This window comes from Corynebacterium amycolatum (assembly GCF_016889425.1).
GTDB classification, from domain to species: domain Bacteria; phylum Actinomycetota; class Actinomycetes; order Mycobacteriales; family Mycobacteriaceae; genus Corynebacterium; species Corynebacterium amycolatum.
Genome location: NZ_CP069513.1, coordinates 1,786,640 through 1,901,982 on the forward strand (window position 1 = coordinate 1,786,640; position 115,343 = coordinate 1,901,982).

96 protein-coding genes and 1 tRNA gene (2 of these 97 running past the window's edge) are annotated in these 115,343 nt (G+C 58.5%); 32 read left to right on the forward strand and 65 right to left on the reverse strand.

What is annotated here, in order from left to right:
* Nucleotides 1-2,600: the 5' portion of a cobaltochelatase subunit CobN gene (cobN, locus tag I6J19_RS07820; protein ID WP_038625508.1), read on the reverse strand. 1,051 nt of this gene lie to the left of the window's left edge; only the first 2,600 of its 3,651 coding nucleotides appear in the window; its start codon is at nt 2,598-2,600; the stop codon falls past the left edge of the window.
* Between the two features lie 173 nt (nt 2,601-2,773).
* Nucleotides 2,774-4,327 carry a lipase family protein gene (locus tag I6J19_RS07825; RefSeq protein ID WP_038625506.1) on the reverse strand — a complete coding sequence of 518 codons (1,554 nt, stop codon included), beginning with the start codon at nt 4,325-4,327 and terminating at the stop codon, nt 2,774-2,776.
* Between the two features lie 248 nt (nt 4,328-4,575).
* Between I6J19_RS07825 and cobG the strand changes: the two genes are divergently transcribed.
* The 5 genes from cobG (at nt 4,576) to I6J19_RS07850 (ending at nt 9,205) form a co-directional block, all read left to right on the forward strand.
* A complete protein-coding gene (gene cobG, locus I6J19_RS07830; RefSeq protein ID WP_038625504.1) occupies nt 4,576-5,751 on the forward strand; it encodes a precorrin-3B synthase in 1,176 nt (391 codons plus the stop codon).
* 11 nt (nt 5,752-5,762) lie between these two features.
* Entirely contained in the window at nt 5,763-6,413 is a 651-nt protein-coding gene (locus I6J19_RS07835) for a precorrin-8X methylmutase (RefSeq protein WP_038625501.1), read from the forward strand.
* A gap of 3 nt (nt 6,414-6,416) precedes the next feature.
* Nucleotides 6,417-8,027: a precorrin-3B C(17)-methyltransferase gene (gene cobJ, locus I6J19_RS07840; protein WP_038625499.1), complete on the forward strand. Its 1,611-nt coding sequence runs from the start codon at nt 6,417-6,419 to the stop codon at nt 8,025-8,027.
* A gap of 295 nt (nt 8,028-8,322) precedes the next feature.
* Entirely contained in the window at nt 8,323-8,532 is a 210-nt protein-coding gene (locus I6J19_RS07845) for a hypothetical protein (RefSeq protein WP_144242501.1), read from the forward strand.
* 367 nt (nt 8,533-8,899) lie between these two features.
* Entirely contained in the window at nt 8,900-9,205 is a 306-nt protein-coding gene (locus I6J19_RS07850; protein WP_038625496.1) for a hypothetical protein, read from the forward strand.
* A gap of 24 nt (nt 9,206-9,229) precedes the next feature.
* On the opposite strand, the gene I6J19_RS07855 is transcribed toward I6J19_RS07850, so the two are convergent.
* The 17 genes from I6J19_RS07855 to I6J19_RS07935 form a co-directional block, all read right to left on the reverse strand.
* On the reverse strand, nt 9,230-9,970 hold the full coding sequence (locus I6J19_RS07855; RefSeq protein WP_038625494.1) for a cobalt-precorrin-6A reductase: 741 nt from the start codon (nt 9,968-9,970) through the stop codon (nt 9,230-9,232).
* A complete protein-coding gene (gene cobM, locus I6J19_RS07860; RefSeq protein WP_038625492.1) occupies nt 9,958-10,731 on the reverse strand; it encodes a precorrin-4 C(11)-methyltransferase in 774 nt (257 codons plus the stop codon). Before cobM ends, I6J19_RS07855 begins: the two co-directional genes overlap by 13 nt.
* Nucleotides 10,732-10,776: 45 nt before the next feature.
* Nucleotides 10,777-12,003: a precorrin-6Y C5,15-methyltransferase (decarboxylating) subunit CbiT gene (gene cbiT / locus I6J19_RS07865; protein WP_038625489.1), complete on the reverse strand. Its 1,227-nt coding sequence runs from the start codon at nt 12,001-12,003 to the stop codon at nt 10,777-10,779.
* Entirely contained in the window at nt 12,000-12,764 is a 765-nt protein-coding gene (locus I6J19_RS07870) for an SDR family NAD(P)-dependent oxidoreductase (protein WP_038625487.1), read from the reverse strand. The genes cbiT and I6J19_RS07870 overlap by 4 nt, the downstream gene beginning before the upstream one ends.
* 31 nt (nt 12,765-12,795) lie before the next feature.
* On the reverse strand, nt 12,796-13,911 hold the full coding sequence (locus I6J19_RS07875; RefSeq protein ID WP_038625485.1) for a M24 family metallopeptidase: 1,116 nt from the start codon (nt 13,909-13,911) through the stop codon (nt 12,796-12,798).
* Between the two features lie 47 nt (nt 13,912-13,958).
* Entirely contained in the window at nt 13,959-15,425 is a 1,467-nt protein-coding gene (locus I6J19_RS07880; RefSeq protein WP_239122774.1) for an AMP-binding protein, read from the reverse strand.
* A gap of 219 nt (nt 15,426-15,644) precedes the next feature.
* A complete protein-coding gene (locus tag I6J19_RS07885; RefSeq protein ID WP_005510760.1) occupies nt 15,645-16,496 on the reverse strand; it encodes a GDSL-type esterase/lipase family protein in 852 nt (283 codons plus the stop codon).
* A gap of 162 nt (nt 16,497-16,658) precedes the next feature.
* Nucleotides 16,659-19,445, reverse strand: coding sequence for a DEAD/DEAH box helicase (locus tag I6J19_RS07890; protein WP_038625480.1), 2,787 nt, complete (start codon nt 19,443-19,445; stop codon nt 16,659-16,661).
* A 24-nt stretch (nt 19,446-19,469) separates the two neighbouring features.
* Entirely contained in the window at nt 19,470-20,696 is a 1,227-nt protein-coding gene (tatC, locus tag I6J19_RS07895) for a twin-arginine translocase subunit TatC (protein WP_235191256.1), read from the reverse strand.
* 18 nt (nt 20,697-20,714) lie between these two features.
* Nucleotides 20,715-21,047 (reverse strand): Sec-independent protein translocase subunit TatA, encoded by a 333-nt coding sequence (gene tatA / locus I6J19_RS07900; RefSeq protein WP_187402590.1) that lies wholly within the window; start codon nt 21,045-21,047, stop codon nt 20,715-20,717.
* 74 nt (nt 21,048-21,121) lie between these two features.
* Nucleotides 21,122-22,153, reverse strand: coding sequence for a helix-turn-helix transcriptional regulator (locus I6J19_RS07905; RefSeq protein ID WP_038625474.1), 1,032 nt, complete (start codon nt 22,151-22,153; stop codon nt 21,122-21,124).
* Complete coding sequence (locus I6J19_RS07910; RefSeq protein ID WP_038625471.1) at nt 22,150-23,181, reverse strand: helix-turn-helix transcriptional regulator; 1,032 nt, start codon at nt 23,179-23,181, stop codon at nt 22,150-22,152. Before I6J19_RS07910 ends, I6J19_RS07905 begins: the two co-directional genes overlap by 4 nt.
* Nucleotides 23,182-23,223: 42 nt before the next feature.
* Nucleotides 23,224-24,714: a Pup--protein ligase gene (gene pafA, locus I6J19_RS07915; RefSeq protein WP_038625469.1), complete on the reverse strand. Its 1,491-nt coding sequence runs from the start codon at nt 24,712-24,714 to the stop codon at nt 23,224-23,226.
* A 3-nt stretch (nt 24,715-24,717) separates the two neighbouring features.
* Entirely contained in the window at nt 24,718-24,912 is a 195-nt protein-coding gene (locus I6J19_RS07920; protein ID WP_005510795.1) for a ubiquitin-like protein Pup, read from the reverse strand.
* Between the two features lie 60 nt (nt 24,913-24,972).
* A complete protein-coding gene (dop, locus tag I6J19_RS07925; protein ID WP_187402589.1) occupies nt 24,973-26,574 on the reverse strand; it encodes a depupylase/deamidase Dop in 1,602 nt (533 codons plus the stop codon).
* Nucleotides 26,567-28,144 (reverse strand): proteasome ATPase, encoded by a 1,578-nt coding sequence (arc, locus tag I6J19_RS07930; protein WP_235191255.1) that lies wholly within the window; start codon nt 28,142-28,144, stop codon nt 26,567-26,569. The genes dop and arc overlap by 8 nt, the downstream gene beginning before the upstream one ends.
* A gap of 109 nt (nt 28,145-28,253) precedes the next feature.
* Nucleotides 28,254-29,096 (reverse strand): tRNA (adenine-N1)-methyltransferase, encoded by an 843-nt coding sequence (locus tag I6J19_RS07935; protein ID WP_005510776.1) that lies wholly within the window; start codon nt 29,094-29,096, stop codon nt 28,254-28,256.
* 106 nt (nt 29,097-29,202) lie between these two features.
* On the opposite strand from I6J19_RS07935, the gene I6J19_RS07940 reads away from it, so the two are divergent.
* The gene (locus tag I6J19_RS07940; protein WP_049181039.1) at nt 29,203-30,090 is read left to right on the forward strand and encodes a RecB family exonuclease; all 888 of its coding nucleotides are present in this window, start codon (nt 29,203-29,205) and stop codon (nt 30,088-30,090) included.
* 178 nt (nt 30,091-30,268) lie between these two features.
* Here I6J19_RS07940 and I6J19_RS07945 read toward each other — a convergent pair whose 3' ends face one another.
* The 5 genes from I6J19_RS07945 to I6J19_RS07965 form a co-directional block, all read right to left on the reverse strand.
* Complete coding sequence (locus I6J19_RS07945; protein WP_187402588.1) at nt 30,269-31,582, reverse strand: anaerobic C4-dicarboxylate transporter; 1,314 nt, start codon at nt 31,580-31,582, stop codon at nt 30,269-30,271.
* 39 nt (nt 31,583-31,621) lie between these two features.
* Nucleotides 31,622-33,070, reverse strand: coding sequence for an aspartate ammonia-lyase (gene aspA / locus I6J19_RS07950; protein ID WP_038625462.1), 1,449 nt, complete (start codon nt 33,068-33,070; stop codon nt 31,622-31,624).
* A 303-nt stretch (nt 33,071-33,373) separates the two neighbouring features.
* A complete protein-coding gene (hisG, locus tag I6J19_RS07955; RefSeq protein WP_038625460.1) occupies nt 33,374-34,219 on the reverse strand; it encodes an ATP phosphoribosyltransferase in 846 nt (281 codons plus the stop codon).
* 14 nt (nt 34,220-34,233) lie between these two features.
* Complete coding sequence (locus I6J19_RS07960) at nt 34,234-34,497, reverse strand: phosphoribosyl-ATP diphosphatase (protein WP_005510825.1); 264 nt, start codon at nt 34,495-34,497, stop codon at nt 34,234-34,236.
* A gap of 22 nt (nt 34,498-34,519) precedes the next feature.
* The gene (locus tag I6J19_RS07965) at nt 34,520-35,203 is read right to left on the reverse strand and encodes an HAD family hydrolase (protein ID WP_038625457.1); all 684 of its coding nucleotides are present in this window, start codon (nt 35,201-35,203) and stop codon (nt 34,520-34,522) included.
* Between the two features lie 155 nt (nt 35,204-35,358).
* Between I6J19_RS07965 and I6J19_RS07970 the strand changes: the two genes are divergently transcribed.
* Complete coding sequence (locus I6J19_RS07970; protein WP_048734210.1) at nt 35,359-36,264, forward strand: thioesterase family protein; 906 nt, start codon at nt 35,359-35,361, stop codon at nt 36,262-36,264.
* Nucleotides 36,265-36,271: 7 nt separating this feature from the next.
* On the opposite strand, the gene metH is transcribed toward I6J19_RS07970, so the two are convergent.
* The 4 genes from metH to I6J19_RS07990 are packed head-to-tail and all read right to left on the reverse strand — an operon-like array spanning nt 36,272 to nt 42,673.
* Complete coding sequence (metH, locus tag I6J19_RS07975) at nt 36,272-39,931, reverse strand: methionine synthase (protein ID WP_038625456.1); 3,660 nt, start codon at nt 39,929-39,931, stop codon at nt 36,272-36,274.
* Nucleotides 39,932-39,980: 49 nt separating this feature from the next.
* Complete coding sequence (locus I6J19_RS07980; protein ID WP_038625453.1) at nt 39,981-40,388, reverse strand: hypothetical protein; 408 nt, start codon at nt 40,386-40,388, stop codon at nt 39,981-39,983.
* Nucleotides 40,389-40,390: 2 nt separating this feature from the next.
* Nucleotides 40,391-41,773: a cysteine--1-D-myo-inosityl 2-amino-2-deoxy-alpha-D-glucopyranoside ligase gene (gene mshC, locus I6J19_RS07985; RefSeq protein WP_187402587.1), complete on the reverse strand. Its 1,383-nt coding sequence runs from the start codon at nt 41,771-41,773 to the stop codon at nt 40,391-40,393.
* 18 nt (nt 41,774-41,791) lie between these two features.
* The gene (locus tag I6J19_RS07990; RefSeq protein ID WP_038625450.1) at nt 41,792-42,673 is read right to left on the reverse strand and encodes an undecaprenyl-diphosphate phosphatase; all 882 of its coding nucleotides are present in this window, start codon (nt 42,671-42,673) and stop codon (nt 41,792-41,794) included.
* 132 nt (nt 42,674-42,805) lie between these two features.
* On the opposite strand from I6J19_RS07990, the gene I6J19_RS07995 reads away from it, so the two are divergent.
* From I6J19_RS07995 to I6J19_RS08005, 3 genes are all read left to right on the forward strand, one after another.
* Complete coding sequence (locus tag I6J19_RS07995; RefSeq protein ID WP_038625448.1) at nt 42,806-43,741, forward strand: aldo/keto reductase; 936 nt, start codon at nt 42,806-42,808, stop codon at nt 43,739-43,741.
* Nucleotides 43,742-43,849: 108 nt separating this feature from the next.
* Nucleotides 43,850-45,013 carry a hypothetical protein gene (locus tag I6J19_RS08000; protein ID WP_187402586.1) on the forward strand — a complete coding sequence of 388 codons (1,164 nt, stop codon included), beginning with the start codon at nt 43,850-43,852 and terminating at the stop codon, nt 45,011-45,013.
* On the forward strand, nt 45,014-46,114 hold the full coding sequence (locus I6J19_RS08005; protein ID WP_038625446.1) for a quinone-dependent dihydroorotate dehydrogenase: 1,101 nt from the start codon (nt 45,014-45,016) through the stop codon (nt 46,112-46,114). It begins immediately after the preceding gene.
* Between the two features lie 138 nt (nt 46,115-46,252).
* Here the strand turns inward: I6J19_RS08005 and I6J19_RS08010 are convergent, their stop codons facing one another.
* Complete coding sequence (locus tag I6J19_RS08010; protein WP_038625444.1) at nt 46,253-46,825, reverse strand: YbhB/YbcL family Raf kinase inhibitor-like protein; 573 nt, start codon at nt 46,823-46,825, stop codon at nt 46,253-46,255.
* Between the two features lie 226 nt (nt 46,826-47,051).
* Between I6J19_RS08010 and I6J19_RS08015 the strand changes: the two genes are divergently transcribed.
* Nucleotides 47,052-47,137, forward strand: a tRNA-Leu gene (locus I6J19_RS08015).
* A gap of 79 nt (nt 47,138-47,216) precedes the next feature.
* On the opposite strand, the gene cls is transcribed toward I6J19_RS08015, so the two are convergent.
* A complete protein-coding gene (gene cls, locus I6J19_RS08020; protein WP_081913933.1) occupies nt 47,217-48,710 on the reverse strand; it encodes a cardiolipin synthase in 1,494 nt (497 codons plus the stop codon).
* A gap of 188 nt (nt 48,711-48,898) precedes the next feature.
* On the opposite strand from cls, the gene I6J19_RS08025 reads away from it, so the two are divergent.
* Nucleotides 48,899-49,231 carry an ArsR/SmtB family transcription factor gene (locus I6J19_RS08025; RefSeq protein ID WP_038625442.1) on the forward strand — a complete coding sequence of 111 codons (333 nt, stop codon included), beginning with the start codon at nt 48,899-48,901 and terminating at the stop codon, nt 49,229-49,231.
* 157 nt (nt 49,232-49,388) lie between these two features.
* On the opposite strand, the gene meaB is transcribed toward I6J19_RS08025, so the two are convergent.
* The 3 genes from meaB to I6J19_RS08040 form a co-directional block, all read right to left on the reverse strand.
* Nucleotides 49,389-50,501, reverse strand: coding sequence for a methylmalonyl Co-A mutase-associated GTPase MeaB (meaB, locus tag I6J19_RS08030; protein WP_038625439.1), 1,113 nt, complete (start codon nt 50,499-50,501; stop codon nt 49,389-49,391).
* Between the two features lie 66 nt (nt 50,502-50,567).
* Entirely contained in the window at nt 50,568-52,787 is a 2,220-nt protein-coding gene (gene scpA, locus I6J19_RS08035; protein ID WP_038625437.1) for a methylmalonyl-CoA mutase, read from the reverse strand.
* Between the two features lie 8 nt (nt 52,788-52,795).
* Nucleotides 52,796-54,688 (reverse strand): methylmalonyl-CoA mutase family protein, encoded by a 1,893-nt coding sequence (locus tag I6J19_RS08040; protein ID WP_038625435.1) that lies wholly within the window; start codon nt 54,686-54,688, stop codon nt 52,796-52,798.
* Between the two features lie 386 nt (nt 54,689-55,074).
* Between I6J19_RS08040 and I6J19_RS08045 the strand changes: the two genes are divergently transcribed.
* Together I6J19_RS08045 and I6J19_RS08050 are read left to right on the forward strand one after the other, a co-directional pair.
* A complete protein-coding gene (locus I6J19_RS08045; RefSeq protein WP_052155516.1) occupies nt 55,075-55,746 on the forward strand; it encodes a TVP38/TMEM64 family protein in 672 nt (223 codons plus the stop codon).
* Between the two features lie 128 nt (nt 55,747-55,874).
* Entirely contained in the window at nt 55,875-56,447 is a 573-nt protein-coding gene (locus I6J19_RS08050; protein WP_038625431.1) for a hypothetical protein, read from the forward strand.
* Between the two features lie 4 nt (nt 56,448-56,451).
* Here the strand turns inward: I6J19_RS08050 and I6J19_RS08055 are convergent, their stop codons facing one another.
* The 3 genes from I6J19_RS08055 to I6J19_RS08065 all read right to left on the reverse strand — a co-directional run bounded on the left by I6J19_RS08055 (nt 56,452) and on the right by I6J19_RS08065 (nt 59,278).
* Nucleotides 56,452-57,834 carry an SPFH domain-containing protein gene (locus I6J19_RS08055; protein ID WP_038625429.1) on the reverse strand — a complete coding sequence of 461 codons (1,383 nt, stop codon included), beginning with the start codon at nt 57,832-57,834 and terminating at the stop codon, nt 56,452-56,454.
* A gap of 91 nt (nt 57,835-57,925) precedes the next feature.
* Nucleotides 57,926-58,363, reverse strand: a complete 438-nt coding sequence (locus tag I6J19_RS08060; protein ID WP_038625427.1) for an NfeD family protein — start codon at nt 58,361-58,363, stop codon at nt 57,926-57,928.
* A gap of 60 nt (nt 58,364-58,423) precedes the next feature.
* Nucleotides 58,424-59,278, reverse strand: coding sequence for a DUF3097 domain-containing protein (locus I6J19_RS08065; protein ID WP_038625425.1), 855 nt, complete (start codon nt 59,276-59,278; stop codon nt 58,424-58,426).
* 65 nt (nt 59,279-59,343) lie between these two features.
* Here I6J19_RS08065 and I6J19_RS08070 point away from each other — a divergent pair, with 65 nt between their 5' ends.
* The gene (locus I6J19_RS08070) at nt 59,344-60,201 is read left to right on the forward strand and encodes a hypothetical protein (protein WP_038625422.1); all 858 of its coding nucleotides are present in this window, start codon (nt 59,344-59,346) and stop codon (nt 60,199-60,201) included.
* Between the two features lie 40 nt (nt 60,202-60,241).
* Here I6J19_RS08070 and I6J19_RS08075 read toward each other — a convergent pair whose 3' ends face one another.
* From I6J19_RS08075 to I6J19_RS08100, 6 genes are all read right to left on the reverse strand, one after another.
* Complete coding sequence (locus tag I6J19_RS08075; RefSeq protein ID WP_038625420.1) at nt 60,242-61,300, reverse strand: ferrochelatase; 1,059 nt, start codon at nt 61,298-61,300, stop codon at nt 60,242-60,244.
* Nucleotides 61,301-61,416: 116 nt separating this feature from the next.
* Nucleotides 61,417-62,409 (reverse strand): VWA domain-containing protein, encoded by a 993-nt coding sequence (locus I6J19_RS08080; protein WP_038625418.1) that lies wholly within the window; start codon nt 62,407-62,409, stop codon nt 61,417-61,419.
* A gap of 112 nt (nt 62,410-62,521) precedes the next feature.
* Nucleotides 62,522-63,370: a DUF58 domain-containing protein gene (locus tag I6J19_RS08085; protein ID WP_038625416.1), complete on the reverse strand. Its 849-nt coding sequence runs from the start codon at nt 63,368-63,370 to the stop codon at nt 62,522-62,524.
* Entirely contained in the window at nt 63,370-64,374 is a 1,005-nt protein-coding gene (locus I6J19_RS08090) for an AAA family ATPase (protein WP_038625414.1), read from the reverse strand. Before I6J19_RS08090 ends, I6J19_RS08085 begins: the two co-directional genes overlap by 1 nt.
* 54 nt (nt 64,375-64,428) lie before the next feature.
* Nucleotides 64,429-66,075 (reverse strand): DIP1281 family NlpC/P60 protein, encoded by a 1,647-nt coding sequence (locus I6J19_RS08095; protein WP_187402585.1) that lies wholly within the window; start codon nt 66,073-66,075, stop codon nt 64,429-64,431.
* A gap of 629 nt (nt 66,076-66,704) precedes the next feature.
* Entirely contained in the window at nt 66,705-67,214 is a 510-nt protein-coding gene (locus I6J19_RS08100) for an Rv1476 family membrane protein (RefSeq protein ID WP_038625409.1), read from the reverse strand.
* Between the two features lie 367 nt (nt 67,215-67,581).
* On the opposite strand from I6J19_RS08100, the gene acnA reads away from it, so the two are divergent.
* The 6 genes from acnA (at nt 67,582) to I6J19_RS08130 (ending at nt 75,918) form a co-directional block, all read left to right on the forward strand.
* The gene (acnA, locus tag I6J19_RS08105; protein ID WP_083279170.1) at nt 67,582-70,368 is read left to right on the forward strand and encodes an aconitate hydratase AcnA; all 2,787 of its coding nucleotides are present in this window, start codon (nt 67,582-67,584) and stop codon (nt 70,366-70,368) included.
* 223 nt (nt 70,369-70,591) lie between these two features.
* Nucleotides 70,592-71,158, forward strand: a complete 567-nt coding sequence (locus I6J19_RS08110; RefSeq protein ID WP_038625405.1) for a TetR/AcrR family transcriptional regulator — start codon at nt 70,592-70,594, stop codon at nt 71,156-71,158.
* Nucleotides 71,159-71,300: 142 nt separating this feature from the next.
* Nucleotides 71,301-72,050, forward strand: a complete 750-nt coding sequence (locus I6J19_RS08115; protein ID WP_038625403.1) for a glutamine amidotransferase-related protein — start codon at nt 71,301-71,303, stop codon at nt 72,048-72,050.
* 48 nt (nt 72,051-72,098) lie between these two features.
* Nucleotides 72,099-72,845: a glutamine amidotransferase gene (locus I6J19_RS08120; protein WP_081913931.1), complete on the forward strand. Its 747-nt coding sequence runs from the start codon at nt 72,099-72,101 to the stop codon at nt 72,843-72,845.
* 45 nt (nt 72,846-72,890) lie between these two features.
* On the forward strand, nt 72,891-75,167 hold the full coding sequence (locus I6J19_RS08125) for a sensor histidine kinase (protein ID WP_038625401.1): 2,277 nt from the start codon (nt 72,891-72,893) through the stop codon (nt 75,165-75,167).
* Nucleotides 75,160-75,918, forward strand: coding sequence for a response regulator transcription factor (locus tag I6J19_RS08130; protein ID WP_224786551.1), 759 nt, complete (start codon nt 75,160-75,162; stop codon nt 75,916-75,918). The genes I6J19_RS08125 and I6J19_RS08130 overlap by 8 nt, the downstream gene beginning before the upstream one ends.
* On the opposite strand, the gene I6J19_RS08135 is transcribed toward I6J19_RS08130, so the two are convergent.
* Complete coding sequence (locus tag I6J19_RS08135; protein ID WP_038625400.1) at nt 75,915-77,546, reverse strand: ABC-F family ATP-binding cassette domain-containing protein; 1,632 nt, start codon at nt 77,544-77,546, stop codon at nt 75,915-75,917. The genes I6J19_RS08130 and I6J19_RS08135 overlap by 4 nt on opposite strands.
* Before the next feature lie 20 nt (nt 77,547-77,566).
* On the opposite strand from I6J19_RS08135, the gene I6J19_RS08140 reads away from it, so the two are divergent.
* On the forward strand, nt 77,567-78,775 hold the full coding sequence (locus I6J19_RS08140; protein ID WP_038625398.1) for a lycopene cyclase family protein: 1,209 nt from the start codon (nt 77,567-77,569) through the stop codon (nt 78,773-78,775).
* Between the two features lie 98 nt (nt 78,776-78,873).
* Entirely contained in the window at nt 78,874-80,337 is a 1,464-nt protein-coding gene (locus I6J19_RS08145) for an amino acid permease (protein ID WP_038625396.1), read from the forward strand.
* A 406-nt stretch (nt 80,338-80,743) separates the two neighbouring features.
* On the opposite strand, the gene I6J19_RS08150 is transcribed toward I6J19_RS08145, so the two are convergent.
* From I6J19_RS08150 to I6J19_RS08180, 7 genes are all read right to left on the reverse strand, one after another.
* Complete coding sequence (locus I6J19_RS08150) at nt 80,744-81,208, reverse strand: metal-sulfur cluster assembly factor (protein WP_038625394.1); 465 nt, start codon at nt 81,206-81,208, stop codon at nt 80,744-80,746.
* Entirely contained in the window at nt 81,201-81,716 is a 516-nt protein-coding gene (gene sufU, locus I6J19_RS08155) for a Fe-S cluster assembly sulfur transfer protein SufU (protein WP_038625391.1), read from the reverse strand. Before sufU ends, I6J19_RS08150 begins: the two co-directional genes overlap by 8 nt.
* Nucleotides 81,717-81,736: 20 nt before the next feature.
* Entirely contained in the window at nt 81,737-82,990 is a 1,254-nt protein-coding gene (locus I6J19_RS08160; protein ID WP_038625389.1) for a cysteine desulfurase, read from the reverse strand.
* Nucleotides 82,983-83,744, reverse strand: a complete 762-nt coding sequence (gene sufC / locus I6J19_RS08165) for a Fe-S cluster assembly ATPase SufC (protein ID WP_038625387.1) — start codon at nt 83,742-83,744, stop codon at nt 82,983-82,985. Before sufC ends, I6J19_RS08160 begins: the two co-directional genes overlap by 8 nt.
* A 93-nt stretch (nt 83,745-83,837) precedes the next feature.
* Nucleotides 83,838-85,028: a Fe-S cluster assembly protein SufD gene (gene sufD / locus I6J19_RS08170; protein ID WP_038625385.1), complete on the reverse strand. Its 1,191-nt coding sequence runs from the start codon at nt 85,026-85,028 to the stop codon at nt 83,838-83,840.
* A gap of 5 nt (nt 85,029-85,033) precedes the next feature.
* A complete protein-coding gene (sufB, locus tag I6J19_RS08175) occupies nt 85,034-86,500 on the reverse strand; it encodes a Fe-S cluster assembly protein SufB (RefSeq protein ID WP_049170616.1) in 1,467 nt (488 codons plus the stop codon).
* Entirely contained in the window at nt 86,497-87,195 is a 699-nt protein-coding gene (locus tag I6J19_RS08180; protein WP_038625383.1) for a helix-turn-helix transcriptional regulator, read from the reverse strand. Before I6J19_RS08180 ends, sufB begins: the two co-directional genes overlap by 4 nt.
* A gap of 186 nt (nt 87,196-87,381) precedes the next feature.
* Here I6J19_RS08180 and mptB point away from each other — a divergent pair, with 186 nt between their 5' ends.
* The 4 genes from mptB (at nt 87,382) to I6J19_RS08200 (ending at nt 92,025) form a co-directional block, all read left to right on the forward strand.
* Entirely contained in the window at nt 87,382-89,121 is a 1,740-nt protein-coding gene (gene mptB, locus I6J19_RS08185) for a polyprenol phosphomannose-dependent alpha 1,6 mannosyltransferase MptB (protein ID WP_070432242.1), read from the forward strand.
* Between the two features lie 25 nt (nt 89,122-89,146).
* Entirely contained in the window at nt 89,147-90,115 is a 969-nt protein-coding gene (locus tag I6J19_RS08190) for an ABC transporter ATP-binding protein (protein ID WP_038625379.1), read from the forward strand.
* Nucleotides 90,115-90,918, forward strand: a complete 804-nt coding sequence (locus I6J19_RS08195) for an ABC transporter permease (protein ID WP_038625377.1) — start codon at nt 90,115-90,117, stop codon at nt 90,916-90,918. The genes I6J19_RS08190 and I6J19_RS08195 overlap by 1 nt, the downstream gene beginning before the upstream one ends.
* Nucleotides 90,919-91,011: 93 nt before the next feature.
* A complete protein-coding gene (locus I6J19_RS08200) occupies nt 91,012-92,025 on the forward strand; it encodes a COX15/CtaA family protein (RefSeq protein WP_038625373.1) in 1,014 nt (337 codons plus the stop codon).
* 419 nt (nt 92,026-92,444) lie between these two features.
* Here I6J19_RS08200 and I6J19_RS08205 read toward each other — a convergent pair whose 3' ends face one another.
* Nucleotides 92,445-93,386: a heme o synthase gene (locus I6J19_RS08205; protein ID WP_038625371.1), complete on the reverse strand. Its 942-nt coding sequence runs from the start codon at nt 93,384-93,386 to the stop codon at nt 92,445-92,447.
* Nucleotides 93,387-93,649: 263 nt separating this feature from the next.
* On the opposite strand from I6J19_RS08205, the gene tkt reads away from it, so the two are divergent.
* Nucleotides 93,650-95,749, forward strand: coding sequence for a transketolase (tkt, locus tag I6J19_RS08210; RefSeq protein WP_038625369.1), 2,100 nt, complete (start codon nt 93,650-93,652; stop codon nt 95,747-95,749).
* A 170-nt stretch (nt 95,750-95,919) separates the two neighbouring features.
* A complete protein-coding gene (tal, locus tag I6J19_RS08215) occupies nt 95,920-97,044 on the forward strand; it encodes a transaldolase (RefSeq protein WP_038625367.1) in 1,125 nt (374 codons plus the stop codon).
* A gap of 214 nt (nt 97,045-97,258) precedes the next feature.
* Here tal and I6J19_RS08220 read toward each other — a convergent pair whose 3' ends face one another.
* From I6J19_RS08220 to I6J19_RS08230, 3 genes are read right to left on the reverse strand one after another with little or no spacing between them, the layout of a single operon-like run.
* Nucleotides 97,259-97,978: a hypothetical protein gene (locus I6J19_RS08220; RefSeq protein WP_038625365.1), complete on the reverse strand. Its 720-nt coding sequence runs from the start codon at nt 97,976-97,978 to the stop codon at nt 97,259-97,261.
* Nucleotides 97,975-98,694 carry an AAA family ATPase gene (locus tag I6J19_RS08225; protein ID WP_038625362.1) on the reverse strand — a complete coding sequence of 240 codons (720 nt, stop codon included), beginning with the start codon at nt 98,692-98,694 and terminating at the stop codon, nt 97,975-97,977. The genes I6J19_RS08220 and I6J19_RS08225 overlap by 4 nt, the downstream gene beginning before the upstream one ends.
* Nucleotides 98,691-99,053 (reverse strand): GntR family transcriptional regulator, encoded by a 363-nt coding sequence (locus tag I6J19_RS08230; RefSeq protein WP_038628982.1) that lies wholly within the window; start codon nt 99,051-99,053, stop codon nt 98,691-98,693. The genes I6J19_RS08225 and I6J19_RS08230 overlap by 4 nt, the downstream gene beginning before the upstream one ends.
* Before the next feature lie 233 nt (nt 99,054-99,286).
* Here I6J19_RS08230 and zwf point away from each other — a divergent pair, with 233 nt between their 5' ends.
* The 3 genes from zwf to pgl are packed head-to-tail and all read left to right on the forward strand — an operon-like array spanning nt 99,287 to nt 102,623.
* Nucleotides 99,287-100,792, forward strand: coding sequence for a glucose-6-phosphate dehydrogenase (gene zwf / locus I6J19_RS08235; RefSeq protein WP_038629644.1), 1,506 nt, complete (start codon nt 99,287-99,289; stop codon nt 100,790-100,792).
* 50 nt (nt 100,793-100,842) lie between these two features.
* Complete coding sequence (locus tag I6J19_RS08240) at nt 100,843-101,859, forward strand: glucose-6-phosphate dehydrogenase assembly protein OpcA (protein ID WP_038628980.1); 1,017 nt, start codon at nt 100,843-100,845, stop codon at nt 101,857-101,859.
* The gene (pgl, locus tag I6J19_RS08245) at nt 101,856-102,623 is read left to right on the forward strand and encodes a 6-phosphogluconolactonase (protein WP_038628977.1); all 768 of its coding nucleotides are present in this window, start codon (nt 101,856-101,858) and stop codon (nt 102,621-102,623) included. Before I6J19_RS08240 ends, pgl begins: the two co-directional genes overlap by 4 nt.
* Before the next feature lie 117 nt (nt 102,624-102,740).
* Here pgl and secG read toward each other — a convergent pair whose 3' ends face one another.
* The 11 genes from secG to ribH all read right to left on the reverse strand — a co-directional run.
* A complete protein-coding gene (gene secG / locus I6J19_RS08250) occupies nt 102,741-102,977 on the reverse strand; it encodes a preprotein translocase subunit SecG (RefSeq protein WP_038628976.1) in 237 nt (78 codons plus the stop codon).
* 91 nt (nt 102,978-103,068) lie between these two features.
* On the reverse strand, nt 103,069-105,897 hold the full coding sequence (ppc, locus tag I6J19_RS08255) for a phosphoenolpyruvate carboxylase (protein WP_038628972.1): 2,829 nt from the start codon (nt 105,895-105,897) through the stop codon (nt 103,069-103,071).
* 202 nt (nt 105,898-106,099) lie between these two features.
* On the reverse strand, nt 106,100-106,888 hold the full coding sequence (gene tpiA / locus I6J19_RS08260) for a triose-phosphate isomerase (protein WP_038628968.1): 789 nt from the start codon (nt 106,886-106,888) through the stop codon (nt 106,100-106,102).
* A 69-nt stretch (nt 106,889-106,957) separates the two neighbouring features.
* On the reverse strand, nt 106,958-108,169 hold the full coding sequence (locus tag I6J19_RS08265) for a phosphoglycerate kinase (protein WP_038628964.1): 1,212 nt from the start codon (nt 108,167-108,169) through the stop codon (nt 106,958-106,960).
* Between the two features lie 110 nt (nt 108,170-108,279).
* On the reverse strand, nt 108,280-109,284 hold the full coding sequence (gap, locus tag I6J19_RS08270) for a type I glyceraldehyde-3-phosphate dehydrogenase (RefSeq protein WP_049181090.1): 1,005 nt from the start codon (nt 109,282-109,284) through the stop codon (nt 108,280-108,282).
* A gap of 183 nt (nt 109,285-109,467) precedes the next feature.
* Nucleotides 109,468-110,466 carry a DNA-binding protein WhiA gene (gene whiA / locus I6J19_RS08275; protein ID WP_038629636.1) on the reverse strand — a complete coding sequence of 333 codons (999 nt, stop codon included), beginning with the start codon at nt 110,464-110,466 and terminating at the stop codon, nt 109,468-109,470.
* Between the two features lie 191 nt (nt 110,467-110,657).
* Entirely contained in the window at nt 110,658-111,605 is a 948-nt protein-coding gene (locus I6J19_RS08280; protein ID WP_038628961.1) for a gluconeogenesis factor YvcK family protein, read from the reverse strand.
* A 23-nt stretch (nt 111,606-111,628) separates the two neighbouring features.
* Nucleotides 111,629-112,519, reverse strand: a complete 891-nt coding sequence (rapZ, locus tag I6J19_RS08285) for an RNase adapter RapZ (protein WP_005510809.1) — start codon at nt 112,517-112,519, stop codon at nt 111,629-111,631.
* Nucleotides 112,520-112,631: 112 nt separating this feature from the next.
* Nucleotides 112,632-114,680, reverse strand: a complete 2,049-nt coding sequence (gene uvrC, locus I6J19_RS08290; protein WP_038628956.1) for an excinuclease ABC subunit UvrC — start codon at nt 114,678-114,680, stop codon at nt 112,632-112,634.
* A gap of 29 nt (nt 114,681-114,709) precedes the next feature.
* Nucleotides 114,710-115,204 (reverse strand): PH domain-containing protein, encoded by a 495-nt coding sequence (locus I6J19_RS08295; protein ID WP_038628952.1) that lies wholly within the window; start codon nt 115,202-115,204, stop codon nt 114,710-114,712.
* 2 nt (nt 115,205-115,206) lie between these two features.
* Nucleotides 115,207-115,343 carry the end of a 6,7-dimethyl-8-ribityllumazine synthase gene (ribH, locus tag I6J19_RS08300; RefSeq protein WP_038628949.1) on the reverse strand. Its footprint extends 346 nt past the window's final position, so the window shows 137 of its 483 coding nt (coding positions 347-483); the start codon falls outside the window, past its right edge; it ends in the stop codon at nt 115,207-115,209.

The following is a 115,343-nucleotide window of genomic DNA, read 5'->3' on the forward strand; positions in this document are numbered from 1 at the left end:
TTGGGATACTCGCCGTGGTCGGCGCGGTAGCGCTCGATCAGGCCATCGGCGAGGTTGACACCGGTTTCCCAAGCCAGGCGCGACGGCACCGCCTTGGGGTCTACCGAGTAGAAGTTGCGGGCAGTCGGCAGTACGTTGACCAGACCGCGCAACGGCGAGCCGGAGGGGCCAGCCGGAACGAACTCGCCGTCCAAGGCTGAAAGAATGCGCGGAATCTCCTCGCTGGTAGCGGCCAGGCGCGGGAGAATTTCGTCGCGGGTGAACTGCAGCAGCTCGACAACCTGATCGAGGCCGTTCGGTACCGCGATATCGGCAAATTCCTCGGAGCCGAGAACATCAGCCGCGATCTGTGCCACTGGTTGGTCAGGATTCTTCACCACGGCGGTTACCAACGCCGTAGCCAGTGCATCGATGGAGTCCACAGTGTGGCGCTCGTCGGTGCCGTCCTCGGCCAGGCCGAGAGCTTCGCGCAGGCCCGGCAGCGTCTGCTTGCCTCCCCACAGCTGGCGGGCGCGCAGCATGGTGGTCACAGTGCCGATCAGGGATTCGTCTTCCGGTGCCTGGCTGAGTACGTGGAGGCCACCGCGGATGGCGACGTCCTTAATCTCGCAGAGCCAGCCGTCGACATGCATGAGCATGTCATCGAAGACCTCCTCGTCCGGACGCTCGTCCCAACCGAGGTCGCGGTCCATCTTCGCGGCGGTCAGCAGCGTCCAAATCTCCTGGCGGATAGCCGGCAGCTTGGCTGGGTCCATGGCGGAGATGTTCTGGTGCTCGTCGAGAAGCTGCTCCAGACGGGTGATGTCGCCGTAAGATTCGGCGCGGGCCATCGGCGGAATGAGGTGGTCGACAAGCGTGGCGTGAGCACGACGCTTGGCCTGTGTGCCCTCGCCCGGGTCGTTGACCAGGAAGGGGTAAATCATCGGCAGCTCACCGATGGCAGCATCCGGGCCACAGGAGGCGGAAAGACCGACGGTCTTGCCCGGCAGCCACTCCAGGTTGCCGTGCTTGCCCATGTGAACCACGGCATCGGCGCCGAAACCGCCCTCCGACTGCGGCAGCGACAGGAAGCGGTAGCAAGCCAGGTAGTGATGCGTCGGCGGTAGGTCTGGATCGTGGTAGATACCCACCGGGTTGTCACCGAAACCGCGCGGTGGCTGCACCATGACCACGACATTGCCGAAGGTCAGGCCCGCAATATAGATGTCCTGGGTATCCGGGTGGACGTACAGAGTGCCCGGCGCGGCACCCCACTTGTCCTGCATGTCGGAGCGGAGTTCCTCCGGCAAGGTAGCGAAGAACTTCTCGTAGGTCGCAGCGGGCAGGCAGAGCTCGGCTGCCTCCATAACTTCCTCGGTCAGCCAATCCGGGTCCTGGCCGCCGGCATCGATGATGGCGTGCATGAACGCATCTGGTTCATCGGCGCCGTCCTCGGCGGTGGCGTATCCGGGGATTTTGGTGGTGTCGCCGAGGTTGTATCCGGCGTCGGCAAGCGCGTGCAGCACCTCTAACGTGGATGCTGGTGTGTCCAGGCCGACGGCGTTACCGATGCGGGCGTGCTTGGTCGGGTACGCAGAGAGCATGACGGCGATGCGCTTGTCAGCGTTGTCGATGTGGCGAAGTGCGGCGTAGCGGGTAGCGATGCCGGCGAGGCGGTCGCAGCGCTCAAGGTCAGGGACGTAGGAAATGAGCTCGTCGGAGTCGATTTCCTTAAACGAGAACGCGACCGAGATGATGCGGCCGTCGAATTCGGGGACGGCGACCTGTGTTGCGACGTCCAGCGGTGACAGACCCTCGTCGTTGTCTTCCCATGCCGCCTTGGAGGATGTCAGAGCCAACCCCTGGATGATGGGGATGTTGAGGTCTGCGAGTGCGGCGACATCCCAGCCGTCGTCGTCCTGACCGGCCTGCGCGAGTGCCGGGCGGTTGCCACCAGCGGCGAGCACCGTGGTGATGAGCGCGTCGCAGGACGCCAGCTCTGCCAGCAGTTCATCGCTGGCGGTGCGCAGGGACGCGGCGAAGATGGGCTTGGCGACGTAGCCGCGAGCCTCGACTGCGTCAGCGAGCGCCTCAATGTAGTGCGTATTTCCAGCCAGGTGTTGGGCGCGGTAATAGATAATGCCGACGGTGCCACGCGAATCTTCCGTGGCCACCTTGGAGTCGCGCTCCAGGAAACCCCAGGTCGGCATGCGAGTGGGCTCTTCAAAGCCAAGACCGGTCAGAAGCAGCGTGTCCGACAGGAAATTGTGCAGCTGTGCGAGGTTTTTCGCGCCGCCTTCCGCCAGGTAGATGTGCGTTTGCGTGGTGACGTTTGCGGGAACCGTCGAGTACTCGGTGAGTTCGGCATCGGGCGCCTGCTCACCCGAGACGAGGACGGTGGGAATACCGGAGTTCACAAAGTAGTCGATGCCGGATTCCCAGGCGCGGCGGCCACCGAGAAGTCGGATGATGACGACATCGGCGCCGTCGGCAAGCGTGGGCAAATCATCGTCGAGCAGACGCGCCGGGTTTGCCCAACGGTAGGACACCTCCGGGTTGGCCTGAGCGGCCGCGCGGGCGGACAGAAGGTCGGTATCCGAGGTCGACAGCAGCAGAATCACGGTGTAGTCATTCACTTCCTGGGGAGCAACGCGTCCCCGGTCGGCGGGAGTCTGCCTTCTAACCGATGACGAGGTCTGACTGTGACAGTGGCGCGACCGTGCGGATTTTCACCGAGCTTCTCGTCAGTGGCATGGCAGTGGATTTCTCCATCACTCTACTGCAGCGTCTATTGCTAGAGTTCCAGCGACTGCTCCGCAGGCTGATCTGGGAAGTGGGACCAGAGGAAGTCGGTGGCATTAGTCAGTTCCGCGAGCATGGGAACGATATGGTTTAGGCCTGTCTTCGGCAGCAGAGGCGAAGTCGTGTTTTCGACGTACTCCAGGTCGGTGAACCCGAGATTCAGCCAAGCATCACGTAGCTTGCGGACCTGGTTGATGGGGATGATGTCATCGTGCTCACCTGAGTAGAGGTACACCGGGGCATTCGGTACGAAATTGCCGACGCGCTGGCGTGCGAGTTCCTTCTGCACCGGCTCGTAGCGCTTAATCATCTCACTGAGCGACTCACCGCTGGTGGTGTACTGGTCAGTGGTCTCAAACGAGTGATGGAAACCCAAGCCGCCCGCGCAGTAGTTGCCAACGTTGTCCAGCAGTTCTTTGCCTTCAGGGCTGATTTCTTCTTTGAGGACACGGCGCAGCTCCGGATCTTTATCCAGGACAGAGTTGATTGCCAATGCAATCGCAGCGGTCAGGGTCGTACCATCAATCTGGTCGAGAACGTTTGCGAGGTCGGACGGCGGGCCGCCGGCGGCAGAAGCGGCGACGTTGAGCTCCGGGGCGTAGACACCTGCACGCTCAGCAGCTGCAGCGGCTGCGGAGCCACCCTGGGAGTAGCCATAGATTCCCACGGGCGCCTTTTGATCCACGCCTAGCTCGTGGGAGGCAGACACGGCATCAAACAGTGACTGTGCCGAGGCGATATTGTCGACGTAGTCCTGGTTGCCCTGGTCATTGCGGTGGTGGTCAATCATCACCACAGTCGCACCTCGCTTCAAGTTCGCAACCATCGGAATCGTCTCGTATGGAGCAATAATGTCCATCGGACCGAACTCAATCTTCAACCCGGTCTGCGAGGAGATCGACGGGTCGCACTTTTCCGCGCCACCTTGCGTGCCCGGCGCGATCGCCACGACCGGACGCGGACCGCTGCCCTTCCACTCCGTTTTCGGAGTTACCACAATGGCAGTGTCCACACTGGGATTGCCGAGGGAATCCGTGGAGTTGTAGTGAATACGCTTGGCATCCACATTCCACAGCTTGTCGTTCACCATCATCTCGGCATCCTCGCTGTTGACTAGCGTGCCGGCATTCGCCGCGCGCGACGGGGTCAGCGGCAGAGAATTCAACGGAGAGGCTGCGGCCACGCGTGCCTGTTCCGGGGTCAGCTGCCTGCCTGTGCCCTCGTTGCCAGACTGCTCATCGTCCTTCTCGATGCCGAGTAGCCTCTCTACATTCGGGTTCGGTACATGACCGAAACCAGGCAATTCGCGGTTTGCACTTGACGACGACACTTTATCCGCCAGCCCACTATCTGACAGGCCCGGCACGCTTAGTGGCTGAGCGTTTGCAGGTGTAGCCAGGCCGATGGTCATAAGACCCGCAAGCGCTACCCCGATTCCCGTTCGGGTTATGCGACCGTTTCGTCGTGAAGCAGCGCACGTCTGTGTTGAGGCATGGCCGATGCCGGCGGTGCCGTGTGTGAGTGCTTCAGCGTCGTGATGTGGCATGAAATCTCCTGAATAACCCCAGATTGAAAACCCAATGAAGACTTCCCTTAATTCGGCGGAAGTTAGGTTATAGAAATAATAAGGATTTGAAAAAGGAAATCGGTGGATTTAGTGAAGAATTTGGATGTTTTTTGCACGGGGCTATCAAAACTCCACTTCAGAATGGTTTCGTTGGGCTGAAAAGGCCCGGATAATGAGCCCCTGTTTTCGGGGCTCAGCTCTGTGCTTGTTTGCGTATTCTTGAGAGTATGACTGCATCTGATCAAGGAGCTCGCACTCGTCAGGACGGTTGCCCCGGCACCCGAAAGGTTCATATCGCAGCTGATGGCGCAATTGGTCGCCTGCGCTTCCCCGGAGGCTTCCTCCCCGCGCCGGGCTTTGCCGTACTCGCCGATTTGGCCGAGAATTTCGGCGACGGCGATATTCACTTCACTTCCCGCGGCAATGTTCAGATCCGTGGCATCACCAATACCGGCGCGTTCGCTGATGCTGCAGAAGAAGAGAAGCTGGTTCCCTCCACGAGCCACGACCGCGTGCGCAACGTTCTTCAGTCGCCACTGTCCGGTCGCGTCGGCGGCAAGGCCGATGTCCGCGACCTGGTTCAAGAGTTCGACAAGGCTCTCATTACGGAGCCGTCGCTTGCAACACTGCCTGGTCGTACGCTCATGGCCTTCGACGACGGTCGCGGTGACGTACTTGGTGAGCGCCCTGACTTCGGCGTTGTCGCCCACGATGAGAGCACGTTCGAACTCATCATCGGTGGCGCGACCTCGGGGCTTATTGTTTCGCGTGACGACGTCGTGGGAGCTCTAATCACCACAGCGAAGGTGTGGAATGACAGCCGTGGTACAGCCTGGCGCATCGCGGAAGCCGATGCGGCCGCCCGCGTTGCCGATGCCGTAATCGAGGAACTAGGCGAGCGAGCTCGGCGCCAGGAACCGACCCCGGCTGAGAGCTTCGATGCCACCGCCGGGCTATCCCGCCAGATCGGTTGGATTGACCAGCCGGATGGGCTGGTTAGCCTGGCCGCGGGGCTGCGCTTTGGGGTACTTCCGGCACGTCTGGCCCGAGCGATTTCGCATACGCAGGTTCCCGTGCACATCACTCCGTGGTACTCGCTGATTCTGCATGATTTGGAAGAGGAAGTTGCTGAACAGGTCGTTAAGGTATTGGCACCGAATGGTCTAATCTTCGACCGAAAGTCCACCTGGCTGCGCGTCAGTGCCTGCACCGGTCGCCCCGGTTGCGAAAAGTCGCTGGCTGATACGCGCGGCGATGCTGCCCACGCAATTGCCGATGGCCGACTGCCCGAGGGGCGCGTGCACTTCTCCGGTTGTGAGCGCCGCTGTGGCAAACCCAAGGGTGGTTACTTCGACTATCTCGCCACCGGGGACGGAGAATACGAAGTCACTGCTGTGGACTAGGCTTTAAGCCTATGAAGCGCTTTGAGTACAACACCGACGGTGCGGATATTTACCGCAACTCATTTGCCATCATCCGCGAGGAAAGCGACCTTTCCCGCTTCGACGCCGATGAGGAAACCGTCGCCGTCCGCATGATTCACGCAGCAGGTCAGACCGATTTGGCTAAGGACATCGTCTTTTCCCCGGGGACTGTGCGTGCAGCGCGCCGGGCTCTCGAGGATGGCGCTCCTATCTTCACCGATGTCAACATGATCGCCTCGGGCATTACCCGCAAGCGCCTACCTGTTGACAACGAAGTCATCTGCCTACTGCGTGATGAGCGCGTCCCCGAACTGGCTCAAGAACTCGGCACCACTCGCACTGCTGCTGCCGTGGAGCTGTGGAAGCCTCGCCTCGAGGGCGCGGTCGTCGCCATCGGCAACGCTCCCACTGCCCTCTTCCACCTGCTCAACCGCATCAATGAGGGATCCTTCCCCATGCCCGCTGCCATTTTGGCCATGCCGGTCGGCTTCGTTGGTGCGGCGGAATCCAAGCAGGCCACAATCGACTCCGGTGCCGAAAACCCGGAGCTGAAGTACATCACCGTCACCGGCCGTCGTGGTGGCTCGGCTATCACCTGTGCTGCCCTCAATGCCATCGCCACCGCAAAGGAGATTCTCTAAACCATGTCCGGCTCCTACAGCGCTCAGCCTGGTCATCTCTACGGCATCGGACTCGGCCCCGGCGACGCAGGTCTCATTACACTTCGCGGTGCCGACATCATCCGCACAGCCGATGTCATCGCCTACCATGCCGGAACTCACGGACGTTCCACGGCGCGTTCAATCGCCGCTGAACTGATTGACGCGCGTGACGACGCTGCCGTGGAAGAGCAATTGCAATACCCGGTGACCACCGGGCGCCCGGCCGACTACCGCGAGCAGCTCGCCGGTTTCTATGCAGAGGCCACTGCTCGCCTGCACAAGCACTTGGCCCAGGGGCGAAGTGTTGCAGTGCTTTCGCTCGGTGACCCGATGCTCTATAGCTCTTACCAGCACCTGCATCACGCCCTCAGCGAGGACTTCCCCACTGAGATTGTCCCCGGAGTGGCCAGCATTACTGCGGCGGCAGCAGAGATCGGTCAGCCGCTCGGCGAGGCTACCGAAATCGTCAGCGTTGTTCCCGCCACCGCCGATTCCGAGCGGATCGCTGCGGTTCTTGACGCTTCAGACTGTGTAGTCATTATGAAGCTGGGGAAAAACGTTGAGAAGGTTCGTACAGCGTTGCAGGCCGCTGGCATGCTCGATCGCGCCTATGTTGTCGAGCGAGCAACCATGAATGAGCACACCAGCTACCCGCTGGCCGATGCCGACCCGGAGAAGGTTCCCTACTTCGCAGTGGCCGTCGTGCCTTCCGCTGTCTACGGCACTAAACGGAGTGTTTCTGGGGTGCCTTCGCCAGCCGATGATGCAGCGACCGGTGCAGCCACCGATACAGCAACTGAGTCGGCTCCCCCAGCGGTCGGTGAAGTCGTAGTTGTCGGCCTTGGCCCGGGTGCTGAACGCTGGACTACCCCAGAAGTCACCGAGGAATTGGCACGGGCCACGGATCTGGTTGGCTACTCCACCTACATCAACCGAGTTCCTGAGCGCGCCGGGCAACGCCGTCATCTCTCAGATAACCGCGTTGAGGCAGAGCGAGCCACTATGGCGCTGGATATTGCCAAGCGCGGCGGTCGAGTTGCGGTGGTCAGCTCCGGTGACCCTGGAGTCTTCGCGATGGCGGCCGCAGTGTTGGAAGTCGCTGACGACGATATGTGGCGAGGCATCCCCGTGCGAGTCGTGCCGGGCATGACTGCGGCTCAGGCGGTCGCTAGTCGAGTCGGTGCTCCCCTTGGCCATGATTTTGCGATGCTCAGTCTCTCCGACAGGTTGAAGCCCTGGGAGGTCGTCGTTAAGCGAGTGCGTGCCGTAGCCGGAGCAGACATGGCGTTTGCGGTCTACAACCCGGCATCCAAGTCGCGGAGATGGCAGATCCGAGAGCTGCGTGCATTGGCCATGGAGTACCGCGCCACAACAACGCCTGTGATTGTGGCGCGGGCAGTCGGCTCGGAGCAGGAAAACGTCACCGTGACCACGTTGGCGGAGTTCGATCCGGACGTCGTCGATATGCGAACAATGGTGATTATCGGTTCGTCGTCGACAAAAGCGTATCGGGCTGGCAAGACCACTCGGGTCTACACCGCACGTCACTACGGTGAGGGCGGCACCAGCGGGACAGGCGAGTTGCTGCGTTAGTTCTGGAATTTCCAGCACACATCTGAGCTATTAAATATCGGTGCACGAATGAAAAGAAAGATTATTCGCGCGGCTGCCAAACGCGTAAAAGTGATATTGCCGAATTGAGATTTAGCGGCCAGGGTCAAATACGGTTCTATTTGCTTAAATGACTACCACTTTTGTTTACCCCTTTCTTAGCGGGGCTACTTATTTAATCGGGAGATATTTCTAAGCGTGGCTCGATTCCAGTGTTATGCTCGGGGCAATCACTGACATAAAAGGAGGTTTAGGTGATAGGAAAAAACTTCTTCTAGTGGAATCTGCCCTTATTTTAGCAGGTATCATCTTTTCACCCGTTGCTAGCGCTGAGGAACCTGCACGTCCCGTGGCGGCTCAGGCTGAATCACTTTATAGGGCGATTGATGAAGGTCGCCTTTCGATGGCGGAGTTGGATAACCATCAAAAAAGCCTTCTGCGAGCCTATACAACTCCGGGTGAGTTGATTGTAAAACGATTGTCATAGCCGTCGAATCTTTCAACGACGCTTTTTGCGCAGGGCGAGGCTGACTACTGCCGAAAGGATGGTGCCCGGTTTGAGCAAAAGGCTGTTATGGGTAACACCCTATACACTTACTGGCAGACTGTTGAAATCTGCGGAACCCCAGGTAAAAAGATTAAGAATGTCAAAGTTCTTGATCACGGTGGGGAAACCAGTACTCCTACATGGTCGTATAGGGGTTCGGCCTCGAATCCAGCTTCGTATGCTGTAGGGGCAGGTTGGTTCGTGCGAACTTCGGAGAACTTTGAGCAGTCCATTGTGGTTGACGGCATTGGGGCAGGTCAAAGGACGGTCTGTATCTCAGCGACTATTCGACCATCTGGAGAATATAATGCAAGCGAAAGGTGCTAAGGATAAAAGAGTGCCGGGAATAATTGACTGGGGATTTCAGATTATTGCTGTCATTCTTTTTCTGGCCGGCGTTTTTATCGCATTCCCAATTCCATTTCTTACTGGAATTTATGGGCTATTCGAGGCCAAAAAAGCCGAGGATGAATATCGTCGCCGATGGATTATTTTCACATTAATTTCTGTTTTCCTAGCAATCGCTATGTTTGTCGCATGGCTGATATTGAGTCCTTCTGGTGGAATCGAGCAAGTTCCCACTGAGCAAACAGAGTGGCAGCCCGTGCGGTAATTTAGGTCACACTAGAATTAGCCGCTATGCCCGGCGGATGACGGCGTTGTACGCCTCATCCACCGTTGTGGCGACGGTGGCGATATCCGCGCCGGGCAGCTGCGGGCGCTGCACGATAACGACCGGCTTTTTCAGGTCGCGGGCTGCCTCAATCTTGGCGTAGGTAGCAGCACCACCGGAGTTCTTGGTCACCACGCAGTCCACGGCGTAATCCCGCATGAGCTTGCGCTCCGCTGCGACATCGTAAGGCCCACGGCTGAGAATAATCTTCCGATTCTTGGGCAGTGGCGGCGCGGGCTGTTCCACGCAGCGAATGAGGTAACGGCCGTTGGCATCGTCGGCAAACGGAGCTAGCTGCTGACGGCCAATAGTGAGAAACGGGCTGTAGAAGCGGTCGGCAACAATGTCCGCGGCCTCCTGCATAGAGGACACCTCAATCCAGTTGTCGCCGGGCTGCCTCTCCCACGCAGGGCGATGCAGCGCCACGAGCGGAAGACCGGTGGCGCGGGCAGCTTCAGCGGCAGATTCGCTGATTCGCTCCGCATAAGGATGCGTGGCGTCGATGATGACTTCGGTGGCATCGGCGATCAGCCATCGCGTGAGCCCCGCAGGGCCGCCGAAACCGCCGATGCGGACATTGCCGGCGGGCAGCTTGGGGTTGGATACGCGACCGGCCAGTGAAGAGGTGACAAACCAGCCCTCGCCCACTAGCCGCTTGGCCAGGGCACGAGCCTCAGCAGTTCCACCCAGAATTAGTGCACGCATGGAATGGTCCGTCCGTGTTCATCGCGCGGGCGATCATCGCTGTAGAGGTAGCTATCCGGGAACGCCTCGGCGGTGAGCACCTTGCCGACAATGATGACCGCCGTACGAGTCACACCTGCATCCTTGACCTGCTGCGCAATATCAGACAGCGTGCCACGGAGAATAACCTGTTCCGGGCGGGATGCGAAAGCCACGACGGCCACCGGACCGTGTTCGCCATAGTGCGGGGTGAGCTCCTCGACTACTCGGTCGATATCGTGGGCGGCCAAGTGAATGCATAGGGTCGCGCCCGTGCGTCCGAAGTTCTCCAAGGTTTCGCCCTCCGGCATCTTGGAAGCACGCCCGGAGATACGGGTCAGCACGACCGACTGGCCGACAGTTGGCACCGTGAGCTCGTGGCCGAGAGCTGCCGCAGCTGCGGAAAAAGCTGGCACACCCGGAACGATTTCGTAGTCAATGCCGAGTTCGCTGAGACGACGGACCTGCTCTGCCAGCGCCGACCACACTGACGGGTCACCAGACTGCAAGCGTGCAACATCCTTGCCCGCCTCATGCGCCGCCTGAATGGTCTCGATGATGGTGTCCAGCGGCATTCGCGCGGTATTGATAATCTCTGCGCCCTCGGGGCAGCTCTCCAGCACCTCAGGCGGGACAATCGATCCCGCGTAAAGGCACACTGGGCAGGAGCGAATAAGCCGGTCCGCGCGCAGCGTCAGCAAATCTGCTGCGCCCGGGCCTGCACCGATGAAATACACAGTCATTGTGGGTTACAGAGTCCTCAATATTTTTAGACAGAGAAATTACGTCTATGGTAGCGCAGGCTCTACTGGCTTCAGCGCTACCCACTGCACCACCGGCAACGCCGGCCGCCACGCAGTGAAAGTGCCGACTGCACCTGCGCGCTCTACAGAAAGCCGGGTGACATCCCCGCCATAGTCGCGACGTGCCTGCCACAGCAGAGCCTCCGATTCCAGCGTCACGGCGTTCGCGACGATGGTGCCACCCGGGGCAAGGCGTTGCCAACAGGCCTCAAGCATGCCGTCAGCAGTGAGGCCTCCGCCGATGAAAATGGCATCGGGGCGAAGATTCGAGTCAGCCAAAGCTCCCGGCGCTGCGCCGTGGTGGACAGTCACATTGCCCGACAGGTTCGCCACATTCTTAGCAATTCGCTCTGCACGAACAGCATCGCGCTCAAAAATTTCTGCGCGCCCGCCGTGCCGAGCCCACTCAATGCCAATCGACCCCGTGCCACCGCCGACATCCCACAACAGAGCTCCCGGCCGAGGATCCAACGCGGCGACGGTCATTTGGCGAATCGGTGCCTTCGTCAGCTGGCCGTCCGAATCAAAGTCACCGTCGCGCAGCCAGCCGCGCGCGCTTCCCGACGGCTCCACCGCCAGCACCGTGAGGTTGCCAGCTGGAACCGGTGGGGTCGCCACCGTGCCTTCGGCAACGGACTCCAGCAGCCCTGTAGCTTCCGTGCCGCCGAGATTGGTCAGCGCGGTGAGCTTGGTGTCTGGGCGGCCGGCCAAAACCGTAGCGACCTCTTTCACTGAGTCCGCGTTTCGGCACAGCACCAGGAAGGGCCGCAGTGCATCTGCTACCGGCACAACACGTGCAGCACCAGGTATCCCCGGCTCCCCTGTTACTAGAGAGATCACCGGAGTGTCATGCAAAGGCCAGCCGAGGTAGGCACAGGCCAATGAGGCCGACGACGGTACTGGAATAACCTCCACGCCACCGCGGCCGAGCTCGCGGACAAGCGATACGCCTACGCCGTGGAACATGGGATCGCCACTGGCGAGGATGACGTCGACTAAAGGGTCAATATCTGCCAGGGTGACCTGCCAGTCCGTCCAGAAGCCACTGGGCCAAGGAGAGAGCTCGGCGTCCAGGTTGACGTCGGCAAGCAAATGGAGCTGACGGGGAGAGCCAATGATGCGGCGTGCCGACGACAGCGCCTCGACCGCGCGGGCAGATAGACCCTCGTAACCGTCACAGCCAATGCCGACGACGCGAAGTTTCTGACTCATCGGGGCATCTTCCGCCAAATCCAGCGAGGAGTCAGATGCGTGGCACGGGCGAGCAACGCCAGTTTCCGTGGCACCCAGACATGGGGCTTCCGGCCATCGAAGGCGGTGACGGCGGCCTCAGCGACCTCGGCGGGGCGCGAAGACATCGGCGCCGGCTTCATGCCTTCGGTCATGCGGCCGATGACGAAGCCCGGCCGGACGATTGTCAGCTGAATATGGCTGCCGTGCAGGCGGTCCTGCATGCCTTGGAGGAAACCGTCGAGGCCGGCCTTCGCCGAACCGTAGACATAGTTGGCGCGGCGCACGCGGGTGCCTGCGATAGAGGAAAAGGCCATGATGCGGCCCGCGACCTTGTCGCGCACAGGCAGTTTGCCGGCGGCGATGTCGGACTCCATGCGCGCGACAATCTCTGTGAGAATCGATGCCTGAGCCGTGAAGTCGGTGTGAATGACCGCCGCCGCAGCCTCCCCGGACTCTTCACACTTCTGCTGATTGCCGAGGATGCCGAACGCGACAATCACCGTGTCGATGGGACCGTGCTGCCAGGCGTGCTCAACGAACTGGCGGTGTGCGGCGATGTCATCGGCATCAAAGTGGATGCGATGCACCGCGACAGCACCGGCGTCGATGAGGCGTCCGGCAATGCCGTCGAGTGCCTCAGTGCGGCGCGCGGCGAGCGTGAAGGTGTTGTGATTGGCCAGCCGCGCGGCAACTTCCCCGCCGATTTCGCTGGTGGCACCAAGAACGAGTACGTGTCCCATGCGCTAGAAAAACCTTTCCTCTAAACTTCGATTAGACGGTAATCAAATCGTGCGGACCGTTATTGACCGATTCGCCGCCATCTTCGGTGACAATGATGATGTCCTCCAGGCGCATACCGAATTCGCCCGGCAGGTACACGCCCGGCTCCACCGAAAACGCCATGCCCGGCTCAAGTGCAAGCTCATTGCCAGCCATAATGAACGGCTCTTCATGGGTGGACAGGCCAATGCCATGACCAGTGCGGTGAATGAAGTACTCGCCGTAGCCCGCAGCGGTGAGGCTATTGCGCGCAATCGCATCAATCTCTGCAGCCGTCACACCCGGGCGAACCGCTGCTACAGCAGCTTCCTGAGCCTTCCGCAGGGCCGCCCACGCTGCGGTTTCCTTCTCCCCCGGCTTGCCGACGACATAGGTGCGCGTGCAATCGGAGTGGTAGCCGAGCGGCAAGGTGCCTCCGATATCGATGACCACCACGTCGCCGTCCTCGATGACGCGGTTGGAGAAATCGTGGTGCGGATTAGCACCATTTTCAGCCGAGCCGACAATGACGAAGTCAATGGCGACATGGCCTTCCTCCAGGATGGCTGCCGAAATCTCGTCGGCGACCTCGCGCTCGGTGCGACCTGCACGCAGCATGCCCGGAACGCGAGCGTGAACGCGGTCAATGGCGGCGCCGGCCTCGCGCAGCTGATCAATCTCAGCGGCGTCCTTGCGCATGAACAGTTCTTTCAGCAGTTCTCCGGCCAACACAGTCTTGGCTCCGGTGAGATCCTGAATGGGAATCAGGTGGTCAGCGGTCAACGACGCCCCAATTGCGAGAGTGCCCACGTGGCCGACTAGGTCGGCGACAATGCGGTGTGGATCCTGACCGTCCTCCCACAACACCACATCGGCGTTGAGGTCACCGATTGCACACAGCGGCAGGTCCCCCCGCTCCACAGCGGGCAATACCAGCGTGGTTGTGCCGGCTGCGGTGACTACCAGCGCGGTGAGACGCTCATGCGAAGCGACCGCAGAACCGATGAGATACTGCAGGTCAGCTCCGGTTCCAAAGACTGCAGCGTCTGCATCGCGGGTGCGGAGTAGTTCCGCGGTGCGATCCAGGCGCTGCTGATAGATGTCAAAGCTAAAGATACCGTTGCTCATAGTTGCCAACTGTACCCGTCAGCCTTGAATAAGACAGAGGCGCGGAACTAGATGCTGGTGTCGGGTAGACGGCGTGGGACGACCTTGCCACCGTCATTACGAGGCAACGATTTCATCCACACAATCTCGTCAGGCACATTGTGCTCCGCGAGATTTTGGCGAACGTGTTCGCGAATCATGTCGTCGGAAAGGTTAGCACCAGCAACGCTGTCTTCACGTACAACGTAGGCTCGAAGAGTCGCGACGATGTCATCCTGACTACCGTGGACAAACACATCGTCGATTCCATCGACGGTTCCGAGGAATTCCTCAACTTCACGAGGGTAGACATTTTCGCCTCCCTTGATCAGCATGTCGTCTGCGCGACCGGCTAGCTGAAGCATGCCGTTTTGATCAATGAGGCCCTTATCCCCTGTTCCGAGCAGCCCATTCATGACATCATATTTGTCACGTGCAGCCAGTAACCCGACCATGGTCATAGAGTTTGCTGCGTAGACGTTACCTAGCTCTCCTGGATCGGCCTCAGTGCCATCTTCACGGAAAATGCGGAGCTCGACGCCAGATGGAATATGCCCAGTGGTGTGCGGGTCAGCGGCGAATTCAGGGCCAGTTGCAATGGCGATTTGGCCATGCTCAGTGGAGCCATAGAAATTGCACACAACAGGCCCAAATCGCTTATTGAGCTCACGAACCAAATATGGCGGCATGGCGTTACCCGAAGAAACGATGAACTCAAATGGGCCAATCTTTGTTTCTGCTCGGTCCGCGGCAGCGACTAGATCCTTCAGGAAGACCGCAGCTGAGACAATTCCGGTTACTCCATACTGAAGGCAGTCCGCAGCAGCCTGATCTGCATCAAAATTTCGACGCAAAATGAGTGTTGAGCCAGTGGCCAAGCCAATCTGAAGGTTGAGCCAACCCCACGCATGGAAGACCGAAGCGGTCAGTTGAACTACCATGTTCTTCTTCCACGGGATTGCCTTTACAATACCGCCGAGCACCTTTGGCGTGCGTGGAACTGGGAGGCGAACGCCTTTGGGGATTCCGTAAGTTCCAGACGACATGATGATCGTTTCTTGCTGCCGCGGCTTTCGAGGAAGCTTGGAGCTATCGGTTTGGCCGGAAACGAGGGAAAGAAACTCATCATGGTCACCACCAACAGTGAGTGATTTGATTGGAAATTCTGCGTCTTGGTTGTACTCGACGTCTACGACCAAAATATCCGCGCCATAGTCAGACATAATCGCGCTAACCTGCTTTGACGATGAGGCAGGATTCATAATCATCGGGCGGGCCCCGAGGTAGCTGCAGGCCAACAATGGCAGCACGATGGCACGAGAGTTTCGCGCAAGTATTGCGATGGTGGATCCTTCGGTAATCCCCTTTTCCATTAGGCGTACCGTGAGTGTTCTAGCCTGAGTCCGAAGCTCGCTGTATGTAAGTTCGCCGAAATCATCCACAATGGCAAGTCGGTCAGGCCAATTAAGGCAGTCGTTTTCGACGAGAGCTGCCATGGAAATGCCCCATTGGGACATATTCTTCAGTGCTTTAGGACCATCATTTCTGAGGATGCCAGCACGCTTGAGAGGGCCGAGAGCAGTAGCAAACTGCTTAACCTGGGTCCAAGACGACACATGAGTTGCGCGTTGAGTGCGAGGTGTCATTTTTCCCTAAAAGTAGTGAGTTGAAGATAAAAGCCCTGGGCCATAAGGCGCAGGGCTTGGAGGCAAGGACTAGATGCGAGCGACGATTGCGTCGGCGATAATCTCTTTGCCTTCACCATTGAGGTGGACCGGAAGGTTGTAGTCCTGAGTGCGGTTGTCGACTGCGCCTGCGATGATTCGCTTATCATCCGGTGCGCACTCATGGCGATCCGTGGTCATCGAGCGGACATCAACAAACTCGGCGTTATGGCGGTCAGCGGCCTGCTGTGCGTACTTAGAGGTTTCAATCTCACCCTGCTCAATCCAGAATGCGGGAACCCCGGCGTCGACGTTTTGTCCAGCAACGTTCACATGGATGAGGCACTGCTTGGAATCACCGGGATGCGAAATGGTTGGGTAATTGACAAATGCGATGCGGGCATTCGGCGCATGTGCGCGAATTTTGTTTACTGCGGCATCGGAAGCATCCTTCCACCAGCCCTCACGCACGGAAGGAAGATTGACTGCGTTGTTGTAGGTGTCGTTGAAACCAATCTGAATTGCAATGAATGCAGTCTGCGGGGTCAGTGCTCCATCGCGAATAGCGCCCTCGATTTGTCGATCGAGATTGTTTGCGTTCGGCGTGTAGAGGACGGCTCCTGCGCAGGAGTAGTCATCTAGCTGGCGGCCAGTCTTTTTACCGATCTTGGCCGGAATTCCATCAGGGTCATGCGCGCAACCATTCTTCTGCTGAACCTCTGGGAGCCCAGGAATCTGCTCTGGAGCCTTGGCAATCCAGTAGTCCTCAACGGTCGGATTGGCGAAATACGAATCGCCGAAGGTAACAACGTTTCCAGCGGGTGCAGCGTTTGCGATTGGGGCAATGCCGAAGCTCAGTGCCGCGATCCCTACAGCGGATAGAGTCTTATGAAGCTTGCGCATTCGGGGCCTTCCTGAGAAATGAAGTCAGATATGAAAAATATAATCTGCAGTTTCGTTAGTCACTGCGAGATAAGAATAGTGTCATAACTATTCTACTTTTAGTAATTTATCATCTTCACCTCAGGAACCAGGTGTTCAGGAGAAGAGATGTGTCCGAGATAACTAATTATTCAGCGCCACTACTCCCCTGCGAATCGCCTGAATAGCCTCGGCAGACTTATCGCGAATGTCTGTGGAGTAGCCGGTCTTCTTAATCTGCTGCAATAGATCAATGACCTGACGGCACCAGCGGACAAAGTCACCCGGAGTCAGCTCCGCGCCACTTTCGGCCGCTGCCTGCAGGCAGTACCCCAGCGGTGCGCCCGCAGTCCACTGATGAATTGCAGTGGCAAAGGCCATGTCCGGCAAGTTCGTCACCGGCAGACGGTAGCGGCGCTCATCCTCCGACAGCTCCTCCCAGATGCGGTAGGTGTTCCCCAGCGCCTTGGCCAACGGCTCGGTCGGAACCTCATCGCTGCCCTGGCTGGCCTTGCGGTTTTCAAAGACCAAACTCGACACGGCACCGGCCAGCTCTGCCGGGTCCAAGTCGTCCCAGATACCGCGGCGCAGGCACGTGGCCACCAGCAGATCCGACCCATTGTGAATCTGCGCCAGCCGCAGGCCTTCCTCCGTAATCGTCGGCTCCGCGCCCTCTGGCCATTCCACGTAGTCCATCTGTGTTAGCAACTGCAGCATGCGGTCGAATGTGCGTGCCAACGTATCGGAAGCGGAATCGACGCGCTTTTGCAGCTTGGCAACATGCGCCTCGGCCTGCCGCAGCGTATCGGCGTGACGAGCCATCGTCTCCACCGCAGGATCTCCATGTAGTGGATGCTCACGCAGCTCCTGCCGCAGCTTCCTCACCGCTGGCGAGTTGCCACCGCTGCGGCGCTTCAGCCTCTTTGGTCCCTTCAGCCCCTTGCGGCCAATCTCTGCACGCACAATACCGAGCGCACGTCGCGGATGCCGATCCGCATCCCGCGGCAGCTTAATCGAGCCGACTGTCTGCGGCGCCGCTGGGAAGATATGCGGTTCCACACGTCCCACAAATCCGCCGACACTGATGACACCGGGACGAGGATTCGACTTCGAATGATCCTCCCGGTACACCACCGCCAACTGCACCTTCTTACCCTTCGGCAGCGGAATAACCTCGCCCCTACGGAGCCTTCGCAGCGCGGTCACCGTTTCCGTGTGGCGGTCTTCAATATTGCGGCGCTTGGCGTTCTTCTCCTCCTGGGTCAGCTTCGCGCGCAGATCCAGGTATTCGAGCATCTGGGTCAGGCGCTCGTCGTCACGCGAACTGCCCTCTCCTCTTGACGACGACCCATCAGCTTCCGACCCTTCGGCGTGCGCATCGGCTCCCCTGCCGAGCAATTCCGCACGCAGGGCCGCGGCTTCTTGCTTGGCCTTGGACAGTTCGGCGGCGACTCCGACGATGTCGCCATCCGCCTGGAACTGTGCGAATGAGCGCTCCATGACACGCTTCGACCCCTCGTAACCGAGTGTCTGTAGGAGGTTGACGCTCATGTTGTAGCTCGGTGCGAAGGTGGAGATCAGCGGGTACGTGCGCGTGGATGCCAGTCCTGCGACGGCCTTCGGGTCCATTGCCGGGGCCCACTGCACCACGGCATTGCCGACGGTGTCGATACCGCGGCGGCCAGCGCGACCCGTCATCTGCGTGTACTGACCGGGCGTGAGATCTACGTGTGCCTCGCCGTTGAACTTGACCAGCTTCTCCAGCACAACCGTGCGGGCAGGCATGTTGATGCCCAGTGCGAGCGTCTCGGTGGCGAAGACGACCTTGACCAGGCCTTCGTTAAAGAGCTCTTCCACAATGTGCCGAAACGCAGGCAGCATGCCCGCGTGGTGCGCCGCAAAACCTCGAATGAGAATGCGGCGCCAGCGCAGGAAGCCGAGAACCTGCAGGTCTTCCTTCGGAATGTGCGCGACACCGTCATCGATAATCTTGGCGATGCGCTCCTGCTCATCTCGGTCAGTGAGTTCTGCGCGAGTAGCGCCGACCTGCGCCAACGCGCCTTCGCAGCCCGCGCGGGAGAATATGAAAACAATCGCGGGCAGCATGTTCATGGAGCCGAGCATGCGGATAACATCGCCGCGCTTCGGTGGGCGGAACTTGCGCTGCCCCCTATCGCCCCAGCTGTATGAGCGCCCACCGCCCTTGTGTTTTTTGTACTGGTAGCGCTCCCTGGCCCCAGCGTCCCCGTAGCCGAACTCGGCGCGACGGCACGCCTCCAGCAGGTCCTGATTGACCTTGTCCGACTTCGCCTCGAAAAGAGGATAGAGTCGGTTGCCCACTAGCATGTGCTGATGCAGTGGAACCGGACGCAAATCCGTGACAATAACGTCCGTGTGCCCGCGCACCGTGGACAGCCAGCGCCCGAATTCCTCGGAGTTGGATACCGTCGCGGACAAACCGATGACAGCCACGGACTGGTCGAGGTTCAAAATAACCTCTTCCCACACAGCGCCGCGCTCCCGGTCAGCGAGGTAGTGAATCTCGTCCATCACCACATGCGTGAGTTTCTTCAGCGTCGGCGAGTTCGCGTAGATCATGTTACGCAGCACCTCGGTGGTCATCACCACGATGTCTGCGTCGCCGTTAATCGAAGTGTCACCAGTGAGCAGGCCCACGCGGTCCTCGCCGTAGTCCTCGACTAGGTCGTGGTACTTCTGGTTGCTCAGTGCCTTAATAGGGGTGGTGTAAAAGCACTTGCCGCCGCGCTCGAGCGCAGCATAAATAGCGAATTCGCCAACAATAGTTTTGCCCGCACCGGTGGGTGCACAGACGACAACGCCCCGCCCTGCCTCAATTGATTGGCAGGCGCGGAGCTGAAAGTCGTCAAGATCGAAATCCTGTTGGCTAACGAAACCGCCGAGAAGAGTCATGCCTCTAGAGTGTCATAAACCACGCTAGAGAACATCATCAAAGTCACTCGTCGGACGATTTCGCAAGTCCTGCGTTGGCATCGGGGTCTCCGGAATCATTCCGTGTGGCCGCGGTGGACGCGAATTGCGAGTCGGGCGCATCTGGGATGCCTGAGTCGGCGTCGGCGGGTTAACTGGCGTCGGGCCAGAAATCGGGGAGGTTGTCGGAGCTGCTGATGCCGTCGGCATGCCGCCCGGCTGAATTGACGTCGGCGTGCTTACTGAAGTCGGGGCGTCGATGCCGCCCACGTCGCCGATACCGCCAGTAGAGCCAATTGGACCGGAGGCCGTGATTGGTCCGGAGCCTTGTTCGTCATCCAGATCTAGCCACTCCGGACGCTCATTCGCTTTACGACGGTCATGGAGGCGACAAATCTGGATTGCGACTTCCACCAGCAATGTCAGCGCCGTCGCCATTGCGACCATAGATATTGGTTCCTGACCTGGGGTCATAAAAGCCGCAAAGACAAACAGCGACATGATGATAATGCTGCGTTTGTCCTTGATGCCCTCGTAGGTAATGACGCCCGCCATGTTCAACATCACCACGAAGAGTGGAACTTCGAAGCTGACTCCGAAAACCAGAATTAGTGCGAGGACGAAACCGAAGTATTGCGAACCGGTGAGTGCAGAAATCTGCGTTTCTTCACCGATCTGAAGCAAGAACTCCAAACCGAAGGCGACAACGAAGTAAGCCAGGACGGAACCCATGACAAACAGCAGTGCTGCGGCAGTCACAACTCGGCGGGTGGTGCGGCGTTCCTTCCGAACCAAGCCAGGGGTGATGTAGGCCCAAATTTGGTAGAGCCACCATGGCGACGACATCACCAGACCGGCCAACGCGCCGACCTTTAGTCGCAGCATGAACATTTCGAACGGACTGGTCGCCAGCAGACGACACTCCGCACCCTCGCCGCCGCCGAGACGCATCTCGGGTGGAAGCTGACAGTACGGATCCTTGAGCAATTCACCCAGGGACTTAAAGTGCAGCGGACCGACATCGGTCGAGGTAAACGGTATGCGGAACTGGCCAATTGTAAAGGCGGTCTGGTACCAGATGAAGCCCACAACAGTGCCAACGGCGATACCAGCAAGAGAGAGAACGAGACGACGCCGGAGCTCTTGAATGTGCTCGACAATAGTCATCACGCCCTCGGGATTGCGCTTACGTTGGCGCTTCCGAGGACGTGATGTGGATGTAGCTGAAGTCACGCTTCAACCGGCCTTCTACTACTGCTGCGGCTGGCCAGGGTTGTTCTGGCCAGGCTGCGGCTGGTACGGCTGCTGCGGCTGAGCCTGCGGCGCCGGCTGCTGGTACGGCTGCTGCGGCTGAGCCTGCGGCGCCGGCTGCTGGTACGGCTGCTGTGGCTGGGCCTGCGGAGCCTGCTGGATTGCAGTCTGCTCCTGCTGCTCGTCATCGTTGCGCATTTCCTTGACTTCGGACTTGAAGATACGCATGGAGCGGCCGAGCGAACGAGCGGCATCCGGCAACTTCTTTGCGCCAAAGAGCAAAACAAGAACGACCAGGATAATGATGATTTCCCAGGGACCTAGGTTCGGCATCCGCTTAGAGACCTTTCAAATGAATACAAATACAAGTGGCAAGTTGCCACATTGTGCGCGATAGAAGCTCTAGTTTAAGCTTTGTCGTTTCGACCATACTCTGCCAAAGCTTCGGAAGCTCGCGCAACAACGGCGTTTTTCAATTTTAGGGGCTCAGTGACTTTTACGCTCGGTGAACGGCGGAGCACAAAGGAGACTGTTGCTGCCAGGTCGGACATGGGCACGTCAGCGGCAAATTCCGACTGCCCTAGGCCTTGATCAGAGACCGGTTCGGTATCCTCTTCTTCTCCCTCATCTTCGGTGAAGAAGACCGGTTCATAGTCTGCGATCCACGTAGCATCGGCGTCGATAAGCACACTCGCCCATTCGGACGTCCCCGTTTCCGCACCAAAGGCGTGCGGATCACGGATATCGACGGGCTCTGGGCGGTGGAAAGCGGCGGGAATGTCGAGGACCTCGGCGGCCTCCAGGCGGTCGACACGGAAACTCTTCTGATGGCTGTCTTCCTGCGCCCGGTCGACGGCGCGGAGGTATGTCGTGGACTCAACTGTATAAACGTTGACACAGTCAAGTTCACGGACTGAAACCTGCCCTGAGGCATTCCGGTAACGCACCTTCAGCACTTTGCGCTGATGCAGCGCGGAGTAAATCTGCTCTGCAAAGGCAAAGGCCTTGCCATCCTCTGCGGCGGTCGAATCGATGATGGGAACGTTCGTTCCCAGGGCACTGCGGAGCTTTGTCGCGGCCGTCTGCGCGGCCTCGGAAGAGGTGGCGGCTGCGGAGTCCTCGATGGTTTCCAGGATGAGGAGCAAGGTCGCGGTCTCTTCGGCTGTGAGTGCACGCGGCTGGCTGAGCACCGTTGCATGAGGGCGAATACGGACGTCAAAGCTGTTGCGGTAATCAACTTCAAAAGCCCGCACTCCGAGGAGTCCCGGCTGGTCAATATCGGCAATCTGCTCCACGATTGCCCGAATTCGGGCAAAAGGGATGGCCAGCTCGGTTGCGGCCTCTGTCATTGAACGGTGCTGGGAAAAATACGGTACGACCGCCAGCAACTCGTCGACGCTGACAGTCGCGTCTAGCTCTCGGACTGCATGCACTGTCATTGGTTGCCCTCCAGAGTGTTCTTCGTACCATTCGATCCGCCATGGCGAGCGAGTACCTGCTCCAACCGAGCAATAATTTCCGACCGTGCCTCTTCAGGTGATTCCACAATCAAATCCGGTGCGTAACTCAAACCTGTGGACACAATCTCGCTCACAGGTGCCGCTGGCAGCTCGTAGCGGCCCTCCCCCAGCGCTGTTGCTTTCATTACGACATCAGCGCAGGTATTCGGGGTAATACGAACGACCGCCTGATACGTCTTCCCACCGCGGTGCAACATCGTTTCCGCAATCTGTTGCAAGTCACCATCGGGCATTGGCTGCGTCGCCGACGTTCCCGTATCCGACACATCGCGGATACGGCTGAGCCGGAACATACGCGCCGCCTCACGCTGCGGATCAAAACCCAGCACATAGAAGCGTCCGCGCAGGTTAATCAAACCCCACGGCTCCAGCGTGCGCAGTTCATCATCCACGCCGTACTGGCGGGAGTACCACATCTCTACCGTCCGCCGCGGCGAAGTCATTGCGGTCAGTAGCGTGCTGAAATCCGCCCTACTCATATCCACCGCATCGGCTACCACCACCGACTCATCCGGCTTCGCAATGGCACTGCGCTGCGCAAAGGACGCGAGCTTCCGCCACGCCGCCACAGCCGTCGAACTCAGTTCCTCCGAACCAAACGCCGCATTCGCCGCCTGGAACACCACCGAAGCCTCCGCTTCAGTGAACTCGGGGTCGTGCTGGGGCCACCGCAGCCTGTTCAGGCGCAGGCGCTTGACCTTATCGCCAGTGCTTGACGACGAAACCTCCACCGGGACCCCAGCTGCCAGGAGTGCTGCGGTGTCCGCACGTAAATACCGAGCCCGAGATTCCTCGGAAACACGGGAGTAACCCTCGACATGTTTGGAGATCCACGACTCGCTGACCCATCCGGTGTCGTCGGCAAGCGCCAACAGCAGCTGAACCTGGCGTTGGTTCTCACTAATCGCGGCGGTTCCGGGGTTTTCCGATACCGGTGGGACAGGCACGACTGTGGGGCTCCTTTTCCTGGGCTGTTTCCTGGGACGGAACTAGTTTTCCGGCAGCGTATCCGAGGTCTTCTTCGCAGCCGTCAGAATCTCAATCATCTCGCTGACCTCATCGTTTTCCGTGGCAAAGGGGTCGCTGAGCATAGTGGAGATGGGATCATCGCCGGAGATCTTCAGGTGTGTCCAGTCCACGACGGTCTTGAAACTGGATTCTTCAGCTGCAACGAGGAAATCACCGCGCAGCTTCGCACGAGTAGTTGGCGGTGCGGTGCGGACTGCCTCAGCGACCTGCTCATCGGTAATCCACCGCGAGGCAATGCCACGGGCTTCCAGCGCGCGGAAGATGCCGCGGCTGGGACGGATGTCGTGGTAGGCCAAGTCGATCTGATGAAGTTTGGGGTCCTCCAGAGTCAGACCGCGGTCCAAGTAGCGCTTCATTAGCGAGTACTTAATGGCCCAGTCAATGTCGTGCTCAATGAGAGACCAGTCACCGGTTTCCACGGCATCCAGTGCGCGACCCCACAGCTCGACAATGCGGCCCATTTCCTCGTTGGACGTGCCGGCACCGGCAATGCCCTTGTCTTCGTTGACCATGTTTTCTTCGCGGACCTTCAGCCACTGCGCCGCAGCGTCCAGGAACTCGCGCTGAATCTGCAGCGCGGTGGCAGTTTCGCCACTGCGCAGTGGAATCTCGGCCTTCCCCGTCATATCGCGGCTCACCGCACGGATGGACTTGATCTCGTTGGCGACCTCGAAGTCCGGCAACTTCACGCCAGCTTCAATCATCTCCAGGACCAACTGAGTGGAGCCAATTTTGAGTGCAGTCGTCGTCTCACTCATGTTGGAGTCGCCCACGATGACGTGCAAGCGGCGGAATCGGTTGGAGTCCGCGTGTGGCTCATCGCGAGTGTTAATAATCGGTCGGGAGCGCGTCGTTGCACTGGAGACACCCTCCCACACATGATCCGCGCGCTGCGAGAAGCAGTACTGAATCGGATCGTTGTGATACGGCGAGGTTGGGTACGGCAGGAAAATCTTCCCCGCCCCGCAAATGAGCTGTCGCGTAACCAAGAAAGGTAGCAGCAGCTTGGACAGGGACTTCAGCCCCAGTTCACGTCCAACCAGGTAGTTTTCGTGACAACCGTAGGAGTTACCGACGGTATCAACGTTGTTCTTCAGCAGGTAGACCTTGCCACCGATGCCCTCGTCAGCAAGCTCTGCTTCAGCCCTTTCGGCGAGCTCGTTCAAGATGACCTCGCCCGAGCGGTCATACGCGACCAGCTGCGAGACAGAATCGCACTCAGCGGTGGCGTACTCCGGGTGGCTTCCGACATCGAGGTACATACGACCAGCATTGGGGGTGAAAATGTTGGTTGCCCCGTACTTGGCGATCACCGGTCGGAACATGTAGCGGGCAATCTCATCCGGCCCCAGGCGACGCGAGCCATCCAACGTCAGAGTGATGCCGAACTCGGTCTCAATGCCGGTGATGCGTCGGGTCAACGCCTGTGCTGGTACCTGCTGGTCAGTCACTTCTTACTGGCCGCCCTTCTGGACGTACGAACGCACGAACTCCTCGGCGTTGTTCTCCAGCAGACCATCAATTTCATCCAACAGGTCGTCAGCAGCTGCAACGTGCTCCTGTGCCTGACCGCCGCCAGCGACCTCGCCGAACTCTTCCTCGTCGCCTCCGCCGGAACCGCCGCCGAAAACCTGAGTGTTACCAGCCATGATATTGCTCCTTAAAAATGAACTTTTGAGTATTACTGCCTATTACCGCACTATGCGTGTCTATTGTTCGCGGACAGCTCCGAGCGTACGCAGATGCTCGACCACCTCGGCCACTGTCTCTGCCGACTCCAACACCTCACCGCAATCAGCGGCAGTGAAACGGTCAACTTCATCCAGCGTAATGTAGGCCAGCGTAATTCCAGGCGACTCCACGTCACGAGTGCGCCGATACCCCCCCGAAGTGTCCACCACTAAGCTGGTCCAACTGCCCGCGACGACATCCTTGCCAAAGCGGCGCAGAATGCCACCGCGCACATACGCACGCGTAGATTCCGGTGCGTATTCAACCGCGCGGTCGACTTCTTCCTCGGTCACGAGCGTGCGCATCGAACCGCGGCGCACCAGCGCATGGTACAGCCCACGACCAGGGTCAATATCCGAGTACTGAATATCAATCAACGCCAACTTTGGGTGATCCCAGCCCGCGCCCAGGCGGGTACGCAAGCCCTCCATGAGGTTGTATTTCGCCACCCAATCCAGCAGGTGGGCTGCCTTGCGGGGGTCGTCGGCAAGCACGTCGAGCACTTCACGCCAGAGCTTGACGACGTCGCCTTGCTGGTCGTAGCTCGCCACGCGACGCAGGTACTCGTACTGCATTTCGACCGCGGACATCCAGGTGACATGGTCCGCCAGCTGCAGCTTCTCGGTGCAGGTCAGGTCTCGGGAGACCTTATGGACCGCCTCGACGGGGTTGCGGAGCTGCAGATCGTCGAAACGCACACCGTCCTCGATGGCATCAATGACCAAACCTGTGGTGCCCAGCTTGAGGAAGGTGGCGACCTCACTCATGTTGGCATCACCGATGATGACGTGCAGGCGGCGGAAGCGATCGGAGTCGGCGTGTGGTTCATCGCGGGTGTTGATGATGCCGCGGTTCAACGTGGTCTCCAGCGAGACTTCAGTCTCGATGTAGTCCGCGCGCTGCGAAATCTGGAAACCCGACTCCTGCCCTATCTGGCCCAGACCGACGCGACCAGCGCCCGTAAACACCTGGCGGGTGACGAAGAACGGTGTCAGACCGGCGACAATGTCATCGAACTCGGTTTCCCGGGAGAAAAGGTAGTTCTCGTGGGCGCCATACGAGGCACCCTTGCCATCGACATTGTTGCGGTAGAGCTTGAGCACCGGGCCGGGGTTGCCTTCGGCATCGGTGGCTTCTGCGGCAAGCTGAGCTGCCCGCAGCATAATCTTGTCACCTGCACGGTCAGCGATGACCGCTTCGCGGGCAGTTGCCGTCTCCGGTGAGGAGTATTCCGGGTGTGCGTGGTCGACGTAGAAACGGGCACCATTCTGCACCAGCAGGTTTGCAGCGCCGACGGCGTTTGGATCCACAATCGGTGGCTGGTGGTAGCGGCGCAGGTCAAAGCCACGGCTGTCGCGCAATGGCGACTCCGGTGCGTAGTCCCAGCGGATGCGCCCCGACAGGCCCTCCTCCTGCTCGTGCGCGAAAGCCAGCACGGCCTGCGTGGAGGTGAGAATCGGGCTGACATCCGGGTTGTCCGGGCTGGAAATGCCGTACTCAATTTCAGTGCCGAAGAAGCGGCTCGGCTGTGCTGGGTTTGCAGCAGAGTTAGTAGCAGACTTCGCAGCGGAATTAGCCATGGCGAATCACCTCGACCGAGGCAACGCGCGCCGCGGGACGACCGGAGATACGAGCCCACTCATCCGGGTTCGAGGTGTTCGGCAGGTCCTCGTTCTGCGCGAACTCCTCCGCCACTGCGGACAGCAGGTGATCCAAGCTAATACCAGCCTCGCCGCCAGCGATAACCGACTTGATGGCGGACTTCTTCGCACGGTCGACGATGTTGGAAATCATCGCGCCGGAGTTGAAATCGCGGTAGTACATGACCTCGCTGGTGCCATCTGCATAGCGGATCCGCACATACTCATTTTCTTCCGTCTTGGCGTACATTCGCTCAACAACCTGGTCAATGAGGTGTGCGACATTTTGCTCCACCCCACCGCGCGCTTCTACCTCGGCCGCGTTGTACGGCAGCTCCGGGGTCAAGTACTTGCGGAAGATATCCTTCGCCGCTGCCTCATTCGGGCGCTCAATGCGAATCTTCACATCCAGGCGTCCCGGGCGCAGAATTGCCGGGTCGATCATTTCCTCGCGGTTGGTGGCACCAATCACGATGACGTTTTCCAGTCCCTCTACACCGTCAAGTTCACTGAGCAGCTGCGGAACCACAGTGTTTTCCATATCCGAGGAGATACCCGAACCACGAGTGCGGAAAATCGAGTCCATCTCATCGAAGAAGACAATAACCGGCTTGCCATCTTCGGCAATGTCGCGAGCGCGGTCGAAAATCAGGCGAATCTGACGCTCCGTCTCGCCCACGAACTTATTGAGCAGCTCCGGGCCCTTGACATTCAAGAAGTACGACTGCGCTCGCTGCGCCTCTGCCTCGGTCTTGCCTCGGGACAGCGCAATCTTGCGTGCCAGCGAATTAGCCACAGCCTTGGCGATCAACGTCTTACCGTTGCCGGGAGGACCGTAGAGCAGCACGCCCTTCGGCGGACGCAGGTTGTACTGCTCAAACAGTTCGGGCTGCAGGAACGGCATCTCCACGGCGTCGTGAATCTGCTCAATCTGACTATCCAGACCACCGATATCCGTGTAGGTGACATCCGGTACCTCTTCCAGTACCAGGTTTTCCACCTCGGACTTCGGAATGACCTCAAATGCATAGCCCGACTTGCGGTCAATCATCACCGAGTCCCCCGGCTTCGGCGACAAGTCCCCAGCCAGGGACACCACGAATTCCTCACCGTGAGTATCCGAGGCCAAAATGCGCTCCCGATCCGGCAGCACCTCACGAACATTGGCGATATCGCCGCTTTCCGGATAACCGCAGTCCTCCACGATTATCGAGCCCTCATTCAGGCGCACCTGCGCGCCCGGCCGAAGCGCCCGCTCGTTAATCTCCGGCTGCACCCTCAGTCGCATCCGGCGGTTTCCGGTAAACACCTCTGCGGTGCTCTTCTCCGGTCCCGGCTTAAGGAAAATACCGTACGTGCTAGGCGGCTCCAGCATGTCCTCCATGTCTTGGCGCAGTAGCTCTAGCTTGTTACGGGAGTCCCGCAACAGCTCAACCAGGCGATTATTTCGAATGCCGAGGTTGTAGTTCTTCTGCTCAAGATCACGGATTTTGTCAGACGGCGTTGTCATGTACCCCAGATTACCCATAGGGCCAGATGTCGTTGTTGCTTGGTCGATTTAGACCGTGTGTCGTATCACGCTTTACGACGGCTACACCTCCCAGCGCGAAGCGGCGGTCTTACAGCTTCTTTTGATTTCGTCGCTGTGGACGCGGAGGCACCGTGCCGTCGGCAAGCCTGCGTGCCCACACCAGGAACGCGGTATGCGCTTGCATACGGTGCGCCGGGCGGACGGAGAGATCCTGAACATTCCAGTCGCGGACCAGGGATTCCCAGGCGCGTGGTTCGGTGAAGCACTTCTGCGCGCGGATGCCTTCCATGACCTTCATTAGCTGTGGAACGGTGGCGACATAGACCATGAGCACGCCGCCAGGCTGGAGCACCTTCGAAACGGTGTCCAGGCATTCCCACGGAGCGAGCATGTCCAGAATGACTCGGTCGACCGGACCGCCGAGCGACTCGACGGAGGCTTCGTTGAGATCGCCGAGGCGCAAGTCCCAGTTGTCGGGCTTGTGGCCCATGAAGTCGACAACGTTGCGTTCGGCGTGCTCGATGTGGTCCTCGCGGACCTCGTAGGAAATAAGCTGCCCGTCAGCGCCGATGGCGCGGAGCAGGTTGAGGCTGAGTGCGCCGGAGCCAGCGCCGGCCTCCAACACCCGCGCACCTGGGAAGATGTCGCCCTCGACGATAATCTGTGCGGCATCCTTCGGGTAAATCACCGCAGCGCCGCGCGGCATGGACAGGACGTAATCGACCAGCAAGTGACGCATGGCCAGGTAGACCGTGCCTTCGCCGGAGGTGACGGTGGTGCCTTCCTTGGCGCCGATGAGGTCGTCATGGAGGATGGTGCCGCGGTGGGTGAAGAACTTGCCACCCTCCTCGAGGATGACGGTGAAGTGGCGATTCTTCGAGTCAGTCAGCTGGACTCGGTCGCCGACCTGGAATGGTCCGCTTAATGCCATAGGTGTGTGGGCTCCTTTTGGGGTTTGGTTGGGTCTGGTTTTGTTTTGGTCGTGGCGGGATGTGTCGGGTGCAGCCAAATCCGGGCAGTACTCTAACCTGGCTAGTATGCCCGACAATGCCCAAAGTTCTAAGTCAGCAGTTCAGCCCTCCCGCCGCTCTAAGTTGGCGCTGTCGCCGTCGAGAGCTAATGACTACCGCCAGTGCCCGTTGAAGTACCGGTTCCGTGCGATTGACAAGATTCCGGAGCCGTCGACCGTCGCGCAGGTCAAGGGCACATTGGTACATGCTGTGCTCGAACAGATGCATGCCTGGCCCCGTGAAGAACGCACTTACCCAGCGGCGGTGAAGCGCCTGAAGCCGACCTGGGAGGACATGCGTGCAAAGGACGAGGAACTGATTGAGCTAGTTCCGGAGAATGATTACTACGACTTCCTTGTCGAATGCCGCGGCCTGCTCAAGGGCTACTTCATGATGGAAAATCCCATGGGGTTTGATGCGGCCGAGATGGAAAAGTTCGTTCAGCTAGTTATTGATCCGGATGCGGATCAGACCGTGCCGTTGTCGGTGCCACTTCGTGGTTTTATCGACCGCGTCGATATCGCCCCGACTGGTGAGGTCCGCATCGTCGACTACAAGACGGGCAAGAAGCCTTCTCCTCGCTTCCAGGATGAAGCACTTTTCCAGATGCGTTTTTATGCGCTGGTGTGGTGGCGACTCACCGGTCATATCCCGGAACAGCTGCGGTTGATGTACCTGAAGGTTGCCGATGACCTGGTGCTGAGCCCCAATGCGACAGAATTAGAGGCTTTCCAAACGGAGATTGCCGACTTGTGGTCGGCGATCGTGCGCGACGGTGAAAACGGTGACTTTGTGCCGAAGAAGTCCAAACTCTGCGGGTGGTGTTCTTTCCAGGAGATGTGCCCTGCCTACGGCGGCGTCACGCCGGAGTACCCCGGCTGGCCAGGCGCCGTCGGTGACGGTGGCGCTGAGTAAAAGTTGCGGATGGCGGTGGCTCTCGAGGAATGTTAGCTTTCGCGGGGTGCCGCCGTCGGCGGGAACGACGCCAGTAAAAGTTACTGACTAGGTTTATAACGGGTGAATGGAATTAACTGTTCAGTTTTTGTCATAAACCTAGTCAGTTTCTCTATGCGGTGTTTTAGGTAGACCCCCGCTACAACAGCACGCTGCCGAAAGCGAAACCAAACGCGGCAGCCAGGGCAATACATAAAGTGCCCGGGATGATAAACGAGTGGTTAAACACGTATTTGCCAATTCGGGTGGTGCCGGTGTCGTCCATCTCCACCGCGGCAAGGAGCGTCGGGTAAGTAGGCAGCACGAATAGCGCGGAAGTCGCTGCGAAGGAAGCAACGGCAGTGATGGGAGAAACTCCCACCGCGAGCGCAGCGGGCATGATGGCCTTTGCAGTGGCCGCCTGCGAGTAGAGCAAAGCGGCCGCGAAGAAGAGCACGATTGCCAGCATCCACGGCATCGTGGTCAGTAGGCTGCTGGACGCGGTCTTAATGTCGTCGATGTAGTGGTTGATAATTGTGGTTCCCAGCCACGCCACACCGAGAACGCAGACGCTGGCGGACATGCCCGATTTAAACACTGGGGTGTTCAAAATCGTTGCCGCGTCCAACTTGCAGGCAAGCACGATAACGGTAGCGGCGGTCAACATTATTGACATGATCGCTTCGTTTCGTGGAAGTGTGGGATCAGTGATGAGACCGACCTGCTCAGTGCTGATGGTCGCGTAGACCATCACTGCGAGAATCGAGAGAAGGAAAATTGCCACGGACCACTTGGCCGACTTGGTTGGTATGTATTCGCTTATCTGGCCACGTGGCTTAGAGACCAACCCCTTTTCCAAGCGGCTTTGATACTCCGTATCGTCGTCAAGCTCTTTGCCTAGGTGATTCGTGACAAAGGCGGCAGGAAGGATGGCGAGGAACGTCGAAGGAATGAGAATCGCCAGGAGTGTGAGATAACCAACGCCGCGGGGTTCCATGAGCGAAGCCATGAGCACTACAGCCGCTGAAATGGGTGATGCCGTAATCGCCAACTGAGATGCGATGACCGCCACGGACAGCGGGCGGGACGGGCGAACGCCTCCTTCCTTGGATACTTCGGCGATAACTGGGAGGGTGGAAAATGCGGTGTGGCCGGTGCCGGCGAGCAGGGTCATCAGGTAGGTGACAACCGGGGCCCAGTAGGTGATGTGTCGCGGGTTTTTGCGCAACAACCGTTCGGCAATGTGGACGAGATAGTCCATGCCTCCGGCCCTCTGCATAGCGGCAATTGCCGCTATTACCGACATAATGATGCCGATGACATCGAAGGGGATGTCATCTTTGGTAACTGGCACCCCGGTGATGCCGAGCGCCAAAACGCCCAGCCCACCGGCGAATCCGATAGCAATTGAACCTAGACGCGCTCCAAGGAGGATCGCTGCTAGAACGATAAAGATTTGGACGGCAACTAACATGTGTATCTGCGAAAAGTCACTCGTTAGGCTTGTTGCCGCTTAGGACAAATCGTCGAGGCGAGACTCCCCCGCCACGTAGCGCTTACCCCGATATTCCGGGTGCATGAGGTTCTCGGTGCTCAGGACGTGGTTGAGCTCCTTCTCGTCCATCAGCCCACGTTCAAGGACAATGTCGCGGACGGAGCGGCCGGTGCGAGTGGCTTCCTTGCCGACCATATCGCCCTCGTGATGGCCAATGACCGGATTCAGGTAGGTCACGATACCGATGGAGTTTTCCACATAGCCGCGGCACACTTCCGGGTTAGCGGTGATGCCGGTAATGCACTTGTCGCGCAGAGTGTCGGTGGCGCTGCGCAGCAGTTCAATCGACTCGAAGAGACATGCGCCGATGACAGGCTCCATCACGTTTAGCTGCAACTGACCGGCCTCGGCTGCCCAGGTCAGAGTCACGTCGTTGCCGAAGACCTTGAAGCAGGCCTGGTTCGCGACCTCCGGAATTACCGGGTTGACCTTTGCCGGCATAATCGAGGAGCCAGCGGCGCGCTCCGGCAGGTTGATTTCATTCAGTCCGGCTCGTGGACCCGATGCCAGCAGGCGCAAGTCGTTGCACATCTTGGAAATCTTCATGGCTGCGCGCTTCAGGCATGCATGCACGCTGACGTAGGCGCCGGTATCGCTGGTGGCTTCAATTAGGTCCTTCGCAGAGGTCACCTTAAAACCACTGACCTCACGCAGCGCTTGGGTCACGGCCTCGCGGTAACCCGCCGGCGCATTCACACCGGTACCGATAGCGGTTGCTCCCAGGTTGATTTGCAGCAGGCGTGCCGACGCAGTTGCGATGGACTCCTGTTCTTCCTCAAGGTTGTGGGCAAATGCGTGGAAAACCTGTCCCAGGGTCATGGGAACGGCGTCCTGCAGCTGCGTGCGGCCCATTGTGATGATGTCGTTGAATTCATCACCCTTAGCATGTAGGGCCTCAACCAGGGAATCGAAGTGCTTCTGCAGGCTCAGCAGCGACATGTGGATAGCAAGACGGAAACCCGTTGGGTAGGCGTCGTTGGTTGACTGGCACTGGTTGACATCATCGTTGGGGTGAATGACGTCGTATCGGCCCTTTTCCAGACCGAGCAGTTCCAGCGCGAGGTTAGCGATGACCTCGTTGGTGTTCATGTTGAGACTGGTGCCAGCTCCACCCTGGAAGACATCGATTGGAAACTGATCCATGCAGCGTCCCTTTTCCAGGATTTCATCACATGCGGCGACGATGATGTCTGCAACATCGCTGGGCAGCGTGTGGACGCGCTGGTTGGCAATGGCCGTGGCCTTCTTCACCATCACCATGCCACGAATGAATTCGGGCACATCGTTGATGGTCTTGCCTGAGATTTGGTAGTTGTCGATTGCGCGCAGGGTGTGGATGCCGTAGTAAGCCTCTACTGGAACCTCCATCGATCCAAGCAAGTCGACCTCGGTACGCGTTGCGGACATATGGACATAATCCCTTCTCGTAGGCGCAGTCTTATGAACCACAATTCGTGTGAACCACAATTGGTGGTGCTGCTTGGTTACACCGTCAAAACTACAGCGCTGGCGCAGCTGCCGCTTTTCCGGCATAAGGGGACTATGTCAGTACGGCTAACGCCGTGCGCACGCTTAGTGCTAAGCCTACTACCTACGTCGAGGTAGGTGGATGTGAAAATGCAGTGGTCAGCTCCCGGCGCGAGATGGTGCCCCCACTCGAGCTGGTTGGTCCTCCCCCCCACCTCACCCCTTGAGCAGGTCAAGCTTCCACTAGATACGCGCGATGCGGATATTCGAGGCCAAGATTGCCTCGGCACCAATCTTCGCCAGGGCATCCATGAGCGGGTTGGCCTCTGCCTTCGGGACTAGCGCGCGAACTGCTACCCAATCCTCGTTAGCCAGCGGCGACACGGTCGGGCCAGACAGGCCCGGGGTGAGCTTGGATGCCTCTTCCAACGCGGACGCACGGATGTTGTAGTCAATCATCAAGTACGTCTTGGCATGCAGAATGCCGGTCATACGACGCAGGAACACCTGCTGCTCCTCGGTGACCTCCACACCCTTGCGTCCGACAACAACTGCCTCAGAGCTGACCAAAACATCGCCGAATGGCTTCAACCCCTGCTTACGCAGGGTGCGGCCGGTGGAGACAACGTCGGCGATAACGTCGGCAACTCCCAAGCGGATGGAAATCTCCACTGCACCATCAAGGCGAATGACGGTGGCGTTAATGCCGCGAGCCTTCAGGTCTTCGCGCACCAGATTCGGGTACGAGGTGGCAATGCGCTTGCCCTCCAGAGCTTCTACGGTCCACTCCTCATCGGCTGGGGCGGCGTAGCGGAAAGTCGAGGCACCGAAGCCCAGATTCAGAACCTCATCGACCGGAGCCAGCGAGTCAGCGGCCAGGTCGCGGCCTGTGATGCCCAAATCCAGATGACCGTTGCCAACATAGATGGGAATGTCCTTCGGGCGAAGGAAGAAAAACTCAATTTCGTTGGCTTCGTCGTGGATGGTCAGGCTCTTGGAGTCGCCTCGACCCGGGTAACCAGCTTCCTTCAGGATTTCGACTGCCGCCTCGGACAGCGATCCCTTGTTGGGCACGGCAATACGCAGCATGGTGTTGATTTCTCCTACAGGTACTTGTAAACATCCTCGGGGCTCAGCCCGCGACCGACCATGACCACCTGCAGCCAGTACAACAGCTGCGAAATCTCCTCTGCGAGGGCTTCGTCAGATTCGTGCTCAGCTGCAAGCCAGACCTCACCGGCCTCTTCGACAATTTTCTTGCCCTGGAAATGCACACCAGCGTCTAGCGCCTTGACTGTGCCCGATCCCTCGGGACGCGACTGTGCTTTTTCCTTCAGCTCTGCAAACAGGTCATCAAAGTTCTTCACCTGGTCTATTGTTCCATGTCGTCTACTCGCCCGCGAAAGCAGCCCGCAATAAGCCCAAATTCGAGGTATCCAAATTGCCCGAAATGAAGCGCGCCGGGGGTACTAGCGTCTCCACATCAGCTTGCGAAACGCTCACATCCGGCATTGGATTCCACACCACCGTGCATCCCGCAGCGAGTGCAGAGCGCACCCCGGTTGAGGAGTCTTCGATAGCCAGGCAGTCCTCTGGCGCAAATCCGACGAGCTCTGCGCCACGCAAGTACGGATCCGGCGCCGGCTTGCCGTTGGCCACCTCATCGCTACACACTGTTGCCGCGAAGTGCTGCTCCCCCATGACATCAATGCAGGGTTGCGCCACGTGTCGGCGAGTATTGGTCACCAACACCACCGGAATGTCAGCAGCTCGGGCCTGGTCCAAAATCTCCGGCACACCCGGGCGCCACTCCACCCCATGTTCTAGAACCAATTCTGTGAAGCGGTTTTCGACGAATTGGGAGCCCGAGGAAAACAGCGCGTCGTCAAGCGTGCGTCCCGCATGATCAGCGCAAACAGACAGCGTGTCCCAGAGAGTGTTGCCGACGCACTGCATGCGCAACTCCGGAGTCAGGCGACGGCCTACGAATTCCGAGAGGTCGTACGTGGCAATCTCCCACAGGGGTTCCGTGTTGATGAGGCTGCCGTCCATGTCCCACAAAATTGCTTTCACACCATGCGACTATGCCAGGCAAACAAGCATTTAGCGATTATGTCAGCAAAGCCGCCGGATTTGGGTTTAGAGTTTTAGAAAGGAAAGTATGTCGCGGTGCTGCATGCAACCACCGCATGAACGTGTCCCGCGCGAATGAAAGGCATCGACTCGCTATGACAACCACTGAAGATTCACTCGCCCAGGCAATCGACCAGCCCGAGGCGTACTTTATTCCGTTAGGCGCGGTCACCGAAGGCGAGCTCAGCTACGAGCGCTTCATGCCCACCAGCTTCACTTACGGGGCGTGGGGGCCGTTTCAGCACGGTGCGCCACCGTCGGCGCTGCTGACACGCATGTTGGAGCGCAGGCGCCTGGAAAGCGAGGGAATGCGTATTACTCGCATCGCCGTGGATCTGTTGTCGGCTGTACCGTACACGGAGCTGCGCGCGCGGTCATGGGTCTCGCGCCCGGGGCGGCAGATCGCCAAGATCGAAGCCGAATTGCTTGCCGACGTCAAGGGTGCCTGGTGGCCCGTTGCCACCGCGTCCGCGTGGATGATGGCCACCGCGGATACGCGGGATATTGAGCGTGCATTCGACAAGCAGGTGCCCGGGCCCGAGGAATGTAGCGCCGAGTACATTCCGCTTACCGACGACTGGAGTGGCGGCTACATCGAATCGATTGAAGCCCGCGCAGGTGCGACGGAAGAGCTGGCCGAGACGCAGATTCACTGGGTTCGCGCGACATACCCAATCGTGCTCGGGGAGGAGCCGACTGCGGTGGAGCGAGTCATGCAGGTAGCCGATACCGCCAACGGTGTCGGAGCCACGCTGAGCCCGCATCAGTGGGCGTTTATGAATACCGACTTAGTGGTTCACCTGCACCGACTCCCCCAGCTTGGCCCATCGGAGCAGTCGGCGGAATCGGAGTCGCAGCCGGAAGACGGCGGCTGGGTTGGCATCGCCGCCCGCGGTTCCATCGGTCCGGACGGAATCGGCATGACTGCGGGCGAGCTCTACGATGTGCACGGCCCCATTGGCCGCAGCATGCAGACCTTGCTGGTGCGACCGCAGGGATAACGCCAAGCTACACGTTGAAGTACTTCGCTTCCGGGTGGTAGAGCACGAACGCATCGGTGGACTGCTCTGGGTGCAGCTGGAGCTCCTCAGAGAGTTCCACGCCGATGCGCTCCGGCTGCAGCAGGTCAATCATGCCCTGACGGAAGGTCAGATCCGGGCAGGAACCATAGCCGAAGGAGTAACGAGCGCCACGGTACTTCAGGTCAAAGAAGTCCTGGGTATCGTCGGAGTCTTCCGCGCCAACACTTGTGCCGTCGGAGAACGCGAGCTCGAAGCGAATGCGCTGGTGCCAGTACTCGGCCAGCGCCTCGGTGAGCTGCACACCGATACCGTGAACCTCCAGGTAGTCGCGGTATTCGTTCTTGGCGTAAATATCGTTGGCGAAGTCAGCGATGGGCTGTCCCATGGTCACCAGCTGGAACGGCATGACGTCGGTCTGCCCTGCGGCGATGGCATCTTCGCGCGAGCGAATGAAGTCAGCAATGCACAGGAAGCGACCGCGCTGCTGACGCGGGAAGGTCCAGGACACCACTGGCTCGGCCGTGGGGTCAGGCTGCTCCCCTTCCGCAGGCAGCGGCAGTACGTGGACGGTATCGCCCTCAGAAACTGCCGGGAAGTAGCCATAGACGACAGCCGCATGTTGGAGAATGTTCTCGGCGCGCAGGCGCTGCAGCCATGCGCGCAGGCGTGGACGACCATCGGATTCGACCAGTTCCTCGTAGCTCGGTCCCTCGTCGCCGCGGGTGCCGCGCAGGCCCCACTGTCCCATGAACAGAGCGCGTTCATCGAGAGTGGTCAGGTAGTCGTCGAGAGGCAGACCCTTGACGATGCGGGTTCCCCAGAACGGCGGTGTCGCAACGGGGACATCAGCGGCGACGTCGGAACGCTCCGGCACCTCGGGGGCTTCAGCAGCAGCCTTGGCGGCGCGCTGCGCGGCGATCCGCTTTGAGCGCTCACGGCGGGCGCGGCGAGCTTCCTTCTTTTCGCGGGCGGCGATGGCCTCAGGCGAATTCTCGTCCGGGCCGAGGCCCTTCTTAGCTGCCATCAGCTCATCCATGATGCGCAGTCCTTCGAAGGCATCCCTGCCGTAGTAGACATCGCCGTGGTAAAGCTCAGACAGGTCGTCTTCCACGTAGCTACGCGTCAGCGCGGCGCCGCCGAGCAGCACTGGGAAGCGGGCGGCATCACCGGCGGAGTTGATCTCCAGCAGGTTGTCCTTCATCACCACAGTGGACTTCACCAGCAGACCGGACATGCCGATGGCATCGACATCCAGTTCCTTAGCTGCGGACAAAATCGTAGCAATCGGCTGCTTAATGCCCAGGTTATGCACGGTGTAGCCGTTGTTGGAGAGAATAATCTCCACCAGGTTCTTGCCGATGTCGTGGACATCGCCCTTCACCGTGGCCAGCACAATCGAGCCCTTGGAGCCCGTGGCATCCTCGGCATCCATAAAGCCCTCGAGGTAGCTCACCGCGGCCTTCATCGTCTCGGCCGACTGCAGCACGAATGGCAGCTGCATCTGACCGGAACCGAACAGGTCACCAACGGTCTGCATACCTCGTAGCAGGTCTTCGTTGACGATCGCCAGGGGTTCCTTTTCCTTCATGCCCTCATCGAGGTCAGCTTCGATACCTGTGCGCTCGCCGTCGATGATGCGCTGCGCCAGGCGGTCGAACAGCGGCATGGCGGCGAGCTTCTCGGCCCGGGCGTCCTTAGCGTCAGCGGCGGAGACTCCTTCGAAGAGCTCCATGAAGACCTGCAGTGGGTCGTACTCCCCGTCAGGGTGTCCCGCTTCACGACGGCGGTCGTAGACCATATCGAGAGCGACTTCGCGCTGTTTGTCGTCGATCTTGTTCATCGGCAAGATCTTGGAGCTGTGGGCAATGGCGGAGTCCAAGCCGGCCTCGATGCACTCGTTGAGGAATACCGAGTTGAGTACCTGGCGAGCCGCCGGGTTCAGACCGAAGGAGATGTTGGACAGGCCGAGCGTGGTGTGCACGTTCGGGTGGCGACGCTTAAGTTCGCGGATGGCTTCGATGGTTTCGATGCCGTCGCGGCGAGTTTCCTCCTGCCCAGTGGAAATCGGGAAAGTCAGACAGTCGACAATAATGTCCTGCTCGCGCAGTCCCCACGTGCCGGTGATGTCGGCGATGAGGCGCTCGGCAATCTCAACCTTCTTATCCTTCGTACGCGCCTGACCGTCTTCGTCGATAGTCAAAGCGACCACGGCAGCACCGTGCTCAACAACCTGGCGCATAATACGCTGGTAGCGCGACTCAGGGCCATCGCCGTCTTCAAAGTTCACAGAGTTGACCGCACAGCGACCACCGAGGTGCTCCAGGCCAGTCTTAAGAACTTCCGGTTCCGTAGAGTCCAGCATGACCGGCAAGGTCACCGAGGTGGCGATTTGAGATGCCAGGGTTGCCATGTCATCACGACCGTCGCGACCCACGTAGTCGACACACAGGTCAATCATGTGTGCGCCATCGGTGACCTGACCTCGGGCGGTGTTAAGGCACTTCTCCCAATCACCGGCCAGCATGGCCTCGCGGAAAGCCTTGGAGCCGTTGGCGTTGGTGCGCTCACCAATCATGGTGATGCCGGTCGTCTGCGTCAGCGGGGTTGCCGAGTACAGAGAAGCGACCTCATCGATGGGCTTTGCGTCCGGATCCGTCGATGGGCGTTCTGCCTTAACGGCTGGGCCCTGTTCGGCGTAGGTGCCAGCACCGGTAATAGCGTCGCGAACAGCGGAAACATGCTCCGGCGTGGTACCACAGCAGCCACCGACCATTGCCAGACCGAACTCTTCAACAAAGCCGCGCAGTGCAGTGGCCAGCTCTGGGGCGGTCAGCGGGTAGGTCGCACCGTTCTTACCCAGCACTGGTAGACCCGCATTCGGCATCACCGATACCGGGATCGAGGCGAAGTTGGACAGGTAGCGCAGGTGCTCGCTCATCTCGTCCGGACCCGTTGCACAGTTCAGACCAATCATGTCGATACCCAGCGGCTGCAGCGCTGCCAAGGCTGCACCAATCTCCGAGCCCATCAGCATGGTGCCCGTGGTCTCGACAGTCACGTGGACGACGATCGGAATCTTCTTCTCAGTCTGTCGCATAGCGGCCTTGACACCGTTGACGGCCGCCTTTACCTGCAGCAAGTCCTGACAGGTTTCAATCAAAAACGCGTCCGCGCCACCGGAAATCATGCCGAGTCCGGCCTCCGTGTAAGCGTCGCGAAGCTGAGCGTACGGAGCGTGCCCCAAAGACGGCAGCTTCGTGCCCGGGCCCAGCGAACCGAGGACAAAGCGTCGCATGCCCTCGCGCCCCGGCCCCATTTCGTCAGCGACCTTGCGGGCGATTGCGGTGCCCTTGTGCGCTAGTTCCTGGATACGGTCTTCGATGTCGTAATCCGCGAGGTTCGGGAAGTTACAGCCGAAGGTATTGGTTTCGACCAGGTCGGCGCCGGCCTCGAAATAGCGTCGATGAATCGTCTCGATAATGTCGGGACGAGTGTCATTGAGAATCTCATTACAGCCCTCGTAGCCGAGGAAGTCCGCGTCAACGTCGAGGTCAAAAGACTGCAGCTGGGTACCCATGGCGCCGTCGCCAATGAGTACACGGCTGTGCAGTGCGGTGAGGAACTCGGAAGAGTGGCGATCAGTCATAAGTAGACACCTTAGTCTACTTTTATAATCGCGCCGTTAATCGGGCTGGTTATTCCATCTCGAAGTAGCTTTCTGCCTTCACCGCAGGTAGGTCCAAACCGACAGCTTTCGTTGCGGAATTGATAATCACGAGAATCTCGTCGAGCTCCTCGTCAAAAATCGAGCCGCCGTGCTCATGCTCAATCGCAGCCACGCGCTGTAGGCAGTTCTCTACCGCCTGCGTCGCGGCTTCTTCTCGCTTATCGACGGCCAGCTCCGCCGCCTGATCAATACCAGCGGCGGCCTCGCGGAGAACTTCCCCGACCTGGTCGGCTACCGCTTCGTCAAAAAGTGGCTCCCAGAACTCGCGTTCCTCGGGCTGCAGGTAGCTGCCGGTGGCAAACATGCGCAAATCGGCAACTAGTTTATCGATGTTCTCTTTCGTTACTTCGACTGCAGACATGTCTGAGTTGCTCATGATCAAAGTTTAACGCCAAGCAGCGCGTCCAGCGCGGTGGCGACAAATTCGCCGGCGCCGGCTGCGCCAGTTACTGTGCCAGCTTCTGCGGCCTCTTCTGTTGCGCCAGCTTCTGCCTTGTTGCCGGTAGCCGAGGACCACTCCGCAGCCCAGGCATCGATAGCGTCCAGAGCAGCCGGCGTATCCAAGTCATTGGCCAGGCTTGCGCGCACATCGGCAACCAGTGCCGCTGCCGCGCTCACCGCCTTCTCATCGGTGGCAGTCTTAGTAGCTGCGCAAGCCGCACGCCAGGTCTCGAGACGTGCCTTGGCCGCCTCCAGCACCTCGTCCGACCAATCGCGATCAGAGCGGTAATGGCTGGCGAACACGCCAATACGAATCGCACTCGGATCCACGCCGGCGGCCACCAGCTTGGAGACAAAGACGAGGTTGCCCAGCGACTTGGACATCTTGACGCCATCCAGCGCAATCATGCCCGCGTGAACGTAGTGGCTAGCCATGCGTGCACAACCAGTAGCGGCCTCAGCGTGAGCCGCCGAGAACTCATGGTGTGGAAACGCCAGGTCAGAGCCACCGCCCTGAATGTCGAAGCTCTTACCCAAGCGATTGGTAGCAATCGCCGAGCACTCAATATGCCAACCCGGACGGCCCGCACCAAAGGGGGCGTTCCAGCTTGGTTCTCCAGGGCGAGCAGCACGCCACACCAGCGCGTCTAGCGGATCTTCCTTGCCCGGGCGATCCGGGTCGCCACCGCGCTCCGCAAAGAACTCCGCCATCTGCTCTGCCGAATAATTGGATTCGTAGCCAAAGTTCTCGGTGGCACTCTTGCGGAAGTACACATCCGGGTACTCGTCATTGGTGAGCTGATAGGCCGAGCCGTTCTCCAGTAGCTTCTCGACCATTTCCACGACCTCATCGACGGACTCAATGGCGCCGATGTAGTCGCGCGGCGGAATCACCGACAGGTTTTCCATATCCGAGCGGAACAAATCAATCTGCGAGGTGCCCAGCTCGCGCCAGTCCACCCCATCGCGCTCCGCACGCTCGAACAACGGGTCATCGACATCGGTGATGTTCTGCACGTAATGCACCGAGTGCCCATTGTCCAGCAGCTGGCGGTAGATCAAATCAAAGGTGAGGTACGTTGCCGCGTGCCCCAGGTGCGTGGCGTCATAGGGCGTGATGCCACACACGTACATAGTCGCCTCTGGCCCCGCTTCCACCTGGGAGACCTTCTGATCCGCGGTGTCGTAGAGGCGTAAGGGTACCGATGTTGAGCTTTCGTCGTCAAGCGAATGCGCCGTACCTGCATTGCTGGCGCGGTTGAACACATCGAAGCGCGCATCGCCGAGACTGGGAACCTGTGGTTGGGGCCACGAATGCATGAAATACTCACTACCTCACTAAACAGCGTTGATCGTGCCGAAGCCGAGCAACACCATAACAATCAAACCGACCGGGATGCGGTACGCGGAGAACCAAGCGAAGGAGTGGTTCGACACAAACTTCAGCAGCCATGCGATAGACGCATAACCGACGACGAAGGCAATCAGCGTACCGATGGCCAATTGCGCACCACTAGCGGCCTGTCCCGCCGCAGGGTCAAACGCGTCTGGAAGCGAAAAAATTCCAGCAGCGAAAACAGCGGGGATAGCCAGCAGGAAGGAAAAGCGCGTTGCAACCTCTCGATCCAAGTGCAAGAACAGGCCGGCAGACACCGTACCGCCCGAGCGCGACACCCCCGGAATGAGCGCCAGACACTGCGCGAAACCCATGACGATGGCATCTCGCATGGTCAGCTCTTCATAGTTGCGCTCACGACGGCCGAACTTCTCTGCGGCGATAAAGACAAAGGAGAAAAGCACCAACACAGCGGCTGTAATCCAGAGATTGCGCAGGTTGTCGCGGATGAGATCCTTCCCCAGCACGCCGATGATGGCAATCGGCAGTGTACCGACAATCACCATCCAGCCCATGCGGTAGTTGAAACCGCGTGCTTCCTTATTGAACAGGCCGGCAAACCAGCCAGTGAGAATCTGCCAGATGTCCTTGGCGAAGAACACCAGCACAGCCAATTCGGTGCCGAGCTGTACTACAGCGGTGAAGGATGCGCCGGCGTCCTGGCCCCACAGCAGCTCAGAGACAATCCGCAGGTGCCCCGAGGAACTCACCGGGAGAAATTCCGTCAGACCTTGCACTACGGAAAGGATGATTGTCTGCGCCCAGGTCATACCGGTGCCGGCGGTATCGGCAGCAGTATCCGCTGAGGCGCTTAGTGTCGTCATGATAGTCACGGGTGTATAGGCTACTCGTCCGATTTGTGTTGTGGCTATAGCGAGGTTTCGGCGCGGCCGTAGCGAGGCCTCTCCCGCGGAAGCTTTCCCGCGACCGCACACAGGTGTCCTAAAGTAAAAATCGTGCAACAACGAATTCTGGGCAACAGCGGTTTACGCGTCTCCGCCTTGGGGCTGGGTACGGCCACCTGGGGTGCGGGTACCAGGCAAGACGAGGCCGGACGCATCCTGACGGACTTCCTCGACGCCGGAGGCAACCTTGTCGATGCTTCCCCACTCCACGGCGGCGACACTGTTGCCGACATGCTGGGTGCAGTCATCGCAAAGCGCGGCGTTGCCGACGAATTGGTGCTTTCGGTCGCATCTGGCATACACCCCGAGCGGCCCGTCGGCAGGCGCGTGGACTGCTCGCGTAAGACACTGCAAAAGGACCTCGACGATACGCTCGGACGCCTCGGCGTCGAACACATTGATCTGTGGTCGCCCGGCTACTGGGATGGGCTGACCCCACCGGAAGAGGTCGCCGACACCCTGGAATGGGCTGTACGTACTGGGAAAGTACGTTACGCCGGACTGCGTGGATACAGCGGATGGCAAGCAGCGGTGACGCATGCCGCCGCGAATCGAATCGCTCCGGTGTTCGCACAGCATGAGTACTCGCTGCTCCAGCGAAGCCCTGAGGCTGAGCTGCTGCCCGCCTGTGAGCATTTGGGTCTCGGCTTTATCGGTGGCGCCCCACTGGCCCAAGGTGTGTTGACCGCCAAATACCAACACATCATTCCGGAGGACTCCCGCGCTGCTTCCGAACACGCGGACGCAGAGGTACAGGACTACCTCGACACACGCGGCGTCACGGTCGCAGGTGCGCTGACCACCGCAGCCAAGGGGCTCGGCGTCAGTGCTGCCGTCGCAGCGGTTTCCTGGGCGCGCGATCGGCCGGGCGTCACCTCGATCCTCGTTGGCGCTCGAGACCGCGCTCAGCTACGCGAAAACCTCACCGCCGAACAACTCACGCTGCCACCGCAGATTTGCAACGCGCTTGACGACGTCACGCTGTAATCAGTAACCGCATTCTTATAAAGGCTTATAAAGCGCAACGAATGCGAGAACCTCCCACGGCTGGAGGCGTCCACAAAGTAATCCGGCCGGGGTGGTAGTTTCTATAGCGTGAGTGAAAACAGTCGTCGACGTGTCATAACCTCCCTTCTAGCGGGGCTTTCCGCTAGCGCAGTGGTCCTGGCAGGGTGCTCCTCCGATGTGGAAGGAGACATCGATGCCGGAATGGGCAACGCCACGCCAGTACCGGCCGCTTCACCCGCTGCTCCCGATACTGCTATCGGGAAAGCCAAAAAGATCGATGAGGGCATCACTGATGCCGTGCTGGTCGGCGATCGAGTTGTCCTGAAGGCCGGGGACAAGATTTTTGCCGGTCCGCTGAATAACCCAATCGAGCGTTCGATGAAGCTGGGCGCGAAGTGTGGCGAGCTCGCGCCGGGCGGCCCTAATGCTCTGCTGCCGTGTGAAGATGGCATCCATGTCATTACTGACCAGGCTACGGAAACGGCCGTTGTTGGCCGTGGCACCAACTACTCCGCCGCAGTTGGCCTGGAAGGCGGCCGCATCATCGGTGCCCATGCGGATAGCAATGTGGTCGATGTGTTCGGCGCTGACGGCGAGTTGGCCAGTGACTTCAAGGCTGCCAATAACGGTTCGCAGTTCGCTGTGATTCCCAAAGCGGACAATGACGCGGACGTCAAGCTGTTAGAGGTCAACCGCCCGGAAACTTCGGTGCATGAGCTCAAGCTCGATGAGTCTCGTGCTGGCTCTGCGCTGCGTGCGGGCATTGGCGTCGGCAAGGTGGCGTCCGGTGACCATGCCATCGCTGCCGCAGACACCAAGGGCAGCCAGCTGCTTATCTACACTGCCACTGACGTCATTCGGCTCCACCAGGCAGCTCCGGCTCCGGAGGCCCCGTGGGCGGTAGCAGTCGATGAATCGCGCGGAATTGTCTGGGTGACTTCGACGAAGGTGAACAAGCTGACTGGCTACGACATCAGCTCGGGTACCCCAGTCAAGGTCGCGGACATCAACACGGTTGCAGACCCGCAGTCGATTGTTGCCACCGAGGATGGCCAAATTGGCGTCTTCTCAGCTACCGGTGACGGGGCTCAGATTTTTGACTCCGCGGACGTCGATAAGGCAATTGCTGATTTCAAGCAGGATGCAGAGAAAATCCGTGAGGAGATGTCGGTTCGGGAGCCAGCCGATAAACTACCGACCGGTGCAGGTGACACCAAGGGAGCAGACGACTCCGAGGGAGAGACTAAGTAGATGCCTTCGAAACTTCGCGCCAAGTCCTATCAACTCGCGCTAAAGGCAATGTTCCAGGTCCCGGCAGAGCAGATTCACGAGGCCATCTCGAAGACCCTGAAGGGGCTGCAGAAGTCGGAGAGTCTTCAGCGGGCAGTGAGCAAGCTACTCGTTGTTGACGATGCTGTGCTGCGTCAAACCGTGTTCGGTGTGGACTTCCCGCGTCCGCTGGGGCTCGCCGCGGGCTTCGACAAGGCTGCTATTGCCCCGGATTGCTGGGGACCCATTGGTTTTGGCTACGCGGAACTGGGAACCGTGACTGCCAAGCCGCAGCCGGGCAATGATCGCCCGCGTCTGTTCCGCCTGAAGGAAGACCGCGCCATCTTGAACCGCATGGGTTTCAACAACCCCGGTGCCGCCGCTGTAGCGGAGAACCTGCGGGCGCGTCGCAGCGACGACGTCATCGGTATCAACATTGGCAAGACCAAGGTAACTCCGCTCGAAGAGGCCGTCGATGACTATCGAGAATCGGCCAGCCAGCTCGGAGGCTTGGCGGACTATGTGGTTGTCAATGTCTCCTCACCGAACACGCCGGGGCTGCGTGACCTTCAGGCGGTAGAGTCCCTGCGGCCGATTCTGGCAGCGGTGACTGAGGAGACCGACTCGCCGGTGCTGGTCAAGATCGCTCCTGATCTCTCCGACGCGGATGTCATTGCAGTTGCTGACCTGGCTGTTGATCTGGGGCTGGCGGGCATTGTGGCAACCAACACCACCATTTCTCGCGAGGGCCTGCGTACGCCCGCGGATAAAGTCGCGGAGATGGGTGCCGGTGGAGTCTCGGGTGCACCTGTGGCAGCTCGGTCACTAGAGGTACTGAAGCTGCTGCACGAGCGCGTCGGGGACAAACTTGTTCTCATCAGCGTCGGCGGCATCGAGACTGCTGAGCAGGCATGGGAACGGATTGCCAACGGCGCTTCCCTGCTGCAGGGCTACACACCGTTGATTTATGGCGGTCCAGACTGGATTCGTGACATTCACCAAGGGTTGGCTCGCCAGATTCGAGCTCAGGGCTTCTACTCCATTTCGGAGGCTGTCGGCTGTGGCCTGCCGTGGCGTGGTTAACTGCTGAGAGCCGTTGAGGCTTTTTAACCCAATAAACACGCGACCCCGGGTCCTGCTGCCATGAAGGCGCTGGCCCCGGGGTTTTCTGTATGAGTAGCGTGCCCGGGCGGTTGAGTTGCCCGTGTGGGCGTCGTATCCCTACTCCCCGACGTTCTCCCACCACGGCGTGATGATGGCACGCGCAATCGAGTGGAAATACAGGTTGAAGCCAAGCACTGTCGGCGTCGCATCTTCCGGAACATCAAGCTTCTCGACGTCGACCGCGTGCACCGCGTACATGTAACGGTGTGGGGCATGCTGCGCCGGTGGGTTAGCTCCGTAGTGACCACGCATGCCAGAGTCGCCGACAAGCTGGATAGCACCGTCTGGCAGCTTAGAGCTGTCTTCGGAGCCAGCTCCCTGTGGTAGACCCTTTTCGGTCGCTGGAATGTTGAACACAGCCCAGTGCCAGAAGCCCGAAGCGGTCGGGGCGTCCGGATCGAAGCAGGTCACGGCAATGGACTTCGTGCCCTCCGGCAGATTGGCCCAATCCAACTGCGGGGAAACATTCGACGGAGCGCGGAATTCATCCGCAATCTTCTCGCCATCCTTGATATCTGGCGAGGACAGCTCGAAGGTTGGCAAATCCTTCAGCGGTGCGTACGGATCCGGGCCCGGGAAAACCGGAGCATTTGTAGCGTTGTTTGTGGTGTCGTTGGAATTCGTAGTCATAACTACCAGTGTGCCTACTTTATGAGCGCGCTGCAGGGACTTCGCCAGACTGCCTATCCTCAGTGCCGGATTCTCAGCGTGAATCCAAGGCGGATGCGGGGCTAACAACGGAGATGTAATTACACCCCGGTTTGGCACCTTAATACCACGATGACCTGCCAATTTGTGTTTCATTATGTAGTCGGGATACAGTATCACAGGTCAGCACGGAAGTGCTTCCTACCCGGTCCGGGTGGCGGAATGGCAGACGCGCTAGCTTGAGGTGCTAGTGCCCTATTAACGGGCGTGGGGGTTCAAGTCCCCCTCCGGACACAAGATAAATCCCGAGAAACTGCAGTAAATGCAGCTCTCGGGATTTTTGTGTTTTCTGGCGGACCTCTATGGTAGTGCCCTATTGCAGCGCCGAGGTCAAGCGGAAAACAGAGTCCAGGTAGCGCTGGCGAAGGGGGCGGTCATTCCATTCCTCCTGGGTGAGCAGGAGGGATTTGTCGCGGTACTCGTCGGCAAGCGTGATCAGTTTGTCCACGATGGAACCGGCGGCGGAAAGAAGCGTGATCTCGTAATTGAGGCCGAAGGAGCGCATATCTAGATTGGACGAGCCGAACATGGCCATGCGGTCGTCGATAACCATGAACTTGGAGTGCAGGACGGCAGGCGCCGGATAGCGATAAATCTTCACGCCAGCGGTTAGCAGTGCCTGGTAATAGGACTGCTGCGCGTGGCCGACCATGAACTGATCGGACTCTTCGTTAACGTAGAGCTGAACGTCGATACCTCCATATGCGGCGGAGGTCAGCGCCATGAGCATGGACTCGTCCGGGACGAAGTACGGGCTGACGGCGATAATCCGCTCGTGCGCCTGGTAGATCATGTTATTGAACACGCGCAGGTTCGGCTCCGTGCTGAAGCCCGGACCCGACGGCAGCACCTGGACCACGTTGTAGTTGTCGTTGACCTCAGTGGTGTGGAGTGAATAGTTCCTGGTGGCATCTGGGGTCTTGTATAGCTCGCTGGTCCAATCAACCGCAAAAATTGCGTCGAAGGCCAGCGCAATATCGCCCTCGAGCTCAATCCATGTGTCCACCCAGCGGCGGCCGATCTTATGATTCTTTTTCTTCTGATATTCGGGCTCAATCAAATTCTGCGAGCCCATGAATACAATGTCGCCATCAATCACTACGAGCTTGCGGTGATTACGCAGATCCAGGCGGCGCCAGGTGAGCTTCAGTAAGCTCACGGGCAGCATTGGGTGCCAGGAGATTTTGGACTGGTTCAGGCGTTTTTTCAGCTTGTAGTAGCCGGGGTATTTCCACGAACCAATTGGATCGACCAGTACCTTGACCTCTAGTCCCCTGTCGAGCGCGCGCTCGAGAGCCTGTATGAAAGGCTCCGTGCTGGAATCCAGTGCAAAGATGTAGGACTGCACGTGGATAGATTTCTGAGCCGCATCGATGGTCTCAATCATGCGGTCAATGGAGGCATCGAATTCGGTGAAAAGTCCCTTTTCCGCGCTGGCAATTGCCGGCATTCCCGTGAGCTGACGCGAGAGCTTGAATACGTTGACAACGTCATCTTCTATCTTGGCATCGTCCGGTACGTCGGGCAGATGCTCGGTACGTTCCGCAATGAGCTCCTGTGCCAGTGCCTGTACCTCGTGCCGGCGGCCCGTGATCTGCTGCGAGCCCAGGAAGAGGAACAGAGGTAGGCCGATAAATGGAATTAGCAGAATCAGTAGCAGCCACGCCGTCGAAGCCGATGGGCTTCGGTTTTCCGGCACCCATCCAATCGCGATGAACTTAATCGTGTAGTCGAGCGCGAAGAATAGTACTTGCCACCACGTTAAGTCCTCCACCAGCCATGGGAAGGCGCTCATCAACCAATCCATGCAGATGATATTACTGAAGGAATTTTCAGTACCTTTGGTCGCTGTCCCTTAGGAGCGCTCTCCCCTCTTTTGCGACAGCTTATTGTGACATCTGAAATTGAATACTGATATCAATACGTAGTAATGTTCACCTTATTGAACATACTAAGTGTTTGGCATGTCGACTTCGAAAGGACTTACCCCTCCAAATGACTGAGAAGGCTCCTACGAGCACCGAGCTCGACGTTGCCACTAACGTACTGAAGTTGATGGCGGACAAGACGCGTCTCTCCATCCTGTCACTCCTTCGTGACGGGGAGATGACCGTCACCGCCATCGCTAGTGCGCTCGATCGCCCCATTCCCGCGATTTCTCAGCACCTGGCGAAGTTGCGCATGGCCAATATGGTGCAGGCTCGCAAGGAGGGCACGTCTAGCTTCTATTCTCAGCCCGACGAGCACCTCACCAACCTGGTGGTCAACGCTCTCCACTTCGCCGAACACACTCTCTACAGCGATCCGCCCCATCACCGCGGTCAGTAGGCGCACACGGATACGCTCGCTTTACGACGAAAACCCCGCGACCCAACCGGACAGACTCCGATAAGTGATCGCAGGGTTGCTTCTCTTTGACGCTGCTAGTTTCCCATCCGCGCGGCTAGGAATTGGACTCGCTGGTGGGAGCTACGTTGTTCAGGACCTAATCGTCGAGCCCGGCGTTCGGTGCCCTTCCTTTGTCGAATGCCTCCATGATGCGCTGGGCAGCGAGCGTCGGTGTGAGCTGCCCCGAGCGGAGTTGTTTTTCCACCAGGGAACTCTCTATCTGCACAGCCTCGTTGGTGTTGAGTCGCTGCAAGAGCGTTTCGTGCACCATGGACCACATCCACTTAATCTGCTGGTTAGCGCGGTTTTCATCGAAGAGATGATTCTCGTGCATAGCCTCGACATGGTCTTCGATGGCTTGCCAGAACTTGTCGATGCCGTCGTCTTCCAATGCCGACATAGTCAGCACCGGTGGAGTCCAGACTTGATCTGAGGAACGCACCATCTTCATGGCGGTCATCAGGTCACGCGCAGCGCGTTTTGCCGGGCGCAGGTTCTTACCATCCGCCTTGTTGATAGAAATCACGTCGGCCATTTCCAGCACACCCTTCTTGATGCCCTGGAGTTGGTCACCAGCGCCGGCGAGTGCCAGAAACGCAAACGTATCCACCATCTGTGCCACCGCGACCTCGGACTGGCCGACGCCGACAGTCTCGACGATGACAATGTCGTAGCCTGCGGCTTCGAGCACCACCATGGCCTCACGCGTTGCCTTGGCGACACCACCGAGCGTGCCCGCAGAAGGCGACGGACGGATGAAGGCTTCATCCGCGGCCGAGAGCCGGGACATACGGGTCTTATCGCCCAGAATCGAACCACCGGACTTCGTTGACGACGGGTCGATGGCCAGCACTGCAACGCGGTGGCCCTCCTCGATCAACTTCAGCCCAAGGGTTTCAATCGTGGTTGATTTACCGACGCCGGGGACACCGGTAAGACCGACACGCATAGCCTTTCCGGAAAATGGCAGCAACTTCACCAGTAGTTCCTGAGCCAGCACCTTATGCGCCGGAGCAGTCGACTCCAACAGCGTGATCGCCCGAGCCAACTTAGTGCGGTTCCCAGCTCGCACGCCCTCAAAGAGGTCGTCGACATCTATCCGTCGTCGCGCACGACGGACGACTTCGGGAGCTACAGCGGTCTTTCCCTCAACAACCGTGCCAGCGGTAGTGACGAGGGTGCCCAGGTTTTCTTCAAGAAACTCGTTCATCGCTACTTCTCAATTCCGACAACGCGCTGAGCTGAACGCTCAGCTCAGCGCGTATGCGGTAGTTAATTAGGACTCTTCGTCAACGGCAATGTCGAGGCCCAGCTCGGCAGAGAGCTTGGTCATCATGTCGATTGCCGAATCAGCGATGACAGTGCCCGGCGGGTAAATAGCCGCGGCGCCGGCATCGTAGAGTTCCTGGAAGTCGCCCGGTGGGATAACACCACCGACGACAATCATGATGTCCTCGCGACCCAGCTTTGCCAGCTCATCGCGAAGAGCAGGCACGAGCGTCAGGTGTCCGGCGGCTAGCGAAGAAACACCGACGACGTGGACATCCGAGTCGACTGCCGATTTGGCGGCCTCCTCCGGAGTCTGGAACAACGGCCCCACGTCAACGTCCATGCCGAGGTCCGCGTAGGCGGACGCGATGACCTTCTGGCCGCGGTCGTGACCATCCTGGCCCATCTTGGCCAGGAAGATACGCGGACGGCGACCTTCCTGCTCTTCGAACTTATCGGCCATGGCGATGGCCTTGGAGACGTTAGACACGGCACCCTCCTTGCCAACTTCGTCCTTGTAGACGCCGGAGAGGGTACGAATCTCGGCCTGGTGGCGGCCAAAGACCTCTTCCATTGCGTCGGAGATTTCACCGATGGAGGCCATGGCGCGAGCACAGTCGACAGCGAGCTTCAACAGGTTCTTGTCCAGGTCCCCCGGTTCACCCGGGTTACGGCAAGCGTCGGTCAGAGCGGCCAGTGCCTTCTGAACCTCTTCCTCGTCGCGCTCGGCACGCAGGCGAGCCAGCTTGTCAATCTGCTCCTGGCGTACGCGGGAATTCTCAACCTTGAGAACCTCGATGGCCTCGTCTTCTTCGACCTGGTACTTATTCACGCCAATGAGAGCCTGGCGCCCCGAGTCAATACGAGCCTGCGTACGAGCTGCCGCCTCTTCAATGCGGAGCTTCGGAATGCCCTCGATAGTGGCCTGTGCCATACCGCCAGCCTCTTCGACCTCGTCGATGTGCTGGCGTGCACGCTTGACCAGCTCGTTGGTCAACCACTCGATGTAGTAGGAACCAGCCCACGGATCAACCGGACGCGTGGTGTTGGACTCCTGCTGGAGCAGCAGCTGAGTGTTACGAGCAATACGGGCCGAGAAGTCAGTCGGCAGTGCCAAGGCCTCGTCCAGGGCGTTGGTGTGCAGCGACTGGGTGTGGCCCTGCGTTGCGGCCATAGCCTCAACAGCAGTACGAGCGACGTTGTTGTAGACGTCCTGGGCGGTCAGCGACCAACCGGAGGTCTGCGAGTGAGTACGCAGGGACTGCGACTTCGGGTTCTTCGGACCAAACTTGCCAACCAGCTCAGACCAGAGGATACGGCCTGCACGCAGCTTGGCAATCTCGGTGAAGGTGTTCATCGAGATGCCCCAGAAGAAGGACAGACGCGGAGCGAACTTATCAACTTCCAAGCCAGCGTCAATACCGGCCCGCAGGTACTCGATGCCGTCGGCAAGCGTGTAAGCGAGCTCGAGGTCGGCCGTCGCGCCGGCTTCCTGAATGTGGTAGCCGGAAATCGAAATCGAGTTGAATTTCGGCATTTTTGCCGAGGTGTACTCGAAGATCGAAGAGATGATTCGCATCGAGGGCTTCGGCGGGTAAATGTAGGTGTTACGAACCATGAACTCCTTGAGAATGTCGTTCTGGATCGTACCGCGCAGTTGCTCAGTCGAAACGCCCTGCTCTTCAGCAGTGACAATGTAGAAGGCCAGAATCGGCAGCACAGCGCCGTTCATGGTCATAGACACCGAGACACCGCCCAGGTCAATGCCCTGGAAGAGCTCACGCATGTCGTAAATCGAGTCAATTGCCACACCGGCCATACCGACGTCGCCGGACACACGCGGGTTGTCCGAGTCGTAACCGCGGTGGGTCGCCAGGTCGAAAGCGACCGAAAGACCCTTCTGGCCGGCCGCGAGGTTGCGGCGGTAGAAGGCGTTGGATTCAGCTGCGGTGGAGAAACCAGCGTACTGGCGAATAGTCCACGGCTGGTTGGTGTACATGGTCGGGTACGGCCCGCGCATGAATGGGGCGATACCCGGGAAAGAATCTACCGGGTGACCCTCGGCAGCTGCGGCGTCGCGGTCAGCGCGATCGTAGACACGCTTGACGTCGATGCCTTCTGGAATGGTCCACACTTCACCAGCTTCCGCGGCAGCTGCCTTGTTGGTGGCAGCTGCCGCGTCGTCGGTGTTGCGGGAGATGTCAGCGAAATTTGGGATGGTGGTCATTACTTCCTTCACGCTCCCAGTTCGTTCAGCAGTCGGGACAGCTCCGCGACAGCATCGATGGTCATGTTCAGGTATCCGTCGGGGCGAGCGTCTTCAGCGGCATTAGCGAAGCTCTTCTCGGAGCCGGCCACCAGGACCTCCTTAGCGCCTGCGGCGCGGGCGGCCTTGACAGCGTCCTGGCCCGAGGTCTCGTACTCGCTGTCGGCTGCGCACAGCACGACAATCGGAGAGGCCTTCACTGCCTCTTCGAAACCGGCCTCGCCCGGCACAACCTGGCCGGGGTTAGCGACGGCGATACCGCCGGAAGCCAGCAGGTTGGAGGTAAAACCAGTGCGGATGTTGTGCTTGGCCAGCGGACCCAGCGGCAGCATGGCAATCAGCGGACGGTTGCCCTTTTCAGCCAGGAAGTCATCGGAGCGGTTGCGCAGCGCCTCGAAGTCGCGTGCCCAACGGCGAATCGGATCGCCCTCCGGGCGAGCCTCGGGAGCCAGTGGGGCTTCAGCCAGGTTCGGGAACTCGTTGATAGCGGTGACCTTGGTGCGGCGATGCGCGATATCGGCGCGGCGCTTTTCCCAGGTAGCGTCCAGGGCGGTGCGAATATCGGCCTCTGCGGAGGTGAAACCGCCGGCGGCCTCAGTGCCGGTGAAGATCTCCCACGCCTTGTCGGCCATTTCCTCGGTCAGGTCCTCCACGAAGTAGGAGCCACCTGCTGGGTCGGCGACGTAACCAAGGTGAGACTCTTCCAGCAGCAACAGGTTGGTGTTGCGAGCGATGCGAGCCTTGAAAGTCTTGGAGACGTTCGGCATGCCGCCGACAACTGCGTAATCAAACGGCAGAACCTCAACTGAGGAAGCACCGCCGACACCTGCGGCGAAGGAGGCGACAGTTACACGCAGCATGTTGACCCACGGATCGCGCTGGCTGAACATGACCGGGGCTGTCACGGCGTGCATCGGAGCGCGGCCAGATTCAGGGGCACCGATGACCTCAGCAACGCGGGCCCACAGAACGCGAGCGGCGCGGAACTTCGCAATGGTGTCGAACTGGTCGTCGGTAGCGGCAAAGCGGAAAGAAATCTGGCCGAGCGCTTCTTCAGCGCTCAAGCCCGCTTTAGTCAGCGCACGCAGGTAGGCGACACCAACGGCGAGGCTGTAGCCGATCTCCTGGATGTTGTTTGCACCCAAGTTGGAGAAAACAACGCCGTCGACAAGCAGGGCGCGGACGTCGCCCGGCTGCTTAGCTGCCTTGACGGCCAGCTGAATGGCCTCGTCGAGAGAAACATCATCAATACCGGCAAAAGCAGAGGTCAGCGGAGCTGCAGAAAGCTCTACTGCGATGTTGTCCGGATTAGTCGGGTTTACCTGCTCGATGTAGGACGTCAGTGCTTCCGCAACCTGTGCAGTCTTCTTACCAGCATGTACGGCAATCGGAGCAAGGTCGAGGTAGACATTGTTAAGCAGAGCTGGCACGTCAGCGGCTTCGAGGGAGCCGGTGAAGTCCAGGCGGATGTCCGTGGTGCCGTTTTCCAGGGCAGTCAGCAGAGTCTCGTTGACGGCCTTTGGGTCAAGGGCATCCTCACCCGGGTATTGGCGACTGAAGGTCTCTCGAACGCCCCAACCGTTGGTGTTGTCCGAAGTGACCTTTGCGCCACGGACGAATGGGAACTGACCCGGAGCTGGGCTTTCCGCATGCTCATCCGCGCGGGTGTAGAGCGGACGGACATCGACACCGTCGTAGGTGGTCTGAATCAGTCGTTTCCAAATATCGAGCGGTACATCTGCAACGTCTTGCTTGTGCACCCGCGCGAATACCTTGGCCACGCCCTGATACCAGGAATTCTGCAATTCCTCGAAGTTTGGTGGCAGCGTGGAAGGTGATTCGGGGGTCGTTCGGTCAGTCACGACAGACCTTCTCCCTTACATGTTCTAAGCAACGCCCCCATCAATCCATGGCCGAGGATATTCGGTTGCGACAATTTCCGAATTCTCCGCGACGGAAAGGGATCTAAAGGCGTTGGCTTCCTCCAATAGTCAATAAGAGCCACTAGTCAGACGCTAAGACTCACCCGAGTGTCCGTGCACTGAACTTTTCAGCTACTTGTGCAATACCCTTACGTTCGGTTTTGTGCTGACGGGCACGTCAAGTGCTCGAGCCAAGGCATAGTGACCTTGACTCCCATCCTAGTGAAATAAAGGGCAAACGCCTTTAGCCACTGATTCGCCCTCCTTGCAGAGCCCCCAACTCGCAGGTCACACGCTTCTCCGCAATCCCCGGTAACCTCAAATGGGTGAACGTATCAGATGTGCGAATTACCCCTACACTCAAAAAGGTTCTGCTGGTGCTAGCCGTAGGTGTGGGGGTCGTCGTCACGCTGTACGTCGATGTTCCCACCGTCGCTACCATCCGGCAGTGGTCCATCGATGCCGGTGACTGGTTCCCTCTCCTCTACTTTCTCGCATACGTTGCACTGACTCAGTTTCCAATCCCCCGCACCGTATTCACTTTGGCTTCCGGAATCCTCTTCGGACCAATGCTAGGTTTCCTGCTCGCAATTACTGCGACCACGGTGTCTGGCCTTCTCTCCCTCTGGATTGTGCGGTTTTTGGGACGCGACTGGTTTCGCACGCACCTGACTAACCGCCGTCTCCTCAGTCTCGACCACCGGTTGGAACAACGCGGCTGGCTCACAGTGCTCAGCTTGCGCATGATTGCTGGCGTGCCATTTTCGTTTCTCAACTACGCCTGTGGGCTGTCGTCGATACGCACCGTGCCGTATATCATCGCCACTGCCCTGGGTTCGGCGCCGAACACACTCGCCGTCGTTTTGCTTGGCGACGCGCTGTTGGTCGGCTTCGACGTGCGCTTTGCGGTGGCCACGGGAATTCTGCTCGTGCTTGGCCTGCTGGGACTTCTTGCGGACGCCAAGTTCCCTGTCGTAACCGGTTCTTCGAAACGTTAAAACACCGCTTAGCGCTCTTGAACTAGACGTGAGTTTTTCGGCGGGCTGGTGTTGGTTGCCCGTGAGTTTGCGGAGGGAATGAACGTGTCTTAGCCCAACTGTCAAGGGGTGGGGCTAGACTAGAACGTATGTACTCAGTCTTTGCTAGGTATCGCGGTCGATCTACTCGCAGGGCAGATCACGTTCAGGCCTCTGCGCAGGCACTTTCCGGCCTGGAAGGCGTAGGAACTGTTGAGGTTGCAGGTATCGAAGAGCTTCGCGCAGCTCCTGAAAATGCTGTGGGAGTCACCACGCTTGTGCTGGCGCTATTGGCCGCAGGTGACTGGGCAGTAGGTATCGGTGTTTGTCCTCAGGACAACATTGAGCAAGCGCATCTGGCATCGAGCTCAGTCATCGGTAAGGGAGGCAGAGCTGGCACGGTAAAAACCCGCATTCGGACTAACAATCCGCGCGGTAAGGACTACTCGGAGGATATTGGCGCAGCATTCACATTGCTGCACCACGTTATCTCTCGCAGGTCCCCCGAAGGGCGCGAGGCAACTGGTTTGGTTCGCGCTGGTTATTCACAGGTAGAGGCCGCGGAAGAATTGGGAGTTTCTAAGCAGGCCGTCAATCAGCGCCTCGCAGCAGCTGGCTGGCAGGCGGAGCTGGCCGGGTGGGACCTGGCCGTCCACCTGCTTCAGCGAGCTGACGAGTTATAAAAACTTACTGCCCATTTTCTGGGGCGTAAGGGTCACGTGACCATCCTGAAAAATCTGGACGATCGGTGGAGTGGGCACCGCCGCCTGCAGTGGTATTACCGGTACCAGGAGCCGAGGGCAGGTCACGTTTGCCGGAGGGAACTGACGGTGCAGCCGGTGCATCCGGTGTTGCAGGTTCAACCGCTGCCGGGCGGTTCTGGCCACCCAACTGTTCAGGCTGAGTGGGCTGAGCCGACTCGGCGCGGCGGTTCTTCTTCCTCTCAGGGGTATTACCAGCTGCTGCAGCTACCGGATCATCAACCGGGCGGTTAGCGACCTCGTTCGCCGCGGCAACCGCACGAGCCAACTCCGGGTTGGTCGACATGTCGAACCAGTTCTCATCGCGGCCCTGCTCAGCTTCTTCCTTGGTCTCTCGGCTCACGGCTGGAGGCTCATAGCGGAAGACACCGTCGGCATCCTTCTTGCCGAAAGCCCTGGCGAAGCTCTCGAGGCTGTCACCGAACTGCGACGGAATCATCCAAACAGTATTGCCGTCCTTATTTGCCAGCTCAGGTAGCTTCTCCAGGTACTGCCAGGCAAGAATCTCAGGTGTCAACTGTGAAGCCTTGACAGCGGCGTTGACCTTCTGGATAGCGCGAGCATTACCCTGTGCCTCAAGGTAGGTAGCGGCGCGAGTACCCTCAGCGCGCAGAATGGTTGCCTGACGCTCAGCTTCAGCAGCCAGAATTGCTGCGTGCTTGTTACCCTCGGCGGCCAGAATCTGTGCCTGCTTACGGCCCTCAGCAGTTTTAATATCGGCTTCGCGGGTACCTTCCGCAGTCAGAATCATGGCGCGCTTCTCGCGATCGGCCTTCATCTGCTTTTCCATCGACTGCTGAATCGACGGTGGCGGCTCAATAGCCTTCAGCTCCACACGAGCGATACGAAGACCCCACTTGGCAGTGGCCTCGTCCAGCTCGCCGCGCAGACGGCGGTTGATGTAGTCACGGGAAGTCAGTGTCTCTTCCAGGGTCAGACCACCCACGACGTCGCGAAGCGTTGCGGTAGTGATCTGTTCGACACCGAAGATGTAGTCGTCGATACCGTAAATCGCCCGATCCGGTTCGTTGACCTGGAAGGTCACGACGGTATCGATAGCCACAGTCAGGTTGTCTTCGGTGATCACTGCCTGTGGCGGAAAGGTAACCATACGCTCACGGGTATCAACCTTCTCGCGCACTCGGTCAATAATCGGGATGATGAAGTTCAGGCCGCTATTCAGTGTCTGCGTGTATCGTCCCAGTCGCTCTACGATTGCCGCTTCACCCTGAGGGACCAGCACAATCGCTTTGAGAACCAAGGTAACAACCACGAGAATGAAAACGACGAGGATGATAAAGCCTTCCATGGTATTCCCTCGTAGCTAGAAACTGTGTGGTCAGTTATTTGATGGTCAGTAACTAAGAGTGCTCCGAGCGCCCTTTAAGTGAGTTGACTGCTCAGAGCAGCTTGTCCACTACTGCGGTATTGCCCGAAATCTCTACAATCGTGACTCTTTCCTTCGCATCGAAGGTCTGAGCAGTCAGAAGACTGCGCGCGCTCCACAACTCGCCATTGACCTTAATCAGACCCGCTGACGAGGAAACTGGCTCGATGACCTCAGCATGACGGCCCGCTAGCAGTTCCGGACGCGACTCCAGTTCGGCGGACTTGTCCGGTTTTGCCATCTTCTTGCGCAACACAGGGCGAACTGTCAGCACAAGTGCGGCGGACACAACGGCGAAGATAACCACTGACAGCCAAAGCGGCGCTCCAAGCTGGCTCGCACCGGACGCGGCCAGCGCACCACCTCCGAGCATTAACAGTGCTAAATCTCCGACCGCGAGTTCACCGAGAACCAGTAGGAGGCTTGCTCCGAGCCAAAGGAGAGAAATCACGCCCTCACCCTACCTACTTTGGAGAACAAATGTGGAGCGAGTGGAGCCAGTATTTCGGGATCAGTATTGCATATGTGGCTCAGTGACGAAGTCGACCAGGCGCTCAACTGCACCAATCAAATCCGACTCCAGATCGCGGTAGGTGTGTACACCTGCGTAGACGCGTCGCCAGCCCTCCTTGGGGTCGTCTCCCCAGCCCAAGCGACGGCAGATTCCTGTCTTCCAGTCCTCCCCGTAAGGAACTTCCGGCCATGCTTCAATGCCTACCGACGAGGGCTTGACCGCCTGCCAGACATCGATAAATGGGTGGCCAGTGACCATCACATGCGGGCCGAGCTGCTGAGTCATGCGGCTTTCTTTACTGCTTTCCACCAAGTGGTCTGCCAGGACTCCGACGCGGCGCTTCGGACCCGGACCAAATTCGGCCAAGCGTTCCGGGAGATTGTCCAAGCCCTCCAGATACTCGACGACTACGCCCTCAACACGCAGATCGTGGCCCCATACTTTCTCGACAATTGCCGCGTCATGAATACCCTCGACCCAGATACGGCTGGGTAGAGCAACCTTAGCCTTGACGTTGTGGACCTTGCGCGAGCCCGATGCCGACAGATCCTGCGAGGGCTTCTTTGGTTCTGCCTTCGGCCGTACCAGAGTCACAGGTTTGCCATCGATGAGAAAACCGCGCTCGTGCATGGGAAACAGCCGCGACTTTCCGTGGCGGTCCTCCAGCCGAACGCACCAGCCGTCGAAAGTTTTCTCTAACCCGATAATCGCACCGACGAATCCGTCATAGGACGCCTCGACGACAACACCATTTTCTGCTGTTACCTCGCGTGCCGGCTGCGGGATACGACGGCGGTGTCCACGTGCGCCAGCAAACACGTCCTGATTGCGATACGGGTCTTGAAAGCTCATGGATACTGAGATTAACAGCATGGGTTACGGAACCGGCGACACACTGCACTAGGATGAGCTGCACTATGCAGCGCAGTGTTCTCGACCAGGTCTGGAGTCCAACTCAGCACATCGCCCTTTGGCTGGGCGCATGGTTGTCGGGTTTGGAAAACTACGATCATCTCCTCGATGCTCTTGATTCGCTCGGCGGGCCCACGTCAGTTCCGGGGACATTCGTGCTTGCCGACGCCATGGTTCCGAATGTCATCGATTGCGACGCTGATCTCGATCGAAGCGACATGCTCCGCCTTCTTCGAGCAGTTACTGACGCGGGAGATTGGCACAGTGACCATCGTCCCCTCGTCCGCCTTATTCTCTCCGGACCCGGTGACGCACCTGCACTGCCTGCGGGAACCGACGCCGCTGAGGGCGCACGCGCAGCAGGCTCAGCCATTGTGATTGCGGATGCGGAGCCGGGTTGGAACCATGCGCTCGTACCAGTGACATCGCCGGTGCCCGGTCTGCTGCAGTGGCACTGGTACACGCTCGAAGGACACATCCCGGAGCCGGCCTATCTCTCCCCTGGCGAGGCGGATTTGCAGCTGGCGGATGCGGCGCGAGTTGCGGCTGCCACTATTGCGGCGATGCCGCGTTCACCGCTGACGTCGTCAAGCAGTGGTACCCCGAAGGCGGATCCTCGGCTGATGGTCGGCATGCTTGATGATCACCTGGACATGGCTTTTGTTCCGGATGATGTGCCGCGCCGTGCACTGGGAGTGCTCGCCCGAGCTGATCGGGTGTCGTCGATTCTGGCGGTGGCACAGGGCAGCGAGTCGGGGCACGGCAGCGCCGCGTTTGATGCGCAGCTCATCCCGCTGTGGCGAAAGATTCGGCAGGCGCGGATGAGCGCGGTGGAATACGCGATTCAGGAGTGGACCCGCTAGAGGTTTGCCTTGCCCTGCGGTCCAATTGAGGCCAAGGGAATCAGTGTGGGCGGCGCGTTGCCGGGGTGCAACAGGATGCGGCGCAGGGGGCGCCGTTGCAGGCCGAGCCGAGTAGCGGTCCACTTCCCAGGCGGCGGGGTTCGGCATCTGCGATGCGCTCTTCGATGAGCTCCACGAGCATGTCAGTGAAAGTAGCCGTCGGGCCAGGTGTTGCGACACGCTCGATGACTATGTCGTGATGAGCCATTTCATCCTGTAGCTCAGCATCCAAATCCCAGGCGACCTCAACATGGTCCGAGATGAAGCCAATCGGGCACACTACTGCGGATCGAAGACCTTGGGTGACCTCCGCTTCAACGTGGTCGACGATGTCAGGCTCCAACCACGGCACGTGCTCCGGGCCCGAGCGGGACTGCCAGACGACGTCAAAGTCGGTGATACCGACTGCATCGGCGACCAGCCGCGCTGCTTCGTTGACCTGGCGAGAGTAAAGATTTCCGCCGAGTTCTACCGGCCCAGATGCCTTGTCCGCAGAGACCGGAATAGAGTGAGCGGTGAAAATAAGCCGGGCCTGGTCACGACGGTCATCCGGTAGCTTGGCAAACGCCTCACGCACGGCATCTGCATAGGCTTCTATAAAGAGCGGATGATCGTAGAAGCTCCGAATTTTCTCCATGTCAAAAGCACGGTCGCCCAGAGATTCGCGCATCCGAGCAATGTCTTCGTGATACTGGCGGCAGCCGGAGTATCCGCCCCAGGCGCTAGTGGCGAAAACGAGCGCTCGCTTAACGCCGTCATCAGCCATCTTTGCCGCGGTGTCTTCAGCCATCGGATGCCAATTGCGATTCCCGAAATAAACAGGCAAGTCATAGCCACGGCGAGTGAGCTCAGCCTTAAGGTTGGAGACAATTTCGCGGTTTAAATCGTTGAGCGGGGACTTGCCGCCGAAGTGCGCATAGTGAGCACCGACCTCGTCCAACCTCTCCGGCGGAATTCCGCGGCCGCGGGTGACATTCTCCAGGAAGGGACGCACATCGGCCATCTTTTCGGGACCGCCGAAAGACAACAGCAAGATAGCGTCAAAATTATCAGAAGACATAGGCAACCAGTTTAGTAGCGCAGTCTGAGGACACCATAAGACGACTGCTCAATGCTCATGGTCTCCTGCCTGCTGGGTTCCATCCAATTGCTTTACGACGGCACCCTAACCCGACCCTATTGCGGAATTCGACGATTGGTCACAAGCAGTGAGCCCACGGTCACTAGCAGCATCGCGAAGGCTGCGATCAGATAGGGCCTCGGATTCTCGGCCCGCTTGAGTTCGTAACCGATGTCATCCTCCAGCGAGCCATATGCATCCCGGAGCTGCTCGAGGGAACCTGCGCTGAAGAACTCACCTTTTGTTCGACGTGCGATTTCTCGCAGCGAATCGTCGTCGTTAGGCACTGGAATTAACTCGCCCTGAACCGTGATTGCGCCTTGCGCGGTACCGAACGAAATCGTGTTGACAGGCACCCCGGCCTTGGCGGCTTCGGCGGCGGCGGTATACGCGCCGCGGGGATCGTCGAGCTCTTGCGGGACGGTCTGTTTGCCGTCGGAAAGCAGCACAATTGTCGCTGGTGGGGAGCCTTCTCCCCCGCCCTGGACCGAGTCGCTGAACTGAGTGATGGCATCGAGCGCGGCAGCGATGGCATCACCGGTAGCAGTCGCCTGATCTAACTCAGCAGCCTGAAGGGCTCGATTCACGGTGTCATGGTTGGTAGTCGGGCTGACCGCAGTGCGAGCGCGGCCAGAGAACGTCACCAGGCCGATATTGAGGTCGTCGGGAAGGTTCTCCACGAACTCTTGGCCGGCTTCTTTAGCAGCAGTGATGCGGTCGGGCGCAACATCCGTGGCCGACATGGACAGCGAAACGTCGACCACCAACATGACCGTCGCTCGGTTGCGGGCGACTTTGGTCTCCGAAATCGGACCGGCCAATGAAATGATGACCAGAACTAGAGACAACAGCGCACTGATAGCCACGACATGGCGTAGGCGTGCCGACGACTTATTCCCCAGTGACCCAACGATGGTGAAGTTGCCAAAGGCAATGGCACGTTGCTTTCGCTGCTTAGTGCTGATCCAATAGGCCACGGCTGCCACGAGAGGCAGAGCGAGCGCGAGCAACCAACCTGGGTGCGCAAAAGTTGAGTTTAGGAACGTCATCGCGGTATCAGTTTCCTCACATCCAGTCGCCTAAACAGTCGCGTATAAGCCAGTGGCTATAACCGGTTAGTCGGTGGCCTAAAAATAGCACTAACAAGCGGTTACTCAGACGCTAATGTTGGCCAATTTGTCGGGCAAAATCCAGTACCCAATCGGAATCCGTACGCAAGGTAATAACGCGAGCACGGCATTTGCGCAGTTCATTGATTACACGCTCGTGGTGGGCACTAGCCTGAGCTGCGTACTCGGCGCGGGTTTTGTCGTTGATGTTGAGTTCAATGGTTTCACCAGTTGCTGAATCCGCCATGACCACCGGGCCATCGCCGGGTAAGGCTTCATCGGCTGGATCGACCAGGCGGATTGCCATAATCTCTGTCGAGGCCGAGGCAATGCGCAGCGGTCGCGCCCAATCGAGTGATCCAAGGAAGTCCGAGATGATAACCAATAACCCAGCGCGCGGAGCCTGGGTCATTACTGTGTCAATATCCGCGGCGAGATTGTGCTCAGCGGTCGCGTCAGCCAAGTGCTTGAGCAGCATCAAGCTGTGGGCACGGCCCTGGCCCGCGGGCACTGGAGTGCCACCGGCGATTAATCCAGTTCGGGACCCCGGGGCGTCGTTAAGCATCGTTATAGCGCCGGCAGCGGCGGTGAGCAGATGTCGTTTGGTGGTATCGGCCAAGCCCGTGGACAGACGTGCGGCGGGTTCGGCGACGATCCAGCACTCCAGCTCGCGCTCGGCCTCGGAGGTGCGAACGTGCGGCACTCCAGTACGGGCTGTCACTGCCCAGTTCATCTGGCGAACATCATCGCCGATGACATATTCGCGGGAGCCAAGCGGCTCAGAGCCATCTCCAGTAGCGGTGGAAAGAAAGCTGCCGCGCAAAAGTCCGTTGAGCTTACGCGTAACAGTTAGCTCTAAGTACGCCAGGACGCGTGCAAGATCGTCTTCCCGAGCTGACATTAGGAGGCAGTGCCCTCATCGGAGCCAGTGCCCGCGCCCTGGGGAAGGCGCACGTGAGACAACACGATGTCAATAATCCGTTCGGGAGTAACGCCATCGGCCAGGCCCTCATAGGACAGGACCAGGCGGTGACGCAGCACGTCGGGAAGCACGGAGACCACATCGTCCGGCACGACATAGTCGCGACCGGAAAACAGCGCGTGGGCGCGGGCAGCCGCGACAGCACCAAGAGTCGCACGCGGCGATGCGCCATAGGAAAGCCAGCGGTCGACATCCTTCAATTCCGTCCGCATCGGATTACGGGTGAGTTCGATGACGGCCACGATGTAGTCAATCAGCGTGTGGTGGACAAAGACTTCGCGGGTAGCGCGCTGCAGTTCCCGGACACTCTCTGGGGTGAGAATCTGCTGCGCGACTGGAGGAGTGGCTCCCATGCGGTAGACAATCTCCCGCTCTTCCGCCGGAGTGGGGTAACCCACGAGGACCTTGAATAGAAAACGGTCCCGCTGAGCCTCCGGCAGTGGGTAGACACCCTGGTTTTCAATTGGGTTTTGCGTGGCCAGGACCAAAAACGGCTCCGGTACTGGCGTCGACTCCCCTGCGATGGACACCTGGTGCTCTGCCATGACTTCCAGCAGTGCCGACTGCACCTTCGCCGGTGCGCGGTTGATTTCATCAGCGAGCACGATATTTGACATGACCGGGCCGGGCTCGACGATGAACTCCGAGGTGTCCTGGCGGAAAATTCGGGTGCCGACAATATCCGATGGCACCAAATCCGGAGTGAACTGGATGCGGGAGTAGGAACCACCCATCACTTTGGCAAAAGTAGACACTGCCAGAGTTTTCGCAACACCCGGAACACCTTCGAGCAGGACATGACCTCCTGCGAGCATCGCGATAAAGAGCTGCTTGATCAGGTGCTCCTGGCCAACCACAACCTTCCCCAGCTCCGCGTATGCGCGCTCGAGGTCCGTGTGGTCAGTGGGCGTTGGGTAGGTCACAGAGAAACCCTTCTTTAGGTCGGTCGCCCGACCTGTAGAACACGTCGTTAGAAACTAGACGAGGCGGACAACGTTCGGTGTCATTCCGTTATAACGGACTGGCGAGATCTTAACCACAGAACCGGACTGTGGTGCCTCAATCATCTTGCCATCGCCCAGGTAGATAGCGACGTGGCCGTGACCATTCGGGCCCCAGAACAGCAGGTCACCACGCTTCATCTGAGATGCCGGGTAGTGCTTTCCGCGCTGGTACTGGTAGCCGGTGTAGTGAGGTAGGTCAATGCCAACAGCGGCGTAGGCGTACAGAGTCAGTCCCGAGCAGTCGAAACCAATCTTGTTGTAGTCGCCGTGGGAGTCAGCTACTCCGCCGTCACGGATACCCTTGGTCGGGCCGTTGGCGTTGCCACCGCCCCATGCGTATGGGACACCGAGCTGCCCCATCGCGCGTGCGATGACAGTCTCAACCTTCTGGCTGGAAGAACCCGAGGTGCTCTGACCGGTCTCCGGATTCGTCGGCGCCACAGTCTGTGCTGGGGTGCCGCTTGACGACGCGCTGCCGGTGCTAGACGATTCCGAAGTCTCGGTGGACTCAGAGGAGCCGGTAGATTCGGTCGTCTCAGAGGAACTGGTGGAGCCAGTCGAGCCAGTGGAGCTGTTAGAACCAGTCGAGCCAGTGGAGCTGTTAGAACCAGTCGAGCCAGTGGAGCTGTTAGAACCAGTAGAACCAGTGGAGCTGTTAGAACCAGTAGAACCAGTGGAGCTGTTAGAACCAGTGGAGCTATTGCTTTCATCTGTGGACTCAGAAGAGGAATCCTCTTCGGCCTGGTTCGCCTGGGCCTCGGCACGAGTCTTAGCTGCAGCTTCCTCAGCGGCCTTCTTGGCAGCGGCGTCTTCCGCTTCCTTGCGGGCCTGCTCGTTCTCATAATTCTGGCGCTGGGAGTTCAGCTCGTTGACCGCATTACGGGCTGCGTCCAAAGATGCTTTTGCGGCATCGCGGTCAACTTGAGCCTGCTGGTAATCTGCTTGCTCCTTTTGAAGCTCCTGGTTTGCCTCGGAGTACGCGTTCTGAGCATCGGTGTTTCGCTGGTTTGCAGTCGCCTCCGCCTGCTGAGCCTCGTCACTCTTCTTGCGAAGTGCCGACTCCTGGTTGGCAGCCTCAGTTCGATTCTTGTCCAGAGAGTCAACGGTCTGCTCTTGACGGTCGGCTTCACGGCGCAAGGCGGACAGGCGATTAATAGCGTCGGATGCGTCTCGCGCGCCCTCAAGAATCGAGCCGCTGGAACGTCCCTGGCGCATGATTGTCCGTGCCAGTTCGTCGAACTGCTTTTGTGCACTAGCGAGCTCAGCACGAGAACGATCGAGCTGAGCGCGAGCCTCGTTGACCGCGTCGCGTGTACGGTTAGCGGCATCCCGGGCGGTTTCAAGGTCCACCATGGCCTTGTTGACGTCCTCGCGGAGAGTGCCCATGCGTAGCTCGAGGTCAGATACTCGACGCTCGCTAGAAGTCACCTCGGCGACCAGGGACTGCAAGTACGACTCGGCGTTAGAGGCCGCCTCTCGCGCTTGGCGAATCTGGGCGTCACTCGGATTTAGTGGCTGTGCAACTGCAACCTGGGTGTTCGTCGCCAAAAGACCCGCCGTGATAATACCGGCAATTGGACGAGTCCAATATGATGCACGGACTTTGCGATTACTCGGCACCGCGTTACTCCTACATTTCTCCTATGGGTGCGTTCACGCCTCAGGTCCGACACCAGCGACTTCCCCATCGTTGGATATCTTCCTGTTGTTGTCTTCTGGTCTTGAGCGGAACTGCACGAAACGCCGAACCGAAACAACGACCAAAAGCAACACCAGCGCTCCCGCGAGTTTTCTTTGGTCAATACTGGACCCTTGAGTCCACTATTGGCATCACCGAGCACTTTACGGGTCAAAAAGCTCTAAAAAAACATAAGTAACAAAATTACCAACCGTCCCCTGCTTTGTAACCGTTTCGTTATACGTCGTGGCCTGCGGTTATGTCGAACCCTAGTTTTGTGTGTGAATTATGTCACTATTCGATGGCCTGTCGGCGTGCCGAAGCATTGCAGGTAGTTATTCGGGGTAACGCGCATGAAAAAAGGTCAAGCGTTGATGCTTGACCTATGTAAAGTCGTTGACATCATTACGATGACTGCAACAGTGTTATCCAATTTAGGTGGAGCCTGGTTTCCTCGCTGCTACCAGTTTGTGGGGCACTTACCCTATCTCTTGCCTGGGGATGGAAAACCGGGGCGGTGAATCTACTCGGTGGGGCTGATAAGCTTCAGTGCCCGTCGTAAAGCGACCCCTTAGGTGGTTGGGCGTGTACGTAGCCAGTAGAACGTCAGTCCAACGAAGAGTGCGACGATAACTACGCCTGCGATCAGGCTGTAAAGAGTCCATGGAACGACGTAGTTAGTAAGTTCGTGCAAGTAGGCATCTAGGCCCGCCGGATAGTCTCGAGGGGTCTCCATCATTGCGTGGTCGGCGCGTTCAATAGCTGCGCGGGGAAAATCGGCAGATGCGGTGGCCACATTGCCTGGCGTGCGCACAACAGTGGTTCCGCCGACTTGGTCTGCCACTTGGCGGGCAAAGGAAAAGATGTCCGTATTCTTTTGCTCGGAAACGGGGTAAATCTTCTCGCTATCCAGGTAGATGATATTGAAATTGGGAACCCCCCGATTTGCGGCATCGTCGACAATTGGCTGGACCGCTTCTCGGAGCTGTGGGTTATTTGTCACGATGTTGTCGGTGCGTAGCTGAGCGACCGCCTTTTCGACGGTTTCTTTCGCTGCCTGTGAATCTGCTGGCGTATGCATTAACTGCCTTCCGTATCGTGCTCCTGTTTTGCGTGAGAATGGTTTCCACGCGCCCCAATTTGGCGGAGATGCTGCTTCGTTTGTCCCCTCTATAATGGCCTGTCTTGGACGTGAACGGGGGTAGCTTGACTCGGCGCGCCGCGGGTAATCTACATACAGAACGTTCGTACTGTTATTGTTGATGCAAGGACGGTAACGCTTCCTTAAAAACGTGTGCGTGGGCTCGTGTGCCCCGCATCGTGATTATTGCTTTAATTGGTTGATAAGGGGCGGCGTGATCGCACCTATGCCTTGTGAAGGGCCGAAATTCGAGTGCCGGTCTCTTCAGCTAAGGCGACAATTCACCCGAATAGAAATGGAGCTGACTGTGGCTGAAAGCAAGAACTCTTTCAACGCCCTGCGCAAGCTTGAGGTCGGAGACAAGTCTTATGACTACTTCGCTCTTGATGCTGTGCCGGGTATGGAGAAGCTGCCTTACTCGTTGAAGGTTCTCGGTGAGAACCTGCTGCGCAACGAAGATGGCGCCAACATCACTGAGGAGCACATCAAGGCTGTCGCCAACTGGGTTCCTTCCGCTGATCCGTCGATCGAGATTCAGTTCACCCCTGCTCGCGTTATTATGCAGGACTTCACTGGCGTCGCCTGTGTTGTTGACCTGGCTACCATGCGTGAGGCTGTTAAGACTCTCGGCGGCGACCCGGATCAGGTTAACCCGCTGAACCCGGCCGAGATGGTCATCGACCACTCGGTCATCATCGAGGCCTTCGGTAGCGAAGACGCTCTGGCTAAGAACGTCGAGATTGAGTACCAGCGCAATGATGAGCGCTACAAGTTCCTCCGCTGGGGTACTGGTGCATTCTCCAACTTCCGCGTTGTTCCTCCGGGAACCGGTATTGTCCACCAGGTCAACATCGAGTACCTGGCTCGCGTTGTCTTCGAGAACAACGGCCTGGCATACCCGGACACCTGTGTTGGTACTGACTCCCACACGACCATGCAGAACGGCCTGGGCATCCTGGGCTGGGGTGTTGGTGGTATTGAGGCTGAGGCTGCAATGCTCGGCCAGCCGATTTCCATGCTCATTCCGCGCGTCGTTGGCTTTAAGCTGACTGGCGACATTCAGCCGGGCGTTACCGCAACCGACGTTGTGCTCACCGTTACCGACATGCTGCGCCAGCACGGCGTCGTCGGCAAGTTCGTAGAGTTCTACGGCGCTGGCGTCTCCAAGCTGCCGCTGGCCAACCGTGCGACCATCGGTAACATGTCGCCGGAGTTTGGTTCCACCGCCGCAATCTTCCCGATCGACGATGAGACCGTCAAGTACCTGGCCCTGACCGGCCGCGACAAGGAGACCCTGGAGCGCGTCGAGGCTTACGCCAAGGCTCAGGGTATGTGGTTGGACGAGAACACTCCGGAGGCTGAGTACTCCGAGTACCTCGAGCTGGACCTGTCCACCGTCGTTCCGTCCATCGCTGGTCCAAAGCGTCCGCAGGACCGCATCGAGCTGGCTTCCGCCAAGGAACAGTTCCGTAAGGACCTGCACAACTACTCCGACGGCGAGATCAAGGGCGCTGTCAAGGCTTCCGCACCGACTTCCGAGCTGGCTGCAGACTACAACGAGTCCCGCGAGGGTCACGGCGAGTCCGCTGCTGACAGCGCTGAAGGTCGCCCGAGCTCCCCAATTACCGTCACTTCCCCGAAGGGCGGCGAGTACACGCTCGACCACGGTATGGTCGCCATCGCTTCCATCACTTCTTGTACCAACACCTCCAACCCGTCGGTCATGGTTGGCGCTGGTCTGTTGGCACGTAAGGCTGTCGAGAAGGGCCTGCATGCAAAGCCGTGGGTCAAGACCATTTGTGCTCCGGGTTCCCAGGTTGTCAACGGCTACTTCAAGCGCGCTGACCTGTGGAAGGATCTCGAGGCTCTGGGCTTCTACCTGTCCGGCTTCGGTTGTGCAACCTGTATCGGTAACTCCGGTCCGCTGCCGGCTGAGATTTCCTCTGCCATCAACGAGGTCGACCTGGCTGCTACCGCAGTTCTGTCCGGTAACCGTAACTTCGAAGGCCGCATCTCCCCTGACGTGAAGATGAACTACCTGGCCTCCCCGATCCTGGTTATCGCTTACGCTATTGCCGGTACCATGGACTTCGACTTCGAGACCGACGCTCTGGGGCAGGACGCAGAGGGCAACGACATCTTCCTGCGTGATATTTGGCCGTCCACTGAAGAGATTGAGGCCACCATCGAGGCTTCCATCTCCTCCGAGCTCTACGACGAGGACTACAAGGACGTCTTTGCTGGTGACGAGCGCTGGCAGAACCTGCCGACCCCGGAGGGTAAGACCTTCGCTTGGGACGACAAGTCTTCCTACATCCGCAAGGCACCGTACTTTGACGAGATGGAAATGGAGCCGGCACCGGTTTCCGACATCAAGGGTGCTCGCGTCCTCGCAGCTCTGGGTGACTCGGTGACCACCGACCACATTTCCCCGGCATCCTCCATTAAGCCGGGAACCCCGGCTGCTCAGTACCTCGACTCCATGGGCGTTGAGCGCAAGGACTACAACTCCCTGGGTTCTCGTCGTGGTAACCACGAGGTCATGGTTCGCGGTACCTTCGCTAACATCCGTCTGCAGAACCAGCTGCTTGACGGCGTCACCGGTGGTTACACTCGCGACTTCACCCAGGAGGGTGGCCCGCAGGCATTCATCTACGACGCTGCCATGAACTACAAGGAGGCTGGCACTCCGCTGGTCGTTGTTGGTGGTAAGGAATACGGCACCGGTTCCTCCCGTGACTGGGCAGCTAAGGGAACCCTCCTGCTCGGCGTCAAGGCTGTCATCGCTGAGTCCTTCGAGCGTATTCACCGCTCGAACCTCATCGGCATGGGCGTTGTGCCGCTGCAGTTCCCTGAGGGTGAGTCCTGGAAGTCCCTGGGCATCGATGGCACTGAGACCTTCGACATCGCTGGTCTGGAGGAGCTGAACAACGGTTCCACTCCGAAGACCGTCAAGGTCACGGTTACCAAGGAAAACGGCGAGTCCTTCGACTTCGACGCTGTGGTCCGCATCGATACCCCTGGTGAGGCTGAGTACTACCGCCACGGCGGTATTCTGCAGTACGTCCTGCGCAACATGATCAAGGGCAACTAGTTTCCCTTTGACTCGTGCGCGCTAGGGCTTGTTGTAAGCAGCGCTTCTAGAGGCCGGTAGGTTGCGCTAGCCCGCGGATTCATACCCCACGGACTAGCGCCCTGCCGGCCTCGGGTTTCTCTACCCCAACCAAAATGAGGCTTGGGACGTATAGGAATGGCGTTGCCACGTCATGCAGTGAAATATGCCCCCTGGGCGTCGCCGGCAAGAAAAGAGTTTCCTTATGCCAAAAGTGAGTAACCAGGATTTAGCTCAACGGCGGCACGAAATTCTCGACGGCGCGCGGCAGTGCTTTGCAGAATTCGGCTACGACGGCGCAACGGTCTCTCGTTTGGAGGCCACTACCGGTAAGTCTCGCGGTGCTATTTTCCATCACTTCGGATCCAAAGAAGGTCTGTTCTTAGCATTGGCCGAAGAAGATGCCGCAAATATGGCGGAAGTCGCGGAGTCTTCCGGATTAGTGGAAGTAATGCGTGATATCGTGGCGAACCCAGACAAGCATGGCTGGCTGGGAACTCGCCTTGAGATTGCCCGTCGCCTTCGCAGCGACCCGGAGTTTAAGGGCCAATGGTTGGGCCATCAGGATCAATTGGATGACGCTGTTGCCCACCGATTGACCCAGACATCTTCATCCGGCTCTCTACGGTCGGATTATTCGGTTCGCACGATGCAGCTTTTTCTCGAGCTGATGCTCGATGGCATCATCGTTCGTCTGGCATCTGGTCGCACTGTCGACGAATTGGATTCCGTGCTTGATTTAGTTGAAGACAGCTTACGGCGCAAGGACTAGCCACTCAGGCTAGGCCTGAAAGCGTTCCGTACCACCCGCTTCCCTAAAACGGGAGCGGGTTTCGGCTTTCTATCGTGGATTTATCCCGTTTGACCGGTGAAGATGCATAGATTTCACTCAATATGGACTAAGCTGTCTATTTATGAGTGTGGGTAAGTTTTTGTTGGTGGCGCTCCGCCCCGCAGATGGTGCTGGGCAAGCCGAGTACCAGGACTTTCTGGATTCCACCGGGCTTGAGCCCAGCCAGTTGGATCTGTTTACCATCGACGCTGTCGGCGCTAAGTTACCCGACCTGACCTCCTATGACGGAGTATTCGTCGGTGGCAGCCCATTTAACGTCACCGACCTAGAGCATTCGGGTCTGCAGAAGTATTCGCACGATGTGCTTTACGACGTACTTAGGAGTCCTGTCCCCGCACTGCTTATCTGCTACGGCGCTAGCTACACGGCCTTTACTTCGGGTGGTTTGGTTAACCTGCGTCACGGCGAAGTAGCGGGTTCTACCCGGGTAGAGCTCACCGAAGCTGCTACTCAGGATCCAATAGCTTCGGTGTTACCTCCGGCTTTTTATGCGTTGACTGGCCACAAGGAATCCGTTGCGGAGCTTCCCAATCATGCAACTTTGCTTGCCACAGGCCCAACCTGTCCGGTGCAGATGTACTCGATCGGGTCGAATAACTGGGTTACCCAATTTCATCCGGAGATGAATGCTAACGGACTGCTCCGCAGAATGTCTTTCTACACCGACGTCGGTTACTTTGACCCGAAGGAAGTCGACGCGATTCGACTAAAGGTATCTGATGTAAACCTCCAGGCCGTTGCGTCAATCATCCCCCGATTTATGCACGTATGTACGCATGCTGCCAATCCGAGCATGCTAATGGTGCAGTAATCTCTGTCCCTTCCAGCTCCCCTTTTTTACGAAATTCTTTTCCCACATATGTCTACCTCCGCCAAGCCCTTCCTCTTGCTTTCCACACGTGGCGAAGATGCCGCAGCTCACGCAGAACATCTCTCATTTGCCAGGAGATGTGGGTTGGCGCCGGCGAAGTTGCATCAAATTCGCCTGGAACAATCGCGTCCGGCCAATCTAAATCTTGATAACTACTCAGGAGTAATCGTTGGCGGAGGTCCCTTTAACGCCTCCGACGACGATAAGAGCTATCTACAAAAGGAGGTCGAGACCTGGTTTGAGGATTTGCTGGCAGAAGTGCTCGAGCGAGATTTCCCCTTCTTCGGAGCTTGTTATGGTGTCGGCCTGCTCGGTACTGCTGGTCATGGCCGGGTCTCCCGCAAGCACGGGGAGCAGGCAGCTGTAATCGAAGTAGCTGCAACGCCGGATGGAGAAGCAGACCCAATTCTTGAAGGTTTGCCGGCCCGTTTTCACGCCATCGTAGGCCACAAGGAGGCCATCGAAGAGCTTCCAGGCGACGCTACATTGCTGGCAACTGGAAAGGACTGTCCAGTGCAGATGTTCCGGTTGGGCCACAATGCATATGCGACGCAGTTCCACCCGGAATTAGATGCCAACACGTTTGCCCAGCGTCTCCTGATTTACGCCAATCAGGGATACTATTTACCAGGAACAGATCTTGAAGCGGTATCGGCCGCGCGGCAGTTGGATGTTGCACGAAGTGGACGAATTCTTCAGAATTTCGTCCGGCTTCATACCGCTTGTAGAGGCTGATTAGTTTTATCTAGTGGCAATAAGCAAAAGGAATGTGATTGTCGCATGGAGAGGTGGAATCCCGATTCGGCACTTGCCGGACAGTCACCATCAATTGAAATGTCTGTGCTGCGATCCGGTGCGATTATTATTGCCGTCACCGGATTTTTGTGGCAGATTGAATCGGCTATTCGTTCTGTCCCCTTAGAAAACTTTCTGAGCCACTGGTTCCCTTTTGCATCACTACTCATATTCATTCTCAGCGATATGTTGCTGATTTGGGCAGTGATCAACAATACGCGGCGAGGCCTTATTGCCGCACTGCGTGTACCGATGTACATCATGTTGGTTTTCCTGATGTTGGTTTCAACCTATTGGGATCTGCCTCATAACTCCATTGGAAATGCACTCTGGTATAGCCCATTTTCAGGTTTGGCCCTCGCTGCATTTGCGCTGACGGTGCCACTCCACATCAGTTTGTCCGTGATGGTATTTGTTCCCGGACTGATTGCCGTCATTAATTCATGGTTGCTGGGGCACACTTTTTGGCTCGACATGTTGTCGGATGTCGGATTCAATCTCATCAACACTTTTCCATTTGTGATTATCGCGGGCTCTGCACAACCCGTCGCAAGGCTTATTGACTACACCTACGAGAATTCTCGGAAGGTCAATGAGAGAGCGGAGCGTATGCGTGTCCGCGGAGAGGCAATGAGTAGCTTCAACGCCTATGTTCATGACTATGTATTAGCCGCACTGTCTGCAATTGGTAAGGGCTCTAAGATTGACTTCTCGCTAGACGAGCAGACTGGGCTGTTTTTCTCGCCTCGGCAAACAGTAAGCGGTCGAACTTTTGCGGAGGCTGTACGGGCGCAATTGCTGTCGGTGAGCTCTGACATTTCGGTAACGCTAGATACCAGCGAAGAAGGCGGTCCAGTTCGTCTCCCAGGAGAAGTTGCTAACACGTTCCTATTAGCTGCAACTGAGGTGGCAAATAATGCCAAGCGTCATGCAGGTACCACGGCGGAAAAGAAGTGCCACATTCGTGTTGCCTCTGGCGAGGTCTCCATTGATTTTCGTGATGATGGCAGCGGGTTCGACCCCGAAGGAATTGACCCGCATCGTGCAGGTATTCGATTAAGTGTTAAAGGTCGAATGGAGGCCCTTCGTGGCGGAGATGCCGACGTTAAATCAAAACCTGGGAAAGGTACTCAGGTTATTCTCAAATGGCACGGTAATACCTCTCCTGTGGAAGAGGAAGATGTAGTCGATTCCTCGGCTCATACGACATCGCTGTATGACCTCATGGGAATGTCGATTGTTTTTTCCTGGCAGTTCTACGGCGCGATCGTCGGCGTGTTGTTCATGGTCCTAGTCAGTAATGGGCAATTATTTACGACGGCAGGACAAATCAGCCTGGCGTTAGCGATCGGTCTTCTCGGGCTAATTATGTATGGTCGCCATTCGCAATTGCCGTTAAATCGCGCATTTGTAATTGGTGTCGCAATTGTTGTATTAGCTGGGGTTGGGCTTTACCAGCCCATTCCAAATAATTTGGAATGGTCGTATTTCTGGCACTTTAGCTTAATTTCTTTTGCGTCTGCATTGCTCGCCATCCGCGGCCGACCCTGGGTTGCACTGAATTCAGTGCTCGGTGGCGCAATCCTGGTGGAGATACTCAAGTTCTTCCCCTTTGCCCCCTCGGATTCCACCCACATCAGTATCTCTGGAGTCGACCTGCTAGTTCGCTCCGTGATGCTGGTCGCTGGAATTTTGACGTCCATCATGGTCCGCTTCTTTATGCGTACCGTTCCGCAGTCTATTCAGGATTATAATCGTGCGCTGTACACTGCCGGTGCTGCCAAAGAGTACGAAATCAGCAGCCAGAGCAACTACGAATGGCTGCAGCGTCAGGTCGGTCCCATATTTAGCGCCGCTGCAGTTTTGGATAAACCGACCCCGCGATTGCAGTTGCGTGCGCGTCTCACAGAGCAGCTCCTCCGAGACGTTCTACGTTCGCCGCATCTAAATGTCGGGTCACTTCACCAAGCTGTTTGGGACGCGCGGGCCAGAGGCGTTCATGTCCGGCTCCTCGATGACCGCAATCACACGCAGGCCGTTTCCGGTAGCACCGATGTGCGCCGTATTCCGCTTGTCGACGATGATTCCGCGGTGGCTAAGTTGATGCCGAGCTTCCTCGAAACGATCGATAACGCCGAAGAAGGATCGGTAACAATTCGTCTATTGCCCCCGGGCAGACGTGCATTTGCATCCATTTCTGATGACAATGGAGTGCAAAGGTTTGATGAAGCCGGTGAGAGGATAGTGATGTCACGTGACTAGGGAAAACATTGCGGGAATGAGCAATGCTTCCATCGACGTCTCGGCTGCAATTGACTCCGACAACATCGGAGATTACAGCGTGCAGTCGGATCGTTTGCTTCGCGTTGCTGCGATTGATGATCATGCCTTGACTCTGCAGGGGCTCGAAACCCTGCTGTCTGCAGAGCCAGACTTTGAGCTCGTCGGCTGTTATCAAACTGTGCCGGCACTACTGGCTGATGTGGGCACTGATGATCGCCTGGATGTGGTCGTGCTGGATCTGCGGCTGGCGGATAATTCAGATCCAGCGCAGAACGTGCTCTCGCTGGAATTGGTCACCGACCACGTGCTCATTCTCTCGTCAGCTGAAAGCCCATACCTTGTCCGAAAGGCAGTGCGTACCGGAGTGATGGGGGTTGTTCAGAAATCGGAAACCCCGGAAACAGTCGTGTCTGCAGTACGGCTGGCGGCGCTTGGCAAGGGCGCGCTGACTACGGAATGGGCATCGGTAGTGGACTCTGATCCCCTGCTCGATTCTGTCGATTTGTCAGAACGCCAGCGTGAGGTACTGGAGCTCTACGCCTCCGGTGAGTCGACGAAGCGAGTCGCGTCGATGACAGGGCTGACACCGAACACCGTGTTGGACTACTTGGGCCGCATTCGAGCCAAGTATGCGGCAGCTGGCCGGGCCGAGAACAGCCTTAACAAGTCGGAGATGTATAGGCTCGCCCAGCAGGACGGTTACCTGCCTGGGCCAATGGATCCGTCTTAAGCCAGCTCGACGATTTCCATGTAGTCGTCACTCCAGAGGTCTTCCGTGCCGTCGGGAAGCACGATGACGCGCTCGGGCTCTAACGCCTTGACCGCACCTGGATCGTGGGTAACCAGTACGACGGCCCCGGTGTATGTACGCAGTGCGTCGAGCACCTGTTCGCGGGACTGAGGGTCGAGGTTGTTAGTGGGCTCGTCGAGAAGCAGGACGTTTGCGCGGGAGCTAACCAGCGTCGCCAGCGCTAGACGTGTCTTCTCACCACCGGAGAGGGTACCCGCTGGCTGCTGCAGCTTATCGCCGGAGAACATAAAGGCACCGAGTAGGCTCCGCAGTTCCGGCTCGTTGACGTCAGGGCAGGCGTAGACGGTGTTTTCCCAGACAGTCTTGTCCGGGTCAATCGTGTCATGTTCCTGGGCGAAGTAGCCGATGCGCAGGCCGTGGCCGGAGACGATGCCGCCTTCGCCATCGGTGCGCTCCACACCGGCGAGTAGCTTCAGTAGCGTCGTCTTACCAGCACCGTTGAAACCGAGGACAACCACGCGGGAACCCTTGTCAATCGCAAGATCCACACCGGCGAAGACTTCCAACGAGCCATACATCTTGGTCAGTCCCGTGGCGTTGAGTGGAGTCTTGCCACAGGGCGCCGGCTCTGGGAAGGAAATGTGGGCGACCTTGTCCTCGACGCGGACCTCGTCGAGACTATCCATCATACGCTCAGCACGAGCCACCATCTGCTTGGCCGCACGGGCTTTCGTCGCCTTCGCACCTAGCTTCTCGGCCTGCTTGCGCAGTGCGCTGGCCTTCTTCTCCGCGTTAGCGAACTCGCGGCGACGTCGAGCCTCATCGGTCGCGCGTGCCGACAGGTAGTTCTTCCAGCCCATGTTGTACACATCAGCTTCGGCGCGCACCGCGTCGAGGAACCAGACTTTGTTACACACGGCCTCGAGCAGCTCGACATCGTGCGAGATCATAATCAAGCCGCCCTCATGCTTGCTGAGGAATTCGCGGAGCCAGGTAATCGAATCCGCATCGAGGTGGTTCGTCGGCTCGTCGAGAAGCAGTGTCGTGGCGGACTTGCCTGAGCCTTCGGTAGCGGCGAAGAGAATCTGAGCAAGTTCGACACGGCGGCGCTGACCACCCGAGAGCGTCTTCAGAGGCTGGTCGAGTACGCGCTCCGGCAACCCCAGCGCGTCGCAAATGCGGGCTGCCTCAGCGTTCGCCTCGTAGCCGCCGAGATCGTGGTAGCGCTCCTCGAGACGCGAAAACTTCCGAATCGCCGCATCGCGCTTCGTGTCAGTGGTCGCGGTCTCCATGATCTCCTGCTGGCGATCCATGCTCCGGCGGATTTGGTCAAGGCCTCGCGCCGACAGCACACGGTCGCGGGCGGAGATGTCGATGTTGCCTTCGCGTGAGTCCTGTGGCAGGTAACCAATCGAGCCAGAGCGCACCACGGAGCCACCGTAGGGCTCAGTTTCGCCGGAGAGGATACGCATAGTCGTCGTTTTGCCAGCACCATTTCGCCCGACGAGTCCAATCCGGTCTCCCGGCTGGACGCGCAGCTGCTCACCCGGCGCAGTGAGCAGGGTACGGGCGCCGACTCGGACTTCAAGGTCATGGGTCACAATCACGAACGAGTAGCCTACCAGTTATGACTTCATTTCCCGTGACCGCCTCCGTCGTCGGCCTCGGGCCCGCCGGAAGAATCGCCGCCCACCGCGCATCCGCTCGCGGCTGGGATGTCACCGCTTACGACCCCGCCGGTGGCACACTGCCCTCGACGATTGGTCTCTGGTGCGACCAACTCCCCGACTGGTTGCCCAGCGATTTCCTCGCCGCCACTTTTCAACCCAGCGTCATTCTTGTCGACGGCACCGAACGTCAGCTCACCCGCACGTACGGCGTTGTTAACAACGACTGCCTGCAAAAACTTGGCGGTTTCCGCATCGAACGCCGCTCGCTCACCGATTCCGAATCCACGGGTGCTGACATCACGATTGTCACCACCGGGCGCGCACACGCCGCAGTCGGGCGAGGTGGGCAGGTACGGCAGCTCGCCATCGGGCACATCTTTTCGCTTGACGACGTCCCTAGCGCCCACCGCCGCGCAGTCCTCATGGACTTCACTCCAGCAGACCTGAATGCCCCAGAGACAGAGCCGGCTAGTTTCTCCTATCGCATTTTCTTGGATGACAGGACCTTCCTCATTGAAGAGACCATTCTCGCTACTCCGACTCCTATGGTTGCCGGGCATCTCGACGAAACCGGTGCGGCAGTCGGCACCGGCGGTAAGGCCGATGACTCCGTACTTCTAGAGCTGTTGCGGAGACGCCAAAAAGCACGGTTGAAGTCCCTGGAGCTCTCGGAAGATCTGGCCATTGACGAAGAAGTGGTGTCCTTTCCCCTACTGGCAAACTTTCCCTCTCGCCGCGGTGCCTTGACGCACAACGGACCATCCATGGGCACCCTCTTCGGCTTTGCAGGCGGTTGGATGCATCCTGCCACTGGTTACTCGGTGGAGTCGGTTATCGAAGATGTCGACCGTTTCTTGGCCGATATGGAAAAGAAGGGAAGCCGGTCGCTGGGGACGTCGTTAAGCATGCGATTGCAGCGATGGCTACGCGAACGTGGACTCGCGGCGTTGCTGGGGTTCGATGCACGACAGACGGGTGCGTTTTTTCGGGCGTTCTTTTCGTTGCCGGAGAAGGACGTGTTTGCCTATTTGATAGGGACATCCCCACTGACGACGCTTCGCGCTATGGCGAAAGTGGCAGTGCCTTTGCTGAAAAAGAGTCCGCGAACGTGCGGAAAGCTCATCGCAGGGTTTATGCGGGGACCTGGGAGATGGAGAAATCGTTGACGGGAAGCATATACATCAGCCGATTTGTGGGGTGATACCAACAATTAAAGCGGTGTGGTTTTTGCATTCACCGGAGTGGAAACGCTTATGATAAGTGAATGACTTCGACGCAATCTGAGGAGAATTCCTCACACAACCATAAGCTTCAGCGCAGGCTGAGAGCTCGCCACCTGAACATGATTGCCATTGGCGGTGCCATTGGCACGGGCCTGTTTGTTGCCTCCGGTGCGACCATTTCGCAGGCCGGTCCAGGCGGTGCGCTCATCGCTTACGCCCTTATCGGCATCATGGTGTGGCTGGTTATGCAGTCTCTCGGCGAGATGGCCGCCTACCTGCCAGTGCCCGGTTCCTTCCAGGAGTACGGTCGCCGATACGTCTCAGAATCCTTCGGCTTTGCCATGGGCTGGAACTACTGGTTTAATTGGGCGATTACTGTGGCCGCAGAGCTCGTCGCTGCTGCACTGGTGATGCGCTATTGGTTCCCGGATGTGCCTTCAATCGTCTGGTCCGCGCTCTTCCTCGCGATTCTATTCGGGCTGAATGCCCTGTCCGCACGTGCATTCGGCGAGGGTGAGTTCTGGTTTGCGACCATCAAGGTCATTACCGTTATCGTCTTCCTCGTTCTTGGTGTCGGCATGATTTTCGGCATCTTGGGTGGGTCCTCCCCCGGCTTTGAAAACTGGACCACGGGCGATGCCCCATTCGTCAACGGCGGAATGGGACTGCTGGCCGTTTTCGTCGTAGCCGGCTATTCCTTCCAGGGCACCGAGATGGTTGGTGTAGCAGCAGGTGAGGCTGAGGATCCTGAGCGCACCATTCCCCGCGCGATTCGCACTATCTTCTGGCGTATTCTGCTGTTCTACATCGGTGCCATCGCTGTTATTGGTTTCCTTATTGCGTACACTGACCCGAATCTTCTGAACGCGGCTGAGGACAACATTTCCATTTCACCGTTCACTCTGGTCTTTGAACGCGCAGGTATCGCGATTGCCGCTGGCCTGATGAACGCCGTCATTCTGACTTCGGTGTTGTCTGCGGGTAACTCCGGTATGTATGTATCCACTCGTATGCTGTTTTCCCTGGCTCGCCATGGACAGGCTCCGCGTTACTTCGGCAAGCTTTCCGGGCACGGCGTTCCGCTGCGCGCTCTGATCGCCACCGCTGTCATCGGTATGGCTGGCTTCATTACTTCATTGGTAGGCGATGGTGCGGCGTACACCTTCTTGCTGACGCTCTCTGCGCTCGCGGGTTTTATCACCTGGTTTGGTATCTCTTTCAGCCACTACCGCTTCCGCAAGTGTCTGAAGACCCAGAATATCCCGTTGGATTCGCTTCCCTACAAGGCGAACTTTTTCCCCGCAGGTGCTGTGCTGGCACTGATTATGTGCTTCTTTGTGGTGGCCGGACAGGCACTTGACCCGATTCGCACTGGCGAGAATATCTTCGCTATCCTCACTCCGTACCTGGGTATTCCGGTCTTCGTCCTGCTGTGGTTCATCCATAAGAAGGCAACGGGCTCTAAGCTCGTTGACCCGGCCACCGCAGACATGAGTCGCGAATAGCTGCGAATGGCTGTGAATAGCTGTGAATAGCTAATGCATCTCGCATCGAACTCTCACGACTCGGATTAGCAGTCGAAGACAATAGCGACCCCGCTTGGCACTCTTTTAGCGCCAGGTGGGGTCGCTTTTTAACTCTAAATCGGACAACCCTAAAAAATTATGGGCCGCACGTGAGAATACGGGCTGCAAATGTGAAACTGTGCGAGTTTATGACGCTTTCAGATCATTTTTCGGGCCATTTTTGACATAAATGCAGTCAGTAACTCTCATCGCCCTACCGATGCCAGCCATAAACGTAGTCAGTAACTCAAAAACAAACGAAAAAGTGCCTAGCTGAACGAGCCAGGAGCTCGTCGCCAAGCACTTTTTACGTAGCGGTGCACTCATCACCGCTGTCACTGATCGTCTAGACCGAGAAGCCGAGAGCGCGCATCTGCTCGCGGCCTTCCTCGGTAATCATGTGCGGGCCCCATGCCGGGGACCAGACCCAGTTGAGGCGGAAGTCGCGGATACCCTCGACCTTCATGACCTCAGAGGCAGTCTGGTCGGTGAGCATATCGGTCAGCGGGCAGGCTGGGGACGTGAGAGTCATGAAGATAGCGGCAATGTCGCCTTCTTCTATCCAGATGTCATAAACCAGGCCCAGGTCCACGACGTTGACTCCGAGTTCTGGGTCAACAACCTCGTACATAGCCTCTTCAACCTGGATGGCGAGCTTGTTATCGGCTTCGGTCTGCTCCGGTGCCGGCGGGACGGTGATGGACTCGTACGCATCCCCCTCATCGATTGGAGCGCCAGTGGTCATGGTGTCCTCGTCGACAGCGTCAGGCTGTGCGGGCGAGGTGGCGTCAATAGCGTTTGGTTCAGTCATGGTGGTGGCCTTCCTCGTCAGCGGTAACAGTTACAGTCGCGGTGCCAACGCCGTTGCCTTCAGCGGCGTTGGCCAGAGCCTCAGCGGTTGCGGCCTGGAAAGCTTTCCAACCGAGAAGTGCGCACTTCACACGGGCAGGGTACTTAGAGACACCAGCGAAGGCAATGCCATCGCCGATAATGTCCTCGTCGCCTTCAATCTTGCCACGGGACGTGACCATCTTCTCGAACTCGGTGAGTTTGGCCATGGCCTCGTCGACAGTCTTGCCGACAATCTCCTCAGCCATAACTGAGGTGGAGGCCTGTGAGATAGAACAGCCCACGGCGTCATAGGAGACGTCATTGACGACGGTGAGGTCGTCGTTCAGGGTGACGCGAAGCGTGAGTTCATCGCCACACGACGGGTTGACATGGTGCACTTCCGCGTTGAAAGGCTCCCGCAAACCTGCGTGCTGCGGATGCTTGTAGTGATCCAGGATGACTTCCTGGTACATCTGCTCGAGCTTCATGTCCCTCTCCTTTCTTAAAGTTACGGGGTGACACCGAAGAACTTCTGGGCGTGGCGCACTGCGTCGGCAAGCGCCTGAACGTCCTCTTCCGTGTTGTAGATGTAGAAGGATGCCCGGGCGGTCGACTGAGCGTTGAGAATCTGGTGAATCGGCCACGCGCAGTGGTGTCCGACTCGGATGCACACACCCTGGTCGTCGAGAACCTGGCCAAGATCGTGCGGGTGAATGCCCTCGACCTTAAAGGACACGGCAGAGCCACGCTGCTCTGGGGTAGTCGGACCGATGATGGTCACGCCGTCAATTTCCTGCAGCTTTTCCAGCGCGAGCGCGGTCAGGCGATGCTCATGAGCCGCCACCTTATCCATACCGATGGCATCCAAGTACTTCACCGCAGCACCAAGGCCGACGACCTGAGAAGTCATCATGGTTCCCGCCTCAAAGCGCTGCGGAGGCGCTGCGAAGGTGGTCTTCTCCATGGTGACGACCTCAATCATCGAGCCACCAGTGAGGAACGGTGGCAGAGCCTCCAGCAGTTCCCGGCGAGCGTAGAGCGCACCGACCCCGTTGGGGCCGAGCATCTTATGGCCGGAGAACGCTAGGAAATCCACATCGAGATTCTTGACATCGACAGGCATATGCGGCACCGACTGGCAAGCATCGAGGACTACCAGAGCACCGACCTCACGAGCACGGCGCACCATTTCCTCCACATCGGTGACTGCACCGGTGACGTTTGACTGATGGGTAAAGGCCACAACCTTGGTCTTGTCGCTGAGCTTCAGCGAGTCCATGTCAATGCGGCCGTCCTCAGTCACGCCGTACCAACGCAGTGTCGCGCCAGTGCGACGAGCCAGCTCCTGCCACGGCACCAAATTCGCGTGATGCTCCAGCTCAGTGACGACAATCTCGTCACCCTCGCCGACCTGGTACTGACCTGCGCGGTTGTCGCCAAGCACAAATGCCACTGTGTTCAACGCTTCGGTGGCGTTCTTGGTGAAGACCAGCTCGTCGTAGTCGGCGCCGATGAAGCCTGCGATGGCTTCGCGGGCATCTTCGTAGGCGTCCGTGGCCTCCTCAGCAATCTCGTAGGCACCGCGGTGCACCGGGGCGTTGTGGTGGGTTAGAAACTCCACCTCAGCATCGATGACCTGTTTCGGGCGCTGCGAGGTCGCTCCGGAGTCCAGGTAGACCAGCCGCTTTCCGTCACGGACAGTGCGCGACAGAATCGGAAAGTCCTCGCGTAGTGATGGGCTGAGTAGTTCGGCGTTAGGCATTGATGAACTTCTCGTAGCCGTGCTCTTCCAGCTCGTCTGCAAGCTCCGGGCCGCCGGAGGTGATGAAGTGACCATCGTGGAAGACGTGGACGTAGTCCGGCTTCACGTAGTTCAGGATGCGCTGGTAGTGAGTAATGATCAGGATGCCGCCGTCGTTTTCGTTCTGGTAGCGGTTAATGCCGTCGGAGACGACGCGCAGAGCGTCGACGTCAAGGCCGGAGTCAGTCTCATCCAGGATGGCGAACTTCGGCTTCAGCAGGTCGAGCTGCAGAATCTCGTGACGCTTCTTTTCGCCACCGGAGAAACCCTCGTTTACGGAGCGCTCGGAGAACGACGAATCGATCTCCAGGTCAGCCATTGCCTCACGGACCTCCTTGACCCAGTGGCGCAGCTTCGGAGCTTCGCCACGGACAGCGGTTGCTGCAGAGCGCAGGAAGTTGGACATGGACACGCCGGTGACCTCAACCGGGTACTGCATCGCCAGGAAGAGACCAGCCCGAGCGCGCTCATCGACGCTCATCTCCAGCACGTTCTCGCCGTCGAGCAGAATCTCGCCTTCGGTGACTTCGTAACGGGGGTGACCTGCGATGGTGTAGCTCAGGGTGGACTTACCGGAGCCGTTCGGCCCCATCACAGCGTGGGTCTCGCCAGAGTTGATCGTCAGGTTGACGCCCTTCAAAATCTCCTTGGGCTCAGCAGACTCGTCGGTCGGCAGCACCTGCGCGTGGAGGTTACGGATTTCCAAAGTGCTCATAGTGAAATCTTTTCCTTTAATCGGTGTAAGTGGCCTGCTCCCCCGGTGCTACCGGGGTGACAGGGCGGAAAGGGTGAGAAAGAAGATAAGCGGTTAGAAGCCAGCGGTGTTGAGCTCTTCGTCAACGAGTTGCTCAAGCTTCTCGCGAACGGACTCGACCGGAATCAGGTTGATGACCTCGCTGAAGAAGCCGCGAACCACCAAACGGCGGGCTGCCATTTCGGGGATACCGCGGGAGAGCAGGTAGAACAGCTGTTCCTCGTCGAAGCGACCAACGGTAGCAGCGTGACCAGCACCAGCGATTTCACCGGTTTCGATTTCCAGGTTCGGAACTGCGTCGGCACGCGCGCCCTCGGTGAGTAGCAGATTGCGGTTGAGCTCATAGGTATCGGTGCCCGTGGCCTCTGCACGAATGAGCACGTCTCCCACCCACGCGGTGCGGGCCTCACGATGAGCGACATTCGGCTCGCCCTGCAACGCGCCCTTGTACATGACGTTGGAGCGGCAGTTCGGCACAGCGTGGTCTACCAGCATGCGGTTTTCGAAGTACTGACCGCCATCGGCGAAGTACACGCCCAGCAGATCGACGTCGCCGCCCGGTGCCGTGAATGCAACGCGTGGAACGATACGGACAACCTCGCCACCGAACGTTGCGACGGTGTGGCGCAGCGTGGCATCACGGCCGACGCGAATATGGTGAGCAGAGCCGTGAACTGCATCTTCGTTCCAGTTCACCATGGTCACGACGCTCAGCTTAGCGCCGTCGCCGATTACGAACTCAATGTTGTCCGCGAACGTGCCGCTGCCACGGTAGTTAATCACGCAGACGGCCTCGGCGTGGGACTGCACATCAATGACGATATGGCCGTAGGAAACGTTGTCCTCGCCCGGGCCATCGATGTCAATGACGACCGGTTCCTTGGAAACCGAATTCTTCGCGAAGGTCACGATGTGTGCATCGTCGAAGTTGGAGTACGCCTGTGCTGCCACGCGATCCGTCGGGGTACCGGCGCGGCCGAGGCGTTCGTCGTCACGCTTGACGACGTCCACAGCGACACCATCCTGACCGCCAGTCTCGACCAAAATCGACGCTGCAACCGGATCGGCGGCGGTGCCGTTGTGGAGACCGCGAAGTTTGCGCAGCGGTGTGAACTTCCACTCCTCATCCTTGCCATGCGGCACGGAGAAGTCCTCCACGTTGAAAGATGAGAAAACGTCGCCCTTGTTCGCCAGCACGCGGCGGCTATGAGCAGCCTGGTTTTCGTTGTTAATCGTCGTAGTCATAGGTATTAACCGACCGAACCTTCCATCTGCAGTTCAATGAGGCGGTTGAGCTCGAGGGCGTATTCCATCGGGAGCTCCTTGGCAATGGGCTCGACAAAGCCACGCACGACCATGGCCATTGCATCTTCTTCTTCGATGCCGCGGCTCATCAGGTAGAAAAGCTGATCGTCAGAGACCTTGGAAACCGTTGCCTCGTGGCCGAGGGTGACGTCGTCCTCGCGGACATCCACGTACGGGTACGTGTCCGAGCGCGAAATCGTGTCGACCAGCAGCGCGTCACACTCGACGTTGGAGTGTGAGTGCTTGGCACCCTTGTTGACCTGCACCAGACCGCGGTAGGCAGCGCGACCACCGTTGCGGGCCACGGACTTGGACACGATGTTGGAGCTCGTGTGCGGAGCCATGTGCACCATCTTGGCGCCGGTGTCCTGGAACTGGTCCTCGCCAGCCATAGCAACGGACAGCACCTCGCCCTTGGCGTGCGGACCAGTCATCCACACTGCCGGGTACTTCATGGTGACCTTGGAACCGATGTTGCCGTCAATCCACTCCATGGTTGCACCCTCTTCGCACTTGGTGCGCTTGGTAACCAGGTTGTAGACGTTGTTCGACCAGTTCTGGATTGTGGTGTAGCGGCAGCGGCCGCCCTTCTTCACGATGATCTCCACAACAGCCGAGTGCAAGGAGTCAGACTTGTAAATCGGAGCAGTACATCCCTCGACGTAGTGCACGTAGGCATCCTCATCGACGATGATGAGGGTGCGCTCGAACTGGCCCATGTTCTCGGTATTAATACGGAAGTACGCCTGCAGCGGGATGTCCACGTGGACGCCCTTTGGGACGTAAATGAAGGAACCGCCCGACCACACTGCGGTGTTAAGCGCAGAGAACTTGTTGTCGCCAGCAGGAATAACGGTGCCGAAGTACTCCTTGAATAGCTCCGGGTGTTCCTTGAGCGCAGTATCAGTGTCCAGGAAGATAACGCCCTGGCTCTCCAAATCCTCGCGAATCTGGTGGTAGACAACCTCAGATTCGTACTGAGCGGCGACACCGGCGACCAAGCGCTGCTTCTCCGCTTCCGGAATGCCGAGCTTGTCGTAGGTGTTCTTAATATCCTCCGGAAGATCTTCCCAGGTCTGGGCCTGCTTCTCGGTGGAGCGAACGAAGTACTTAATGTTGTCGAAGTCGATGCCAGACAAATCCGCGCCCCAGGTGGGCAGCGGCTTGCGGTCGAAGATTTCCAGAGCCTTCAAGCGACGCTCGAGCATCCACTCAGGCTCGTTCTTCTTAGCCGAGATATCGCGAACGACCGCTTCAGATAGGCCGCGCTTCGCGGAAGCGCCAGCGGTATCCGGGTCGTGCCAACCGAACTGGTAGGCACCAATAGACTCAATAATCTCTTCGTCAGTCTGCGGAGTGGCAGCCTTCGTGGATTCAGCCACGTCGGTGGAGTTCTCATGGGCGAGGGTCATTGTCCGCTCCTTTCATGTGGCAATTCAGTAAGTGTCTTTGTTACGGGAGTGAGTGGGATATTTGTGGTGCAGATACCGTTACCATCAGCGATAGTCGCTAACGGTTGGGTGTGCTGCCCTAATAATTTACTAACGGCTTCATGCTCCGCCGCGCAGAGCTCCGGAAACTCGGAGGCTACGTGGCTAATTGGGCAATGGTGCTGGCAAATCTGCACGCCGCCAGTGTTCTGGTTGATAGTTGCCGCGTATCCGGCCCGTCGAAAAGCATCGACGACGGCCTCTACGACCTCTTCCTTCTCTGCGTCCTGCCCCACAGGGGTGACGCCGAGCAGAATGTCATCAATGCGCTGACGGGCAAACTGGGCAACTGCCTGCTCACCGCCGGCCTTGCGCAGTGCGGTCAGAGCTGCGCTAGCAAGATCGTCGTAAGCGTGTCCGAATCTAGCGCGGCCCCGGTCTGTCAGACGGTAGGACTTTGCTGGCCTGCCTCGGCCTCGGGGGCCAGTACTGGGCGCCGGAGCGGTTTCGGCGAGACCTTCGTCCACTAGAATATCGATGTGGCGACGGACTCCTGCAGCGGATAGTCCCAGGGTGTCAGCGATAAAAGTCGCGGACGCCGGGTTGTGTTCCAGAAGTAATTGGAGAATGCGCTTGCGCGTATCACCGTCATTGACGGTCGGTTTCCGATCAGCCATGACTGGTGAGTCACCTCCTGCGATTGGACTGCTGGATCATAAAAAGGTGTCTAGGTGGCTCAGCGAGGCAAATATCCCACTTGCGCCGCTGGTGTATTAGACAACACAATTGTGTCGTAATTGGTGCATAAAGTCCAACGCATTTAAATATCAATGCAACGTCGCTGATTAGAACGCCCTTTCGGCGTGTCGAATCGTCTACTATGTGACCTTGTGAAAACTAACCGACCCGCCCCGCGCCGCTCGTCCACCTTCGACGATGCTCTCGGGGTGCGTGACGTCATTCCGAAAATTGGTCTGGCTGGTTCCAGGTCGGCAACCCTCCACCAAGGCTCAGAACAGCCGCTCCAACACCGCATCAATTACCGCGAACTCCGACGCTTCACCTGGCTGCGTTGGCTGGGTACTCTTGGGTCGATCTTTATTATGGTCACCGGGATTGGCGCAGGCGCGACACCGGTGGTTGGAAATGAGTTTTGGGGTACACCACTCGGGCTGATCCTCGGTCGAATGTTGGTGGCAACGACAATCGTCACCTTCGTGGGGATTGGCATGTTAGTCACAGCCTGGTTGGGTGTCGGAGCTTTTGTTCTGGCCGGTGCGCGGACTCGCGTCACCGCGGTGACCACTCCGATGCTCATACGCACCTACGCGGCATGGGTATTGCCCTTGGTGTTTACCGCTCCCCTGTTTACGCAGGATATCTACTCCTATTTGGCGCAGGCTGCAATTGTGGAGCGGGGTATGGATCCCTATCTCGCAGGACCTGTTGACCTATTGGGAGCCAACGACCCACTGGCCCGATCGGTGCCATTGATTTGGTCGCACTCTCCGAGCCCGTACGGCCCCACAGCCCTCGCAGTGGCATGGGGTATCGCCAAGATAACCAGCGACGGGGTGATTGCTTCCGTCTTTCTACACCGACTCGTCGCCATCGTTTCGCTTCTCGTGGTGTCCTGGGCGCTGGTGCGGCTTGGTCGCCGCTGCGGAGTTAGCTCTCAGTTCACCCTATGGCTGGGCACGCTCAATCCGCTGGTATTGCTGCACCTGGTGGGCGGTATCCACAACGAGGCCCTGCTGCTTGCACTCCTGCTCGTTGGCCTCGAACTGTGTCTACGCGCTATCCACGGTCCTGCGCAATCGATGGAGCCCGATGAGCTGCCAGAACCCGGACCAATCGGACACGAGAACCAAAGCCGAGGAAGATCATGGGCGCTGTATGCAGGCGGTATTGTGCTCATCAGCCTCGCCGGAATGGTCAAAGTTACCGGTTTCGTGGCGCTCGGCTTTGCCGGCATGTGGCTGGCCAGAAAGTTCGGCAGCACCTGGAAGGCCGTTGCTCTTTCCGCAGTAGTGACGGGCGCAATAACCGTCGTCACGGCAGTCGTTGTTTCCTTAGGAACTGGTCTGGGCTTTGGTTGGATCACCGCGCAAGGTGGCGCCGCGACGGTGCGCAGTTGGATGTCGCTAACTACCCTGCTCGGGATCATCGCTGGTTTCTTCGGGAGGCTCCTGGGGCTCGGCGATATCAGCGACAGTGCTTTGCTGTTTACCCGTGGCATTGGTGTAGCGCTAGTGGCTGCCTGGCTCCTACGCATGCTGTTAGCGACGTTCCGTGGTCGCATTCACCCGCTCGGCGGCTACGGCCTAGCGATGTTCGCTCTAGTAATCCTCTTCCCCGTCGTGCACCCCTGGTACTTGCTATGGGCCATCGTGCCGCTGTCCGCTTGGGCCAACCGGGTACAATTTCGCATTGCCGTGGTTCTGTACTCGGCAATTTTCAGTTTTGTAGTACTACCACGCGGCCTGGGGTTGCCTCCGGGTACCGTCGCTCAGATTTACCTACTGGCGTTGGTATTCTTCGTCGCAGTCATGCTCGTCATCTTGGCGTACTCGACGCGATCTAAGGTATTTCGCCTTCATTAAAACTGTGAGATTAGACTGACTAACCGTGAATAACGCTGCCAATTCTCCTGCTCTGCGCCTTGAGAACGTAACGAAGAAATTCGATGACGTTGAGGCTGTATCAGACCTTTCGCTTTCCCTGGATCGAGGTAGGGTTCTTGCGCTTCTCGGCCCCAACGGCGCTGGTAAGACCACAACCGTTGAAATGTGTGAGGGCTTCATCAAGCCGGATGAAGGGCGAATTCGCATTCTCGATCTCGACCCGGTCACTCAAACCACAGCACTGCGCAGCCGCATTGGCATCATGCTCCAGGGCGGAGGTGCCTACCCCGGTGTTCGCGTTGGCGAAATGCTGAACCTAGTTGCCAGTTACTCCGCAAATCCGCTGGACACTGATTGGCTCCTTGAAGTCGTAGGCCTAGAACGCCATCGTAAGACGAACTACCGCAGGCTCTCGGGTGGTCAGCAGCAGCGACTGTCGCTCGCATGCGCCCTGGTCGGACGTCCGGAGCTGGTGTTCCTCGACGAGCCGACAGCAGGCCTCGATGCCCAGTCCCGTCTAGCCGTCTGGGATCTCATCTCGTCGCTGCGCCGGGATGGGGTCACCGTAGTCCTGACAACGCATCTGATGGACGAGGCTGAATCGCTTGCCGACGACGTTGCGATTGTCGACCGAGGCCATTTAGTTGTGGCCGGCACCACCGAGGAGATCACTAGCGCAGGCGCATCGGCGCTCCATGGGACGTCGTCAGGCACTGCTATGAAGGTCAGCGTTCGAGGCAGCCTTGACTTCGAAGAGGTCAACCGCAGCTTTAGCGAGTCTGGTCTTTCGCAGCGTCTGCAGCGTTCTAGCGGTGGAGAGTTCTCATTGATTGGTGAGGCTTCACCGCGCGCCCTGACTGTATTGGCCCAGAGTTGCGAGCGACAAGAGGTGTTGATCACCTCGTTGAATAAGGCGACGCAATCGCTTGAAGATGTCTTCTTGCAGATCACTGGAACGGAGATGAGGAGCTAATGACTACCGCACCGAGGTCTGATGCCTCCCGCTTTGCTAAGGGCACTTTCGCCCCGGAGCCGCAGCGTTCGGACATGGCGACGTTGGTCATGTCGCAGGCGCGGTTGGAGACGAAGCTCTTCTGGCGGCACGGTGAGCAAATGCTCCTCACCATCATTATCCCGTTGGCGATGCTCATCGGCCTGGTGATGGTGCCTGTGTTGGAACTCGATGATCCGCTCGAGCGCATCTTCCCCATGGTGCTGGCGATTTCCGTCATGTCTGCAGGTTTTACGGGGCAGGCAATTGCCGTGGGCTTTGACCGTCGTTACGGAGCCCTGAAGCGCATCGGTGCCTCAGGCGTGCCACCGTGGGGCATTATTGCAGGCAAGATTGTGTCGGTCTGCACTACCGTCACGTTGCAATACATACTGTTCAGCCTCGTGGGGCTCGCTCTTGGCGCAGAGCTTTCGATTGGCGGCTGGCTGTTGGCTTATGTGGGGATGCTTCTGGGAACGTTCGTCTTTACTTCATTGGGCTTGCTCATGGGCGGCACGTTGGGGGCCGAGCTAATCCTAGGTCTCGCCAACCTGATCTGGTTTATCCTCATTGGTGCGACTACTTACGTGGCCGTTGCACCATCGTTAGATGGCATCAGCTCTGTGCTGCTGCACCTCTTACCGTCCGTCGCGCTTACCGACGTAATCTCCGCGGCATTGGCCATGTCTGTCCAATGGTCAGCTGTCGGGGTGCTGGTTGTGTGGGGTGTCCTTGGCGCTGCACTGGCAGCTCGCTGGTTCCGTTTTGATATGCCGAATGATTAGGACGTTGCCGGGGAATCTGCATAGAAAAGCGCAGCCCAACGCAGGGGTTTGGCTTATTACCATTTTCCGCCAGCATGGGTAGAATTTCTTAATGTGAATACTGCAGATCGAAGTTTGCCCCTATCGTTTTTGCCGCTGACACCAATCGGGCGCCAGAAGCTCTATGCGCTTCTCGTATTGATTGCACAGGCGGCAATCGCGGTAACCGGTTCTATCGTCCGAGTTACTGGTTCAGGTCTCGGTTGTGCTTCGTGGCCAGAATGTCACCCGGGCAGTTTCGTTCCTGTTGCCGGGGAAGCAGAAATGCTCCATCAAATTATTGAGTTCAGCAATCGCCTCCTCACCTTTGTACTGGTTGCGCTCACGCTTCTGCTTTTCCTTTCGGTGATGCGTGTTGGGCGCCGTAAGGAAATCAAGCTGTTGGCGTTCCTTAACGGTCTCGGCGTTATCGTCCAGGCTGTTATCGGTGGCATTTCCGTGTGGGTTGATCTGAAGTGGTACGCCGTGGCCCTGCACTTCCTGCCATCGATGATTTTGGTCTGGCTGGCTGGCATGCTTTTCGTTAAAATCTCTGAACCTGACGACGGTACTGCTACCCGCATGTACCCGCGCTATCTGCGCTATCTGGCTGCCGCCTCCGGTTTGGCTCTGACGATGACGCTGATTACCGGAACTATGGTCACCGGTGCGGGACCACATGCTGGAGATGCCTCGGTGCTCCCGGAGGATCGCCTCCAGCTTCCGATTGTTGACTTGGCGCATATCCACGCTGGTTTTATGTACCTCTACCTTGGCCTGGTTATCGGTCTGATTTTTGGTCTGCTGGCCTCGGAAGCGTTTGCACGTGTGCGTAAGGTTGCCATCGCACTCGTTGTGTTCATTTTGGCTCAGGGCGTGGTTGGAATGATTCAGTACTGGTCCGGTGTACCGGAGGCATTGGTGCCGGTTCACGTTGCCGGATCTGGTATCTGCACCGCTTTGACTGCAGTACTTTTCCAGCACGGTTACCGCACTGTCGGCGGTAGCGCAGTAGTGACCGGGTCTCTGGAAGGCGATGCGGCTGCCGCAATTGTCGCGTCGGAAAAGAATGCTGAGGTTACCGCGTAGCTAGCTGCTGGTCAGCGGCTGTATTAACCACTGTGGTTACCGGCTGTTGATTCCTGCTCGAACCGCCTAAACACGCACTTTGATCTCGGCGTGTTTAGGCGGTTTTGCTGTCTGCTCGGCTTTGTGTGCTCGGATGTGTTTTCCCAGTGGCTAGCGGGCTGCGCGAGCGATGCTAGGGGCGGTGCGGGGGCGGGCTGCCCACCTATCGATCCGAGTTACTGACTGCGTTCATGACAAAAATGTCCCGAAAAATGGTCTGAAAGTGTCATAAACTCGCACAGTTTCACATTTGCAGCCCGTTTGCACACACAAAAAGAGGCCCTCCCCGGCATTGGGGAGGGCCTCTTCGAGGATTAACAGCTAACTGGGGAAAGGGCCGGGTCTGGCTCCCAACGCAGCTACCCTAGAACGCAACTACCCTAGAACATGCTTAAAACTGTCTGCAGTCCGAGTACAGCATCCAGCGAAAGCGCCACACACACGATGGACAAGTAGTTGTTCGACATGAAGAACAGCTTCATCGGCTTGATCTTGCCACCGGTTTTAACGTGACGGTGCAGGTCAATGGCGCCCCACAGGAACCAGGCACCAGCGCCAACCGCGCCAATCAGATAAATCCAACCAGCGTACGGAACCAACAGCAGAGTGGTAATCACGGTTGCAGCGGTGTAGTAAATAATGCGCTTGGAAACGATGATTGCCGGCTTGACCACTGGCATCATCGGCACGCCAGCGGCCTTGTAATCCTCCTTGTAGCGAAGCCCCAGCGCCCAGGTGTGCGGCGGAGTCCAGAAGAAGATGAGCAGGAACAGGATGAAAGCCTGCCACCAGTGAGCGAGCCCCGTAATCTCCGGGTTGTTGTCAGTGATGACGGCCCAGCCAACCATCACCGGCATACAACCCGCAGCGCCACCCCAGATTACGTTCTGATCAGTTCGGCGCTTCAGCCACAACGTGTAGACGAAGATGTAGAACGCAATCGTAATCATTATGAAAACGGCGGCCAGCAGCGAGTTACATAGCAGCCACAGCCAGAGGAACGACGCAATCATCAAGATGGTGCCGAAAATTGCTGCCGCGCGACGGCTAACCTGGTTGCGCGCGAGCGGGCGCCGACGAGTGCGGCGCATCTTCTGGTCAATGTCGTAATCCATGACCATGTTGAAGGTGTGCGCTGCCGCTGCACCCATCCAACCACCGAACAGGGTGAGAAGAATCAGTCCAACGTGTACATGACCGCGATCAGCCTGAAGCATTGCGGGAATGGCCGCGACGAGCAGGAGCTCAATAATTCTTGGCTTAGTCAGTGCAATATACGCCTTGACTGTTTCCAACAAAGCAATGTCCCTTTCACGCGCCATAAACAAAGCCCCCCGTCTACAGATAGTCGGATGCAACGGTCGGAAAGTTCCCGACGAGTTTTTCCGCAAAATAAAATGAGGGGCAGGCAATCAGTTTACCGATAATCATAACGGTTCCAATAATGACCGTCGTAAAGCATGTGCGGCGCGCCCTCTGATGCTTACCTTCGAGCTATTCGGCCCGGTTTAAACCGAGCGCACGTATTCCTAGTTAGTATGGAAGAGATCTTTACTAATCCATTTGGATACTAGGAGTCATTCACGTGACACTGTCGACTGAGCATGAAGCACGGGTTGTTCGCAACTACCCCTCGGACTGGTCTGACTTGGACACGAAGGCCGTAGATACGGCTCGTGTGCTGGCTGCAGATGCCGTGGAAAAGGCAGGTTCGGGACATCCCGGCACTGCTATGAGCCTCGCACCGCTGGCTTACTCTCTCTACCAGCGCGTTATGCGCCATGACCCGAAGGATACGAAGTGGATCGGCCGTGACCGTTTCATTCTCTCCTGTGGTCACACCTCTCTGACGCAGTACGTCCAGCTCTACCTCGGCGGTTTTGGCCTGGAGCTCGATGACCTGAAGGCACTGCGTACGTGGGACGCCCTCACCCCGGGTCACCCGGAGTACGGCCACACTGACGGCGTGGAAATCACCACTGGTCCGCTGGGTCAGGGTCTGGCTTCGGCTGTCGGTTTTGCCATGGCTTCGCGACGGGAACGTGGGCTGTTCGACCCGGAAGCTGCTCCGGGTGAGTCTCCGTTCGATCACTACGTGTACGTCATTGCTTCTGATGGTGACGTTCAGGAGGGTGTCACTGCCGAGGCCTGCTCGCTGGCCGGCACTCAGCAGCTGGGCAACCTGATTGTCTTCTGGGATGACAACGGCATCTCCATCGAGGACGACACCACTATTGCTTTCACCGAGAATGTGGCGGACCGCTACCGTGCTTACGGCTGGCAGGTCATTGAGGTCGACGGCGGCGAGGACGTCGCAGCACTCGAGGCTGCTGTCGAGGAGGCCAAGAAGGATACGGAGCGTCCAACCTTCATTCGCGTTCGCACTGTAATCGCTTACCCGGCTCCGACCAAGATGAACACCGGTGCTTCGCACGGTGCTGCTCTTGGTGGCGAGGAGATTGTCGGCATCAAGGAAGCTCTCGGCTTCGATACCGATAAGAGCTTTGACATCGCTGACGAGGTCATTGAGCACACCCGGAAGCTGGTTGAGCGCGGTGCTGAGGCTCACGCGCAGTGGCAGGTTAAGTTCGACGAGTGGGCTGCGACCAACCCGGAGCGCAAGGCTCTGCTGGATCGTCTGACCGCCGGCGAGCTGCCAGAGGACTTCGACGCTGAGCTGCCGACGTGGGAGCCGGATGAGAAGGGCGTTGCCACCCGTAAGGCTTCTGAGGCCGCGTTGCAGGCACTGGGTAAGGCTCTGCCAGAGCTGTGGGGTGGCTCGGCCGACCTGGCCGGCTCCAATAACACTGTCCTGAAGGGTGAGCCGTCCTTCGGCCCGAAGTCCATCACCACCGGCACCTGGACCACCGACCCGTACGGCCGTAACCTGCACTTCGGTATCCGTGAGCACGCCATGGGGTCGATCCTCAACGGCATTCTGCTCCACGGTGGTACCCGTCCGTACGGCGGCACCTTCCTTATCTTCTCGGACTACATGCGTCCGGCTGTCCGCCTGGCATCGCTGATGGGCATCTCCCCTATTTATGTCTGGACCCACGACTCCATTGGTCTGGGCGAAGACGGCCCGACGCACCAGCCTGTTGAGCAGCTGGCTTCACTGCGCGCTATCCCGGGTGTGTCCACCGTCCGTCCGGCTGATGCTAACGAGACCGCTCAGGCTTGGTCCGCTGTTCTCGAAGGCGAGGCAGGTCCGAAGGCTCTGGCTCTGACCCGCCAGAACGTCCCGGTCCTGGAAGGCACGAAGGAAAAGGCCGCCGAGGGCGTCCGGCGTGGTGCGTACGTGCTTGTCGACGGCACCAAGGAGACCCCGGACGTCATCCTCATGGGTACCGGCTCGGAGGTTCACCTCGCTGTCGAGGCCGCTGAGAAGTTGGCTGAGGAAGGTGTCAGCGCCCGCGTTGTCTCCGTCCCGTGTCTTGACTGGTTTGAGCAGCAGGATGAGGCCTACCGTGAGCAGGTCCTGCCGAAGGCGGTCCGCGCTCGTGTTTCGGTTGAGGCCGGTATTGCTATGCCGTGGTACCGCCACCTGGGCGACGCTGGTCGCGCGGTCTCCTTGGAGCACTTCGGTGCCTCGGCTCCGTACAAGGAGCTGTTCGAGAAGTTCGGCATCACCGCTGACGCTGTTGTCGATGCGGCCAAGGAATCTATCGAGGCTGCTAAGTAAGATTTGTTCAACCTGGCGCTATCGGCCGCTGTCGGTACGGGATTTGTGAAAACCGTACCGAGCTCCGGTGGCGCCAGTATTGTTTGTGGCGCACAGTAGTTTAAAGACACACAGTATTTAGAGAAGTCTTTAGACAACGAAGCGGTATAGACAGAAAGGCGTTAAACACTATGGGAAACACCACGATGGAAGCACTCGCCAAGGTAGGAACCTCGGCGTGGCTCGACGATCTTTCGCGCCAGCGTCTCACCTCGGGCGATTTGAAGAACCTCATCGATGAACTGCGGGTGGTTGGTGTCACCACTAACCCGGCTATCTTCTCTTCGGCGATGACCGCTGGTGAGGACTATGACTCTCAGCTGGCGCAGCTCACCGCTGAGCGCGCGAATCCGTCAGATGCTGTGTTCGCCATGGCTATCGACGATGTCCGCGATGCCTGTGACCTCTTCGCCGGTGTGGCTGAGGATACCGACGGTATCGATGGCCGTGTTTCTATCGAGGTCGATCCTCGTTACGCCGACAACTACGAGGCCACGATTGCGCAGGCTCGTGAGCTCTGGGAACGCGTCGACAAGCAAAATGCGATGATTAAGATTCCGGCGACCGATGCTTCCCTGCCGGCTGTCACCCAGGCTCTGTCCGAGGGTATTTCGGTAAACGTCACCCTGATTTTCTCGGTGGAGCGTTACCTGCAGGTCATCGATGCGTTTATCGAGGGTATCGAGCGTGCGAAGGACAACGGCGTGGACCTGGTTTCGGTTCACTCTGTTGCGTCGCTGTTTGTTTCTCGCGTTGACACTGAGATTGATGCTCGCCTGGACAAGATTGGCTCGGAAGAGGCCTTGGCTTTGCGTGGTAAAGCTGGTCTGGCCAACGCCCGCGCCGCTTACGCCAAGTTCGAAGAGACCTTCTCCTCGCAGAATATCCGTTGGGCGCAGCTGGAGAACGCCGGCGCTAAGCCGCAGCGCCTGCTGTGGGCTTCCACCGGTGTGAAGAACCCGGCTTACCCGGACACCCTTTACGTGACTGAGCTGGCTGCTCCGCAGACAGTGAACACCATGCCTGAAAAGACGCTGCGCGCTGCTGCGGGCTTCGAGGGCGAGGTTCGCGACGCCGTCAGCGGTCAGGGTGAAGCAGCCAATGCTGTTATGACCCAGCTCAGCGAGATTGGCATCGACCTGGATGATGTCTTCGCTGTCCTGGAGCGCGAGGGCGTGGAGAAGTTTGTGGATTCCTGGCAGTCCCTGCTCGTGTCGATTGCACAGCGAATGGAACAGCTGCACGAACCCTGCTGATTATCTAGCTTCCTGTTGGAAGCGGCCGCATTTATGGCTGGCGTCAGCGGGTCGATGCACGATGCGAGTTACTGACTGCGCTATGGCAAAAATGGTCCGAAAAATAGCCTGAAAGTGTCATAAACTTGCACAGTTTCACATTTGCAGCCCGTGTTTTTCGGCCCGTAAGCTGCGCACAAAAAGCTCCCTGCGGAGGGGAGCTTTTTTGTGGGTGCTAGGATGCGGCGAAGGCGGGGCGCACGTCGGGCTGTGGGCGTTTCTCTTCCTTTAAGGCCCAGGCCATCACGACCGCGGAGATTACGGTGATGATTGAGGCAAAGATTGGCACAGCCGGCCAGGGAGCGCCCGGGATAGAGTCGGTCACGTCCAGCAGGTAGCTGAACAGGAAGAGCGCGACCAGTGCCAGGCCAATGGTGATCGATCCCGCACGAGAGCCCTTCGCGCCGGCGACGGTGCCGATTGCGGTGCCCGCCACGGAAGACATCAGGAAGCTCAAGAAGACGCACAGAGCGGTAAGCAGGATTGTCGTGTAGTTCTGCCCAGAATCCTGAATCATGTACAGCTCCCCGTTGGTGTCCGGGAACAGGGCCGGTCCAGAGGTGACAATGAAGCTATCGAATCCCCGGTAGTAACCGGACTTATTCTGTTCGGTGACCATCGCCACGACGATGAAGGCGGTAGCCACCAGCGATGTTCCCAAGATTGCAATGATTGCGGAGCGCACCCAGCGGGCGGTGCGCACGCCGTAGTCGCGCAGGGTGACCGAGCGCTGGGCGGTGATGAGGAAGAGGATGCCCAGCGCGATGATGCCCAGCAGGGTGTTGCCGGTGCCGCTGCCCACGAGCATGCGCCCGAAAGCCGAGTAGAGGATGGCCACGGCGGCGACGCCGAGGAAGGTTTTCTTGTTGGTTGCGATGAAAGCCCCGGTGCTCATTTCTTGCTCCTTTCGATGTAGGCGGAGGTGCTAGCGAGGTCGATGAGGGCCGCGGGGTCGAGGTAGCTAACCTCAACACCGAGGGCGCGGGCATGCGCGGCGGTCGATGGGCTGAGCGCTGCAGCCAAAATCGCCTCGCAGCGCTCGCCGAGAGTTTTCTTAGCGAGCACCGAGCCGGCCACCTGCGTCACTAGGTCCGCAGAGCCGCGTAGCACCGGATGGGTAGCGCGCAGCTTATCGACGTCATAGGGTCCGTACGCATCCTGCTTGTGCATGACGATCAAGGTGTCCACCAGGTCTGCGAGATCCTGGGAGTGCTGCGACGTGACCACAATGTCGGCCGATTCGGCGGCGTCGATAAGCATGCCGCGCAACATGGTGCGGTGCTCGACATCGAGGCCGTTGAAGGGTTCGTCGAAAAGCAATGCATCCTTGCCCGATGCGAGGGCGGCCGCAGCGATGAGCAGCTGGCGCTGGCCCAGGCTGAGCTTTTTGATGGGGGTGTCGCCGGGGAAATCTAGGAGGGACTCCGCGTGGGACACATCGAGTTGATCCCAGCCGGTGCGCAGGATGCGGAAATATTCGCGCGGGGTGACGCCGAAGATCTGGGTGTCGGGTGCTGCCTTCGCCACGGCAGCCGTAGGCATTTGCGCGAGGGTATGCAGGTAGTAGGTCTTGCCGGCGCCGTTGGGGCCAATCACGCCGTAGATGCTCATTTCTCCTCCTCCAGCATGGCGATGATGTCGTGGAGCGTAAGGCCGAGGATGTCGGCCTCCGCTTTTAACGGCTCGATGTAGGTGCGCTGGAACGCTTCACGACGCTCAGCTCGAATGCGCTCACGAGCGCCTGGGGTGACGAACATGCCGAGTCCTCTTTTCTTCTCCACGAGCCCCACCATCGACAGTTCCGTCATGGCCTTGGCAGCCGTGGTTGGGTTGACCTGATAGAACTCCGAGAGTTCCTTGGTTGAAGGGGCGCGACTCTCAGCCGCGAGCTCCCCGGACAGAATCATTGATTTCAGATTCTCGGCGATCTGGACGTAGATGGGCCGAGAATCCGCCTCCTTCGCCTGCATATCCACCTCCATGGTGTACGGGTATACCACCTATGCCATAAACCTAAAGCAGAAGAAAGGGGCCCGTCAAGGCCCCATCGAAGGAATCGGAAACGATTCCACCGGACTTTTCTCGATATGACATTATGTAAACCGTGAGTGATTCTCTGCAACGCAACGATCCGAACTCCCCTACTGCCAGTTCTCCGCACAACGGAGATGGCAGCACCAACCACGACGGATACGTCAACCCGCTGCGCGACCCGCAGGATAAGCGCTTGCCGCGTATTGCGGGGCCGGGTGGCATGGTAATTTTCGGAGTGACGGGCGATCTGGCCCGAAAAAAGCTCCTGCCTGCCATTTATGACCTGGCCAACCGCGGTCTGCTACCTGCCTCCTTCGCGTTAGTTGGCTACGGTCGTCGCGAATGGTCGAAGCAGGACTTTGAGGATTATGTGCGTACCGCAGTGGAACAGGGCGCCCGCACAGACTTCCGTGAGAGTGTCTGGCAGCGCCTGGCTGAGGGCATTCACTTTGTTACCGGTACCTTCACCGATGACGAGGCCTTCGATCGCCTGGCCGCGCAACTTGAGGAGCTCGATCGCTCCCGCGGCACCGCTGGCAACTGGGCCTACTACCTGTCCATTCCGCCAGCTAACTTCCCCGATGTCTGTCATCAGCTCGATCGTTCGGGGCTCGCGCAGTCGGGCGAGGATTATTGGCGTCGCGTGATTATTGAGAAGCCATTCGGCCACGACCTGGCTTCGGCCCAGGAACTCAACCGGATTGTGAACTCGGTGTTCCCAGAAGACGCTGTGTTCCGCATTGACCACTACCTGGGCAAAGAAACCGTCCAGAACATTCTGGCCATGCGTTTTGCCAACCAGTTGTTCGATCCGATGTGGAATTCTCACTACATTGACCACGTTCAGATCACCATGGCCGAGGACATCGGTTTGGGTGGTCGCGCCGGTTACTATGACGGTATCGGTGCAGCTCGTGACGTAATTCAGAACCACCTACTCCAGCTGCTGGCACTGGTGGCAATGGAAGAGCCCATCGCCTTTACCCCGGAAGAGCTGCAGGCGGAAAAAATTAAGGTTCTGCGTGCCGTCGAGCCAGTGCGTCCGTTTTCGAAATACACCGCACGTGGCCAGTACACCGCGGATTGGCAGGGCAGCAACTTTGTGCCAGGGCTGCGCGATGAGGAAGGATTCGACCCCGAGTCCACGACCGAGACCTACGCCGCTTGTACGCTCCAGATCAATTCTCGTCGTTGGGCCGGTGTCCCCTTCTACCTGCGCACCGGCAAGCGCCTCGGCCGTCGCGTCACTGAAATTGCGCTGGTCTTTAAGTCCGCACCGCACTTGCCTTTTGCGGAGACAATGACTGCCGCTCTCGGTCAGAACGCCATGGTGATTCGAGTCCAGCCTGACGAGGGCGTGCTCATGCGCTTCGGCTCGAAGGTTCCGGGCTCGGCCATGGAGGTGCGCGATGTCAACATGGACTTCTCCTACTCCGAGGTGTTTACCGAGCAGTCGCCAGAGGCCTACGAGCGCCTGATTCTGGATGCGCTTCTCGACGAGGCCAGCCTCTTCCCCACTAATGAGGAAGTCGAGCTGTCCTGGAAGATTCTTGACCCCATCATCGAGTACTGGGCCAAACGCGGCCGTCCCGAGGGCTACCCCGCAGGTTCGTGGGGGCCGTCCTCCGCTGACCACATGCTTGAGCGCGACGGTCGCGCTTGGCGACGGCCATAGGTTGCCGACCTCTCAGTTCTTAAGAATTTTCTGACAGAAAGAACACTTTCATGATTGTCAATTTGCCAGACACTGACACCGCGAGCATTGCTCGTCAGTTGGTGCAGCTTCGAGAGCAGGGCGGCATCGTTACCACGGGCCGTGTCCTTACCCTGATCGTTTTGGCCAAAAGCGAAGACGACCTGGAAAACATTATTTCCACGGTCAACTCCGTTTCCCGCGAGCACCCATCCCGTGTGCTGGTATTGGTCTCCGATGATCCACGCCTGGATAATCGCCTCGACGCGGAACTCCGCGTCGGTGGAGATGCCGGTGCTGCTGAGATCGTGGTTATGCACATGTCCGGTGAGATTGGTCAGCACCACAGCTCTGTGGTGACTCCCCTGTTGCTGCCCGATACGCCGGTCGTGGCGTGGTGGCCGTCTGAGGCGCCTCAAGTCCCAGCGGCGACACCAATCGGCAGGATTGCCCAGCGCCGTATCACCGATTCGTTGTGTGACCCGAATAGTAACGCTATCTACACGCGCCGTACGGGCTACACGCCTGGCGATTCCGACCTGAGCTGGTCGCGACTGACGAACTGGCGCGGTGTGTTGGCCTCGGCTTTCGACTTGCCGCCGCACTCGCCAGTGACCTCCGTGTCTATCTACGGTCCACAGGAGTCGCCATCGGTGGAGGTCGCCGCCGGCTGGTTGGCAGATCGCCTGGGGCTGCCGGTCAACCGCTACTCCACCGGGGAGAAGAAGATTCCGGTGGACGAAAAGGGCCGCGCCAAGCCACCGGTGACCTCGGTCGCGTTTGAGCGTGAAAATGGCCAGACCCTGCGCATCGATATTGAAAGCGCTACCACTGCATCGGTCACCAACGGAGAAAAGCCCCCGTTCAAGGTCGCATTGTCGCGTCCTACACGCTCCGAGTGCTTGGCAGAGGAGCTGCGTCACCTCGACCACGATACTGCCTACGGACGTGCCCTGCGTGGTCTCAGCCAGATTCACACCGTAGGCATGCAGACCCCAACGTCCACGATCACCAGCTTCGCGAACGAACCAGGAGTCTCTGACAAGTGACAACCGATAACGTCTTGAATACCGTCCCCGCCCCTCAGTTCCACCGCGCCGCCGACCAGGCCGGCATCGTCGAGGCTGCACGTCAAAGCTTCATCGATGCGGTTGTCGCCGTCCAGAATGGCAACGTCTCTCCGGTCACCGATGACGGTTTTGTACGCGTCGTTCTCACTGGTGGCGGCGCGGGTACCGCTTTGCTCAGTGCGCTTGCCGACGATTCTGGAGACATCGACTGGAACCGAGTCCTGGTGTTTTTCGGAGATGAACGCTTTGTCGCTGCCGACTCGGTAGACCGCAATGCGCTGGCTGCTCGTGAGCGTCTCTTGTCCCCTGTCGGCGTGCCGGAGGACAACATCTTCGAGTTTGCTGCTGCCGACAGCGGCGTGACCACCACGGAGGCCGCCGAAAGCTACGAAGCTATCGTTCGCCAGAAGGCTCCAAACGGCTTTGACCTGCACCTTCTTGGTATGGGCGGAGAGGGACACATCAACTCGATCTTCCCGCATACCGCAGCGCTCGCTGAGCAGGAACGCTTGGTCGTGGACGTGCATAACTGCCCGAAGCCACCACCGACCCGCATCACGCTGACTATGCCGGCCATTGCCAGTTCGCAGCGTGTGTGGCTACTGGTAGCCGGTGGTGAAAAGGCCGAGGCAATTGCAGCTATCGCTCAGCAGGACGACCCAGCGCAGTGGCCAGCGGCCGGAGTTCGCGGTGTCCAGGAAACCATTGTCTTTGTTGACGATGCTGCGGCTGCACAGCTTTAGGCTTCCGCTTCACCGTTAACAGCCAAGAAACAACAAATTCCCGTCGATAAGCGAAATGCTATCGACGGGAATTTTTATTACTTAAAGGCCTTCGGTGGGGCGTGCTGCGTGCGGAACCTACCAGCCGAAGGTATTGAACAGCAGCAACAGGACAATGCAGAGCAACCAGATAATCATGGTCACAATAGTGACGCGGTCAAGGTTCTTCTCCACCACAGTCGAACCGGACAGATTCGACTGCATACCGCCACCAAAGAGGCTGGACAGTCCGCCACCCTTACCCTTGTGGAGCAGGATGAACAGCGTCATCAGGATGGATGTGATGACCAGGACAATCTGAATGGCGAGGTACACGCGCACTTCCTTTTGAAACGTCGCTTCTTTAAGAACTCCAACTATACTAGCGCAATTGCTCCGCTGGCTAGGTATTCCCCAGCCGCCTTTTCTAACCGGAGTTGCGCAGTGCAGTTGCCAGACCGTTCATGGTCAGCTGAATGCCCCGACGCACCTTGTCGCGGTTATCGCCAGCACGGTAGCGACGCAGCATCTCCAGCTGGATGATGTTCAGCGGCATGAGGTATGGGAAGCGCATGTCCACCGAGCGCCTGAGCAGCGGATTGTCTTCAAGAAGGTCCTTGTACCCGGTTACCTTCAGGAACATCTTCAGCGTCAGGTCGAACTCAGCCTTGATGATGCTGTAGATGCGCTCACCGTCGGCCTTATTTTCGCACAGGCTAGCGTAGGCGCGCGCCAGGTTCAGGTCAGCCTTGGACATCACCTGCGCCATGTTCGACAGCACCGAGTTGAAGAACGGCCAGTCCTCGTTGAGCTGACGGAGTTCGGCTAGGCGGGAACCGTCCTCGTCCTCACCAATCCACTCCTGCAGTGCAGAGCCGACACCGAACCAGCCCGGCACCATAGAACGCTGCTGCGACCAGGACAGTACCCATGGAATTGCGCGCAAATCAGAGATGGTCTGAGTCTGCTTGCGTGAGGTCGGACGCGAACCGATGTTGAGGCTACCAATCTCATCGACCGGAGTCGACGACGTGAAGAAGTCGATAAAGCCCGGGTCCTCGTGCATGAGCTTCGAGTAGGCCTCACGAGACAGGTCGGAAATCTCCGACATGATCTCATGGGCGCGAGCTGGGTTCTTCAGGTCATCGACATCGAGCAGAGTCGACTCGATAGTTGCCGAAACCAGCGCGGCGAGGTTCCTGCGCGCCGCCGCAGGGTGACCGTACTTCGCAGAGATAATCTCGCCCTGCTCGGTGACACGCACCGAACCCTGGACTGCGCCGGAAGGCTGCGCCAAGATTGCCTCGTAGGACGGTCCGCCACCACGGCCGACAGTACCTCCGCGGCCGTGGAAGAGACGCAGGCGAATGTCGTTGTCCTTCGCGGCTGCCACGATGGCGACCTCCGCGTCGTAAAGCGCCCAGTTTGCAGCGAAGTATCCGCCGTCCTTGTTCGAGTCGGAGTAGCCGAGCATGACTTCCTGCAGATCTCCGCGCGCAGAGACGTATGCGCGGTAGACCGGAATGTCCCACGCAGCACGCAGCACGTCGGCGCCAGCCTGCAGGTCTTCGATGGTTTCAAACAGCGGGATGACGTCTACAGAACCGGTCGGCTGGGATCCATTCGGACGAATCAGACCGACCTCCTTAAGCAGAATCATCGGCTCCAGCAGGTCGGAAACCGATGTACACATCGAAATGATGCAGTGCGGTACCGCGTCGCGACCGTACTTGCGCACCGCACGAGATGCCGCACGCATAATGCCCAGCTCGCGGGCCGTGGCTTCAGAAAGATCTGCGGAAGTCGAAACCAGCGGACGGGAGGACTGCAGTTCCTTGGTCAGCAGCTCGACCTTGTCAGCTTCCTTCAATCCCGCGTAATTGTCCACCACACCAGCAGCGGAAAATAGCTCGGTGAGAATTTCCTCGTGAGAGTCCGAATTCTGACGGATATCAATCGAGTACAGGTGGAAACCAAATACCTCAACTGCATCCATCAGATCGCGCAGACGGTGATCGGCGATGAGATCATCGTGGCTGGAACGCAGTGAGTCGTCGATAATCGAGAGCTCTTCAAGCAAGTCCTCGGCGCTGTCATACGGAGTGAACTCCGACCAGTCGCCCTCGATGATGGACTCATCGAAGAAGTTCACCGCTGTTGCCGCCACGCGACCGCGGATACCGTGAACCGCACGACGGTACGGCTCATCTTCACGGTTTAGTACGTCATTGTGGCCCCGGCTGGCCAAGGCGACCAGATCGACGGTGACCTTAGTCAGGCGGTCGCTGAGACTGAGTTCGCGCTCCAGCAGGTGCAGCTGCGAGAAATAGTGACGCAGGATGGTGCCCGCTGCTCGATCGGAGGCGTAGCGCAGCGTCTCCTCCGTCACGTATGGGTTGCCATCGTGATCACCGCCAATCCACGAGCCCATACGAATCGTTGGATTAGCCTGCAGCTTGTCGCCGCCGAGCTGACGCAAGTGCTTGACGACGTCCCGGTTAATCTGTGGCACAGCTTCCAGCAGAGAAAGCTGGTAGTAGCGAAGACCAACCTCGACCTCATCGCGAATATCCGGGCGGTTCATGCGAATCAGAGCCGTCTGCCACAGCGTCAGAATACGGCGGCGGATATCGGCATCAATCTCAGCGAGTCGGTCCGCGGTGCGTGCATTCAGCGGGGCTGCCTGGATCTCGTGGCGGCGCCGCATTGCGGCCGTGATGTGCTTCTGCACATCGAACACTGTACGACGACGAGTTTCCGTTGGATGTGCGGTCAGAACAGGGACGACCTCAATGTGGTCCATCATGTCCGCAATAGCGCTGCCAGAAACCTTGGCGTCGCGAAGCTTCTGCCATGTTGCCTCCAGCGTGGAGTCCTGCGGCGGATCGCCAGCATCGAGAGAGGCCTCGATGCCTAGTTCTTCGTGCAGATCCTCAGCGAGGTTAGCCAAAAGTGCGAAGTGCGTGAAAGCACGGATGACCGGGCTTGCCTCGGCCGGGTCTATGTCACGGAAGAGGCCGGCGAGTTTCTCGATATCGCCATCGCCACGATGGAGTTCGAAGGCTGCGCGGCGAGCATTTTCGACCAGGTTAAAGACCTCGTCACCCTCTTGCTCGCGGATTACCTGTCCGAGAATTCGACCCAGGTGGCGAATATCCTCCCAGAGCAAGTCCTGCTGCTTCGCGGTAGCGGTCGATGAGGATTGCTCATTGCTTGCAGTGTTTCGGTCAGCGTCACGATGTACTTGTTCGTTCATTGAGCACGTCCTTTTAAAATTGCCGGGCATTCAAAGTGGAAAGCCTCGGGAAATGTATTGCGCTGAATTATTGCCATTCGGTGTGTCTGGGTTGAGTCCGCCTAAAGGCAATAACCCCGAATCGGTTTTATGAGAATCAATAAAACCAATCCGGGGTCGCGCATGGCGCCTATCTTATCAGTTGATCTGATTTTATATGTAGTTAGGCGTTCTGAGCAGCATCTGCAGCAAGTGCACAGAGCTTGGCGAATGCCTCACCGTCGAGCGAAGCACCACCGACGAGGCCACCGTCGACGTCGGGCTTGCCGACGATCTCAGCGACGTTCTCGGCCTTGACGGAGCCACCGTAGAGAATACGCATTTCCTTGGCGATAGTCTCATCCGCAATTTCAGCGATGGTCTCACGGATAGCTGCACAGACTTCCTGCGCGTCTGCAGCCGATGCGACCTTACCGGTGCCGATAGCCCAGACCGGCTCGTAAGCGATGACGGTCTTGGCCAGCTCAGCGTTGGTCAGGTTAGCCAGGGAGCCCTTGACCTGAGAGACAACGTACTCAACGTGCTCTTCGGCTTCACGGACCTCCAGTGGCTCGCCGACACAGACGATTGGGTTCATACCCTCGCGCAGTGCTGCCTTAGCCTTCTTTGCGACCAGCTCATCGTCTTCTGCGTGCATATCGCGACGCTCGGAGTGACCGACGACGACCCAGGTACAGCCGAGCTTTGCCAGCATCGAGGAGGAAATCTCGCCAGTGTAAGCGCCGGACTCGTGGACTGAGACATCCTGAGCACCGTAGGTAACGCCGAGCTTATCGCCCTCAACCAAAGTCTGGACCGAACGAAGGTCGGTAAACGGTGGGATGACGGCGACGTCAACCTTGTCGTAGTACTCCTTCGGCAGAGCGAACGCGAGTTTCTGCACCACACCGATAGCCTCGAGATGGTTCAGGTTCATCTTCCAGTTACCAGCAATAAATGGTGTACGTGCCATAGTGGTGGAATTCACTTCCCTATCAATTAGTGGATTTTTAAGCGATGAAAACCAAGTGGTGGGAAAATCTTAGTCTTCCAGGACGGAGACGCCCGGCAGAGTCTTACCCTCGAGGAACTCCAGCGAAGCGCCACCACCGGTGGAGATGTGGCTGAAACCTTCCTCGTTCAATCCCAGGGTACGTACTGCCGCTGCGGAGTCGCCGCCACCGACGACGGAGAAGCAACCGTTGTTAGTGGTGGCATCGATGATGGCCTGTGCAACCTCGCGGGTGCCAGCTGCGAAAGCCTCCATCTCGAACACGCCCATCGGGCCGTTCCAGAACACAGTCTTGGACTCAGCCAGCACCTTGCCGAATGCCTCAGCGGAAGCCGGTCCGATGTCCAGGCCCATCCAGCCTTCCGGAATCTCGGTGGCGTCTACAACCTTGTTTTCAGTGTCTGCTGCGAACTTGTCGGCCACGACTACGTCGGTTGGCAGAACAATCTTGTCGCCGTAGCGGTCCAGCAAATCCTTACAGGTGTCAATCATCTCTTCCTGCAGCAGGGATGCGCCAACGGCGTAGCCCTTGGCAGCCAGGAAGGTGAAGCACATGCCGCCGCCGATGACCAGGGAGTCAACCTTCGGCGCGAGAGCCTCAATAACACCCAGTTTGTCGGAAACCTTGGAGCCGCCGAGCACGACGGTGTACGGCTTTTCCGGGGTCTCTGCAACCTTGCGCAGAACCTCAAGCTCAGCCTGAACCAGGTTGCCGGCGTAGTGCGGCAGCTTCTTCGCGACATCGAAGACGGAAGCCTGGGCGCGGTGAACAACACCGAAACCGTCAGAGACAAATGCACCGTCCGGAACAAGTGCAGCCAGCTCGGCTGCGAACTCGGCGCGCTCTGCCTCGTCCTTGGAGGTCTCGCGCGGATCGAAGCGGACGTTCTCCAACAGAAGTACATCGCCCTCGGTCAAACCATTAGCGCGCTCGTGCGCGTCCTCACCGGAGACATCACCGGCGAGCGCGACGTACTGCTCCAGACGCTCAGAGAGAGCCTCAGCGACCGGGGCCAGGGAGAACTCGGACTTAACCTCGCCCTTCGGGCGACCCAGGTGAGCCATAACAACGACCTTGGCACCGGCGTCGACAAGAGCGGACAGAGTGGGCAGCGAAGCATCGATTCGACCCGGATCGGTGATTACGCCGTCCTTCAGCGGAACGTTAAAGTCGGAGCGGACGAGGACGTAACGGCCTTCAATACCTTCGTTGATCAGGTCTTTGACAGTCTTAACAGTCATCTCAATGAAATCCTTGTGAAAGTGTGTAAAAAACGGGCCGTGGGTGGCGTGCCCTACTCAGGCACAACCACCCCGGCCCGTTCGGGGTCTGGGATTAACCAGGTGTGTTATTAGAGGCGCTCACCGACGTAGACAGCCAGGTCGACGAGGCGGTTGGAGTAGCCCCACTCGTTGTCGTACCAGGAGACAACCTTGACCTGATCGCCGATGACCTTGGTCAGCGGTGCGTCGAAGATCGAGGAACGCGGGTCGCCCTCGATGTCCTTGGAAACGATTGGATCCTCGTTGTAGCCCAGAACACCCTTGAGCTCGCCCTCAGCAGCTTCCTTGATGGCAGCGTTGACGGACTCGACGGTGACCTCGTTCTTAGCAGTGAAGGTCAGGTCGGTGACAGAGCCGGTCGGGGTCGGAACACGCAGTGCGTAGCCGTCCAGCAGGCCCTTGAGCTGCGGCAGAACCAGAGCAACTGCCTTTGCAGCGCCGGTGGAGGTCGGAACAATGTTCAGAGCAGCAGCGCGAGCGCGACGCAGGTCCTTGTGCGGAGCGTCGTGCAGGCGCTGGTCACCGGTGTATGCGTGGATGGTGGTCATGAGACCGCGCTCGATGCCGAACTTGTCGTCCAGAACCTTAGCCATCGGAGCCAGGCAGTTGGTGGTGCAAGAAGCGTTCGAAATGATGTTGTGCTTCTCCGGGTCGTAGTCAGTGTGGTTGACGCCGACAACGAAGGTTGCGTCTTCGTTCTTAGCCGGAGCGGAGATGATGACCTTCTTGGCGCCAGCCTCGATGTGAGCCTTGGCAGCGTTGGCATCGGTGAAGAAACCGGTGGACTCAATGACGATGTCGACCTTGTGCTCGCCCCACGGCAGGTCCTTCGGGTCGCGCTCAGCGTATGCGGCGATGCGCTTGCCGTTGACGGTGAGGGACTCATCGTCGTAGGTGACCTCTGCGTCAAGCTTGCCCATGATGGAGTCGTACTTGAGCAGGTGAGCCAGGGTCTTGTTATCAGTGAGGTCGTTTACAGCAACGACTTCCAGGTCAGCGCCCGCAGCGAGCAGGGAGCGAAAGAAGTTGCGGCCAATGCGACCAAAACCGTTAATACCTACACGAACCGTCACAATAATCTCCTTAATGGATTGGCGAATCGATGCCACTTGTCAGGGCGCTGATTGCGCTCCAACAGGTTCACTACAGAAGTGTACGTTGGGTTTTTCATTCGCGCAGCGATGCTTTGGCGCAAAAATCCCAAATAAACGGAGATTCATCCAAATTTCCGCACCTGACTAGGCATAACAGGTGCTTTACTCGTCAACTTCTTTGTCAAAAAGTTCGTCTGTAACGACTGCAGTTGTGGGGGGAATTCCGAGTTCGTTTGCTCTTTTGTCCGCCATGGAGAGCAAACGCCGGATGCGTCCTGCGACTGCGTCTTTGGTCATTGGCGGATTGGCTAGCTGTCCAAGTTCTTCTAATGATGCCTGCTTGTGCTCGATGCGCAGCTGTCCTGCAGACACCAAGTGATCTGGTACATCGTCGCCGAGAATCTCTAGAGCGCGTTCTACTCGTGCTGCCGCAATAACGGCCGCACGAGCTGAGCGCCGCAGGTTGGCATCGTCGAAGTTTGCCAAGCGGGTGGCCGTAGCTCGCACTTCACGACGCATTCGCTGTTCTTCCCATTGCAGGCGAGTAGTCTGGGCTCCCATTCGCGTGAGGAGCGCACCAATCGCATCGCCCTCCCGGATGATAACTCGATCGCCACTGCGGGACTTATTTTCCTTGCTCTTAGCCGTAATTCCGAGCCTACGAGCACATCCCACCAATGCGAGTGCCGCTTCAGCTGAAGGAGCAGTGACTTCCAAAGCTGAGGAACGCCCAGGCTCAGTCAGTGAACCATGTGCCAAAAATGCACCCCGCCATGCAGCTTCCTGATCAATCTTCTGCCCCATGATCAGCTTGCGTGGTAGCCCACGTACGGGATGTCCTGCAGAGTCAATCAGGCCAGTTTGCCTAACGACAAGTTCCGCGCCATCGGTTACCCGCACGATGTACTTCGAGGTCTTTCGCAACCCACCGGGAGACAAGACATTGAGGCTGGCTTTGACATCGTAGAGTTCGGCCAGCATGGAGCGCAGGCGGCGTGCGACAGCGCCGGAATCCAACTCAGCCTCCAGCACAATCGAACCTGCCACCAGGTGGAGTCCTCCCGCGAAGCGGAACAGGGTCGCAATCTCCGCTGCCTGAGCGCTTTCCTGCGAAACTGACACGCGGGCTAGTTCGTCTTTGACCTTCGCCGTCAATGCCACGATGCTGTCGATCCTCATTTCATGTGTACGAGCTGGGTTTGGGCCTGGCTAATTTAAGTTTAATTAACCCCATTTGAGCTCTAGCAATAAACCTCAAGGATAGTATCCTGAACCAATCGAGTGGCAATTAGCTGATCGCCTGCTGCATCCCCGCAGGAGAATGCAGAAATACCCTCGATTGGCCGGACGCTTTAGAGGAACTGACGAAGTGCAGTAGCTAGCTTCTCCGGCGAATGCCGACCCGTCAGAGCTCCGTAGTCGTCCACTTCTTGCACATCGGCGAAGACCACTTTCGCATCTAGGCTGTCCGCCGCTCGCTGCAGGTATTCCCGTTCGGTATCCGCGAGCGGCGTGTTGTCGTCGACAAGCACGTAATTGAGCTTCAAGTTAGGTGCATGCTGCGTGAGCATATGGATGTGCCGTTCGGAAGAAAAACCGGCGGTCTCCCCCGGCTCGGCGACCAGATTAAGCACCACGACGGTTGTGGCATTGGTTTCTTGCAGAGCGTCCCGCAACCCGGGCACCTGAAGATGTGGCAGAACCGAAGTGAACCACGAACCCGGACCCAGCGTCACCAAATCAGCATTGAGGATAGCTTCAATGGCCTCCTCGGATGCCGGCGGCGCCTCAGGAATCAGCCGGATTCGACGCACCTGGCCAGGCGTGGTGGCCACTGCGACCTGGCCACGGACTTGGCGCACGACGCGAGCATCCTGCTCCAGGCCAACGACTTCGGCCTCAATCTCTAACGGGATTGGCGACATGGGCACGACGCGACCTTGGATTTGCAACAACCGGCCAATTTCGTCAAGCGCGTCGACTTCATTTCCCATCACACTGGTGAGGCCAGCAATGATCAGATTCCCAATCGCATGCCCTGCGAGTGCGCCAGTTCCGCCAAAGCGGTGCTGCAGTGTCTTTTCCCACAGATCTCCTTTTTCCGTATCTGCGGAAAGCGCGGCGAGCGCCATGCGAAGGTCTCCAGGGGGAATCTGCCCCAGCTCACGACGAAGGCGACCGGAGGATCCTCCATCGTCGGCAACTGTGACCACCGCTGTGACATGGTCCGCAACTTGACGGTCAGCTCTCAGCGTGGCAAATAGACCATGACCGCCGCCCAGACTGGTAATTGATGTCAATTTCTACACCTCCACGGAAACCGCTAATTGCGGTCAATATCGCGGTGGACGACGTTGACGTTGATCCCGGAAACTCCCTCGAGCTTCTTAGCCAGCGCCTCCGACATGGCCACACTTCGGTGGTGGCCTCCGGTGCATCCCACAGCGATAGTCATAAAACCCTTGCCCTCACGCCGGTAACCGGGCAAAACCAATTCAATCAAGTTTGTGACGTTGTCCAAGAACCCCTGAGACTCCGGTTGGGACAGTACGTAGTCGGCCACTGCTTTGTTGGTACCACGGCCCGCACGCAGCTCAGGTACCCAATAGGGGTTGGGGAGAAAACGGACGTCGAAAAGCATGTCGGCATCGCGCGGTGCACCGTGCTTAAACCCGAAGGACTCGATGGTAATCTGTTGAATCTTGCTAGCGGTATCCGACAGCTGATGCTCTAACTCACGGCGCAAATCGTGCACGCTCATGTCAGAGGTATCCACTACCAAATCCGACATGCCCTTTATGGGCAGCAGCATCTGACGTTCAGCTGCAATACCCTGTGAAAGCGTGCCATTTTCCTGCAGCGGATGTGTGCGGCGGACTGAGTCGTAGCGGGCGATGAGGGTGTCGTCGTTAGCATCGAAGAAGATGACATAGGGCTGGCGCCCCTCATTGCGGAGTCCGTCGAGCACCTCCCCCAAACTGCCCGCGAATGCGCGCGAGCGAACGTCGGTGACGATAGCGAGGCGCTCTACTGGAGAGTCCGCCTCAAACGACAACTCGACCATGCGCATAATCAACTCCGGGGGCAGGTTGTCTGCGACATACCAGCCCATCTCCTCCAAGACGCTGGCGGCCGTATTGCGTCCGGAACCGGACATGCCGGTAATCAGCACAAGTGACTTTTCAGCCTGAGGGGAATAACCCGAAGTAATCATGCCAATACTCTAATACAATTTCGGCCAACCGCTCTCGGTTTTACTAGCGGAAGTAAACCCGCTAGCACTGTTTCAAGTGCGGTTTTAGCCACTTGTTTACCTACTTCTACGCCTATTCTCCGGTACCGACATCCGAGTTTGGTTCTGAGGATTTTTCGTCTGGGTGGAGGTAATCGTAGACAGTTTTCGCGAGCGTCGGCCCGAAACCAGCTACCTCTTCTATCTGCCCGACGCTGGCCTTTTTCAGCGCCGCAACGGAGCCAAAGTGTTTGACCAACTCACTGCGGCGTGCTGGCCCCAGCCCTTTAATGCCATCGAGTACCGAAGAGCGCATGCGCTTAGAGCGCTGCTGACGGTGATAAGTAATGGCAAAGCGGTGCGCCTCATCACGAATTCGCTGGATAAGGTACATCGCTTCCGAATTGCGCGGCAGAATGAGTGGCTCATCATCGTCGGGAATCCACAGCTCTTCTAAGCGCTTGGCAATACCCACGAGCGTCACATCGGTGACCTCGAGTTCATCGAGGACTGCCTGAGCGGCTGCGACCTGCGGTGCACCACCGTCGACAATGAACAACTGTGGCGGGTAGGCAAATTTGCGGCTACTCCTCGACTGCTCATCGACGGCATCAGTCGTCTCTTCGACGAACATTTCGCTGGCATCATCGGGCATGGCGAGCTTGTCCTCGTTATGGCGCAGAAAACGACGGCGCACCACCTCAGCAATGGAGCCGACGTCGTCGGAGCGACCGTCACCCGCTGCATCCTTGATACGGTAGCGGCGATAGTCGGACTTCTTCGGCAATCCGTCCTCGAAGACCACCAACGAGGCCACCACATCGGTGCCTTGAATATGCGAGATGTCAGTGCATTCGATACGCAGCGGCGCTTCATCCATAAACAGCGCGTCCTGAAGTTCGGAGAGAGCCTGCGATCGAGTAGTTAGATCTCCACTTCGCTTTAGTTTGTGCTGGCGTAGCGCTTCAGCTGCATTTTTCTGCACGGTCTCCATGAGTGTCCGCTTGTCACCGCGCTGCGGGACCCGAATGTCCACATTGGTGCCACGAATATCGGCCAAAAATGCAGCAACCTCGTCAAGATCGTCGGGCGTGGCCTGGACGAGAATTTCGCGTGGCACAACTTGGGCAGCAGTGGTCGATTCATCGCCGTCGACATCCGCGTGCTTGGCGGCATCGCCATAGAACTGTGTCAGGAACTGCGTTAGCAGCCCACCCAAGCTGGGGTCTGTCTCTCCCTCTCGAAACTCTGTAGTCGCGTATTCGCCGGACTTCTCCACTACCCAGCCGCGCTGACCGTAAATACGTCCTGCTCGAACGTGGAAAATCTGCACGGCCGCTTCCAGTTCGTCGGTTGCTAGCGCAATAAAATCGGCATCGGCGGCGTCGGAAAGCACGACTGACTGCCGCTCCATGACCTTGTCGATGGCAGCGAGGTTGTCGCGCAGGCTCGCGGCGCGCTCAAAGTCTAACTCGGCGGCAGCTTCCTCCATTTCCTTCTTCAAGCGCCTGGTGACCGGACCCGTATTCCCGGACATGAAGCTGGTAAAACCACGGACAATTTCGCGGTGTTCTTCGGCACTGACACGGCCGACACAAGGCGCCGAGCATTTGTCGATATAGCCGAGCAAACAGGGCCGTCCCAGGGCCTGCTGCCGGTTGAAGACTCCCCTGGAACAAGTGCGGGCCGGGAAAACTCGTGTAAGCAAGTCGAGGGTTTCTCGGATGGCCCACGCGTGTGAATAGGGGCCGAAATAACGCACGCCATTCCGGCGCGGTCCTCGGTAGAGAAACAGCCGCGGGTACAGCTCGCCGACGCTGACGGCCAACATCGGATACGACTTATCGTCGCGGTACATCACGTTGAACCGCGGATTAAAGCGCTTGATCCAGGTGTACTCCAACTGCAGCGCTTCGACCTCATTGTGGACAACAGTCCACGTCACCTTCGAAGCGGACTGCACCATCTGGCGGGTGCGGGGATGCAGCCGAGTTAAGTCCTGGAAGTAGTTAGACAGACGCGCACGGAGATTCTTCGCCTTGCCGACGTAGAGAACGCGTCCGGTTGAATCGAGAAAACGGTACACCCCCGGCTCCGTGGGAATGGTGCCGGGGGCGGGACGGTACTGAGAAGGGTCAGTCACTTACGGTGTCCTTAAAACATGTCCTTGGGTTAATCCTCCGGCATGAACTTGTCTTCAAGTTCACGGAACCGGCGGATGTCTTCCACGACGCGGCTGCCGTCGGCTGACTGGAGCGCGAGCATCGGCACAAACTCAAAGTCTGGCAGCTCCAAGCGAGCCCAGCGGGACTTCTTTGGAAAACTCAGGCCGTAGACATCGACCCACGGGTAGAACTTCGCATTGAGCAGATTGCGGACTTCCACGCCCGTGGCATTTACGCGAACGCGAGCCCGAGTCAGCAGCAGGATTACCCCGGCGATGATCAAACCAATCATTGGGAAAGCCAGCTGGTCAATAGTCGTCACCGAAGCGCCGGTGTTACCAAAGTCCACCACGATGCCCATGAAGATATGGATAGCGAAGACTACAACTGCAGCGATAATCGCCCACAGACGCAGCTTTTGCGAGGTGATTTCCAATAGCCATTTGTCTTCACTACCGGTGTCGACGGCAGTCGAATTGCTGTGGCGTTCGGAGTTACCCATTCTTACTCAGCTCCACCTTCACGAAGAGACTTCAACACGGCGACGGTATGCAGCGCTGCGGCCATGGCCTCGCGACCTTTATTCTCCACAGCTCCCTCACCGCCGGCACGATCAATTGCCTGCTGCTCAGTGTTGCAGG

Excerpts from the sequence above, each read along its gene's own strand:
- I6J19_RS07825 (WP_038625506.1), bottom strand. The coding sequence starts at position 4,327 with ATGCCACATCACGACGCTGAAGCACTCACACACGGCACCGCCGGCATC.
- cobG (WP_038625504.1), top strand. The coding sequence starts at position 4,576 with ATGACTGCATCTGATCAAGGAGCTCGCACTCGTCAGGACGGTTGCCCC.
- I6J19_RS07835 (WP_038625501.1), top strand. The coding sequence starts at position 5,763 with ATGAAGCGCTTTGAGTACAACACCGACGGTGCGGATATTTACCGCAAC.
- cobJ (WP_038625499.1), top strand. The coding sequence starts at position 6,417 with ATGTCCGGCTCCTACAGCGCTCAGCCTGGTCATCTCTACGGCATCGGA.
- I6J19_RS07850 (WP_038625496.1), top strand. The coding sequence starts at position 8,900 with ATGCAAGCGAAAGGTGCTAAGGATAAAAGAGTGCCGGGAATAATTGAC.
- I6J19_RS07855 (WP_038625494.1), bottom strand. The coding sequence starts at position 9,970 with ATGCGTGCACTAATTCTGGGTGGAACTGCTGAGGCTCGTGCCCTGGCC.
- cobM (WP_038625492.1), bottom strand. The coding sequence starts at position 10,731 with ATGACTGTGTATTTCATCGGTGCAGGCCCGGGCGCAGCAGATTTGCTG.
- cbiT (WP_038625489.1), bottom strand. The coding sequence starts at position 12,003 with ATGAGTCAGAAACTTCGCGTCGTCGGCATTGGCTGTGACGGTTACGAG.
- I6J19_RS07870 (WP_038625487.1), bottom strand. The coding sequence starts at position 12,764 with ATGGGACACGTACTCGTTCTTGGTGCCACCAGCGAAATCGGCGGGGAA.
- I6J19_RS07875 (WP_038625485.1), bottom strand. The coding sequence starts at position 13,911 with ATGAGCAACGGTATCTTTAGCTTTGACATCTATCAGCAGCGCCTGGAT.
- I6J19_RS07880 (WP_239122774.1), bottom strand. The coding sequence starts at position 15,425 with ATGGCAGCTCTCGTCGAAAACGACTGCCTTAATTGGCCTGACCGACTT.
- I6J19_RS07885 (WP_005510760.1), bottom strand. The coding sequence starts at position 16,496 with ATGCGCAAGCTTCATAAGACTCTATCCGCTGTAGGGATCGCGGCACTG.
- I6J19_RS07890 (WP_038625480.1), bottom strand. The coding sequence starts at position 19,445 with ATGACTCTTCTCGGCGGTTTCGTTAGCCAACAGGATTTCGATCTTGAC.
- tatA (WP_187402590.1), bottom strand. The coding sequence starts at position 21,047 with ATGCCGAACCTAGGTCCCTGGGAAATCATCATTATCCTGGTCGTTCTT.
- I6J19_RS07905 (WP_038625474.1), bottom strand. The coding sequence starts at position 22,153 with ATGACAGTGCATGCAGTCCGAGAGCTAGACGCGACTGTCAGCGTCGAC.
- I6J19_RS07920 (WP_005510795.1), bottom strand. The coding sequence starts at position 24,912 with ATGGCTGGTAACACTCAGGTTTTCGGCGGCGGTTCCGGCGGAGGCGAC.
- dop (WP_187402589.1), bottom strand. The coding sequence starts at position 26,574 with ATGGCTAATTCCGCTGCGAAGTCTGCTACTAACTCTGCTGCAAACCCA.
- arc (WP_235191255.1), bottom strand. The coding sequence starts at position 28,144 with ATGACAACGCCGTCTGACAAAATCCGTGATCTTGAGCAGAAGAACTAC.
- I6J19_RS07935 (WP_005510776.1), bottom strand. The coding sequence starts at position 29,096 with ATGGCATTAAGCGGACCATTCCAGGTCGGCGACCGAGTCCAGCTGACT.
- I6J19_RS07940 (WP_049181039.1), top strand. The coding sequence starts at position 29,203 with ATGCCCGACAATGCCCAAAGTTCTAAGTCAGCAGTTCAGCCCTCCCGC.
- I6J19_RS07945 (WP_187402588.1), bottom strand. The coding sequence starts at position 31,582 with ATGTTAGTTGCCGTCCAAATCTTTATCGTTCTAGCAGCGATCCTCCTT.
- aspA (WP_038625462.1), bottom strand. The coding sequence starts at position 33,070 with ATGTCCGCAACGCGTACCGAGGTCGACTTGCTTGGATCGATGGAGGTT.
- hisG (WP_038625460.1), bottom strand. The coding sequence starts at position 34,219 with ATGCTGCGTATTGCCGTGCCCAACAAGGGATCGCTGTCCGAGGCGGCA.
- I6J19_RS07970 (WP_048734210.1), top strand. The coding sequence starts at position 35,359 with ATGACAACCACTGAAGATTCACTCGCCCAGGCAATCGACCAGCCCGAG.
- metH (WP_038625456.1), bottom strand. The coding sequence starts at position 39,931 with ATGACTGATCGCCACTCTTCCGAGTTCCTCACCGCACTGCACAGCCGT.
- I6J19_RS07980 (WP_038625453.1), bottom strand. The coding sequence starts at position 40,388 with ATGAGCAACTCAGACATGTCTGCAGTCGAAGTAACGAAAGAGAACATC.
- mshC (WP_187402587.1), bottom strand. The coding sequence starts at position 41,773 with ATGCATTCGTGGCCCCAACCACAGGTTCCCAGTCTCGGCGATGCGCGC.
- I6J19_RS07990 (WP_038625450.1), bottom strand. The coding sequence starts at position 42,673 with ATGACGACACTAAGCGCCTCAGCGGATACTGCTGCCGATACCGCCGGC.
- I6J19_RS08005 (WP_038625446.1), top strand. The coding sequence starts at position 45,014 with ATGCCTTCGAAACTTCGCGCCAAGTCCTATCAACTCGCGCTAAAGGCA.
- I6J19_RS08010 (WP_038625444.1), bottom strand. The coding sequence starts at position 46,825 with ATGACTACGAATTCCAACGACACCACAAACAACGCTACAAATGCTCCG.
- cls (WP_081913933.1), bottom strand. The coding sequence starts at position 48,710 with ATGGATTGGTTGATGAGCGCCTTCCCATGGCTGGTGGAGGACTTAACG.
- I6J19_RS08025 (WP_038625442.1), top strand. The coding sequence starts at position 48,899 with ATGACTGAGAAGGCTCCTACGAGCACCGAGCTCGACGTTGCCACTAAC.
- meaB (WP_038625439.1), bottom strand. The coding sequence starts at position 50,501 with ATGAACGAGTTTCTTGAAGAAAACCTGGGCACCCTCGTCACTACCGCT.
- scpA (WP_038625437.1), bottom strand. The coding sequence starts at position 52,787 with ATGACCACCATCCCAAATTTCGCTGACATCTCCCGCAACACCGACGAC.
- I6J19_RS08050 (WP_038625431.1), top strand. The coding sequence starts at position 55,875 with ATGTACTCAGTCTTTGCTAGGTATCGCGGTCGATCTACTCGCAGGGCA.
- I6J19_RS08055 (WP_038625429.1), bottom strand. The coding sequence starts at position 57,834 with ATGGAAGGCTTTATCATCCTCGTCGTTTTCATTCTCGTGGTTGTTACC.
- I6J19_RS08065 (WP_038625425.1), bottom strand. The coding sequence starts at position 59,278 with ATGAGCTTTCAAGACCCGTATCGCAATCAGGACGTGTTTGCTGGCGCA.
- I6J19_RS08070 (WP_038625422.1), top strand. The coding sequence starts at position 59,344 with ATGCAGCGCAGTGTTCTCGACCAGGTCTGGAGTCCAACTCAGCACATC.
- I6J19_RS08075 (WP_038625420.1), bottom strand. The coding sequence starts at position 61,300 with ATGTCTTCTGATAATTTTGACGCTATCTTGCTGTTGTCTTTCGGCGGT.
- I6J19_RS08080 (WP_038625418.1), bottom strand. The coding sequence starts at position 62,409 with ATGACGTTCCTAAACTCAACTTTTGCGCACCCAGGTTGGTTGCTCGCG.
- I6J19_RS08085 (WP_038625416.1), bottom strand. The coding sequence starts at position 63,370 with ATGTCAGCTCGGGAAGACGATCTTGCACGCGTCCTGGCGTACTTAGAG.
- I6J19_RS08100 (WP_038625409.1), bottom strand. The coding sequence starts at position 67,214 with ATGCATACGCCAGCAGATTCACAGGCAGCGAAAGAAACCGTCGAAAAG.
- I6J19_RS08110 (WP_038625405.1), top strand. The coding sequence starts at position 70,592 with ATGCCAAAAGTGAGTAACCAGGATTTAGCTCAACGGCGGCACGAAATT.
- I6J19_RS08115 (WP_038625403.1), top strand. The coding sequence starts at position 71,301 with ATGAGTGTGGGTAAGTTTTTGTTGGTGGCGCTCCGCCCCGCAGATGGT.
- I6J19_RS08120 (WP_081913931.1), top strand. The coding sequence starts at position 72,099 with ATGTCTACCTCCGCCAAGCCCTTCCTCTTGCTTTCCACACGTGGCGAA.
- I6J19_RS08125 (WP_038625401.1), top strand. The coding sequence starts at position 72,891 with ATGGAGAGGTGGAATCCCGATTCGGCACTTGCCGGACAGTCACCATCA.
- I6J19_RS08140 (WP_038625398.1), top strand. The coding sequence starts at position 77,567 with ATGACTTCATTTCCCGTGACCGCCTCCGTCGTCGGCCTCGGGCCCGCC.
- I6J19_RS08145 (WP_038625396.1), top strand. The coding sequence starts at position 78,874 with ATGACTTCGACGCAATCTGAGGAGAATTCCTCACACAACCATAAGCTT.
- I6J19_RS08150 (WP_038625394.1), bottom strand. The coding sequence starts at position 81,208 with ATGACTGAACCAAACGCTATTGACGCCACCTCGCCCGCACAGCCTGAC.
- sufU (WP_038625391.1), bottom strand. The coding sequence starts at position 81,716 with ATGAAGCTCGAGCAGATGTACCAGGAAGTCATCCTGGATCACTACAAG.
- I6J19_RS08160 (WP_038625389.1), bottom strand. The coding sequence starts at position 82,990 with ATGCCTAACGCCGAACTACTCAGCCCATCACTACGCGAGGACTTTCCG.
- sufC (WP_038625387.1), bottom strand. The coding sequence starts at position 83,744 with ATGAGCACTTTGGAAATCCGTAACCTCCACGCGCAGGTGCTGCCGACC.
- sufD (WP_038625385.1), bottom strand. The coding sequence starts at position 85,028 with ATGACTACGACGATTAACAACGAAAACCAGGCTGCTCATAGCCGCCGC.
- sufB (WP_049170616.1), bottom strand. The coding sequence starts at position 86,500 with ATGACCCTCGCCCATGAGAACTCCACCGACGTGGCTGAATCCACGAAG.
- I6J19_RS08180 (WP_038625383.1), bottom strand. The coding sequence starts at position 87,195 with ATGGCTGATCGGAAACCGACCGTCAATGACGGTGATACGCGCAAGCGC.
- I6J19_RS08195 (WP_038625377.1), top strand. The coding sequence starts at position 90,115 with ATGACTACCGCACCGAGGTCTGATGCCTCCCGCTTTGCTAAGGGCACT.
- I6J19_RS08205 (WP_038625371.1), bottom strand. The coding sequence starts at position 93,386 with ATGGCGCGTGAAAGGGACATTGCTTTGTTGGAAACAGTCAAGGCGTAT.
- tal (WP_038625367.1), top strand. The coding sequence starts at position 95,920 with ATGGGAAACACCACGATGGAAGCACTCGCCAAGGTAGGAACCTCGGCG.
- I6J19_RS08220 (WP_038625365.1), bottom strand. The coding sequence starts at position 97,978 with ATGAGCACCGGGGCTTTCATCGCAACCAACAAGAAAACCTTCCTCGGC.
- I6J19_RS08225 (WP_038625362.1), bottom strand. The coding sequence starts at position 98,694 with ATGAGCATCTACGGCGTGATTGGCCCCAACGGCGCCGGCAAGACCTAC.
- I6J19_RS08230 (WP_038628982.1), bottom strand. The coding sequence starts at position 99,053 with ATGCAGGCGAAGGAGGCGGATTCTCGGCCCATCTACGTCCAGATCGCC.
- I6J19_RS08240 (WP_038628980.1), top strand. The coding sequence starts at position 100,843 with ATGATTGTCAATTTGCCAGACACTGACACCGCGAGCATTGCTCGTCAG.
- ppc (WP_038628972.1), bottom strand. The coding sequence starts at position 105,897 with ATGAACGAACAAGTACATCGTGACGCTGACCGAAACACTGCAAGCAAT.
- tpiA (WP_038628968.1), bottom strand. The coding sequence starts at position 106,888 with ATGGCACGTACACCATTTATTGCTGGTAACTGGAAGATGAACCTGAAC.
- I6J19_RS08265 (WP_038628964.1), bottom strand. The coding sequence starts at position 108,169 with ATGACTGTTAAGACTGTCAAAGACCTGATCAACGAAGGTATTGAAGGC.
- rapZ (WP_005510809.1), bottom strand. The coding sequence starts at position 112,519 with ATGATTACTTCGGGTTATTCCCCTCAGGCTGAAAAGTCACTTGTGCTG.
- I6J19_RS08295 (WP_038628952.1), bottom strand. The coding sequence starts at position 115,204 with ATGGGTAACTCCGAACGCCACAGCAATTCGACTGCCGTCGACACCGGT.